At 66.1% G+C, this 91,652-nt stretch carries 79 protein-coding genes; 29 read left to right on the forward strand and 50 right to left on the reverse strand.

Annotated elements, in window-relative coordinates; all coding sequences use genetic code 11:
* Together ssb and A9976_RS25535 are read right to left on the reverse strand one after the other, a co-directional pair.
* On the reverse strand, positions 1-509 hold a 509-nt coding region (ssb, locus tag A9976_RS25530), incomplete at its 3' end, for a single-stranded DNA-binding protein (protein WP_183021315.1).
* Positions 510-669: 160 nt separating this feature from the next.
* The gene (locus A9976_RS25535; protein WP_183021375.1) at positions 670-1,845 is read right to left on the reverse strand and encodes an MFS transporter; all 1,176 of its coding nucleotides are present in this window, start codon (positions 1,843-1,845) and stop codon (positions 670-672) included.
* 273 nt (positions 1,846-2,118) lie between these two features.
* On the opposite strand from A9976_RS25535, the gene uvrA reads away from it, so the two are divergent.
* Positions 2,119-5,244, forward strand: a complete 3,126-nt coding sequence (gene uvrA, locus A9976_RS25540) for an excinuclease ABC subunit UvrA (protein ID WP_183021316.1) — start codon at positions 2,119-2,121, stop codon at positions 5,242-5,244.
* 8 nt (positions 5,245-5,252) lie between these two features.
* Positions 5,253-6,407, forward strand: a complete 1,155-nt coding sequence (locus A9976_RS25545) for an FAD-binding oxidoreductase (protein WP_183021317.1) — start codon at positions 5,253-5,255, stop codon at positions 6,405-6,407.
* 3 nt (positions 6,408-6,410) lie between these two features.
* Here A9976_RS25545 and A9976_RS25550 read toward each other — a convergent pair whose 3' ends face one another.
* From A9976_RS25550 to pyrF, 4 genes are all read right to left on the reverse strand, one after another.
* On the reverse strand, positions 6,411-7,388 hold the full coding sequence (locus tag A9976_RS25550; protein WP_183021318.1) for a succinylglutamate desuccinylase/aspartoacylase family protein: 978 nt from the start codon (positions 7,386-7,388) through the stop codon (positions 6,411-6,413).
* 160 nt (positions 7,389-7,548) lie between these two features.
* Entirely contained in the window at positions 7,549-8,532 is a 984-nt protein-coding gene (locus A9976_RS25555; RefSeq protein ID WP_183021319.1) for a tripartite tricarboxylate transporter substrate binding protein, read from the reverse strand.
* Between the two features lie 155 nt (positions 8,533-8,687).
* Positions 8,688-9,593: a LysR family transcriptional regulator gene (locus tag A9976_RS25560; RefSeq protein ID WP_183021320.1), complete on the reverse strand. Its 906-nt coding sequence runs from the start codon at positions 9,591-9,593 to the stop codon at positions 8,688-8,690.
* A 20-nt stretch (positions 9,594-9,613) separates the two neighbouring features.
* Positions 9,614-10,441, reverse strand: coding sequence for an orotidine-5'-phosphate decarboxylase (pyrF, locus tag A9976_RS25565; protein ID WP_141830884.1), 828 nt, complete (start codon positions 10,439-10,441; stop codon positions 9,614-9,616).
* A gap of 88 nt (positions 10,442-10,529) precedes the next feature.
* On the opposite strand from pyrF, the gene A9976_RS25570 reads away from it, so the two are divergent.
* A complete protein-coding gene (locus A9976_RS25570) occupies positions 10,530-11,411 on the forward strand; it encodes a DMT family transporter (protein WP_034389732.1) in 882 nt (293 codons plus the stop codon).
* Positions 11,412-11,485: 74 nt separating this feature from the next.
* Here A9976_RS25570 and A9976_RS25575 read toward each other — a convergent pair whose 3' ends face one another.
* The 8 genes from A9976_RS25575 to def form a co-directional block, all read right to left on the reverse strand.
* Positions 11,486-12,085: a FlgO family outer membrane protein gene (locus A9976_RS25575; protein WP_183021321.1), complete on the reverse strand. Its 600-nt coding sequence runs from the start codon at positions 12,083-12,085 to the stop codon at positions 11,486-11,488.
* The gene (locus A9976_RS25580; protein WP_012202759.1) at positions 12,082-12,621 is read right to left on the reverse strand and encodes a hypothetical protein; all 540 of its coding nucleotides are present in this window, start codon (positions 12,619-12,621) and stop codon (positions 12,082-12,084) included. Before A9976_RS25580 ends, A9976_RS25575 begins: the two co-directional genes overlap by 4 nt.
* A 120-nt stretch (positions 12,622-12,741) precedes the next feature.
* Positions 12,742-13,935, reverse strand: coding sequence for a phosphoglycerate kinase (locus tag A9976_RS25585; protein WP_183021376.1), 1,194 nt, complete (start codon positions 13,933-13,935; stop codon positions 12,742-12,744).
* A 192-nt stretch (positions 13,936-14,127) separates the two neighbouring features.
* A complete protein-coding gene (locus tag A9976_RS25590) occupies positions 14,128-14,463 on the reverse strand; it encodes an AzlD domain-containing protein (RefSeq protein ID WP_012202761.1) in 336 nt (111 codons plus the stop codon).
* Positions 14,463-15,326, reverse strand: coding sequence for an AzlC family ABC transporter permease (locus A9976_RS25595; protein ID WP_012202762.1), 864 nt, complete (start codon positions 15,324-15,326; stop codon positions 14,463-14,465). The genes A9976_RS25590 and A9976_RS25595 overlap by 1 nt, the downstream gene beginning before the upstream one ends.
* A complete protein-coding gene (gene fmt, locus A9976_RS25600; protein WP_183021322.1) occupies positions 15,323-16,306 on the reverse strand; it encodes a methionyl-tRNA formyltransferase in 984 nt (327 codons plus the stop codon). The genes A9976_RS25595 and fmt overlap by 4 nt, the downstream gene beginning before the upstream one ends.
* A 36-nt stretch (positions 16,307-16,342) precedes the next feature.
* Entirely contained in the window at positions 16,343-16,882 is a 540-nt protein-coding gene (locus A9976_RS25605) for a hypothetical protein (protein ID WP_183021323.1), read from the reverse strand.
* Positions 16,879-17,391, reverse strand: coding sequence for a peptide deformylase (gene def, locus A9976_RS25610; protein ID WP_012202765.1), 513 nt, complete (start codon positions 17,389-17,391; stop codon positions 16,879-16,881). Before def ends, A9976_RS25605 begins: the two co-directional genes overlap by 4 nt.
* Before the next feature lie 199 nt (positions 17,392-17,590).
* On the opposite strand from def, the gene A9976_RS25615 reads away from it, so the two are divergent.
* Together A9976_RS25615 and dprA are read left to right on the forward strand one after the other, a co-directional pair.
* A complete protein-coding gene (locus A9976_RS25615) occupies positions 17,591-18,796 on the forward strand; it encodes a LysM peptidoglycan-binding domain-containing protein (protein WP_183021324.1) in 1,206 nt (401 codons plus the stop codon).
* A 25-nt stretch (positions 18,797-18,821) separates the two neighbouring features.
* Complete coding sequence (dprA, locus tag A9976_RS25620; protein ID WP_183021325.1) at positions 18,822-20,039, forward strand: DNA-processing protein DprA; 1,218 nt, start codon at positions 18,822-18,824, stop codon at positions 20,037-20,039.
* Between the two features lie 129 nt (positions 20,040-20,168).
* Here dprA and A9976_RS25625 read toward each other — a convergent pair whose 3' ends face one another.
* The 5 genes from A9976_RS25625 to A9976_RS25645 form a co-directional block, all read right to left on the reverse strand.
* Positions 20,169-22,586, reverse strand: coding sequence for a DUF1631 family protein (locus A9976_RS25625; protein ID WP_183021326.1), 2,418 nt, complete (start codon positions 22,584-22,586; stop codon positions 20,169-20,171).
* 39 nt (positions 22,587-22,625) lie between these two features.
* Entirely contained in the window at positions 22,626-23,576 is a 951-nt protein-coding gene (gene secF, locus A9976_RS25630; RefSeq protein WP_183021327.1) for a protein translocase subunit SecF, read from the reverse strand.
* Between the two features lie 13 nt (positions 23,577-23,589).
* On the reverse strand, positions 23,590-25,512 hold the full coding sequence (gene secD / locus A9976_RS25635; protein WP_183021328.1) for a protein translocase subunit SecD: 1,923 nt from the start codon (positions 25,510-25,512) through the stop codon (positions 23,590-23,592).
* A gap of 91 nt (positions 25,513-25,603) precedes the next feature.
* Positions 25,604-25,939, reverse strand: coding sequence for a preprotein translocase subunit YajC (yajC, locus tag A9976_RS25640; protein ID WP_071957020.1), 336 nt, complete (start codon positions 25,937-25,939; stop codon positions 25,604-25,606).
* A 331-nt stretch (positions 25,940-26,270) separates the two neighbouring features.
* Positions 26,271-29,852, reverse strand: coding sequence for an indolepyruvate ferredoxin oxidoreductase family protein (locus A9976_RS25645; RefSeq protein WP_183021329.1), 3,582 nt, complete (start codon positions 29,850-29,852; stop codon positions 26,271-26,273).
* A gap of 188 nt (positions 29,853-30,040) precedes the next feature.
* Here A9976_RS25645 and A9976_RS25650 point away from each other — a divergent pair, with 188 nt between their 5' ends.
* Together A9976_RS25650 and A9976_RS25655 are read left to right on the forward strand one after the other, a co-directional pair.
* Positions 30,041-30,544, forward strand: coding sequence for an Lrp/AsnC family transcriptional regulator (locus A9976_RS25650; RefSeq protein WP_016449368.1), 504 nt, complete (start codon positions 30,041-30,043; stop codon positions 30,542-30,544).
* A gap of 161 nt (positions 30,545-30,705) precedes the next feature.
* On the forward strand, positions 30,706-32,466 hold the full coding sequence (locus A9976_RS25655) for an MFS transporter (protein WP_183021330.1): 1,761 nt from the start codon (positions 30,706-30,708) through the stop codon (positions 32,464-32,466).
* A gap of 247 nt (positions 32,467-32,713) precedes the next feature.
* Here A9976_RS25655 and A9976_RS25660 read toward each other — a convergent pair whose 3' ends face one another.
* Positions 32,714-33,898 carry a murein transglycosylase A gene (locus A9976_RS25660; RefSeq protein WP_183021331.1) on the reverse strand — a complete coding sequence of 395 codons (1,185 nt, stop codon included), beginning with the start codon at positions 33,896-33,898 and terminating at the stop codon, positions 32,714-32,716.
* 324 nt (positions 33,899-34,222) lie between these two features.
* On the opposite strand from A9976_RS25660, the gene A9976_RS25665 reads away from it, so the two are divergent.
* Together A9976_RS25665 and A9976_RS25670 are read left to right on the forward strand one after the other, a co-directional pair.
* Entirely contained in the window at positions 34,223-34,924 is a 702-nt protein-coding gene (locus tag A9976_RS25665; RefSeq protein WP_183021332.1) for an OmpA family protein, read from the forward strand.
* Between the two features lie 105 nt (positions 34,925-35,029).
* Positions 35,030-36,304 (forward strand): amino acid deaminase, encoded by a 1,275-nt coding sequence (locus A9976_RS25670; protein WP_183021333.1) that lies wholly within the window; start codon positions 35,030-35,032, stop codon positions 36,302-36,304.
* 5 nt (positions 36,305-36,309) lie between these two features.
* Here the strand turns inward: A9976_RS25670 and A9976_RS25675 are convergent, their stop codons facing one another.
* Genes A9976_RS25675 through A9976_RS25690 form a run of 4 tightly spaced genes read right to left on the reverse strand, consistent with a single transcriptional unit; the run spans position 36,310 to position 44,012 of the window.
* Complete coding sequence (locus tag A9976_RS25675; protein WP_183021334.1) at positions 36,310-36,939, reverse strand: response regulator transcription factor; 630 nt, start codon at positions 36,937-36,939, stop codon at positions 36,310-36,312.
* Positions 36,940-36,964: 25 nt separating this feature from the next.
* Positions 36,965-39,070, reverse strand: coding sequence for a nitrogen regulation protein NR(II) (locus A9976_RS25680; RefSeq protein ID WP_183021335.1), 2,106 nt, complete (start codon positions 39,068-39,070; stop codon positions 36,965-36,967).
* Positions 39,067-39,882, reverse strand: a complete 816-nt coding sequence (locus A9976_RS25685) for a carbon-nitrogen hydrolase family protein (RefSeq protein ID WP_183021336.1) — start codon at positions 39,880-39,882, stop codon at positions 39,067-39,069. Before A9976_RS25685 ends, A9976_RS25680 begins: the two co-directional genes overlap by 4 nt.
* A complete protein-coding gene (locus tag A9976_RS25690; protein WP_183021337.1) occupies positions 39,879-44,012 on the reverse strand; it encodes a YhdP family protein in 4,134 nt (1,377 codons plus the stop codon). Before A9976_RS25690 ends, A9976_RS25685 begins: the two co-directional genes overlap by 4 nt.
* A gap of 133 nt (positions 44,013-44,145) precedes the next feature.
* Here A9976_RS25690 and glnE point away from each other — a divergent pair, with 133 nt between their 5' ends.
* Positions 44,146-46,890 (forward strand): bifunctional [glutamate--ammonia ligase]-adenylyl-L-tyrosine phosphorylase/[glutamate--ammonia-ligase] adenylyltransferase, encoded by a 2,745-nt coding sequence (glnE, locus tag A9976_RS25695; protein WP_183021338.1) that lies wholly within the window; start codon positions 44,146-44,148, stop codon positions 46,888-46,890.
* A 336-nt stretch (positions 46,891-47,226) separates the two neighbouring features.
* Here glnE and A9976_RS25700 read toward each other — a convergent pair whose 3' ends face one another.
* Complete coding sequence (locus tag A9976_RS25700) at positions 47,227-47,847, reverse strand: glutathione S-transferase family protein (protein WP_183021339.1); 621 nt, start codon at positions 47,845-47,847, stop codon at positions 47,227-47,229.
* A gap of 115 nt (positions 47,848-47,962) precedes the next feature.
* Between A9976_RS25700 and purB the strand changes: the two genes are divergently transcribed.
* From purB to A9976_RS25715, 3 genes are read left to right on the forward strand one after another with little or no spacing between them, the layout of a single operon-like run.
* The gene (gene purB, locus A9976_RS25705; protein ID WP_065347260.1) at positions 47,963-49,342 is read left to right on the forward strand and encodes an adenylosuccinate lyase; all 1,380 of its coding nucleotides are present in this window, start codon (positions 47,963-47,965) and stop codon (positions 49,340-49,342) included.
* Between the two features lie 4 nt (positions 49,343-49,346).
* A complete protein-coding gene (locus A9976_RS25710) occupies positions 49,347-50,423 on the forward strand; it encodes an acyltransferase (protein WP_183021340.1) in 1,077 nt (358 codons plus the stop codon).
* 27 nt (positions 50,424-50,450) lie between these two features.
* Complete coding sequence (locus A9976_RS25715) at positions 50,451-51,011, forward strand: YaeQ family protein (protein WP_183021341.1); 561 nt, start codon at positions 50,451-50,453, stop codon at positions 51,009-51,011.
* A gap of 25 nt (positions 51,012-51,036) precedes the next feature.
* Here A9976_RS25715 and A9976_RS25720 read toward each other — a convergent pair whose 3' ends face one another.
* The 3 genes from A9976_RS25720 to A9976_RS25730 form a co-directional block, all read right to left on the reverse strand.
* The gene (locus A9976_RS25720; RefSeq protein ID WP_183021342.1) at positions 51,037-51,750 is read right to left on the reverse strand and encodes an N-acetyltransferase; all 714 of its coding nucleotides are present in this window, start codon (positions 51,748-51,750) and stop codon (positions 51,037-51,039) included.
* Between the two features lie 141 nt (positions 51,751-51,891).
* Entirely contained in the window at positions 51,892-52,077 is a 186-nt protein-coding gene (locus tag A9976_RS25725; protein ID WP_183021343.1) for a hypothetical protein, read from the reverse strand.
* Positions 52,078-52,157: 80 nt separating this feature from the next.
* Positions 52,158-52,589: a DUF3717 domain-containing protein gene (locus A9976_RS25730; RefSeq protein ID WP_183021344.1), complete on the reverse strand. Its 432-nt coding sequence runs from the start codon at positions 52,587-52,589 to the stop codon at positions 52,158-52,160.
* 511 nt (positions 52,590-53,100) lie between these two features.
* Between A9976_RS25730 and A9976_RS25735 the strand changes: the two genes are divergently transcribed.
* The 3 genes from A9976_RS25735 to A9976_RS25745 all read left to right on the forward strand — a co-directional run bounded on the left by A9976_RS25735 (position 53,101) and on the right by A9976_RS25745 (position 55,082).
* Entirely contained in the window at positions 53,101-53,841 is a 741-nt protein-coding gene (locus A9976_RS25735; protein ID WP_012202789.1) for a TerC family protein, read from the forward strand.
* 135 nt (positions 53,842-53,976) lie between these two features.
* Positions 53,977-54,435 carry a hypothetical protein gene (locus tag A9976_RS25740; RefSeq protein ID WP_013804594.1) on the forward strand — a complete coding sequence of 153 codons (459 nt, stop codon included), beginning with the start codon at positions 53,977-53,979 and terminating at the stop codon, positions 54,433-54,435.
* 299 nt (positions 54,436-54,734) lie between these two features.
* Positions 54,735-55,082 (forward strand): phage holin family protein, encoded by a 348-nt coding sequence (locus A9976_RS25745; protein ID WP_012202791.1) that lies wholly within the window; start codon positions 54,735-54,737, stop codon positions 55,080-55,082.
* On the opposite strand, the gene A9976_RS25750 is transcribed toward A9976_RS25745, so the two are convergent.
* Positions 55,056-56,681, reverse strand: coding sequence for a M48 family metalloprotease (locus A9976_RS25750; protein WP_183021345.1), 1,626 nt, complete (start codon positions 56,679-56,681; stop codon positions 55,056-55,058). The two genes, A9976_RS25745 and A9976_RS25750, sit on opposite strands and share 27 nt — an antisense overlap.
* A 154-nt stretch (positions 56,682-56,835) precedes the next feature.
* On the opposite strand from A9976_RS25750, the gene moaC reads away from it, so the two are divergent.
* The gene (moaC, locus tag A9976_RS25755) at positions 56,836-57,321 is read left to right on the forward strand and encodes a cyclic pyranopterin monophosphate synthase MoaC (RefSeq protein ID WP_183021346.1); all 486 of its coding nucleotides are present in this window, start codon (positions 56,836-56,838) and stop codon (positions 57,319-57,321) included.
* Between the two features lie 16 nt (positions 57,322-57,337).
* On the opposite strand, the gene tfpZ is transcribed toward moaC, so the two are convergent.
* The 10 genes from tfpZ to sucC all read right to left on the reverse strand — a co-directional run bounded on the left by tfpZ (position 57,338) and on the right by sucC (position 67,849).
* Entirely contained in the window at positions 57,338-58,129 is a 792-nt protein-coding gene (gene tfpZ / locus A9976_RS25760) for a TfpX/TfpZ family type IV pilin accessory protein (protein WP_183021347.1), read from the reverse strand.
* Positions 58,110-59,627, reverse strand: coding sequence for a hypothetical protein (locus A9976_RS25765; protein ID WP_183021348.1), 1,518 nt, complete (start codon positions 59,625-59,627; stop codon positions 58,110-58,112). Before A9976_RS25765 ends, tfpZ begins: the two co-directional genes overlap by 20 nt.
* Before the next feature lie 3 nt (positions 59,628-59,630).
* Complete coding sequence (locus A9976_RS25770; protein WP_183021349.1) at positions 59,631-60,251, reverse strand: fused MFS/spermidine synthase; 621 nt, start codon at positions 60,249-60,251, stop codon at positions 59,631-59,633.
* A gap of 42 nt (positions 60,252-60,293) precedes the next feature.
* Entirely contained in the window at positions 60,294-62,051 is a 1,758-nt protein-coding gene (locus A9976_RS31785; protein ID WP_183021350.1) for a phosphoethanolamine transferase, read from the reverse strand.
* A gap of 58 nt (positions 62,052-62,109) precedes the next feature.
* Positions 62,110-62,661 carry a prepilin-type N-terminal cleavage/methylation domain-containing protein gene (locus tag A9976_RS25780; RefSeq protein ID WP_183021351.1) on the reverse strand — a complete coding sequence of 184 codons (552 nt, stop codon included), beginning with the start codon at positions 62,659-62,661 and terminating at the stop codon, positions 62,110-62,112.
* A gap of 223 nt (positions 62,662-62,884) precedes the next feature.
* Positions 62,885-63,598, reverse strand: a complete 714-nt coding sequence (locus A9976_RS25785) for an FHA domain-containing protein (RefSeq protein ID WP_183021352.1) — start codon at positions 63,596-63,598, stop codon at positions 62,885-62,887.
* 244 nt (positions 63,599-63,842) lie between these two features.
* A complete protein-coding gene (locus A9976_RS25790) occupies positions 63,843-64,625 on the reverse strand; it encodes a PP2C family serine/threonine-protein phosphatase (protein WP_183021353.1) in 783 nt (260 codons plus the stop codon).
* A 291-nt stretch (positions 64,626-64,916) separates the two neighbouring features.
* On the reverse strand, positions 64,917-65,609 hold the full coding sequence (locus tag A9976_RS25795) for a TerC family protein (protein WP_183021354.1): 693 nt from the start codon (positions 65,607-65,609) through the stop codon (positions 64,917-64,919).
* 165 nt (positions 65,610-65,774) lie between these two features.
* A complete protein-coding gene (sucD, locus tag A9976_RS25800) occupies positions 65,775-66,668 on the reverse strand; it encodes a succinate--CoA ligase subunit alpha (protein WP_012202800.1) in 894 nt (297 codons plus the stop codon).
* A 20-nt stretch (positions 66,669-66,688) separates the two neighbouring features.
* Positions 66,689-67,849, reverse strand: a complete 1,161-nt coding sequence (sucC, locus tag A9976_RS25805; RefSeq protein ID WP_071954120.1) for an ADP-forming succinate--CoA ligase subunit beta — start codon at positions 67,847-67,849, stop codon at positions 66,689-66,691.
* Between the two features lie 436 nt (positions 67,850-68,285).
* On the opposite strand from sucC, the gene argC reads away from it, so the two are divergent.
* From argC to yddG, 3 genes are read left to right on the forward strand one after another with little or no spacing between them, the layout of a single operon-like run.
* Entirely contained in the window at positions 68,286-69,218 is a 933-nt protein-coding gene (argC, locus tag A9976_RS25810; protein ID WP_183021355.1) for an N-acetyl-gamma-glutamyl-phosphate reductase, read from the forward strand.
* Positions 69,215-71,101, forward strand: coding sequence for a hypothetical protein (locus tag A9976_RS25815; RefSeq protein ID WP_183021356.1), 1,887 nt, complete (start codon positions 69,215-69,217; stop codon positions 71,099-71,101). Before argC ends, A9976_RS25815 begins: the two co-directional genes overlap by 4 nt.
* A 22-nt stretch (positions 71,102-71,123) precedes the next feature.
* Entirely contained in the window at positions 71,124-72,044 is a 921-nt protein-coding gene (gene yddG / locus A9976_RS25820; protein ID WP_183021357.1) for an aromatic amino acid DMT transporter YddG, read from the forward strand.
* Here yddG and recX read toward each other — a convergent pair.
* Complete coding sequence (gene recX, locus A9976_RS25825) at positions 72,041-72,517, reverse strand: recombination regulator RecX (protein ID WP_183021358.1); 477 nt, start codon at positions 72,515-72,517, stop codon at positions 72,041-72,043. The two genes, yddG and recX, sit on opposite strands and share 4 nt — an antisense overlap.
* A 116-nt stretch (positions 72,518-72,633) precedes the next feature.
* The gene (gene recA / locus A9976_RS25830) at positions 72,634-73,740 is read right to left on the reverse strand and encodes a recombinase RecA (RefSeq protein ID WP_183021359.1); all 1,107 of its coding nucleotides are present in this window, start codon (positions 73,738-73,740) and stop codon (positions 72,634-72,636) included.
* Between the two features lie 147 nt (positions 73,741-73,887).
* On the opposite strand from recA, the gene A9976_RS25835 reads away from it, so the two are divergent.
* The 3 genes from A9976_RS25835 to A9976_RS25845 all read left to right on the forward strand — a co-directional run bounded on the left by A9976_RS25835 (position 73,888) and on the right by A9976_RS25845 (position 76,756).
* The gene (locus A9976_RS25835; RefSeq protein WP_012202807.1) at positions 73,888-74,388 is read left to right on the forward strand and encodes a MarR family winged helix-turn-helix transcriptional regulator; all 501 of its coding nucleotides are present in this window, start codon (positions 73,888-73,890) and stop codon (positions 74,386-74,388) included.
* Between the two features lie 99 nt (positions 74,389-74,487).
* Positions 74,488-75,162 carry a response regulator transcription factor gene (locus A9976_RS25840; protein ID WP_012202808.1) on the forward strand — a complete coding sequence of 225 codons (675 nt, stop codon included), beginning with the start codon at positions 74,488-74,490 and terminating at the stop codon, positions 75,160-75,162.
* 94 nt (positions 75,163-75,256) lie between these two features.
* Complete coding sequence (locus A9976_RS25845; RefSeq protein WP_183021360.1) at positions 75,257-76,756, forward strand: sensor histidine kinase; 1,500 nt, start codon at positions 75,257-75,259, stop codon at positions 76,754-76,756.
* Here A9976_RS25845 and A9976_RS25850 read toward each other — a convergent pair.
* Positions 76,740-77,723, reverse strand: coding sequence for a LysR substrate-binding domain-containing protein (locus A9976_RS25850; protein WP_183021361.1), 984 nt, complete (start codon positions 77,721-77,723; stop codon positions 76,740-76,742). The genes A9976_RS25845 and A9976_RS25850 overlap by 17 nt on opposite strands.
* Before the next feature lie 109 nt (positions 77,724-77,832).
* Between A9976_RS25850 and A9976_RS25855 the strand changes: the two genes are divergently transcribed.
* Together A9976_RS25855 and A9976_RS25860 are read left to right on the forward strand one after the other, a co-directional pair.
* Positions 77,833-78,801 carry a tripartite tricarboxylate transporter substrate binding protein gene (locus A9976_RS25855; RefSeq protein WP_012202811.1) on the forward strand — a complete coding sequence of 323 codons (969 nt, stop codon included), beginning with the start codon at positions 77,833-77,835 and terminating at the stop codon, positions 78,799-78,801.
* A gap of 167 nt (positions 78,802-78,968) precedes the next feature.
* Positions 78,969-79,901: an N-formylglutamate amidohydrolase gene (locus A9976_RS25860; protein WP_183021362.1), complete on the forward strand. Its 933-nt coding sequence runs from the start codon at positions 78,969-78,971 to the stop codon at positions 79,899-79,901.
* A 67-nt stretch (positions 79,902-79,968) separates the two neighbouring features.
* On the opposite strand, the gene A9976_RS25865 is transcribed toward A9976_RS25860, so the two are convergent.
* From A9976_RS25865 to A9976_RS25885, 5 genes are read right to left on the reverse strand one after another with little or no spacing between them, the layout of a single operon-like run.
* Positions 79,969-80,976, reverse strand: a complete 1,008-nt coding sequence (locus A9976_RS25865) for a tripartite tricarboxylate transporter substrate binding protein (protein WP_183021363.1) — start codon at positions 80,974-80,976, stop codon at positions 79,969-79,971.
* A 2-nt stretch (positions 80,977-80,978) separates the two neighbouring features.
* Entirely contained in the window at positions 80,979-81,635 is a 657-nt protein-coding gene (locus A9976_RS25870) for a 3-oxoacid CoA-transferase subunit B (protein WP_183021364.1), read from the reverse strand.
* Positions 81,632-82,306: a 3-oxoacid CoA-transferase subunit A gene (locus A9976_RS25875; protein ID WP_183021365.1), complete on the reverse strand. Its 675-nt coding sequence runs from the start codon at positions 82,304-82,306 to the stop codon at positions 81,632-81,634. The genes A9976_RS25870 and A9976_RS25875 overlap by 4 nt, the downstream gene beginning before the upstream one ends.
* A 34-nt stretch (positions 82,307-82,340) precedes the next feature.
* The gene (locus tag A9976_RS25880) at positions 82,341-82,766 is read right to left on the reverse strand and encodes a Zn-ribbon domain-containing OB-fold protein (protein ID WP_183021366.1); all 426 of its coding nucleotides are present in this window, start codon (positions 82,764-82,766) and stop codon (positions 82,341-82,343) included.
* Between the two features lie 7 nt (positions 82,767-82,773).
* A complete protein-coding gene (locus A9976_RS25885) occupies positions 82,774-83,943 on the reverse strand; it encodes a thiolase domain-containing protein (protein WP_183021367.1) in 1,170 nt (389 codons plus the stop codon).
* A 103-nt stretch (positions 83,944-84,046) separates the two neighbouring features.
* On the opposite strand from A9976_RS25885, the gene A9976_RS25890 reads away from it, so the two are divergent.
* The gene (locus tag A9976_RS25890; protein WP_183021368.1) at positions 84,047-84,808 is read left to right on the forward strand and encodes an IclR family transcriptional regulator; all 762 of its coding nucleotides are present in this window, start codon (positions 84,047-84,049) and stop codon (positions 84,806-84,808) included.
* Here A9976_RS25890 and A9976_RS25895 read toward each other — a convergent pair.
* The 3 genes from A9976_RS25895 to A9976_RS25905 are packed head-to-tail and all read right to left on the reverse strand — an operon-like array spanning position 84,795 to position 86,952.
* On the reverse strand, positions 84,795-85,526 hold the full coding sequence (locus tag A9976_RS25895; RefSeq protein WP_183021369.1) for an SPOR domain-containing protein: 732 nt from the start codon (positions 85,524-85,526) through the stop codon (positions 84,795-84,797). The genes A9976_RS25890 and A9976_RS25895 overlap by 14 nt on opposite strands.
* A 35-nt stretch (positions 85,527-85,561) precedes the next feature.
* The gene (locus A9976_RS25900; RefSeq protein WP_183021370.1) at positions 85,562-86,392 is read right to left on the reverse strand and encodes a biotin--[acetyl-CoA-carboxylase] ligase; all 831 of its coding nucleotides are present in this window, start codon (positions 86,390-86,392) and stop codon (positions 85,562-85,564) included.
* Positions 86,389-86,952, reverse strand: coding sequence for an SET domain-containing protein (locus tag A9976_RS25905; RefSeq protein WP_183021371.1), 564 nt, complete (start codon positions 86,950-86,952; stop codon positions 86,389-86,391). The genes A9976_RS25900 and A9976_RS25905 overlap by 4 nt, the downstream gene beginning before the upstream one ends.
* Positions 86,953-87,069: 117 nt before the next feature.
* Between A9976_RS25905 and A9976_RS25910 the strand changes: the two genes are divergently transcribed.
* From A9976_RS25910 to A9976_RS25920, 3 genes are all read left to right on the forward strand, one after another.
* The gene (locus A9976_RS25910; RefSeq protein WP_183021372.1) at positions 87,070-89,982 is read left to right on the forward strand and encodes a DNA topoisomerase III; all 2,913 of its coding nucleotides are present in this window, start codon (positions 87,070-87,072) and stop codon (positions 89,980-89,982) included.
* A 114-nt stretch (positions 89,983-90,096) separates the two neighbouring features.
* A complete protein-coding gene (locus A9976_RS25915) occupies positions 90,097-90,876 on the forward strand; it encodes a tyrosine-protein phosphatase (protein WP_183021373.1) in 780 nt (259 codons plus the stop codon).
* Between the two features lie 83 nt (positions 90,877-90,959).
* The gene (locus A9976_RS25920) at positions 90,960-91,139 is read left to right on the forward strand and encodes a hypothetical protein (RefSeq protein ID WP_183021374.1); all 180 of its coding nucleotides are present in this window, start codon (positions 90,960-90,962) and stop codon (positions 91,137-91,139) included.
* Positions 91,140-91,652 lie beyond the last annotated feature (513 nt).

The following is a 91,652-nucleotide window of genomic DNA, read 5'->3' on the forward strand; positions in this document are numbered from 1 at the left end:
GGTGCCATGGGCGAGGGAGCGGGGCGCTGGGCAGGGGCCTGGCGCGGTGCGGGCGCCGCCATGGGGGCAGGGGCCGGACGGCGCTGCTGCTGCTGGGGAGGGGCGTCGTAGCCGCTGTCGCCGTAGCCTTCATCGCCGTAGCCGCCGCCTTGCTGGCCACCGCCGCCGCCCTGGCGGCTGCCCAGCATCTGCATGCTGTCGGCGCGGATTTCGGTGGCGTAGCGTTCCTGGCCGGAGGCCTGGTCGGTCCACTTGCGGGTGCGCAGGCTGCCTTCGACATAGACCTGGCTGCCCTTGCGCAGGTACTGGCCCACGATTTCGGCCAGGCGGCCGTTGAAGACCACGCGGTGCCACTCGGTGGCTTCCTTGTTCTCGCCGGTGTTCTTGTCGCGCCAGCGGTCGGTGGTGGCGATGGTCACGTTGGCCACCTGATCGCCACTCGGGAAGGTGCGCATTTCGGGGTCGCGTCCGAGGTTGCCGACGATGATGACCTTGTTGACGGATGCCATGAGTGAAATACCTTTACATAGGGAAGTGGCCCGGGCATAGAGGGATGGATCCCGGGCCAGACGCGCCATTGTGCCGCAAGCCGTCCGCCGATGGCAGGGGGCGGATATCCGGGCGCGCCTGCCGGCTGCCCCGGCTTGTAACCGTCTGAAAACCCGCCGTTCAGCCGTGGCGGCCGACGGGGCGCAGCGGCCAGGTGACGACCAGCCACAGCACGGCCAGGACGCTCGTCAGGGTGAACAGGCCCGGCATGCCGGCCCATTTGGCGACGGCGCCGCCCAGGGCGCCGCCTGCGAACAGGCCCAGCGATTGCAGCGTGTTATAGGCGCCCAGCGCCGCGCCGCGCAGCGGAGCCGGGGCCATGCGCGATACCAGGCTGGGCTGGGTGGCCTCCAGCGCGTTGAAGCCGCAGAAGAACACGAACATCAGCAAGGCCATGGCCCACAGCGGCGGCTGCGCGCCGCCCGCCGCCAGCAGGCCCAGGCCGATCTGCACGAGGGTGATCAGGGCGATGGCGCCCAGCAGGGCCGCCCGCAGGCGCCCGCGCCGCTCCATGGCGAACAGGCCGCCCATGGCGGCGAAGGACAGCACCACGGCCGGCAGGTAGACATGCCAGTGCGCCTGCTTGTCCAGCCCCGCCTGCACCAGCATGGCGGGCACGGCCACCCACATGGACATCTGCACGGTGTGCAGCACGAAGACGCCCAGGTTCAGCCGCACCAGATCGCCATGGCGCCACAGCTCGGCCATGCGGCCGCGCGGCTGGTCGGCGTGGCGCGCGGGCTCGGGCGGGACGACCCAGAGCACGACGGCAATGCCCGCCAGCGCCAGGGCGCAGGTCAGGCCGAAGATGCCGGGCAGCCCGCCCCAGGCCGCCAGCAGGGGGCTGAGCACCAGGGCCAGCGCGAACATGAGTCCGATGCTGCCGCCCACCATGGCCATGGCCTTGGTGCGCACGCTGTCGCGCGTGAGGTCGGCCAGCAGCGCGGTCACGGCGGCCGAGACAGCGCCCGCGCCCTGCAGGCCCCGGCCCCACATCAGGCCCGGCAGCGAGTCGGCCGTGGCCGCCAGCAGGCTGCCCGCCGCAAAGACCAGCAGCCCGGCGACGATGACGCGCTTGCGCCCGAATCGGTCCGAAGCCAGGCCCAGCGGCAGCTGGAACACGGCCTGGGTGAGCCCGTACAGGCCCATGGCCAGGCCGATCATGGCCGGATCGTCGCCGCCCGGGTACTTGCGGGCCTCCAGCGCGAACACCGGCAGCACCAGGAACAGGCCCAGCATGCGCAGCGCAAAGATCAGCGCCAGGCTGGCGCTGGATCGGCGTTCCTGCGAGGTCATGCGGCCCGATGCGGGCGAGGAGGGGGCTGGCGCCTGGGCGCCGTGGACGGGTGTGGGGGAATCGAGCACGGGGTGCACTGTTGTGGGGGCAAGGAATCCGCCATTCTCGCCCATAGGCCAGCGCTGCGGGGTGGCTGGGTTATGCAGGGCAGTGCAAGACAGTTTTGTGAATGGGCACCGCAGCAGGCCCTGCCGCCCCGCAGACCGAGCCGCCATGCGGTGGCGCGGGTTCTGACCTATCATGGCGGGTTCGCCTTCGCAGGGGTTTTCCCGATGCCTGGTTCCCACACAATTTCCGAAGACGGCGGCCTGGACCGGGCCGCCGACTCCCGCTCCCAGCCCGACGGCCGCTACCTTGGCCAGGCGCTGGCGCAAGGCCTGACGCAAACGCGCATCGCCATCCGAGGTGCGCGCACGCACAACCTCAAGAACATCGACCTGGACATTCCGCGCAACCGGCTGGTGGTGATCACCGGGCTGTCGGGCTCGGGCAAGTCCAGCCTGGCCTTCGACACGCTGTATGCCGAGGGCCAGCGCCGCTATGTGGAGAGCCTGTCGGCCTATGCGCGCCAGTTCCTGGGGCGGCTGGACAAGCCCGATGTGGACCTGATCGAGGGCCTGTCGCCCGCCATCAGCATCGAGCAGAAGGCCACCAGCCACAACCCGCGCTCCACCGTGGGCACGGTGACCGAGATCAACGACTACCTGCGCCTGCTGTTCGCACGCGCCGGCACGCCCTACTGCCCCGACCACAACCTGCCGCTGCAGTCCCAGACCATCAGCCAGATGGTGGATGCGGCCCTGGCCCTGCCCGAGGACACGCGCCTCATGGTGCTGGGGCCGCTGGCGCGCAACAAGAAGGGCGAGTTCGCCGAGCTGTTCGCGCAGATGCAGGCCCAGGGCTATGTGCGCTTTCGCATCGACGGCAAGATCCACGAGTCCCACTCCCTGCCCGCGCTGGAGAAGAACGAGCGCCACGACATCGACGTGGTGATCGACCGCCTCAAGGTGCGTGCCGACGCCCAGCAGCGCCTGGCCGAGAGCTTCGAGGCCGCCCTGCGCGCGGGTGGCGCCGACGCCGGCGGCCGCGTGATCGCGCTGGAGATGGACAGCGGCAAGGAACACCTCTTCAGCGCCAAGTTCGCCTGCCCGCTGTGCAGCTACTCGCTGCCCGAACTGGAGCCGCGCCTGTTCTCGTTCAACTCGCCCATGGGCGCCTGCCCGGGCTGCGACGGCCTGGGCTGCACGGAGTCCTTCGACCCCGAGCGCGTGGTCGCCTTCCCCACGCTGAGCCTGGCCAGCGGCGCCGTCAAGGGCTGGGACCGGCGCAACGGCTACTACTTCTCCATGCTGGAGAGCGTGGCGCGCCACTACGGCACCGATGTGGAGCTGCCCTTCGAGGAGCTGCCCGAGAAGGTGCGCCATGTGGTGCTATGGGGCTCGGGCGAGGAGGAAATGCCCTTCAGCTACGTCTTCGACAGCGGCGCGCGCAAGGGCGAGTCCATGGTCAAGAGCCATCCCTTCGAGGGCATCATTCCCAACATCACGCGGCGCTGGCGCGAGACCGAGTCCAGCGTGGTGCGCGACGACCTGGCGCGGCTGCGCAGCGTCACCGTCTGCCCCGACTGCGGCGGCACGCGGCTGCGCCGCGAGGCGCGCTTCGTGCGCATCGGCGAGGGCGAGCAGGCCCGCGCCATCTACGAGGTGGGCCACGCCACGCTGGCCGAGGCCCATGCCTGGTGCGCGGCGCTGCAGCTGTCGGGCGCCAAGGCCGAGATCGCGGGCAAGGTGGTGCGCGAGATCGCCTCGCGCCTGCTGTTCCTCAACGACGTGGGCCTGAGCTACCTGAGCCTGGAGCGCGGCGCGGACACCCTGTCCGGCGGCGAGGCCCAGCGCATCCGCCTGGCCAGCCAGATCGGCAGCGGCCTGACGGGCGTGATGTATGTGCTGGACGAGCCCAGCATCGGCCTGCACCAGCGCGACAACGACAAGCTCATCGGCACGCTGCAGCACCTGCGCGACATCGGCAACAGCGTCATCGTGGTCGAGCACGACGAGGACATGATGCGCGCGGCCGACCAGATCATCGACCTGGGGCCGGGCGCGGGCGTGCATGGCGGCCGCGTCATGGCCCAGGGCAGCTACGAAGAGGTGCGCGCCAACCCCGATTCACCCACGGGCCGCTACCTGGCGGGCACCCAGCGCATCGAAGTGCCCGCGCGGCGCACGCCCTGGCAACCCGTGCTGGAGGCAACGGCCGAGGGCGAGGCCCGGCCAGCGGCCAAGGGCTTCCCGTCCCGCTCCCAGCAGCCCCCGGCCAATCCCGACAACGCAACCGCCCCCGGCGCGCCGCAACTGCAGGCCCTGCGCGTGGTGGGTGCGCGCGGCCATAACCTCAAGGGCGTGACGGCGGACTTTCCCGTGGGCCTGCTGACCTGCGTGACCGGCGTCTCGGGTTCGGGCAAGAGCACCCTGGTCAACGACACGCTCTACACCGAGGCCGCGCGCCAGATCCACCGTGCCGGCGGCGAGGCCGCGCCGCACGACGACATCATCGGCATGGGCCATTTCGACAAGGTCATCAATGTGGACCAGTCGCCCATAGGCCGCACGCCGCGCAGCAATCCGGCCACCTATACGGGACTGTTCACGCCCATCCGCGACCTGATGGCCGAGACCAACACCGCCAAGGAGCGCGGCTACGGCCCCGGGCGCTTCTCGTTCAACGTGGCCGGCGGCCGCTGCGAGGCCTGCCAGGGCGACGGCGTGGTCAAGGTGGAGATGCACTTCCTGCCCGATGTCTACGTGCCCTGCGACATCTGCAACGGCCAGCGCTACAACCGCGAGACGCTGGAGGTGCAGTGGAAGGGCCGCAACATCTCCCAGATCCTGGAGATGACGGTGGAGGACGCCCATGCCTTCTTCAAGGACGTGCCCACCATCGCCCGCAAGCTGCAGACCCTGCTGGACGTGGGCCTGTCCTATATCCGGCTGGGCCAGAGCGCGACCACGCTGTCGGGCGGCGAGGCGCAGCGCGTCAAGCTGGCCCAGGAACTGTCCAAGCGCGACACCGGGCGCACGCTCTACATCCTGGACGAGCCCACCACGGGCCTGCACTTCGCCGACATCGCCCTGCTGCTCAAGGTGCTGCAGCAGCTGCGCGATGCGGGCAACACCATCGTCGTCATCGAGCACAACCTGGACGTGATCAAGACGGCCGACTGGATCATCGACATGGGCCCCGAAGGCGGCTCGGGCGGCGGCCAGGTGGTGGCCACGGGCACGCCCGAGGACGTGGCGGCCAACCCGGCCAGCCACACGGGGCGCTATCTGCGGCCCTATCTGGAGGCAGCGGCGGCTCCCGCGCAGGCCAAGCCAGGCCGCAAGAACGCAAAGTGAGGCCGGCCATGGACAGCAGCATCCGTGATTTCGTGGTGGTGGGCGCGGGCATGGCCGGCGCCTCGGTGGCCTGGCAGCTGGCGCGCGACGGCGGCGCCTCGGTGCTGGTGCTGGAGCGCGAATCCCAGCCCGGCTACCACAGCACGGGCCGCTCGGCCGCGCTGTATGAGGAGCACTATGGCCCGCTGCAGGTCCAGGCGCTGACGCGCGCCAGCCGCGCCTTCTACGAGCAGCCGCCGCAGGGCTTTGTGCAGGCGCCCATCCTGGCGCCGCGCGGCGTGCTCTATGTGGGCACGGCCGCGCAGAAGGACCAGCTCGATGCCGCCCATGCCGAGGCCCTCCTGCACTCGCCCCAGGCGAGGCGCCTGGGCCCCGATGAACTCAAGGCCCTGGTGCCCTGCCTGAACACCACGCTGCTGGTCGATGGCTTTGCGGACGACGGCGCGCGCGACATCGACGTGCATGGCCTGCACCAGGGCTTCCTGCGCGGCCTGCGCCAGTGCGGCGGCGAGTTGCGCTGCGGCGCCGAGGTCCGTGCGCTGGCGCAGGACGGCGGTGTCTGGACCGTGGACCTGGCCGACGGCAGCCAGGTGCGTGCGCGCTGCGTGGTCAACGCGGCCGGCGCCTGGGCCGATGCGCTGGGCGCGCTGGCGGGCGCAGCGTCCATCGGCCTGGTGCCCAGGCGGCGCAGTGCCTTCACCTTCGCCGTGCCCGAGGGCATGGATGCCGCGCACTGGCCCGCCGTGATCAGCGCCGACGAGGGCTTCTACTTCAAGCCCGATGCGGGCCAGCTGCTGGGCTCGCCCGCCAACGCCGACCCCGTGGCGCCGCAGGACGTGGCGCCCGAGGAACTGGACGTGGCCACGGGCATCTGGCGCATCGAGGAAGTGACCACGCTGCAGATCCGCCGCCCCTCGCACACCTGGGCCGGGCTGCGCAGCTTCGTGGCCGACGGCGAGATGGCCATTGGCTGGGACGCCTCGCCCGTGCCGCTGCCGGGCTTTTTCTGGGTGGCCGCCCAGGGCGGCTACGGCATACAGAGCGCCTTCGGCTACAGCCTGCTGGCGCGCAACCTGCTGCGCGGCGAGCCGCTGGATGCGCGCCTGGCCGCGCAGGGCGTGCAGCCTGAACGGCTGTCGCCCGCGCGCTGCCAGCGCCCCTGAGGCTCAGAGCGGCGAGCGCCGCGCAAAGCGCACCACGGTCACGCCCGCACGCGCCTGGCGCACCGAGGGCATGACCAGCACGCAGTCGCCATAGGGCGTGATCACCGGCTCGCCATCGTTGTCGCCGATCACCGTGCCGGCCTTCTCGAAGCGCTCCAGCCCCGTGAACGGCGCCGTGAAGCGAAAGCCGCTGCTCTTGGCCACCACGGGCGCCGTGACTTCCAGCGCCCACTGGGCCGGTGCGTCGGCCTGCTTCCAGCCGGGCAGGGCGGCGTGCAGCGCGCCGTTGTCGAAGATGGCGGCCACTTCGAGGAAACGCAGGCATTGGTCGTGCGCCACGTCGCGGCTGGCCAGATCGCCATGGAAGCCGCATTCGATCAGCAGCGAGCGCGAGTCGCCGGCCTCGGCGTCGGGCAGGCCGAAGCGCCCGTAGTCGCGCAGCCGCGTGCCGTCCTTGTGGCCGGCATCCACGACGATGTTCGCCGGCGCGCCCATCTGGCGTGCCAGATCGCGGTTGCGCGGCTGCATGCCGGTCAGCAGCAGCGGGGCCGAGGGCTCGTGCATGGAATGCAGGTCCAGCAGCCAGTCGGCCTGCTGCACGAAGGGGCGCAGCGCGGCGGCGCGGCGGCGTTCGCGGGTGCTGCCCTCGTCGATGCGTGCGTCTATCCACTGGCGGTTCATGTCCTCGTCCACGAAGCGCGAGGCATCGTGGCTGGCCGCGTCGAAGCGGTCGAAGGCATCGAGGTTGGCCAGCACCAGGGTCAGGCGGCCGTTGTCCAGCGCCAGGCCGTTGTGCAAGGCCTGAAGCAGCCCGGAAACGGCCCAGGCGCCGCAGATCTCGTTGCCGTGCACCAGCGCGGAAATCATCACGTGGCGGCCCGGGCGTCCCGAGTCGAATTGCCACACGCCCTCGGTACCGGTATTGCCCGCGCGCCAGGCGCTCAGGTCGGGCAGGGGAAGGTCAAATCGCAAAGTTTCCATCACTCACTCCGTTGTCTACACGCGCACGGCTTTTGCAACTGGCGCAGCGCAAGCGAGGGCAGCCAAGCAAGGGCCGCCCCGCAGCGAGGGCTGCGTCCCCCCGCCCGCCGTGCGCAGCACGGCGAGAGTGGGGGGAAGCGGCGCAGCCGCTCAGGGGGGGTCAATTCTCAATATGGGCAAACTGGACGATTTTTGTGTACTTGGCGATCTCGGCGTTGATGTACTTGCCGGCATCCGTCTTGGGATCGGCCACCACCGAGCCTGCCTCTTCCATCTTCTTGCGGAACTCGGGCGAGGCCATGGTCTCGTCCAGCGCCTTCTTGACCCTGGCGGCCACGGGTGCGGGCAGGCCCTTGGGCGCCATCAGCGCGAACCAGACGTTGATGTCCACGTTCTTGTACTGGGGCAGCTCGGACAGGGCCGGGATGTCGGGCGTGATGGCCGAGCGCTTGGCCTCCGTCGTGCCCAGGGCGATGACCTTGCCCGCGCGGATCTGGGGCAGGCCCGAGGACAGCACGAACATGCCGAACTCGATGTTGTTGCCCACCAGGTCCGTGGTCAGGGGCGCCACGCCGCGGTAGGGGATGTGGGTCATGTGCAGCTTGCCCTGCTCCTTGATCATTTCACCGGCCAGGTGCAGTGCCGTGCCCACGCCCGAGCTGCCGTAGCTGAACTTGCCCGGGTTCTTGGCCACCAGGGCGCTGAACTCGGCGGCGGTCTTGACGCCGGCCTTCTGCGAGGCCACCAGCACCATGGGCTGGGAGCCGATCATGCCGATGGGCGTGAAGTCGCCGATGGAGTACTTGATGCTCTTGTTGATCAGACGTGCGATGGCCAGCTCGTTGTTGGCACCCACGAACAGCGTGTAGCCGTCGGGCGTGGCCTTGACGGCCTTTTGCGCGCCGATGGCGCCGCCGGCACCGCCCAGGTTCTCCACCACCACGGGCTGGCCCAGGCGCGAGGCCAGGCCATCGGCCACGAAGCGGCCCACCAGGTCGGTGCTGCCGCCGGCGGGGTAGCCCACGATCATGGTGATGGCACGGTTGGGGTAGCTGGCGGCGTCGTCGGCGAAGGCGCTGCCGGTGGCGGCGATCAGCAGGCCGCAGGCCAGGGCGGAGCGGCGCAGGAGGGAGTTGCTGGGCATGGGGTTATTCCTGAAATGTATGAGATTGATTGTGCGAAGGACTACCCAGGCATTTGGTGCTGATTCGGCACGAGGCGGAGCCATTGCAGCACCAAAAACCTCTTGTTCCACAGCGCGGTGCGGGTTTGCACCAGGAGGGCGCATGCATGCACCCGTCAGGCGCCCGTGATGTCGTTCCAGAACTGCTCGGCTGCAGGACCCAGGTGGCGTTTGGGACGGTACAGGCGCACGTCGAAGTGCACTTCCAGGCCCGGGTCGCCGGCCACGGCCAGGCGGCCGGCCTGGCAGTCGCCGCGCACCATGGACCACGGCATCCAGGCCAGGCCCAGGCCGCGCAGCACGTATTCGTAGTGGGCGTCGGCCGAGTCGCAGTCCACGCAGCGGCGCAGGCGAGGCGCCAGCGGATGCCGGGCCAGGTGGTCTTCCACCAGGCGGCCCAGGGCCATGCTGTGCGAGAAGGCCAGGTAGGGGACGGGAGCGACGGGCTGGTGGCTGGTCGACAGCTCGTACAGCGGACGGCCCTGGGCGTCGGCGCGGGCCACGGGCACCAGCCTGTCCTGCATCACCGTCAGGTAGCTGAACTGGCGGCCGTCCAGGCGCACGCCAATGGCGGCGTGGTGGTAGACCAGCGTGAAGCTGACTTCGCCGCGCTGCAGCATGGCCACGGTCTCGTCCAGCGTGCGTGTGACCACGCGCAGCTCGGCCGTCTGCAGCACGCTGCCGTGGCGCGTCAGCCAGTCGGCCACGATGGTGCGCGCCAGCGTGCGCCCCGTGGCCAGCGTGATCACGCGGGCCTGGCGCCCGGCCACGGCCTGCAGTTCATCGTGCGACTGGGCCAGCGTGCGCACCAGTTGCTCGGCCGTATCGCGGAAGGCTTCACCGGCCGGCGTCAGCCGCACGGGGCCGCCGCCGGGCTCGACCAGGGGCGTGCCGGCCCAGGCCTCCAGCGCGCGGATGCGCCGCCCGAAGGCCGGATGGGTGACATGGCGCAGCTCGGCCGCGCGCGTGAAGCTGCGCTCCTGGGCCAGCAGCAGGAAGTCTTCCAGCCATTTGCCTTGCATGGCCGGGCTTCCCTGCCGTCTCAGGCAGCGGCTGCGTCTTGCAGCGTCTGGCGCGTGGCCTGGGCGGCGGTGCGCGCGGCGGCAGCGAAGTCGTCGCCCTGCGATGCATAGAGCACCGCACGCGAGGAATTGATGATGATGGGACCGCCGCCGATGCGCGCCGCCTTGACCGTGGCCACGGCGTCACCCCCCTGGGCGCCCACGCCGGGGATCAGCAGCGGCAGCGAGGGCGCGAATTCACGCACGCGCTCGATCTCCTGCGGGCGCGTGGCGCCCACCACCAGGCCGAGCTGGCCGTTGGTGTTCCAGGGGCCTTGCGCCAGGCGCGCCACATGCTCGAACAGGTGGGGCTGGCCCGGCAGGTCGGCCAGGCGCTGGGCCTGCAGGTCGTCGCCGCCGGGGTTGGAGGTGCGGCACAGCAGGAAGGCGCCCTTGCCCTCGTACTGCAGGTAGGGCGTGATGGAATCGAAGCCCATGAAGGGCGACAGGGTCACGGCGTCGGCGCCATAGCGCTCGAAGGCTTCCTTGGCGTACTGCTCGGCGGTGGAGCCGATGTCGCCGCGCTTGGCGTCCAGGATGATGGGCACATGGGGCGCGACGGCGCGCATGTGGGCCATGAGCTTTTCCAGCTGGTCTTCGGCGCGGTGGGCCGCGAAGTAGGCGATCTGGGGCTTGAAGGAGTTCACCAGGTCGGCCGTGGCCTCGACGATGGCGGCGCAGAAGTCGTAGATTTTGCTTGCATCGCCGCGCATGGCCGCAGGAAAGCGGCTGGGTTCGGGGTCCAGGCCCACGCACAGCATGGATTGGTTCTGGGCGGTGGCATTGCGCAGCATGTCGAGAAAGGTCATGGGGCGCGATTTTAGCGATCGGCCCTTCCCGGGGCCTGTCGCCGGGCATCCAGCGGGCCTGGCGGCCCGCGGGCACAATCGGCGGCCTATGCCTGCCTTCACCGCCCGACAAATCCTTTTGCTGATCGCGCTGACCCTGATCTGGGGCATCAACTGGCCGGTGATGAAGCTGGGCGTGCAGCATTTCCCGCCGCTGAGTTTCCGCATGGCCTCGATGTGGGTGGGCCTGCCCATCCTGGCGGCCTTCGTGGTCTGGCGCCGCCTGCCGCTGGCCGTGCCGCGTGCCTATTGGCCCCGGCTGGCGCAGCTGACGCTGTTCAACATGGTGCTGTGGAACAGCCTGATCATCATTGCCATCCCCATGCTGTCCAGCGGGCGGGCGGCCATCCTGGGCTACACCATGCCCATCTTCTCGGCCGTGCTGGGCAGCCTGTTCTTCCATGACCGGCTGGCGCCGCGTGCCTGGGCGGGTGTGGCGGCGGCCTTGGCGGGCGTGCTCCTGCTGCTGTGGCACGAGGTCGGCGCCCTGGGCAGCCGCCCCATCGGCGTGGGCCTGATGCTGGCCGCCGCGCTGAGCTGGGCCTTCGGCACGCAGAAGCTGCGCCGCGCCGAGGTGCCCGTGCCCCTGCTGACGATGACGCTGTGGATGGTGGCGCTGACCGCGCTGACGCTCACGGTGCTGGCCTTCGTCTTCGAACGCCACCTGTGGCACTGGCCCGACGCCCAGGCCACGGGCGCCATCGTCTTCAACGGCGTGCTGGTGCTGGGCTTTGGCCAGACGGTCTGGTTCTTCCTGGCGCGCAGCCTGCCGCCCGTGGCGTCCACGCTGAGCGTGATGATGATCCCCGTGCTGGGCGTGTTCAGCGGCGCCTGGTGGCTGGGCGAGGTGCTGCACTGGCAGGACTGGACGGCCGTGGCGCTGATGGTGGTGGCCATCGCCTCGGTGCTGTGGCCGGCGCGCGGCCGCTGAGGGGAATCAGGCGAAGGTAGGGAGAAGAAGACGCAGCCTGACTGCGCACACGGGCGCAGGCAGGCTGCAGTGCCTCAGCGTTGCGCCGTGGCCGGGGCGCCCAGCAGGCGCTGGATGTCGATGTTGTTGGGCAGGGCGTAGTCGTGGCTGCGCACGATGCGGCTGTCGTCGGTGCGAACCAGCTTCAGGCTCACATAGGTGTACTTGGCAGCCGCCGAGTACGTGCCCACCAGGACCAGGGCCGCATTGTGGTTGCGGGCGATGTCCTTGATCTCGCGCGACAGCAGCAGCTCGCCCGTGCCTTCCTTGACGTACACGTCGCCGCGCAGCTTCAGCTCCTTGACGTTGTAGCCCTTGGAGGACAGCTGCGAGGAATACAGCTCGCTGAGCGTGCGGCCCAGCGGGGCCGAGCGCGTCAGGTCGTTGACGTTGACCACGGTGGCCACGAGCACGGGCGCCTCGCCCAGCTCCTCGGTGTTCAGGCCCCTGACCAGCTCGTCCACGGCAGCGCGGCTGCTGGCGATGAAGGGGTTGGCTGCGGCCGACTGGTAGGTGGGCTCGCCGCGGCGCGCTGCCGACGATTCGGGCGTGGTCGCGGGGGCGGGCACGGCACAGGCGGACAGCAGGGCCGCCGCAGCCAGCGCGGCCGGCAGGAGAGGCGTGCGCAGCGTCATTGGCCCACCACCTTCAGGTTCTTGGCGGGGAATTCGGGGCGCTCGTCCTCGGCCGTGAACAGCACGGCGTCGCTCTTTTCGAGGTAGTAGACGTCGGTCTTGCGCGCCAGGTACTGGTTGTTGCGCACCACCGTGGTCGTCAGCACGAGTTCGGGATTGGGCAGGCGCTTGCCGTGGCGCACGACCTGGGCGCCGTAGCTCACCTGCAGCTGGGCCTGGGCCGGCTGCTGCATGACGGTCACGCCGCTTTGCACGAGCTTGGTGATGATCAGCTCACGGAAGCCCTTGTCGAACTGGCTGGGCTCGGCCGGCAGGGCCACGTGGACCGGCGTGGTGCGCTCGATGCCGGTCTTTTGCAGTGTTTCCAGCGTCTTGGCGACGACATCGTTGGCCACGGAGTCCCAGTGGCCGGCAGCGCCGATCTTGGGCTGGGCCGTGGCTTCGAAGTAGCTGGTCATCGGTGCATTGACGCAGCCCGCCAGGGCCAGGCAGAGGCCCGCCAGGGCCAGGCCGCCAGCGGATTTGAACGATCGCATGGATTTCTCCTCGGTGCGGGGCGCGCTGCGGCGGATTGCTGCAGCTGCGCAAAAGTGTCGATTGTGGCTTCGCCGCGAGGCACTGACAAGAAAGTGCCCCGTATCCGGATGTTGCCGTGCTCAGCCGTTGGCGCGCTTTTGCAGGATCTCGAAGGCAGGCAGGGTCTTGCCTTCCAGCACCTCCAGGAAGGCGCCGCCGCCCGTGGAGATGTAGCCCACCTTGTCCTCGATGCCGTACTTGGCGATGGCGGCCAGGGTGTCGCCGCCGCCGGCGATGCTGAAGGCGTCGGAGTCGGCGATCGCCTGGGCCACGACCTGGGTGCCGTTGGCGAACTGGTCGAACTCGAACACGCCCATGGGGCCGTTCCAGACGATGGTGCCGGCCTTGCGCAGTTGCTCGGCCAGGCGGGCGGCGGTCTCGGGGCCGATGTCCAGGATCATGTCGTCGTCAGCCACGTCGGCGGCCTTCTTGACGGTGGCGGGCGCGTCGGCCGCAAAGGTCTTGGAGACCACCACGTCGGTGGGAATCGGCACCTCGGCGCCGCGTGCGGCCATGGCGTCGATCACGGCGCGGGCCTCGCCGACCAGGTCGGCCTCGGCCAGGCTCTTGCCGATGTTCAGGCCCGCGGCCAGCATGAAGGTGTTGGCAATGCCGCCGCCCACGATGAGCTGGTCCACGTTCTTGGCCAGCGACTGCAGGATGGTCAGCTTGGTCGACACCTTGGAGCCGGCCACGATGGCGGCCAGCGGGCGGCGCGGGTTGGCCAGGGCCTTGGTGATGGCGTCGATCTCGGCCGACAGCAGGGGACCCGCGCAGGCAATGGGCGCGAACTGGGCGATGCCGTAGGTGGTTCCTTCGGCGCGGTGGGCAGTGCCGAAGGCGTCGTGCACGAAGATGTCGCACAGCGCGGCCAGCTTGCGGGCCAGTTCTTCCTTGTTCTTCTTCTCGCCCACGTTCACGCGGCAGTTCTCCAGCAGCACGACCTGGCCGGGCGCCACCTGCACGCCGTCCACCCAGTCGGCGACCAGGGGCACTTCGCGGCCCAGCAGCTCGCCCAGGCGGCGGGCCACGGGCGCCAGCGAATCGGCGGGCTTGAACTCGCCTTCGGTGGGGCGGCCCAGGTGGCTGGTCACCATCACGGCGGCGCCGGCCTTCAGTGCCATCTCGATGGCGGGCACGGAGGCGCGCACGCGCGTGTCCTCGGTGATCTCGCCGGCATCGTTCAGGGGCACGTTGAGGTCGGCGCGGATGAAGACGCGCTGGCCCTGGGCCTTGCCCTGGGCGCACAGATCGGAGAAACGGAGAATGTTCATGACGGCGGCGTTGCGATCGGTGGCGATCGCCATGGAATTGAAACGAAAAAGAGGTAAAGCGCGGCCATTGTAGGCGGCGCACCCGCCCTGGCAGCGGGCGTGCGCACCAGCGATCCGGGGCATCGGGAGCGCCTGTAATCCGGTTTCAGCCGGGGAGCCGGGCGCTCTCGGCCGCTCTGGGCCGCGCTACGCCTACCAGCCCAGGCCGATATGCAGTGGCAGATAGACCGCCATGCCGAGCGCGATCGTGCCCATGATGCTGCGCTTGTAAAAAAAATACATGACCGCGCAAGCCAGGGCCGGCAGGCGCGCATCGACCACGGTGGAGATCAGCCTGCCGTTGGTCATCACGATCTCGGGCGCAATCACGGCCGCCAGGGCTGCCAGCGGCGCGTACTTGAGGCCGCGCTTGAGCCATTGCGGCAAGGGCACTTCGCGCTCGGGAATCAGGAAGAAGGCGCGTGTGAACAGCGTGATGGCCGCCAGGCCCACGCAGGCCAGCCAGGGCCACAGCCAGGACAGATCCATCAGAGCGTCTCCTTTTCCTTGGTTTGCACGGGTCGGGCGTCTTCGTCCAGCGGCAGCCGGGCATGGCGCTCGCCGCGGGCTGTATCGGGCGGCAGAATCACCGGGCCTGGCTCCCCTTTTTCAGGCGCCTGCAGTGCGCGCAGGCGCTGCTGCAGCGTTTCTGCCAGCAGGCCTGCGGCCACGGCTGCAGCGATGGCCACGAGGATATTGAGCTTGAGCGGCAGCGCAAAGGCCGCCACGGCCGCGCTGGCCGCAACCACGCCTGCCACCCACGTGGCACGGTCGTTGAGCATGGACAGCAGCACGCCCATGAGAGCCAGCACGCCCGCAAAGCCCAGGCCCCAGGACAGCGGCACCTGGTCGGCCAGCAGGATGCCCAGCGTGGACGGGATCTGCCAGGCCAGCCAGTTGGTCGATGCGGCACCCCAGAAATAGGGCAGTTGCTCGGGCTGGGGCCGTGCATCGGGGTAGCGCTTCATGAAGCCCACGAAGATCACGTCGCCGCTGAAATAGGCGATGGCAAGGCGGTGGCGCAGGCGCAGGTGGGCAAAGTAGCTGCGCCACATGCTGCTGAGGATGACGAAGCGCAGGTTCACGCAGATGGCCGTGAACCAGACCACCCACATGGGCGCGCCCACGGCCATCAGCGGCAGCACGGCCAGCTGGGCGCTGCCGGCATAGACCAGCAGGCCCATGAACAGCGCCAGGGGCAGGGACATGCCGCTCTTGATCATGGCCACGCCCGTGACCAGGCCCCAGGCGCCTATGCCCAGCGCCGTGCCCGACATGTCGCGCACGCCGGTCATGAAGGCGGGATCGCGCGCAATGCCGCGTGCGCGCTCCACCAGGGGCTGCAGGTTCATGGCGTGCCGCCGCTGGCAGCACCGTCCAGAACGGCTCCTTCAGGCAGATCGAAGCCGCGCAGGAAATCGCCGGCCGCCAGCCGCTTGCCGCCTGCGCGCTGCAGCAGCGTCATGCACAGCACGCCATGGCCGCAGGCCACGCGCACGCCGTCGGCGCCCGCGGACAGCACGGTGCCGGGAGCTGCCGTCGCCACGGCGATGGCGGGGTCGGCATGAGCCTCCCAGACCTTGATGGCTTCATCGCCGTACTGCGTGGCGCCGCCCGGGAAGGGGTTGAAGGCGCGCAGGCGCCGGGCAATGGCCTCGGCATCCTGGCGCCAGTCGATCTGGCTTTCGGCCTTTTCGATCTTGTGCGCGTAGTTCACGCCCTCGGCGGGCTGGGGCGTGCGCGGCAGGCCGCCACAGGCGCTCATCTCCAGCGCCTCGACGATGAGGCGCCCGCCCAGGTCGGCCAGCTTGTCGTGCAGGCTGGCCGTGGTGTCTTCAGCGGTGATGGGCAGGCGCTCGACCAGGCACATGTCGCCCGTGTCCAGGCCGGCGTCCATCTGCATGATGGTGACGCCGGTCTCGGCATCGCCGGCCTCGATGGCGCGGTGGATGGGGGCGGCGCCGCGCCAGCGCGGCAGCAGGCTGGCGTGGATGTTCAGGCAGCCGCGCGGGGGCGTATCGAGCACCCACTGCGGCAGGATCAGCCCGTAGGCGGCCACGACCATGACATCGGCCTGGGCCGCTTCGATCGCGGCGCGGGCGGCGGCGGCCTCTTCGGGGTATTTGCCGTCCAGGCGCAGGCTGCGCGGCTGGGCCACGGCAATGCCGTGCTCCAGCGCGCACTGCTTGACGGGCGAGGCCTGCAGCTTCATGCCGCGCCCGGCGGGACGGTCGGGCTGGGTCAGCACCAGGGGGACGGTAAAGCCCGCGGCGAGCAGGCGTTCAAGGGCAACGCGCGCGAACTCGGGCGTGCCGGCAAAAATGACTCTCATGCAATCCAGTAGGGACGGTGGGGACGGTGTGCAGGCTCAGCGACGGTCGTCGTCGTTGAACACTTCGTCGGTGAACATCACGCGGCGCACCACGCCGGCGGGGTCGATATGCACATGGGCCTGGCGGCGAATGCCATTTTCCAGGATACGGTAGGTCCAGATGTCGCCATTGAAACTGTAGACCCTCTCGATCAGCGCAGGCGGGCCGAAGAGCTGGCGCACATTTTCCCGGGTGTCCTCGCCATTGCGCAGGGCGTGGAAGCGTTCGATGGTGAGCGCCTGCTCCACGCGCACCAGGCGCTGGTTGGCGTCGAAATCCATGTGGTAGACCTGCTGGCCCGCAGGCTGCCGGCTGTAGACCAGGCGCGTGCCGCCACCGTCCAGCGGCAGGCTCAGGGTCGGGCGGCCCATGGAGCGCTCGATCTCGGAGCGCGGCGTGCCGGGCTTTTGCCACTCGGGCACGGCGCAGCCGGCAAGCAGCAGGGACAAGGCCAGGGCCAGCAGCGCCCAGGCAACGAGGCCCGCGCCGTCCATCTTCCAGCGCGGCATGAAGCGAAGCGCTGGCAGGTGGGTCATGCGCGCTCGGCCTGTTTCTGCTGCTTGAGCAGCTTGGTCTTGATGCGGTTGCGCTTGAGCGGCGACAGGTACTCGACGAAGACCTTGCCCATCAGGTGGTCCATCTCGTGCTGGATGCAGATGGCCTTGAAGCCTTCGGCCTCGATGATGCGCTCGTTGCCGTTCTCGTCCAGGGCCTTGACCTTGATGGCGGTGGAGCGCTCGACGCCGTCGTAGATGCCGGGCACCGACAGGCAGCCTTCTTCGCCCAGCTGCGTTTCCTCGCTGGCCCAGAGCAGCTCCGGGTTGATCAGCGCAAAGGGCTCGTCTCGGCCTTCGGAGACATCGACCACGACCACGCGCTCGTGCACGTTCACCTGGGTGGCTGCCAGGCCCACGCCCTGGGCGTCGTACATGGTGGCGTACATATCCTGGACCAGCTGGCGAATGCGGTCATCGACCTTGGCAACCGGCTTGGCGACGGTGTGCAGGCGGGGGTCGGGATAGCAAAGAATGGGCAGAATGGACATGGCGTGGTCGGTGAATGTCGTTATTTTCGCCACTTTTCTGCCTGGGCGCAGCGGGACGACGCAATAAGCGTTGCCCTCTCATGGCCTTGCACGCAGAATCTTTGCTGATTTGTAAGACCTGTATGGCCGTTCATGACAAGATCGGCCGTGCCGCAGTGCCTAGGAGGGACGCTGCGTCAGCCACAAGAAGAGGAATTCCATGACTGCATTCGCCACAGCTCGTACCTGGACTGTCGCAACGGCCCTGATCGCTGCGTTCGCAGCGGCCCACGCGCAGCAGCTTCCGGTGACGGCATCGCAGCGCTCGGCCGCCCAGCAGGTGGCCCAGCAGGGCGTTCCCGTGGGCGAGCTGGCGCCCGATGCGCCCGACAGCTACACCGTCAAGCGCGGCGACACGCTGTGGGGCATCTCCGGCATGTACCTGCGCCGCCCCTGGCGCTGGCCCGAGCTGTGGGGCATGAACATGCAGGCCATCGCCAATCCCCACCTCATCTATCCGGGCCAGGTGCTGTACCTGGACAAGCGTGATGGCTATGCCCGCCTGAGCACGGCGCGTCCCATGGGCGACGGCGGCGAGCCCGGTGTGGTGCGCGTGTCTCCGAGCACGCGCAGCGAGTCGCTGGCGCAGGCGGCCCTGCCCACGCTGCAGCCCCATCTGATCGAGCCCTTCCTGGCCGAGCCGCTGGTGGTCGATGCCGAAATGCTGCTGCGGGCACCCCGCCTCATCGCCACCACGGACGAGCGCGTGCTCATGGCCAGCGGTGACCGCGCCTATGCACGCGGCACGGCCGAGGCGCCGCTGCGCAAGGGCGACGGCCTGCCGCGCCAGTACCGTGTCTTCCGCGATGCGGTGGCGCTCAAGGACCCCATCTCCGGCGAGGTGCTGGGCTACGAGGCCAAGTACCTGGGCCTGGCCGATCTCATCGAGGGCGAGACCTCGCTGGAGATCGTGGACGGCAAGGGCGAAAAGCACGAGCAGGCCTCTCCCGCCACGGTGGACCTGTCGCGCGCCAAGACCGAGATGCGTGCTGGCGACCGCCTGCTGCCCGCACCGGAGCGAACCTACATGAACTATGCGCCGCATGCGCCGCAGTCTGCCGTGAAGGCCCACGTGGTGTCCCTGTACGGCGACCAGGCCGTGCGCTGGGCAGCCAACAACCAGGTCATTGCCATCAACAAGGGTACGCAGGACGGCATGGACGTGGGCACGGTGCTGGAGCTGACCCGCCGTGGCGTGCGCATCGTGGACAAGACGGGCGACAAGAAGGAAGAGGTGCAGCTGCCCGACGAACGCAATGGCCACGCCATGGTGTTCCGCACCTTCGACCGCGTCTCCTACGCGCTGATCCTGGAGGCACGGCGCGGCGTCGAGGTGGGCGACAGCCTGACCTCGCCGGCTCCCTGAGCCCCAGCGGCCTGCCGGCAACGCCATGGCGGCCGCCTTGCAGTCCACCGACCGACTCGCTCCCGAGGAGCTGTCCGCCTGGCTTCGGCTGCTGCTGACGCCCGGCGTGGGCCGCACCACGGCGCGGCGCCTGCTGGCGGCCTGCGGTGGCGCGCAGAACATCTGGAGCGGCCCTCCAGCCGCCTGGCACGGCCTGGTGACGGCGGCGCAGGCCCATTCGCTGCAGACCGTGCCCCAGCGCCTGGAGCAGCTTGTGGCGGCCACGGCGCAATGGCTGGACCAGCCCGCTTCCGGGCAGTTGCATGCCGTGCTTGCGCTGGGCCATCCCCAGTATCCGCAGGCGCTGCTGCAGACCGAAGATCCGCCGCTGCTGCTGCATGTGCAGGGCAGCGAGCGCTGCATGGCAGGGCCGGGGCCCTGGTTCCCCTATCCACAGTCCCTGGCCATGGTCGGCAGCCGCGGGCCGACGGTCCAGGGCGCGGCCAATGCGCGCGCCATGGCGCAGGCGCTGGCCGAGGCCGGCCTGTGCATCGTGTCCGGACTGGCGCAGGGCGTGGATGGCGCTGCCCATGAGGGCGCACTGCGCGCGGTGCTTCGCACGGGCGCCCAGGCGGCGCCCGTCACCATTGCCGTCGTGGGCACGGGCCTGGACCAGGTCTATCCACGGCGCCACATCGGCCTGGCCCGCGAAGTGGCCAGCCATGGGCTGATCGTCAGCGAGTATCCGCTGGGCACCGGCCCCATGGCCGCGCACTTTCCGCAGCGCAACCGCATCATTGCGGGCCTGTCGCAGGGCACGCTGGTGGTCGAGGCGGCCCTGCAATCGGGCTCGCTGATCACGGCAAGGCTGGCCAGCGAACAGGGCCGCGAGGTCTTTGCCATCCCGGGCTCCATCCACGCGCCCCAGTCGCGCGGCTGCCATGCGCTGCTGCGCCAGGGCGCCAAGCTCGTGGAAACGGCGCAGGACGTGCTCGATGAGCTGCAGGGCACGGCCGTGCGCCTGCCGCTTGCCAAGCCCGTACCGGCAGCAGCGGCGGCAGCGGCCGCTGTCCAGTCCGCCCAGGACCATGAGAACGACGCCACCCTGCGTGCCCTGGCCCACGACCCGTTGTCGCTGGACGAGCTCATGGACCGCACAGGCATGGATGCCGCAGCCCTGCAGGCCCACCTGCTGGAGCTGGAACTGGAAGGCCGCGTGGAGCGCCTGCCCGGCGGCCTGTTCCAGCGCCTGGCCCAGGCCTGATCTCAAAAACTGGCGCGTCCCCAAGCGGGAGATGCCGAGCAAGAGCCGCCTCGCGGTGGGGGCGCCTAGCCGATGGCATCGTCCCCCTCCCCCGCGAAGCGGGTAGAGAGGGGGAAGGCGCGTAGCGCCTCAGGGGGAGCTTAGCCTTTCAGGGTTCGCCTGAATCTTCTCCAGCGCATCGCGCGTCGCGCGCACGGTGAGCGCCTCTTCGTCATGCACGGACAGCAGGCCGGACTGCAGGTAGGAGGCCATGCGCCGCAGCTGCAGCAGGTGGCAGGTGCCATCGAGCGCGGCGAACAGGTGCAGCTGCTTGCGGCGGCTGCGCCAGGTGTATTGCACCTGGATGCGCGCGCCGTTGTGGTCCAGCGTGAACCAGCGGCCCGGTTCCAGCGAGGCGGCCCATTCCAGCATCACCGGTTCCACGGGCGTGTTCGTGCTCGGTATGACGTTGAGGCCGGCCGTGTCCACGCCCAGGATCATCTCGATGTTCTCGGGCGACAGCGGCATGTCCTCGTCGAGCATGCCGTCTTCATTGATGTACTGCTCCAGATGGGCCAGCCGCTGCGCCATGGCCTCGATGCGGGCCGGGGCGATCGTGGCGGTCTTGGAGACAAAGGCCTCGGCCAGCGTGTCGGTGACCAGCTTGATGCGCGTGGACTGGGCATCGCCCGTGATGCCGATCAGGGCCAGCCCTTCGCGCAGGGTTTGTAAAAGCGTAGGCAGCGTCTGGATCACGCGCGAGCGCTCCTGGCGCGTGGGCTTGGCGCTGGCGGCCCAGACCAGTTCGCTGGCGGCCTGCTTGAAGCGCATGGTGCGCGCGTCCTTGGCGCCGTGGCGCACGGCGGCCAGGGCCAGCACCTCGGTCCAGGTCTTGAACAGGAACTCGCGGATCTCTTCGCGCACCGGCATGTCGGTGAGCAGGTGGCGCAGCTCGATCGTGTATTGGATGGCCAGGGTTTCCTTTTGCTCCACCTGCTGGGCCACGCTGACGATCTTGGCCTTGTCCTGCGACTGGGTCAGGTAGCGCGCCAGGAAGTCCTCGAACTCGCGCCGCACCAGCACAAAGACCTTCTGGCCGGTTTCGGGATACTGCTCGATGACCTGGACGATGCGCCGGATCTCCGACTCCAGCGCGCTGCCGCTGATGCTGGAGGCGTCGAACCCCATCACGCACGAACCCAGGCGGTCGATCAGCAGCCGGGCCGGGTGGCGCAGGTTGCTGAAGAATTCCGGCTCGGCCAGCGCCACGCGCAGCACGGGCACCTGCAGCCGGGCAAACCAGACGCGCACCGACGGCGGAATGCGGTCCTCGGTCAGGATGGCCTGGAACATCAGGGCCACGATCTCGATGGTGGCCTTTTCACCCGAGGTGGTGGCCTTGCGCTTGAGCTCGGCCGAGCGCTCGCGCACCTGGCCCACCAATTGGCCGATGGCGGCTGGGCTGACATCGATGTGCAGCGTGGTCAGTCCCTGGGCCAGCATCTGCTGGTACTGCGTCTGGGCCACGACGCGCTGCTCCAGCAGGGCCTGGGTCAGCGCGGCCGATGCGGGGGCCTGCTGCAGGCCCCCGCCCACGCCGCCCACGCCAGGCACCAGGCCCGGCACGCCCACGCCCGGCTGCATGAGCAGGCGGCGCAATTGGCCCACGACTTCATGGGCGCGGTGGCGTGCGCGCGAAAGTGTTGTCAGGCCCACGGGCATCTGGCCCTGGGGCAGCGCTACGTTGGGCAGATAGGAGGCGGCAGCGCCCGGCACGCCGCCCATCTGCGTGGGCGCATAGGCCGAGGAAGGCTGCGAGGTCGAGGTGGCCTGCAAGATCGAGGCATGCGACGTGGCCGGACCCAGGCCCATGGCGCGCGTGGAGTGGCCCCCCTCGGTGCGCCGCACCCGCATGGCGACGTCCTGCGAACGGGTGACGCCCTGGCCGTCCAGCAACAGGTGGGCCTCCTGGTATCCGGCCACCAGCAGCGGCGCCAGGGCTGTCTGCAGCAGATCCATCACGCGCTGCAGATCGCCGCGCTGCAGGCCGCTGGCGAGCCACTGCTCGACCAGATGGCGGCACACGGACTCGCTGCGCAGAATGTCGTTGGATGGCAGTTCCTGGTTTTCGATGGCCTGCATGCGCAGGCGCAGCGTATCGAAGACGGGGGCCGTGGTTTCCCCCATGGCCAGCGCCATGCGGGAGGCCAGGATCTTGTTCTCCACCACATCGTCGCTGAGCAGCTCGAACTGCAGCGCCCCGCGCTGCGGCACCGGAGCAGCCGCAGCCGCCGCCTTGGCTGGCTGCAGGGAGCCCTGCAGCGCCTGCATGCAGGCATTCAGCCAGGCCGCCTGGTGCTGGCGGTAGCTGGACCAGGCCTCGCGACGCTCCTGCATTTCACGTGCGGTGCCCACGGCCTGGGCCTGTTGTTCCATCTGGGCCAGCAACTGCCGGGCCACGCCGGGCAGGCCCTTGCACAGTCCACGCACCCAATGCAAACGCGCCTGCTGTCCCAGTGAAGACTGGGTGCCAGCAGGCGCGTTGGAAGGGGTGGGCAGGGAGGGCATGCCCGCGAGTGTAAGCCGGTACAGGGCTAAAACATCTGCTTACACGGTGGCGCCGGCGTTGGGGTCGTTGGGGTCCGTGGAGGCCTTGGGCGCCTTGATCAGATCCTCGCGCTTGACGCCCAGCCACATGGCGATGGCGGCGGCCACGAAGACCGAGGAATAGATGCCGAACAGGATGCCGATGGTCAGCGCCAGCGCGAAGTAATGCAGGCTGGGGCCACCGAAGAAGAACATGGACAGCACCATGGCCTCGGTGGAGGCGTGGGTGATGATGGTGCGGCTCATGGTGCTGGTGATGGCGTGGTCGATCACCTCGGTGGTGCTGAGCTTGCGGAACTTGCGGAAGGCTTCGCGGATACGGTCGAAGATCACCACCGACTCGTTGACCGAGTAGCCCAGCACGGCCAGCACGCCGGCCAGCACGGACAGCGAGAACTCCCACTGGAAGAACGCGAAGAAGCCCAGGATGATGACCACGTCGTGAAGGTTGGCGATCACGGCGGCCACGCCGAACTTCCACTCGAAGCGCATGGCCAGGTAGATCACGATGCCCAGCACCACGAAGCCCAGGGCCATCAGGCCGTTGTGCATGAGCTCGTCGCCCACCTGCGGGCCCACGAACTCGGTGCGGCGCAGCGTGACTTCGGCGTCTTCCTTCTTGAGCGCCGTGAGCACCTGCTCGCTTTGCTGTGCAGAGGACACGTCCTTTTGCACGGGCAGGCGGATCATCACGTCGCGCGATGTGCCGAAGTTCTGCACCGTGACGTCGCTGTAGCCCAGCTTGGAGACGGTATCGCGCACCTTGGCGATGTCGGCGGTCTGGGTATAGGCCACCTCCATCACGGTGCCGCCCGTGAACTCCACGGACAGGTGCAGGCCGCGCGTGAGCAGGAAGAACACGGCCAGCGCGAAGGTGATGAAGGAGATCGCGTTGAGGATCAACGCGTACTTCATGAAGGGGATGTCTTTGCGGATGCGGAAGAACTCCATGGTCTTCCCCCTTTCAGTTGTTGGCGCCGGAATCGGCGGGGCTGGCGCCCTTGGTGGCCACCGAGCGCAGCTGGCTGGTGTCTTCAGGCTTCCAGACCTGGCCGATGGAGATGCTCTTGAGCTTCTTGCGGCGGCCGTACCAGAGGTTGACCAGGCCGCGCGAGAAGAACACGGCCGAGAACATGCTGGTCAGGATGCCGATGCAGTGCACCACGGCAAAGCCGCGCACCGGGCCGGAGCCGAAGGCCAGCAGCGCCAGGCCCGCGATCAGCGTGGTCACGTTCGAGTCCAGGATGGTGTGCCAGGCGTTCTCGTAGCCCGCGTGGATGGCGGCCTGCGGCGAGGCGCCGCCGCGCAGTTCCTCGCGGATGCGCTCGTTGATCAGCACGTTGGAGTCGATGGCCACGCCCAGCGCCAGCGCCATGGCGGCGATGCCGGGCAGGGTCAGCGTGGCCTGCAGCATGGACAGGATGGCCAGCAGCAGCAGCACGTTGACCGACAGGGCCACCGTGGAGATCACGCCGAACAGCATGTAGTACACGCACATGAAGGCCGCGATGGCCACCAGGCCCCAGACCACGGAGTGGATGCCGCGGTTGATGTTGTCGGCGCCCAGGCTGGGGCCGATGGTGTATTCCTCGATGATCTCCATGGGCGCGGCCAGGGAGCCGGCGCGCAGCAGCAGGGCCGTGTCGTTGGCTTCCGCCGTGGTCATGCGGCCCGAGATCTGCACGCGTCCGCCACCGATCTCGGTGCGGATCACGGGAGCCGTCACGACCTCGCCCTTGCCCTTTTCGAACAGGATGATGGCCATGCGCTTGCCCACGTTCTCACGCGTGATGTCCTTGAAGATGCGCGCGCCCTTGGCATCGAGCACCAGGTTGACCGTGGGTTCCTGGGTCTGGCTGTCGAAGCCGGGCTGTGCGTCGGTGAGGTTCTCGCCGGTCAGCACGACCTGCTTTTGCACGATCACGGCCTGGGCGTTGCGGTCCAGGTAGCGCTCGGAGCCGAAGGGCACTGGGCCCGAGCCCAGCTCGGCGCCGCGCGCCTCGGAGGATTCGTCCACCAGGCGCACTTCCAGCGTGGCCGTGCGGCCCAGGATGTCCTTGGCCTTGGCCGTGTCCTGCACGCCGGGCAGCTGGACGATGATGCGGTCCAGACCCTGCTGCTGGATCACGGGCTCGGCCACGCCCAGCTCGTTGATACGGTTGTGCAGTGTGACGATGTTCTGCTTGAGCGCCTGCTCCTGCACCTTGCGCAGGGCTTCGGGCTTGATGGAGGCAAGCAGCTTGAAGCCGGCGCCATCAGGCTCGGAGGTGGCTGCCAGATCGGGGAACTGGTCGGTGACCAGATTGCGTGCGGCCGTGAGCATGGCTTCGTCGCGCACGCGGATCTCGACCGTGTTGCCGTTGCGCGAGACGCCGCCGTGGCGGATGTTCTTGTCGCGCAGCGAGGTGCGCAGGTCGCCGGCAAAGGAGTCGGCCTTCTTGGTCAGGGCCGCAGCCATGTCCACCTGCAGCATGAAGTGCACGCCACCGCGCAGGTCCAGGCCCAGGTACATGGGCTTGGCGCCGACGGCCGTGAGCCACTGCGGCGAGCGCGACACCAGGTTCAGCGCCACGATGTAGGCCGGGTCGTTGGCATCGGGGATCAGGGCCTTCTGGATCACGTCCTTGGCCTTGAGCTGCTCGTCGGGCGTGTTGAAGCGCGCCCGCACCGAGGTGCCCTCGATGGTCAGCACATCGGGCTTGACATCGGCAGCCTTCAGGGCCTCCTCGACCCTGTGCAGCACCGCGTTGTCCACCTTGACGGTGGCCTTGGCCGAGGAGACCTGCACGGCAGGCGCCTCACCGAAAAAATTGGGCAGGGTGTAGAGCACCCCCACCAGCAGCGCGATCACGATGATCGCGTACTTCCAGACCGGATATCGGTTCATGATCGCGCTCTTCGCTCTTTGTAGACAGCAACGCACAAAAGGGTGTGCTGCCGCCTGCGCGGTCCGCACACCCGCAAGACAGGGACAGCGCTTACTTCAGCGTGTCCTTGGGCAGCACCTGTACGACGGCGCTGCGCTGGATCTGGACTTCCACGCCCGAGGCGATCTCGATGTGCAGGAATTGCTCGGACATGCGCGTCACGCGGCCGATGATGCCGCCGGCCGTTGCCACTTCGTCGCCCTTGGCCAGTGCCTCGATCATGGAGCGATGCTCCTTCTGGCGCTTCATCTGCGGACGGATCATCACGAAGTACAGCACCACGAACATCAGCGCCAGCGGTGCCATGCCGTACAGCTGCGACATGAAGTCGCCACCGGAGGCTGCTGCTGCGGGTGCGGTCTGGGCAAAAGCGGAAGAAATAAACACGGGCAAGACTCCAGGATTGGAAGGTCGAAAAAGGGTCGCTGCGCACGCCGTATGCACGGGCCCGCGCAGGAGAACGGAGCATTGTATGCGTCAGCCCTGACCCACATGGGCTGCCAGGAACTGGCGGCTGCGGGTTTTTCGGCGACGATGGCTGCAACTGGCTGCCATCTGCCGTTTTTAAAGGGGTGGAGCGCGGTTTTTCGTGATTTTTGCGCCCGGCTTGACGGTCCATGGAACGGACCCTGACGGAGCCGCGCCGCCCACACCTTGCGGTGCGGGCGGCGGCCGCGATCTTACAGGAGGCCCCTGGAGCGGGGCGGTCCGTGTGGTTTCAGGCGACACCGACAGCGGGCTTGTCCGTGCTGCCCGCTCCCCGTGATGGTGCGTTCCAGCGTGCCATCAGCGCCTTCCACTTGATGCGGGCCGCTGCCAGGTTGCGCTCCTTGACATGGCCGTAGCCGCGGATGTCCTCGGGAATGCTGGCGATCTCCACGGCCAGCGCCAGGCGCTCGGGCGTGAGTTCGGCCAGCAGGCCTTCGATGCACTGGCGGTATTCCTGGATCAGGGCACGCTCGGTGCGGCGCTCCTCGGTGCGGCCGAAGGGGTCCAGCGCCGTGCCGCGCAGGCCCTTCATCTTCGCCAGCACTTCCATGGCCTTGCGCATCCAGGGACCATAGGACTTCTTGACCAGATGACCGTGCTCATCCTTGCCGGCCGAGGAGGGAGGGGCCAGGTGGTGGACCACGCGGTAGTCGCCCTCGAACATGCCGGCGATGCGCTGGCTGAAGGCCGCATCGGTGTGCAGGCGCGCGACCTCGTACTCATCCTTGTAGGCCATGAGTTTGAACAGATAGCGGGCCACGGCTTCCGACAGGCGCGTGCCGGAGCCCGACACGCCGCGCTCGGCGGCATGGACCTTGTCGACGAAGGCCTGGTACTCGGCCGCATAGCCGGCGTTCTGGTAGCCCGTGAGGAAGTCCACGCGCTTGGCCGCCATCTCGGTCAGCGAGGGCTTCTTGACGAACTGGATCACCTGGGCCGTCTGGAACAGGGCACGCACGGCGGCCAGGTCATGGGCGCAGCGGCGGCCCCACTCGAAGGCGGCCTTGTTGTTGTCGGCCTGCACGCCGTTGAGTTCGATGGCGCGCATCAGCGCCGCATGCGACAGCGGCACGCGGCCCTTTTGCCAGGCGTAGCCCAGGATCAGCGGGTTGGTGTAGATGCTGTCGCCCAGCAGCTGCACGGCCACCTGCTCGGCGTCGAAGCTGCCCAGCAGCTCGGGGCCCACGGCCTGGGCCAGGGCGCTGGCGCAGCGGTCGTCCGGTGCCTGCCAGTCAGGGTTGGTGACGAAGGCTGCCGTGGGCGAGCCGTGGCTGTTGAGCGCCACGAAGGTGCGGCCCGGCTGCATCACGGACATGGTGGTCGGCGTGGCCGTGACGATGGGGTCGCAGCCGATCACCAGGTCGGCCTTGGCCATGTCCACCTTGGTGGTGTAGATGGCCTCGGGACGGTTGGCGATCTGGATGTGGCTCCAGGTGGAGCCACCCTTTTGCGCCAGTCCGGCCGCGTCCTGGGTGATCACGCCCTTGCCCTCCAGGTGGGCGGCCATGCCCAGCAGCGAGCCGATGGTGATCACGCCCGTGCCGCCGACGCCGGCCACGACGATGCCCCAGGCCTGCTCGGCCACCGGCAGCACGGGCTCCGGGATGGCGGGCAGCACGGACAGGTCGCCCTTCTTCTCCTTCTTGGGCTTCTTGAGCTGTCCGCCTTCGATGGTGACGAAGCTGGGGCAAAAGCCCTTCACGCAGGAGTAGTCCTTGTTGCAGGTGTTCTGGTTGATGCGGCGCTTGCGGCCGAACTCGGTCTCCACCGGTTCGACCGACAGGCAGTTGGACTGCACCGAGCAGTCGCCGCAGCCCTCGCAGACCAATTCGTTGATGACCACGGTCTTGTCGGGCGTGGCCAGCGTGCCGCGTTTGCGGCGACGGCGCTTTTCGGTGGCGCAGGTCTGGTCGTAGATGATGGCCGTGCAGCCCTTGAGGGTGCGGAACTCGCGCTGGATGCGGTCCAGCTCGTCGCGATGGTGCACGGTCACGCCCTCGGCCAGCGCCACGCCGTCGTACTTGGCGGGCTCGTCGGTGACGATGACCAGTTTGGCCACGCCCTCGGACTTGAGGCTGTTCATGATCTGCAGCACCGAGTGGCCCTCGGGCCGCTCGCCCACGCGCTGGCCGCCGGTCATGGCAACCGCATCGTTGTACAGCAGCTTGTAGGTGATGTTCACGCCGGCCGCGATGCTCTGGCGTATCGCCAGCAGGCCGCTGTGGAAGTAGGTGCCGTCGCCCAGGTTGGCGAAGACATGGGCGTCCTTGGTGAAGGGCGCCTGGCCGACCCAGGTCACGCCCTCGCCGCCCATCTGCGTGAAGGTGCTGGTGGAGCGGTCCATCCACACCGTCATGTAGTGGCAGCCGATGCCGGCCACGGCGCGGCTGCCCTCGGGCACGCGGGTGCTGGTGTTGTGCGGGCAGCCGCTGCAAAACCATGGCACGCGGTCGCCCGTGGGCTGGCTCTGGGCAGCCTTGAGCGCGGCCTCGCGGGCGTCCAGCACGGCAATGCGCTCATGCATGCGCTGGGCGATGTGTTCGGGCACGCCGATCTTGGTCAGGCGCTGGACGATGGCGCGTGCGATGAGGGCCGGCGTCAGGTCGGCATTGGGGCGAAGCAGCCAGTCCTGGCTGGGATTGGGCACCGACCATTCGCCGCCGTGCTCATCGCTGAACTTGCCGACCACGTTGGGCCGCACGTCGGAGCGCCAGTTGTACAGCTCTTCCTTGATCTGGTATTCGATGACCTGGCGCTTTTCCTCCACCACCAGGATTTCCTGCAGGCCGCGCGCGAAGTCGCGCGTGATGGTGGCCTCCAGCGGCCAGACCACGTTGACCTTGTGCACGCGTATGCCCAGCTGGCGGCAGGTGTCGTCGTCCAGGCCCAGGTCGGCCAGGGCCTGGCGCATGTCGTTGTAGGCCTTGCCGCTGGCGATCAGGCCGAAGCGGTCGTTGGGGCCGTCGATCACGTTGTGGTTGAGCCGGTTGGCGCGCACATAGGCCAGGGCGGCATACCATTTGTAGTTCATCAGCCGCTGCTCCTGCTCCAGCGGCGCATCGGGCCAGCGGATGTGCAGGCCGCCGGGCGGCATCTGGAAGTCCTCGGGCAGGATGATGTTCACGCGGTCCGGCTCCACCGACACGCTGGCCGAGGACTCCACCACCTCCTGGATGGTCTTCATGCCCGACCACAGGCCCGAGAAGCGGCTCATGGCAAAGGCATGCAGCCCCATGTCCAGGATGTCCTGCACATTGCTGGGAAAGAACACCGGCGTGCCGCAGGCCTTGAAGATGTGGTCGCTCTGGTGGGCGGCCGTGCTGCTCTTGCTGATGTGGTCGTCGCCGGCCAGCGCGATCACGCCGCCGTGCCTGGCCGTGCCCGCCATGTTGGCGTGCTTGAACACGTCGGAGCAGCGGTCCACGCCCGGGCCCTTGCCGTACCACAGGCCGAAGACGCCGTCGAACTTCTTGGTCTCGGGGTAGAGATCCAGTTGCTGCGTGCCCCAGACGGCCGTGGCGCCCAGTTCTTCATTGACGCCGGGCTGGAAGACGATGTTGTTGGATTCGAGGTGCTTTTTCGCGGCCCATAGCGCCTGGTCATAGCCGCCCAGCGGGGAGCCCCGGTAGCCGCTGATGAAGCCTGCGGTATTCAGCCCGGCTGCAGCGTCGCGCTGGCGCTGCAGCATGGGCAGGCGCACCAGGGCCTGTACTCCGCTCATGAACGCACGGCCGTGCTGCAGAGCGTATTTGTCGTCGAGAGTGACCGTCTCCAGGGCGCGGCGCACGTCTTCGGGCAGTGGGGCATTCATGGCTTGTCTCCATCGATGGTCGGCGCCCTGTCATGTCCTGCCCGGAACGGGAAAGAGTCATGCACGGCACTCGTTGTCTGAACCAAATCGCCTTTTTTCAGTGTATTCGTGCTCGTCTGATAGGTCTTTGCTTTCTTTGCGCTGTTTCAAGTATTCTTGGCAAGAATCTTTCTTGAAAACGGTGTTTCGTGCAAACTTTGGACAAATTCGACATTGCCATCCTCGGCCACCTGCAGGCCGATGCGCGCCTGACCAATGCCGAGCTGGCCCAGCGCGTGGGCCTGTCGGCCGCGCCCTGCTGGCGCCGGGTGCGGGCGCTGGAGGAGGCGGGCTTCATCCGCGGATACCACGCCGACATCGACCGCCACAAGATCGGCCTGGGCGTGCTGGCCTTCGTGAGGCTGGACGCCGTGCGCACGGCCGGCACGCTGACGCTGGAGATGGAGGACGCCATCCGCAAGCTGCCCGAGGTGGTCACCTGCCACTACATCAGCGGCACCGGCACCTTCGAGCTGCAGGTGGTGGCGCGCGACCTGGACAGCTTTGCGCAGTTCGCGCGCAACACGCTGCTGAACCTGCCCAATGTGAAGGACATGCAGACCAGTTTCTCGCTGGGCGAGATCAAGTCCAGCCATGCGCTGCCCCTGTCCCAGCTGGGGCCCATGGCGGGCCAGGGACTGCCGGGCCAGTAGCGGCGGGCCTGCGAGCCGGCCGATGAAGGTCGCGCCGAAGCGACAGTGTGCTCCTGCAAAAGGAGCGAAAAACGCCTGCCGTGCAAGGCGGTGAGCGTGGTTCTTAGTGCAACAACCATTTCTGGCGCCACCCCCGCGTTTGGGCCGAGAATCAGGGGCACATGGCCGCAGAACAAACAACACCAGTCCCCGCCCAGCCGCCTGCCTCTGAATCCGAGCCTTCCACCCAGCCTCCGGCCGAGCCCTCGGGCATGGGGGCGCCGGGCACCCTGATCGAAGACCCGTCGGGCATGACGGCCGCCGACAAGGCGGCTGCCGAGGCCGAAGGCCAGAAGACGGCCCAGGCCCAGCAGGGCGTCTGGGCGCCTCTGTCCGGCCCCACCTTCCGCATGCTCTGGCTGATCTGGATGGCGGCCAACACCTGCATGTGGATGAACGATGTGGCGGCGGCCTGGCTCATGACCTCGCTGACCACCTCGCCCGTGCTGGTGGCCCTGGTGCAATCGGCCTCCACGCTGCCCGTCTTCCTGCTGGGCCTGCCCAGCGGCGCGCTGGCCGATATCCTGGACCGGCGCCGCTACTTCATCGTCACCCAGTTCTGGGTGGCGGCCGTGGCCCTGGTGCTGTGCCTGTTCGTGCTGTCCGGCCGGATGACGGCGCACTGGCTGCTGGTGCTGACCTTTGCCAACGGCATCGGCCTGGCCATGCGCTGGCCCGTGTTCTCGGCGCTGATTCCCGAACTCGTGCCCAAGCACCACCTGCCTTCGGCCATGGCGCTCAATGCCGTGGCCATGAACGCATCGCGCATCATCGGCCCCCTGGTGGCGGGCGCCATCATCGCCAGCCTGGGCAGCGCCTGGGTGTTCGTGCTGAACGCCGTGCTGTCCATTCTCTCGGGCATCGTGCTGATCCGCTGGAAGCGCCGCCATGTGGCCAACCCGCTGGGCCGCGAGCGCCTGCCCTCGGCCATGCGCGTGGGCCTGCAGTTCGTGCGCGAGTCGCCCCGCATGCATGCGGTGCTGGCGCGCACGGTGTGCTTCTTCCTGCAGTGCACGGCCGTGATGGCCTTGCTGCCCCTGGTGGCCCAGCGCCTGCACGGCCCCACCGAGGGCGGGGGCGGTGCCGAGACCTTCACGCTGCTGCTGGCCTCCATGGGTGCGGGCGCCATCGTGGGCGCCATGTTCCTGCCGCGCCTGCGCCAGGCCATGTCCAAGGAAAGTCTGATCCGGTCGGGCTCGGCCGTGCATGCGCTGGCCACGCTGGCCGTGGCCCTGTCGCCCAATGTGTACATGGCCGTGCCGGCCATGATGCTGGCCGGCATGGCGCTGATCTCCACCGCCAACGTGCTGGGCGTCTCGGCCCAGATGGCCCTGCCCAACTGGGTGCGGGCGCGCGGCATGTCCATCTACCAGATGTCCATCATGGGTGGCACGGCGGCGGGCGCCGCGCTCTGGGGCCAGGTGGCCAGCATGGTGGGCGTGCGAGGCAGCCTCATGGTGGCAGCCGCCAGCGGCGTGGCCTGCATGCTGCTGGTGCAGCGCCTGGTGCGCGACCGCCAGATCGAGGAGGACCTGAGCCCCTCAAAGGCCTTCCAGCGCCCCGAGGTCAACATCCCCGAAGCCGGCCGCGTGGTCGTCACCATCGAGTACCAGATCGACCCCACCCAGGCCGAGGCCTTCCGCGCCCTCATGCAGGAAAGCCGCCGCAGCCGCATGCGCCAGGGCGCGCTGGGCTGGAGCCTGCTGCACAGCATGAGCCACCCCGAGCGCTATGTGGAGCAGATCGTCGACGAATCCTGGACCGAGCACCTGCGCCGCTTCGACCGCGTCACCGCTGCCGACGTGGCCCTGCGCGACCGCAAGCTGGCCTATCACAAGGGCAAGGAGCCGCCGCGCGTCACGAGGTACTTCGATACCCCCTGAGGCGCTGCGCGCCTTCCCCCTGAGGGGGACGGCGCCCTCGCCGCGAGGCGGCTCTTGCTCGGCGCCCCTGGCGTTGGGCCGCGCCAGAGCGAGGGACAGTGGATAGAGGTGTGTCTGCGCTGGTCTTGTGCCATGCGGGGCGAGCCTTGGCGCAAAGGATAAAACCGGCGCACCCCAAAGCGGGGCTGTCGTCCCCCTCCCTCGCGAAGCGAGTAGAGAGGGGGAAGCGGCGTAGCCGCTCAGGGGGTCACCTCAAGTGCGGTGCCTGGCTGGCAAGGCTCCGCGGCCAGAAGGCCCACAGGCGCAGGTTCTGCTTGATGCGGCCGGCCAGGTCGCCCGCTTCGGGGCCCCAGCCCATGAAGTAGTCGGCGCGCACGGCGCCGACGATGGCGCTGCCAGTGTCCTGGGCGAAGACCAGGCGGTTCAGGGCCACGGTGGGCCCTGACGTGGACAGCCAGACCGGCGTGCCATAGGGAATGCTCTGCTTGTCCACGGCGATGGAGCGGCCTGGCGTCAGGGCCACGCCCTGGGCGCCCTTGGGGCCGAACTGAAGGTCCAGGCCTTCCAGCGGCTCCTCGCGGAAGAAGACGTAGCGCGGATTGCTCCACAGCATTTCATTGACGCGGCCGGGGTTGGCGGCCACCCAGGCGCTGATGCCGGGCCAGGTGGCATCGCGCACCAGTCCCTGGTCCAGCAGCCAGCGGCCCACGCTCTTGTAGGGCTGGTCATTGGTGCCCGCAAAGGCGACGCGGATCGTGCGTTGCGCGCCTGTGGGCTCGGTGATGTTCAGGCGCCCCGATCCCTGGATGTGCAACACCATTGCATCGACGGGGTCGCGCATCCAGGCGATGGCGCGGCCGGCCAGGGCCGCCTGGGCCTCGGGCATCGTCTCGATCTGCTGGCGCGAGAACCAGGGCTTGCGGCTGCCGAAGCCGGCGCCGGCCGGCGTCTTGTACAGCGGCACGTTGAAGCCGTCGCCCGGCAGGCGCCGTGCCTCGAACAGCGGCTCGTAGTAGGCAGTCAGCATGCCGTCCGGGCCACCGCCCAGCGCCTCGATGCGGTAGGGCTGCAGATTGGCCATGAGCCAGGCGCGCTGCTCGTCGCCCGTGGCAATGCTCAACTGGCGCACATCGCGGCACAGGCCCGCGAAGACCGAGCTGGGCCGTTCGCAGTTCTTGAGCCAGGCATTCCAGGCTTCGTGCAGCGCGTCCTCCTGCAGGCCGGGCAACTCGCTCCAGTCTGCTGCGATCCAGCGGCTCTTGGTGGGCGTGCTGGTCACCAGCGGGGGCTTGGGCGTGACGGCGGGCGAGCCTCCCGGCTGCAGGTCGGGCACGGGCGAGGGGTCGTAGACCGGTTTGGTGGTGGTCGTGCAGGCGACCAGCGTCCCTACAATCAGCGCCATCGCGGCATGGCGCAGGAGGTGGAAATTCATGGGGTTGATTTTGCTCGAAGCACTGCTGGCCTTGGTGATTCTGGTCGCTATTGTGTGGTGGACCATGTTCTCCGGACGCCGCAAGGGCGAGTTGCCCGTGGACACGCCACGGGATTCGCACCCGTCTCCAGAGAAGCCTTCCCCCGGACAGGATCGCAGAGATCCGTGATGACGCCGCTGCCCACGCTGCGGAGCGGGCGTCGTCCTACGGGTAAGCCCTGCCGGCACTGATACTCTGCTGCACCCGCCGGCCCCAACAATGGGGCCTCGCCGCAGGGATGGCCCTGCGCCAACGCATTCTCTTCGTCCAACAAGGAGTTCCCTATGCGCAAGCACATCGTTCTGGCCGCCGCGACGGCGGCCGCACTGTTCATCTCCGGCTGCGCGAACATGAGCGACACCCAGCGCCGCACGGCCACGGGCGCTGGCGTGGGCGCTGCAGCCGGCGCCGTGCTGGGTGCCGTCACCGGCGGCAGGGCCGGCACGGGCGCCGTGATCGGCGCCGGCGTGGGCGCACTGGGCACCTACATCTGGTCGCAGAACATGGAAAAGCAAAAGCGCGAGATGGAGCAGGCCACCCAGGGCACGGGCGTGAACGTGAGCCAGACGGCCGACAACCAGCTCAAGCTGGACATTCCCAGCGACATTTCGTTCGATACCAACCGGTCCGACATCAAGGGCAACTTCGCTCCCATCCTGGACCGCTTCGCCGAAGGCCTGCGCAACAACCCCAATGCCGAGGTGCGCATCATCGGCCACACGGACAGCACCGGCTCTGACGCCATCAACAATCCGCTGTCGCTGGACCGCGCCAACAGCACGCGCAACTACCTGACCATGCGCGGCGTCTCGGGCGCCCGCATCGCCACCGAAGGCCGTGGCTCGCACCAGCCCGTGGCTTCCAACGACTCGGCCAGCGGCCGTGCCATGAACCGCCGCGTGGAGATCTTCGTGGGCGAGATCCCGCAGCAGCACCAGCAGCAGCCTCAGTATCAACAGCAGCCGCAGTACCAGCAGCCCCGCTGATCCGGGCTCTTCGCCAGATGCAACGCCCCGCGACGCGGGGCGTTTTTGCGTGGGCGGGCACCGGCATTGCCCTATGCTGGCTCCCATCCATCAATGGGGAGTCGTATGAGTGAAGCAAGCACAGCTGGCGTGGTCGACGTGGTCAGCCCGCTCGACAAGGGCCTGGGCGCGCTGTCCGCAGCCTGCACGCCGCAGGACGCTGCCGCGCGGGGCTGGAACCTGCTGCGGGAAGACTTGAGCCTGCCGGTGGCCGTGCTGTCGCAGTCGCGCCTGTCGCACAACCTGGCCTGGATGCAGCGCTTTGTGGATGCCTATGGCGCCCAGCTTGCGCCCCACGGAAAGACGACCATGGCGCCCCGCCTGTTCCGCCAGCAGATCGACGCGGGCGCCTGGGGCATCACGCTGGCCACCGCCCAGCAGACGTGCGTGGCCCATGCCCATGGCGTGCGCCGCGTACTCATGGCCAACCAGTTGATAGGCCGGCGCAACATGGCGGCCGTGGCCGAGCTGCTGGCCGATCCCGGCTTCGAGTTCTTCTGCCTGGTCGATTGTGCCGAGCAGGTCGAGCAACTGGCTGCCTTTTTTGGCGCAGCGGGCCGGTCCGTGCAGGTGCTGATCGAACTGGGCCCGCCTGGCGGGCGCACGGGTGTGCGCTCCGATGCGCAGATGCAGCCGCTGCTGGACGCGCTGGCCCGGGCCGGTGCCGGCGTGCGGCTGGCCGGGATCGAGGTCTACGAGGGCGTGCTCAAGGAAGAAGAGCCCATCCGTACCCTGCTGCAGCGCGCCGTGGACTGGCTGCAGCGGCTGGCGGGCGAGGGCCGGCTGCAGCGCAGCCCGGCCGTGCTCACCGGCGCCGGATCGGCCTGGTATGACGTGGTTGCCCAGGAGTTCGGCAAGGCCGACATTGGCGGCCCGATGGATCTGGTGCTGCGCCCGGGCTGCTATCTCACGCATGACGCAGGCATCTACCAGGCAGCGCAGCGGCGCATCGACCAGACCAATCCCGTGGCGCAGCAGATGCGTGCCAGCCTGCAGCCTGCGCTGCAGGTCTGGGCCTATGTGCAGTCGCTGCCCGAGCCCGGCCGCGCCATCGTGGCGCTTGGCAAGCGCGATACGGCCTTCGAGGCCGTGCCTCCCCGGGCCGCTCTGCGCTACCGCCCTGGCGATGCCGCGCCCGTGGCGGCCCCCCCGCATTGGGAGGTCACGGCCATGATGGACCAGCATGCCTTTCTGACGGTGGCCGAGGGCGATGGCCTGCGCATAGGCGACATGCTGGCCTTCGACATCTCGCACCCCTGCCTTACCTTCGACAAATGGCGGCAGTTGGCCGTCGTCGATGACCGCTATGACGTGGTGGACGTGATTGCCACGTATTTCTGAAGGGGTCAGTCGTGTGTGCGCAGCAGGTTGGCCAGTTCAACGGCCGACTTGACCTGCATCTTGTCGAAGACGCGCGCGCGGTGAACCTCGACGGTGCGCACGCTGATGTCCAGCTGGTCGGCGATGAGCTTGTTGGGAATGCCCTCGACCACCAGGCGCATCACGTCGCGCTCGCGTTCCGTCAGCTCGTTCAAGCGTGCGCGCACGGCTTCGCGCGCACGGGTTTCGGCCTGGTGCTGGGCCGACAGTTCCAGCGCCTGTTCGATGCGGTCCACGAGGGCATTGTCCGAGAATGGCTTCTCGCAGAAGTCGAAGGCACCGCGCTTGACGGTGTCCACGGCCGTGGGCACGTCGGCATGGCCGGTCAGGAAGATCACGGGCATGCCTGCGATCTGGTTGCGTTCCAGCATGAGGTTGAACAGCGCCAGCCCGCTCATGCCGCCCATGCGCATGTCCAGCAGCAGGCAGCAGGGATTGCGCGGCGGCGGGCGCGACTGCAGCATGGCATCGAAGGCCTCTGCGCTGGCATAGCATTCGCTGAGCAGGCGGCGCGAGCGCAGCAGCCAGGCCAGCGCTTCGCGGACATCGGTGTCGTCGTCGACGATGTAGACGGTGGCGTCGGGTACAGGTTCCATGGGCCTATTGTTCCATTTGTTCCATCTATGCCTGCACCTGCGCGGGGCTGTGCGCCGGCAGCGTGAAGGCGAAGACGGTTCCGCGCGGGCTGTGGGGGCTGTGCTGCAGGTGGCCGCCATGCTGCTCGACCACGGTGCGGCACAGGCTCAGGCCCAGGCCCATGCCCTCGTTGCGCGTGGTGAAAAAGGGCGTGAACAGCTGCTCCGCCACATGCTGGGGAATGCCGCTGCCGCAGTCGATGACCGCGAATTCCACCCAGCTGCGGCGCGTGCTGGCGGCCGCACGGCGCACGCGCAGCTGCAGCTCGCGCTCCATGGTCTCGGGCGAGTCCATGGCCTGCATGCCGTTGCGCGCCAGGTTGAGCAGCACCTGCTCGATCATGGTCGGATCGCAGAGCACGGGCGAGAGGCCGGGCTCGATGTCGGTGGTCACACGCACGCCCAGGTTGCGTGCCTGCAGGCTGATCAGCGGCAGCACGGCGTCTATGAGTTCGGCGGCGCCTATGACTTCGCGGGACTGGTCGCGCCGCCGCACGAAATCGCGCACGCTCTTGATCACGCGGCCTGCGCGGTCGGCCTGGAAGCTGATGCGCTCCATGGCCATGCGCAGGTCCTGCAGTTGCTGGCGCAGCCGGGCTTCATTGCCCGAGATGGCGCCGCCCGCACCCGCACCCGTGTCATCGTCGCTCCCCAGCATGTTCAGCGATCCCGTGGCGTAGCTGGAGATGGCCACCAGCGGCTGGGTGAGTTCATGGCTCAGCAGCGAGGCCATCTCGCCCACCGTGGCCAGGCGGGCCGTGGCCTGCAGGCGCTCCTGCGAGGCGCGTGAGATCTCTTCCATGCGCTTTTGCTCGCTGATGTCGATGAAGGCACTCATCCAGCCGGTGTGCTGGCCCTGGGCGTTGATCAGCGGCGCCTCGAAGATCAACACCGGAAAGCGCGTTCCGTCCTTGCGCATGAAGATGCTTTCGTGGCCCTCGCGCGGTGGCGGTGCGTTGCCGGACAGGCGGCTGTCGCGCCGGCGCGCGTAGATTTCGGCGCGCTCGGGCGGCCAGTAGGGTGCAATGCTCAGTCCCAGCAATTCCTCGGCCGTGAAGCCCACCATGCTGCAGAAGGCCGGGTTCACATAGCTGATGCGGCCCTGCAGATCGCGCGCGCGCAGGCCCGTGACCAGCGAGTCCTCCATGGCCTTGCGAAAGGCCAGCGCATCGCCCAGATCGCGCTCGGCGCGCAGGCGTCGGCGGTTGTCGCGCACCAGCACGGCGACCACGGAGACCAGGGCGATGGACATCAGCGTCACCAGGGCAGTGAGCACGTTGGGGAACACGCTGGGCGCGCGGTGCCAGCTGTCCATGCGCAGCACCAGGGTGCTGCCCGGCAGGTCCAGCAGCTGCTGCGCCGTGAACATGCGGGTGCCGCGCCAGGAGGCGCCCAGCAGGGCCAGGCGCGTGCCGTCCGGCTCGGTGAAGGACACTTCCTGGGTGCGCGGCAGGTTCTTGCTGACCTGGGTGATCAGCAGGCTTTGCAGGCTGTAGGTGCCGATGACAAAGCCGATGATGTGGCCGCTTTGCGTCAGGGGCAGGCAGACCTCCATCATCTCCGTGCCAAGGCCTTCGGCCAGCAGCTGGAAGTAGCTGGGCGAGTAGGCCGGGCCGTTGAGGCGGCGCGCGTGGGTGCAGGTCAGCACGGCCTCGGGGTGGGTGTTGTTCGTGCGCAGCTGGTCTTCCCACTGCACGTTGCGGTAGGGCGTCTCGGCATGGGAGCGGATCTGCAGGCCTGCATCGCGCCATTCGATGCGCATCAGCTCGCGGCGCACCTGCAGCAGCTCGGCGGCGCGGGTTTTCCACTCGGCGGGATCGTTGTCGGGCGCGTTCAGCGCCTGCAGGTCCTGCAGGTTGCGGTTGAGCGCGGCGCGTATGTCGGCCACGGCATTGGCGGTGTCGCGCTCCAGCTTGTCCTGGACCTGGGAGGCCTCGTAGCGTCCGGCCAGCCAGACCATGGTGATGAGCATGCTGGCCACCAGAGCGACCAGCAGGCTCCACAGCGACCAGCGCCGCCAGGCGGTGCGCCAGCGGCGCCAGGGCCAGCGGCCTTCGGCAGGAGCGGGCGTGGACAGGTGCAGCGGATTCACAGGACGCGGTGCTCCAGGGCCGGGAGCTGGCGGCGCACATGCGCCAGGCGCTCGCGCCTGATCTCTCCCAGCACCACGCCGGCGCCCTCGGCCTGCTGCGCCAGCACCATGCCCCAGGGGTCGGCCAGCAGGCTGTGGCCCCAGGTGCGGCGGCCGTTCTCATGGTGGCCGCCCTGGGCGGGCGCCAGCAGGTAGGCCTGGTTTTCGATGGCGCGGGCGCGCAGCAGTACCTCCCAGTGGGCCAGACCCGTGATGTGGGTGAATGCGGCGGGCACCAGCAGCAGGTCGGCGCCCTGCTCGGCCAGTCGGCGGTACAGCTCGGGAAAGCGCAGGTCGTAGCACACGCTCAGGCCCAGGCGCCAGGACTCGCCCTCGTGCGAGGTGATGTCGCAGGTCACGGGCGTATGGCCGGCCTGTACCACGGCGGCTTCCGTGTAGCGCTCGCGGCCATTGTCGTAGTGGAACAGGTGGATCTTGTCGTAGCGCGCCACGCATTCGCCCTGGGGCGAGAACACCAGCGAGCTGTTGAGCACGTGGGCATCGTCATCGGCCACCAGGGGCAGGGTGCCGCCGACGATCCACAGCTGCAGTTCGCGTGCTGCGCGGCGCAGGAAGTCCTGGATGGGGCCTGCGCCGAAGCTCTCGCGGTAGGCCAGCTTGTCGGTGTCGCGCAGGCCCATGGCGCAGAAATACTCGGGCAGGGCCGCGAGTTCGGCCCCCTGCTCGCGCGCCTGGCGCAGCAGTGCCAGCGCCTGGTCGAGGTTGGCGCGCACATCGGGTTCCGACACCATTTGCAGGGCTGCGATTTTCATGGGCTCTCTCCTGAAGGGGCTGACTCGGTGGCGATGGAGGGCGTGCGCGATGGTGTGTCAGAGGGCATCGCTGCCCGGCGGCGCGGCAAGGCCGTGACCTGGGGATCGTCCCAGCTGCCGTCGATGCGAAATTCCTTGGTGGCCGCCGCGATCAACGGGCCCCGCAGCAGCACCTGCGCCAGAAAGCTGCCCAGGCCGACCACGGGATTGATGGCCGTGGCCACCAGCGAGGCGGTCATGGCGTTGATCTCGGGCACCACCACCACATGCAGATTCTGCGTCTCCTGGACCAGGTCGGCCGTGCCCTCCATCAGCACGGCGGCGTTGACGCCCTTCATCTGCATGTTGTTGGTGCGCGCCACGCCATCGGTGATCTGCACATCGCCGCGCATGAAATCGAAGGCGAAGCCGTTGCTGAAGACATCGCGGAAATCCAGCGTCAGCCGGCGTGGCAGCGCCTGTAGGCTGAGCACGCTCAGCAGCTTGGCCAGGCCCGGTTCGGCCTTCAGGAACTGGCCGGTCTGCACATCCAGGTGCATGGAGCCCGAGAGGCTGCGGAAATCGGGCGTGATGGGCGAGCCCGTCCAGCCCGCCGATCCCTGCAGCACGCCCTTGCCGTTGCCCACCACGCCAGGCATATCGAAGCGCGTGAGCAGCTTGCCCACGTCGCGCAGGTCCAGCTGGAACTGCAGCTGGCTGCGCCCCGGATGCTCGGACTGCCCCTGGGGCAGGCGCCACTGGCCGTTGGCCGTCAGCGTGGCCTCGGGCGTGGAAATGTTGAAGCGCGACAGCTGCCATTCGCGCGCCGCCGCGTTGCCGGGCACAGGGCGGTTGCGGGCCTCGACCTCCAGGCGGCCCAGCGCGTGGCCCGACAGGTGCATGTCGTCCACCACGATCTGCAGCGCCGGCAGCTGGCGCGGCCCTTCGCTGAACAGGGCGTCCACGCGTTCGGACTTGGCCTCCGGCACCGTCAGGCGCGACAGCCGGGCGACCAGCTGCCCCTCGGGCTGGGCATCCGTGCCTTCACGAAAGCCCACGTAACCATCCAGCTCCTGGGAGGTGAGATTGCTGTGCCACGAGCCGCCATCGCGCGAGATGCCCGCCACCACGTCGTGCAGCTGCCGCCCCTTGGCCTGCAGCTGCTTGACGCGCAGGGTCAGCCGGTCGGGGAGGTACTCGCGTGCAGGGTCTGCGGCATCGGCGGGCTCCGGCTTGGCGCCGCTGGACTGCGGTGCCAGTGCCAGCCAGTCATCGAGATTGAAGAGCGGCAGCTGCACGTGGGCCTGCACGCCCTGGCCCGAAGTGGATGCCGTGCCCGCTTCCTGGCCTATGAGGATGCTGCCGTGCAGCACACGGCTGTGCTTGCCGCTGATGTCGCGCTCATAGAACACCGAGCCCGTATCGCCCAGTTGCACGCTGATCTGGTCGCGCAACGGAGCATCGGGCGAGGCGAAGGAGTCCGGTGCGAGCTGATGGCTCACGGCCAAGGGCTGGCTGGATTCCGCCGCCTTGCCCAGCGGGGCGGGCAGGTGGATGCGCATGCCTTGCAGGCTGGACTGGACCTGGATTTCGGGTGTTCCGCGCCGCACCTTCAGCAGCAGTGAGTAGGGCGACTGGCCCTCGGCATGGCGGGCCAGGTCGGCCACCCAGCCCAGCTCCCTGGCGTCGCGCAGCCCCTGTGCCGTGGCCGTGCCCTGCACACGCACCTTCACGGAGGATTCGGTGGCCGGCGCATTGCGCGCCAGCGCCTGCATGCCGCCATCGGCGCGCAGCTCCCCGCCCAGCGCGCGCGCCTGCAGGCCGGCCAGCGAGAAGCCGGTTTCTGAGAACTTGACGGCCCCGCGCAGCTGGCTCAGATGGGGCGTCTGATCATCGAGCTGCAGGGAGTTGCCCGCCAGCGTGACCTGTCCGGACACCTTGCTGCGGTCCAGATGGTCGATGGGCAGGTGCAGCTGCAGGGCCAGTTGCGCGGCGCCCGTGGCCTCGCTGCCGTCCAGCACATGTCCTGTGAGAGCCGACAGTGCCGAAGTCCTGACCACCCCCAGCATGTCGGCCAGCGGGCCCTGGCCCTTGGCGGTGACGGCCACCTCGGTGTGGGCCAGGTCGGGAATGCTGGCCTGGATGTCGCGCATCTGCAGCTGCGGATAGCCGGCGAACTGGCCGCGCGCATTGCGCACGGACATGGAGGAGCGGTCAAAGACCAGCTCTCCGGACAGATCGACCAGGGCCGGCCAGGGCGCCTCGCCATGCGTGAGCAGATGGGGCGGCACATATTCATAGTGCACGTCATGCAGCTTGGCCGCGATGTGGAACTCGCCCTGGCTGGGCTTTTCGGCCGGCACGTGGTCCAGGTTGCCGCGCACCTTGAAGTTCACCGTGCTTGCGCGCCCGGCGTGGATGGCCTCTCGCACGTAGTGGCGCGCATCGGCGGGAATCTCCAGCGGCAGGTAGCGGTGCACGCGCGTGCCGTCGGCGTTGCGCAACTGGCCCTGCAGGTCGAGCACGCCGGGAAAGCGCGGCTGCCTGTCGCTGCCGTCGCCAGTGTGCCATTGCGCACGGGCCTCGCCCTCGGTGTCATCGTTGGCAAAGCGCAGGTTGGGCACTTGCACGCTGATGGCCTGGCCGCGCAACTGCCAGCGCAGGCTGGCTTGCAGGCGGTGCAATGGAATCTCGGGCTCCTCGAATACGCCGGGGAAGGTCAGCGCAGCCGGTTGCCGGGCCGTGCCCTCCATCTCCAGCTGGGCCTGTCCGCCGTCCTGGTCCAGCGAGAAGCGCGCGTTCAGGCCCTTGATGCCGGGCATGCCCGGCTTCGTGGGGCCTTCGGACGATGCCACGCCGTCGATCGACAACTGCTGCAGCTCGCCGCTGGCCTTGTACTGCTGCACAGCCTGCAGCGGGCCGCGCCAGCTTGTCTGGAACTGGCGCAGCTGGCCGGCCGGGGCCATGCCGGCCAGATGGCGCTGCAGCTGCTCGGGCAGCGGCAGGCGCTGGCCCAACTGGGCGAGGATGGCCAGGTCGATGCCATCGGCCTGGAACTCGCCCTGCTCGCCCAGCGCTCCCTGCGTGCTGGCGCCCGCAGGGCTGTAGCGCGCACGCAGATTGCCTGCCGGCCAGTGCAGGCCGTCGCCCGTGGAGAATTCCAGGTTCTGCGCCGCGAAGCGCCAGCCATCCTGATGCTGCACGCTCAGCCGGCCCGTCAGCGCCTGCAACTGCAGCGGCTCCAGGTTTTCGCGCCACTGCAGTTGCAGGGCATTCACCGCCACATCGGCCATGGCGCCCACGGGCTGGCCCTGGCGCAGGTCGATCCAGGCGCGCATTGCGCCCCGGCCCTGCTGCAGGCGCAGGTCGGACGTATCCATGTACTGCCCGAGCCGGGACAGGTCGATCTGCGTGAACATCGCGTGGGCCTGTCCGCTCCAGCGCTGCCAGTTGCCCTCGTGCGTGGACAGCAGCGGCTCGCGGAACAGGCCGGCGAGCATGAAGCGCTCGCCCCAGCCTTCGGGCGGCGTGGCATCCAGGCGCATTCCGTGGCTCCAGCCCTTGTTGCGCAGTACCAGGTCCACATCGCGCAAGGCCAGCGGCGGTGCCTGGCGCAGCTCGTCCACCCACAGCAGGCTGCCGCCGCGCAGGGCCAGCTCGGTCTGGGAAAACAGCCAGTCGGCGGCGGCATTGTCCCCGCCGGATGAAGGGCTGATCTCGATGCCGGCCACGAAGACACGGCCATCGGCCGCGCGGCGGACCATGAGTTCGGGGCGGTCGATATAGATCTGCTCCACGCCCAGGCGCATCAGCGAGCGGGCCGAAACGGCCACCACCACGCTGGGCAGGCGCAGGGCGTCTGCCGAATGTTCGGGGTCTTGCACCACCACGTCGCCCAGCTCGAAGCGGGGGACCAATCCCTCGCTGCGGGCCGTGATGCTGCCTATGCGAACCGGTAGGCCCAGCGTGCGTGAGGCCAGGGATTCCAGCTGAGGACGCCATTCGCCGATTCGCGGCACAATCCAGCCATGGAGCACCCCCCACACGGAGGCGAGGACCAGCCAGAAGGCCAGGACCAGCCCCAGTGACCACCGCGCAAGGCCGGCCATCCAACGGGTCAGGCGTGTGGGGTGCGGTTTCGGTTCGATCATCGGCGGCATCAGCTATGACGGGAATTATGACCGGCGCCCCCAGGGCCTGGGCGGTAACCAAGGGTTGCTGCAATCCCTCTGCGCGTGAGTGGCCGCTTCTTTCGCGTTCCGTATGCAATCCTCAGAGCACGCAATGGCAGGTACGGCCTTGAATGTCACCGCACAGGCCGCCTATTCCCGTTTTCACCAACGGCTGCACCGTCGCTATGGCGACGAGCTGAGCCTTTTGCCGCCGGGCCCGCCCGAGCGCGCCTCCATGGAGCAGGCCCTGGCGGCGCTGCTGGAGCGCGGGCTGGACCTGTCGGCCGCCCTGCGCGTGCTGCGCCAGCTGGTCATGGAGCGAACCATGGTGCTCGACTGCGAGCAGCAGGCGCCGCTGGCCGTGGTCACGCGGGCCGTGACCGAGCTGGCCGAGCTGGCGCTGGAGCGCGCCTGCATCCAGGTGCGCGCCGAACTCGATGCGCGCCATGGCGCACCGCAGGGCCCCGAGGGCCGGCCCGTTCAGCTGTGGATCATCGGCATGGGCAAGCTGGGCGCGCGCGAGCTCAATGTCTCCAGCGACATCGACCTTATCTACGTCTACGAGCAGGACGGCGACACGGCCGGCCTGCCCGACGGGCGCGGCGTTCTGTCCAACCATGAGTACTTCGCGCGCGTTGTCAAAGGCATCTATGGACTGATCGGCGACACCACCGAGCACGGATTCGTGTTCCGCGTGGACCTGGCGCTGCGTCCCAACGGCAACTCGGGGCCGTCGGCTGTCTCGCTGGCCTCGCTGGAGGAGTATCTGCAGACCCATGGCCGCGAGTGGGAGCGCTTCGCCTGGCTCAAGAGCCGGGTGGTGGCGCCCATGGACAGCGTGCGCTCCACGCAGGTGCAGGCGCTGCGTGCCGTGGTCCTGCCCTTCGTCTTTCGCCGCTACCTGGATTACGCGGTCTTCGATGCGCTGCGTTCGCTGCACCGCCAGATCCGCGAGCATGCCGCGCGGCGCAGCGCAGGCCATCCCGGCCGCTCCAACGACGTCAAGCTCTCGCGCGGCGGTATCCGCGAGATCGAGTTCACCGTGCAATTGCTGCAGGTGGTGCGCGGCGGCCAGTTCCCCGAGCTGCGCTGCCGCCCCACGCTGGAGGCGCTGGGGCGCCTGGCACGCGCCGGCCTCATGAGCCAGGAGGTTGCCGACGCCCTGGGCGCGGCCTATACCTTTTTGCGCCGTGTCGAGCACCGCATCCAGTACCTGGACGACCAGCAGACCCACGTGCTGCCCACGCGCGACGATGACCTGGAATGGATTGCGCGCACCATGGGCTTTGCCGATACCTGCGCCTTCCTGCACCAGTTCGACGCCCACCGCGAAAAGGTGGCCGAGGAGTTCGACACCCTGCTCGGCGGCTCGGCCCCGCCGCAATGCAGCGCGGGCCGCTGCAACGGCGCCCGCAGCCCTGCACAGGGAGGAACGCCGCGCGAGATCGATGGGCTCATGGAGCAGCTGCCGCCCGCCCTGGCCGCCCACGTGGCCGACTGGCGCGGCAACGCCCGCATCGCCAACCTGCGCGACGAGGCGCGCGGCCGGCTGTTCCGCCTTGTGCAGCGCACTGCGCAATGGGTGGCCGAGCGCAGCGTGCCCGAAGACGCCGCAGTGCGCTTTCTGAACTGGCTGGAGCCGCTGCTGCGCCGCGAAAGCTATCTGGCCCTGCTGCTGGAGCGCCCTGCCGTGCACGAGCGGCTGCTGGACCTGCTGGGCGCGGCGCGCTGGCCCGCGCGCTACCTGCAGCAGCACCCGGGCGTGATCGACGAGCTGGCCAACGACGCCATGCTGGGCGAGCGCTTCTCTCCCATGGATTTCGAGCATGAGCTGGCCCTGCGCCTGGCCGCGCTGCAGACCACGGGCGAGGACGACGACGAAACCCTGCTGAACCTGCTGCGCCGTGCCCACCATGCCGAGGTCTTCCGCACGCTGGCGCGTGATATCGAGGGCCGCATCACGGTCGAGCAGGTGGCGGACGACCTCAGTGCGCTGGCCGACTGCGTGCTGCGCGTGACGGCCAGCTGGTGCTGGAGCCGGCTCAAGAACCGCCACCGCGAGTCGCCGCAGTTCGCCATCATTGGCTACGGCAAGCTCGGCGGCAAGGAGCTGGGCTACGGCAGCGACCTGGACATCGTCTTCGTCTTCGATGACGACGACGAGCACGCCTCCGAGATCTATGCCGCCTTTGTGCGCAAGCTCATCAACTGGCTGGCCGTCAAGACGGGCGAGGGCGATCTGTTCGAGATCGACACCGCGCTGCGCCCCAACGGCAACTCGGGCCTGCTGGTGACCAGCTTCGCCTCCTATGCCAACTACCAGCAGCAGCGCGGCAGCAACACGGCATGGACCTGGGAACACCAGGCCATGACGCGGGCGCGCTTCGTGCTGGGCAGCGACGATCTGCAGGCCCGCTTCGACGCCGTGCGCGAGGCCGTGATCACCGCGCCGCGCGACGCCGCGGCCCTGCGCGACGAGATCGTGGCCATGCGCGAACGCGTGCGCACTGCGCATCCGGTGCGCGGCGGCCTCTTCGACGTCAAGCACAGTCCCGGCGGCATGGTCGATGTGGAGTTCGCGGTCCAGTACCTGGTTCTCTCGCAATCGGCCCTGCATCCGGGGCTGATGGCCAACCTGGGCAACATCGCGCTGCTGCAGCGTGCGGAAGAGGCGGGCCTGCTGCCTGCAGGCGTGGGCCAGCAGGCCGCCCGGGCCTACCGTGAACTGCGCCGCCTGCAGCACGTGGCGCGGCTGGACGAGCGAACGGCCCAACTGGTACCGGGCCAGGCCGAACCGCTCAGTGCGCCGGTCAAGGCCCTGTGGGAAGCGGTTTTCACGGGGGCCATGCTGGGATGAGGATGCCGTCCCGTCAGCATCCGTCGAAGATGGCCTACAGCAGGATGACGCTCCTCGTCAAAATGTTACATTTTTCCCGCCCCGGACCCCTGGAACTTCTGCAAAAGTAGCTCATCTATTGGACAGGTTGACGAGAGAGGGCATACAGACCGAATTTCACGTTGCGAAGCCTCTGGGGCCACAGTCCTGAACTGTTCCGCCCGAAGCGCTTCTCCTCCCTCCCTCTCTTTATTCGTTTCGGGATGCTTCGCAACTTTTTTATGCCAGCAAAAAGGCCACCCATCGGGTGGCCTTTTTTGTCGCCGCTGCAGTTGTCGTTGCGGGGTTGACCCGCTTTCAGGGCTGGGGCGGGCGCGTGGCCGCAAAGCTGGCGCGTTCCGCCAGCTTGGCCTGCAAGGCAGCCAGATTGGGGTGGTCGGCGCGCCAGTCCAGCTCGGGAAAGCGAAAGTCCAGCCAGCCCAGCGCGCAGCCCACGCACACGTCGGCCAGGGTGAAGTGGATGCCGCAGCAATAGGGCTTGTCGCCCAGGCCCTGGGACATCACGTTCAGTGCGGCGCGCACCTTGGCGAGCTGGCGGTCTATCCAGGCCTGGCAACGCTGCTCTTCGCTGCGGCCATCCCAGGTGGCTTCGAGTCGGGCCAGGGCTCCGGCGTCCAGCACGCCATCGGCCAGGGCTTCCCAGGTCTTGATCTCGGCACGCTCGCGGCCTGTGCCCGGGATCAGCTTGCCTACCGGGGAAAGTGTGTCCAGATATTCGACGATCACGCGCGAGTCGAACATGGCATCGCTGCCGTCCATGACCAGGCGCGGCACCTTGCCCAGCGGGTTGCCGGTGCCGGGCGACAGCTCGCGGCTCCAGGGGTTTTCCTCGACGAACTGATAGTCGAGCCTTTTCTCGGCCAGTACGACGCGTACCTTGCGTACGTAGGCGCTGGTGGAGGAACCTATCAGTTTCATGGCTGTTTTCCGTGGCGAAGAGGCGGCCCATGGGCGGGCAGCCGATTCTATGCGCTGCCCGGCGATCTCCCCCTGCAGCCCCCGTTTTTGCCGCGCGCACCTACAATCACGGCCCATGAATCTGCCGCACATCTCCGCCCTGTCCCCGCTCGACGGCCGCTACGCCGCCAAACTGTCTCCTCTGCGCCCGATCATGAGCGAGATGGGATACATGCACCGCCGCGTGCAGGTGGAGGTGACCTGGTTCATCGCCCTGTCGGACGCCGGCTTTGCCGAGTTCAAGCCCCTGACCGAAGGCGCCCGCGTCTATCTGCAGGATCTGGTGAAGAACTTCTCCGAGGCCGATGCCGTGGCCATCAAGGACATCGAAAAGACCACCAACCACGACGTCAAGGCCGTGGAGTACTGGATCAAGGGCAAGTTCGACGGCCGTCCCGAACTGCTCAAGGCCGCCGAGTTCGTGCACTTCGCCTGCACCAGCGAGGACATCAACAACACCAGCCATGCGCTGCAACTGCGCGCCGGCCGTGACAGCGTGCTGCTGCCGGCCTTGACGGGCATCACCGCCAAGCTGCGCGAGATGGCCCACGCCTACGCGGCCGTGCCCATGCTCAGCCGCACGCATGGCCAGACCGCCAGCCCCACCACCGTGGGCAAGGAAATCGCCAACGTGCTGGTGCGCCTGGAAAAGGCCGCTGCCCGCATCGCCGAGGTCAAGCTGCTGGCCAAGATGAATGGCGCCGTCGGCAACTACAACGCCCACCTGTCGGCCTGGCCCGAGTTCGACTGGGAAGCCTTCAGCAAGAAGGTGATCGAGTCGCCCGAGCCCCAGGGCCTGGGCCTGAGCTTCCAGCCCTACTCGATCCAGATCGAGCCGCATGACTACATGGCCGAGCTGTTCGACGCCATCGCGCGCGCCAACACCATCCTCATCGACTTCTCGCGCGATGTCTGGGGCTATGTGTCCCTGGGCTACTTCAAGCAGCGCCTGAAGGCCGGCGAGATCGGCTCGTCCACCATGCCGCACAAGGTCAACCCCATCGACTTCGAGAACGCCGAAGGCAATCTGGGCCTGGCCAACGCCCTGCTCAAGCACCTGGCCGAAAAGCTGCCCATCTCGCGCTGGCAGCGCGACCTGACCGACTCCACCGTGCTGCGCAATATCGGCGTGGCCATGGGCTATGCCACGCTGGCCTACAGTTCGCTGATGACGGGCCTGAACAAGCTCGAGCTCAACGAAGAGCGCCTGCAGGAAGACCTGGACCACGCCTGGGAAGTGCTGGCCGAGCCCATCCAGACCGTCATGCGCCGCTACGGCGTGCAGGGCGCCTACGAAAAGCTCAAGGAAGTCACGCGCGGCAAGACCGTGCAGGCCGAAGACCTGCACCGCCTGATCAACGGCCTGGAAATTCCCCAGGCCGACAAGGACCGCCTGCTGGCCATGACGCCTGCCTCCTACGTGGGCAAGGCGGCCGAGCTGGCTCGCCGCGTTTGAGTTGATGCAGGTGATCCCAGGGTCCGAAACTGCCCTGCGCTCCAACAATTTCGATGCCTTCAGGCTGCTGGCAGCCCTGCTGGTCATTTGGAGCCACCAGTTCGCGGTCCTTGGGATGCCCATCCCGACGCTGCTTTACGACAAGCCCGGGGCCGTGGGCGTTGTCATTTTTTTTGCCATCAGCGGCTATTTGGTGATGCTGTCCTGGCTGGCAGATCCACACCTGGGCCGATTCGCGATGCGCAGGGGGTTGCGCATTTGGCCGGGCTTGACTGCTGCCGTGGTCTTGTGTGCGCTGGCACTGGGGCCGCTGGTGAGTTCGCTGTCCTTGGACGCGTATTTCGCGCATCCGCTGACCTGGAGCTATTTCAGCAATCTCTGGCTGCAGACGCGATATGAGCTGCCTGGCGTATTCGAGACGAATGTGCTGCGCACAGCAGTCAACGGCCCGCTGTGGACCATTCCTCTGGAGGTCGGCTGCTATGTGGCGCTGGGCGTAGCAGGTAGTCTGGGCCTGCTGCGTTGGCGTCATACCGCACCCTTGATCTTTGTGGCATTGATGGTGGCGCTTTGGCGACGTTACAGCATCGCTCCCGGCGAGCCCATGCCTGAATGGTCGTTCGCGCTGCAGTATGCGATGGTGTTCTCGCTCGGCGCCACGCTGGCATGCTGGCGCCATCTCTGGATCTCCCGGCGGATGCCGGCCCTTGCCTTGTTGCTGGCCGGCTGCGTGCTGCTGCATGCCACGGGGCCTCTGATCCTGGTGCTGCAAGCGCCTTTGCTGGCAATGGCCGTGCTGGCGGTGATGCTGGGCTCCGCCAGCACACCCCTGCTACGACAAGCTGGTCGCTTTGGTGATTTGTCTTACGGCCTGTACATTTACGCCTTTCCCGTTCAGCAGGCAGTGGTCTGGTACTTTTCAGGCCGGATCGGCTTTGTGGCGGCGCTGGCCTGCAGTCTTGTGGGGGCTGGCCTATTGGCGATGCTGTCCTGGCACCTTGTCGAAAAGAAGGCGCTGGCCTTCAAGCCACGCAAGCCGACTGTCTCCTCCCTCGATATTCCTGCGCATCTGGCCTCCTGATGGCCATGCGCTGTCCCAGGTTTTCTCATGGCCCTCAAATCCACCATCTTCAAGGCGAACCTGTCCATCGCCGACATCGACCACGGCTACTACGCCGACCATTCGCTGACCCTGGCGCGCCATCCCAGCGAGACGGACGAACGCATGATGGTGCGCCTGGTGGCCCTGGCCCTCAATGCACACCAGCTCAATGACATGTGCAAGGGCGACGGGACGCTGGCGTTTGGCGCAGGCCTGTCCGATCCCGAAGACCCCGATGTCTCGCTGACCGACTTCACGGGCGCCAAGCGCCTGTGGATCGAGGTCGGCCAGCCCGAGGAAAAGCCCATCGCCAAGGCCTGCAACAAGTCCGATGCGGTGGTGCTCTACGCCTTTCACCATGCGGCCGAGGTCTGGTGGAAGGGCCTGGAGGGCAAGCTGGCGCGGCTGGGCAAGCTGCAGGTTTGGCGCATTCCTTCCGAAACATCCCAGTCCCTGGCGGAACTGGCCGAGCGCAGCATGCAGCTGCAGGCCACCATCCAGGAAGGCGCGCTGACGCTCAGCAGCAACCTGGGCACGGTCTTCATCGAGCCGCTGCGCTGGAAGTAAGCGGGCTTTCGCTCAGGCCTGTGCCTCAGCCAGGCAACTGCATCCGGACGGCCTGGGCAAAGGACTCCACGGTCCAGCCCGCGCCCAGCAGCATGCGGCGCGTGGACAGGCGGTCCATGACATCGTCCGGCACATTGCGGCCCAGATGGATGAGCGACTTGCTGTCCGCAATGCCCACATAGCGACCGTCATAGGTTCGCGCCAGATGGTTCCACAGGCCGTGGGCGCCTGGCGACTGGCGTGCACCGCTGACCAGGCAAGTGCCTTTGTCCAGCACGCTGCGATACACGGCGCTGGCAATGCCGCGCCGCTGGTAATCCGGTGCAAAGCGCGAATGCGGCGAGCGCACGCGGCGGTCGGTGCGCTTGTCCACCTCGACCAGGCGATTGAACACCGTGTAGCCGGCCAGGCAGCGCCGCTCCATATCCTCCACGTAGGCAAACCATTCGCCGTCGGCTTCACGCCAGTGCAGCTGGAACTGCGGGTCGTGCAATGGGCGGCGCTCCAGGCCATGGAGCTTGTTGCCGGGCTGGTACAGGCGCTCATGAATGGCTTCGAGCTCGCCCTCCACCAGCGGCTGCATCACGTCGATGCGCAGCTCGGTGACGTGGCGTGGCGCGCAGCGGGGCAGGGCGCGATGCGCCACGGTATCGCTCAGATGGCGCAGATGTCGCAAGAGCGTGGAAAAAGAGGGGCCGGCAAAAGAGGGCCCGGCTGGGGCAGGGGCTAGACAGGTCACGGCAGGGCTCGCTTCGTCGGCTCGCCTTGTGGCCGGGCAGACGCGTGAAAATCCGACCGCCTTCAGGCTTCAGGATGAAGGCGGCGCAAGAAGAGCGGATTCAGTGAGGCGACGCTGCCCGGTTCCGCGCAGGGCAGCGCATCAAGACCGTGCGGCCTGTCGGGGGCCGATGTTCAGCCGTGCCGCGTCACGCTCGCGCAGGCGCGTGGCCGTGGCGGGCCAGGCCTTGCCGGCCGGCACGCGCGTCCCGCCCGCATCACGTGCCGTGAGGCGCACGCAAAGGCGGAGGTAGCTGTGGCTGTGGCAGGAAGCGGCGGTCTGCAGCATGGCGACCGATGTTAGGCCGTCTGCAACATCGCACTGGTCCGGTGCGGTATCCGGCAGATCGGTCGGCAATCAGCCAGCAATCAGCCGGAGTTGCGCGATGTGTCCGTGCGCTCGGCTGCACGCTCTGCATAGCGGGTGAAACGCCAGGAGTCGCCCTCTGCCGTGATCCTGCGCCAGACCATCCGTTTTTGCGCCGGCTCCATCGCGGTCCACAACTGCACTTCGTCAAAGCTGCGGCCGCAACCCTTGCATCTTTCGTCGCCCTGGCTGGTGGAGCAGATGGCGATGCAGGGCGTATCGGGCGTGGTGTCGTACCAGGCCAGCCAGGCCGCCATGGCGTGCGAGGGAAAGCCCTCAACCTGTACTTCGGTCTCATGCCAGAAGATCATCAGCGCGTACACCTCGGCCAGGGCCCGTACTTCGGGCTGCAGCAGCACGCCGTCCGGGGACGGATGGCGCTCGCGCCAGTAGTTGATGGCGGCTTCGATGTCGGTGATGTGCAGTGCGGTCATGGACGGGCAGGGGGAAGGGACAGCGATGATAAGACGCCTGCCCGCCCACGGCCGGGCACGGCTGCAACACTCCGTTGGCTCAAGGGTTGCTATGGATAGTGAAGCATCTGATGTATGCAGGCAGATGGTCTGGGGGGCGCGTGACTTGTGCTTTCCGTGGGGATGAAGGGTTTTTTCACTTGCGTGCCGTGGCGGCTTTGTGTTGCAATCGACAGGTTCGAAGGGGAGTAGCTCTCTGCCGGCGGGGGTGGTTTTTGCAAAGCCACGGTGCCGGCATCGGAATGGTCGTCAATACGAAGCGCAAGCTTCCGGCCTTCCGGGTTGCGGTGCATGCCGCAGCCGAGCAAGACCTTTGATGGACCTGATGACGGTCGATCAATGTGTTCTCCCCTGAGCCAGGCATGTCCTTGCCCGGGTAGGCGCTGCGGCGTTGCATCGGTCTTTCTGTGCCGGTGGGTGTTTCTCCAGGAGGGAGGAGTTCTCGCCGGCCTTACTCAACAGCGAGGACCTTATGGACTTGGACTTTCTGACTCACGCCCCGTTCTGGGTGGCCCTGGGCCAAATCATCATCATCGACATCCTGCTGGGCGGGGACAACGCGGTCGTGATCGCGCTGGCCTGCCGCAAGCTGCCGCCCGAGCAACGCAAGAAGGGCATCATCTGGGGCACGGCGGGTGCCATCATCCTGCGCGTCATCCTGATCGCCTTCGCGATGACATTGCTGGCGCTTCCCTTCCTGAAGTTCGTCGGTGCCCTGCTGCTGGTGTGGATCGGCATCAAGCTGATCGCCCCTGATGAAGACGGCCACGACAACATCCAGGGCAGCGACAAGCTGCTGGCCGCCATCAAGACCATCATCGTTGCCGACCTGGTGATGAGCGTGGACAACGTGATCGCCATTGCCGGCGCCGCCCAGAGCTCGGGCGAGCACCAGATGCTGCTGGTGGTGCTGGGCCTGCTGATTTCGATCCCCATCATCGTCTGGGGCTCGCAGCTCGTGATCAAGCTGATGGAGCGCTTCCCCATCATCATCGTGGCCGGCGGCATGCTGCTGGGCTGGATTGCCGGCGGCATGCTGGTCACCGACCCCGTCTTCGCCAATACGGAGAAGTGGGACTGGATGGTCAAGCTGCCCCAGACCGACATGCTCAAGTACGGTGCCAGCGTGTTCGGTGCCCTGCTGGTGCTGGCACTGGGCAAGTACATCGCTTCGCGCCGTCCTGCTCCCAAGGCCGGTGCCCACGGAGCCTGATCCGCTGAAAAGTTGAGGTGGGCGCCGGGTTGGCCCGATGGGCCGCCCGCGCCGATTCGCGACAATCCATGGCAAGGGCGGCCCCGGCCGCCCGCCTCTCCCACTCCCGCAAACCCAGTTCGACAAGGACTTGCTTTGAACCCCATCATCGTCTACGTGGATGACGCTTCCTACGCCCTGCCTCTGGTACAGGCCCTGGCCGCCTCGCCGCAGGCCCAGGCCTCGCACTGGCTGCTGGTGGCCTGCGCGCCGCGCATTACCCACCGGGTCAGCAAATGGGTGAGCCACAGCGCGCGCGAAAGCTGGCGCGGCAAGTGGGCCGACAAGCTGTTCGCCCAATTGCTGCCGGTGTTCGGTGACAGCGCTGGCAGGATCACTCCGGTGCTGGCCAAGGGCCCGCTGGCCGAACTGGTGGCCCAGCTCCAGCAGGAGCACGGCACGGCCCAGATCGTCGATGCACGCCGCCCCAAGCAGGAAGCCACGGCTCCCGCCGTGGCGCCTGCCGCCCCGCTGGGCCGGCGCTGGAATCTCCCGGGAACGCTGGCGGCCATCGGCGCGCTGATGGGCCTGGTGTTCGAGGAAGCGATGATCTGAGAACAGTTCACCCGCTGAGCGGCTTCGCCGCTTCCCCCAAGGGGGACGGCGCCCTTGCCGCGAGGCGGCTCTTGCTCGGCGCCCCTGGTTTGAAGGCGCGCCGGTTTCAAGGACGGTGGGCGGTGCGGCGCTGTGGCTAACCGACTTGCGCATTTTTGCTGGATGGAGTCTTCCCCAAGACTGACTTTTGGTACGGCATCCCTGGAATCGGGGATGCCGTTTTTCGTTGGGCGCCGCAGTCCGCAGTTTCCAGTGCGCCGCCTCAACCCGGATCTGCCGGCTGCTGCTATGCTGCCCGCATGAAAATCCTGATCAAATGGCTGCTCAGCGCCGGTGCCCTGCTGGTCGTGGCCTATCTCTATGGTGGCGTGCAGGTCAACAGCTTCAGCTCGGCCATGATCGCGGCGCTGGTCATCGGCCTGCTCAATGCGGTGCTGCGCCCCATCCTCGTGGTGCTGACGCTGCCCGTGACCATCGTGACGGTCGGGCTGTTTCTCTTCGTGGTCAACGGACTGATGTTCTGGGCAGCCTCGGGCCTGCTCAGCGGCTTTCACGTCGCGGGCTTCTGGGCGGCCATGCTGGGCGCGCTCATCTACTCGCTGCTGGGCCTGGCCATCGAATCACTTCTCGCGCGCCTGTTCCCTTAGCAGCTCCTCCACGGCACGCAGCCGCGTGTCCACGATGGAGGCTTCGATGAAATCCACCTTGGGCCCGCCCTTGCGGGCCAGCTCCTGCGCCGCCTTGAAGCGGTCCACCGCGGCCGCGTAGTCGTAGTGCGCGACCTGGGCCTCGGCCTCGGCGCGCAACGCGCGCAACTCGTGGCCCTGGGCGCGCTGCACTTGGGCCAGCAGTTGCCAGGCGCTGGCATCGCGCGGGTGATCCGTCACCCAGGTCTGCAGCGGGCCCGCCATGCTGGCGGCGCCCTGCTCGCGCAGCAGGATCTGGGTGCGCATCAGTAATTCCGGCCTGCGCACGGCGCGGTTTTCGACCACATTGACGGTCGCCAGACTGGGGCCGCTTGCCGTCGCCGTGGGGAGGCCAGGTTCCGTGTAGCGGGGCTCGGCAGGTGCGGCAGCAGGCAGGTACAAAGGCGGCAACGCCTCCAATGCGGCACCGGGCTTGCCGGCTGTCAACTCCAGTTCGGCCTGCAGCAGCTTCGCCTGCCGCAAGGCATCGGGGTTGGAGGCGGTGGCCTGCTGCAGACGCAGCGACATTTCCCGCGCCTGCGCCCAGTCGCGCAATTGCACGGCGCTCAGCGTGGCGGCATACAGCTGCGCCGCCTGCTGCGCGGCGGGCTGGGTGCCAAAGCTGGTGGAGCGCGGCTGCTCGGCCCACTGGCGCAGCACATCCACGCCGGGGCGCGACAGCACGCGGGCCCGTGCGGCCATCATCACGTGTTCCAGGGATGGCGCAGGCACAGGCGCAACGCCACGCGGAAGGCGCGAATGCATGTCGGCCATGCGCTCCGTGGTCAGCGGGTGGCTGCGCAGATAGGGCCAGCTGCCGTTGTCATTCAGGCGGTTGGCCTGCTGCAGCTTGTCGAACATGGTCACAAAGCCCTGCGGCGCGAACCCTGCCGGCGCCATCAGCCCGTAGCCCATGCGGTCGGCCTCGCGCTCCATGTCGCGAGAGAAATTGAGCTGATTCTGCACGGCCAGCGCCTGGCCACCCATCATCATCGCCATGGCGGCATCAGGGCTGCGGCTGGCAGCCAGCGCGCCCAGAATCATCGAACCGATCATCAATGGCGTCTGCTTGCCCTGCTGGGCAATGAGCCGTGCAATGTGGCGCTGCGTGACGTGGCTCAACTCATGCGCCAGCACCGACGCCAGCTCGTCACGCGTGCCGACCACGCCGATCAGGCCCAGATGCACCCCCAGATAGCCGCCCGGCAGCGCAAAGGCGTTGACCGAGCGGTCCCGCCCCAGCAGGATCTCCCAGGCAAAGCGCTCCTCCAGCTCGTCCGACAGCTCGCCGCGCGTGCGTGCCGCATCGACCAGGTGCTGCCAGATGCCCTCCACATATTCCTGCAGTACCGCATCGTCGATGTAGTCCGGATCGCGGTAGAGCGAGCGGATGATGCGGTCACCCAGACGCCGCTCGTCACTGGTCGTCGTGGCCGCGCCATCGCCCAGCGTGGGCAGGCGCAACTGGGCCTGTGCGGGCGTATGCGCTGCGATGGTGAGAGAGGCCGCCAGCAACTGCAGGCCGACGGCGAAACGTGTCTTCAGGCGAGATGGATGCATGGGCAGGTAAGAGGCCAGAAGGCCGGGCCCTGCACCTTGATGCCGGGCGGTGGAACACCCCACTATGATGCCTCGGTTCGCCGAACGTTCATGGCGGGTCCGGCCAGCGTGCCAGGACAGCCATGGGCCGGCCAGTGCATTTTCAGGAGTTGCCATGTCTTCCCTCACCCATTTCGACGCCCAGGGCCAGGCCCACATGGTCGATGTCGCCGCCAAGCCCGCAACCCACCGCATCGCGGTCGCCGAAGGCCGCATCACCATGCAGCCCGCCACACTGGCCATCATTCAGGGCGGCACGGCCAAGAAGGGTGACGTACTGGGCATTGCGCGCATCGCCGGCATCATGGCAGCGAAGAAGACCAGTGACCTGATCCCGCTGTGCCACCCGCTGGCGTTGACGCGTGTGGCTGTGGAGTTTGAGCTGTTGCCAGATGCGTCTGCTGTCCTTTGTATTGCAACGGTGGAAACGGTGGGGCCTACCGGTGTCGAAATGGAGGCCCTGACCGCCGTCCAGGTGACCCTGCTCACGATTTATGACATGTGCAAGGCGGTGGACAAGGGCATGGTGATGGGGGGCGTGAGGGTAAAGGAGAAGCGCGGAGGCAAGTCTGCAGATTTTCTCTTGAATTTGGCTAAATAGTAGATTGTCGTTGGTGTCAAAAGGAGTCTAGATCAATAAAACCTACCGGAGTTGCTGTGCTGGAGTCCAATAACGCTGTCCATGCATTTTTTCTGGATATTAGCGGAAGATAGAGTATTTTTTCTTGCGATAGTCCTGTTTGTTGTATCTTCTCATTTATTAATTCTACTTTTCCGGGAAATTTCTCCTTCAGTTGTTCTATGGAGTTTGCCTCTCTTAAGATTTTAGGATTTGCTTGAGAATATTCTTGCCAGAGGCCGGGTTGTACAGATTGGGGAATCCCATTTAATGCAAGCATTGTGGAGTCCAGTGCCTCGACTCCCTGCAAGGGGCGCAATGAAATAAGAGCAGGTCCCGTCAAAGGAAGGCGCCTGAATTTTTCAGGTGCTTGCTTTAGCATTTCTGGATCTATATCTGCCGCATGTACAACAGCCAAGCGGTGATACTCAAAGACCAAATATACGGGGCGCGCACTATATGCCGTCCAAATTCCAAAAGAAAGTGCTGATACTTGTATTGTGGCAATAATGCAAAAATCTGAGAATAGCTCTTTGAATGATTTATTTCTGTTGAAAATTATCAGTGTTATGAGAGGTCCCAATACGACGTCGACTATGGTAATGATGGTCAGTAATTCGCGTCCTCCCGATATTTCGCGGTAGGGGTAGGGATACCACAGTGTTAGAAGTAAGGTTGCCAATATCCCAGCGATGGCGATGCTGGCTAATAGATGGACGAGACTAGCCTTTATTTTATCTCGCCAAAATATTTTTTTAAACTCAGTGTTTTTAATATAGTTTTCTTCCATACTTGAACTCTGTGATCATATTTTTGTCAGTTACTACTTCTAGAGGCCTGTCGGTAGCGAATTTTGCCTGCTCAATAGTAATAAAAGGTCGGTCGAGAAAAAGTTTTGGCGTCGTTGAATCTTTCTTGAAAAATGGCTGCTCATTTAGCAGCATTTTTTTGTAGCCTTCCAGAGCCTGCGGAGAAGATTTCATGGCCCGGAAATCGTAATTTCCTGCATAGACAAAGTTGTCGTAACGGTAAGCGTGGCTAAAAACTTTGCTCGCAGTAAAGAATGTGTCGTTAGATCCTGTAGAGTTGAACGCTAGAATGGACTTTTGTGTCATATGCGGCTTCAGCAGCCTCAGGAATTCTTCGGACAAAAGTAGACTGGAGTTGGCGCGCCAATGCCAAGTGTTATTCATTACGACAAGATCATATTTAATATCTGAGTGCATTCTCAGCCAACGACGGGCATCGTCTATTATGATGTTTACCCTTGGATCTTTGATTGCTTGATTTTGTAACGGGTAACTATGTGCGGCCTGGATATATCCAGGGTTTATTTCTATAACATCAATCAGTTCCACGCCTGCGAATTCATTGATCAACGCAAGCCATGTCCCAATGGACAGGCCAATCATAAGTACCCTTTTAGGTTCTGCGTGCAATGCGCTCAAAAGCAATGGTCGATGCAATCCGTTTGTGTTTTTCTCGGGATCAAGATTGGTTCTTCCATCATATACATTGCCGCCAAAAACCAGGTCGTCATTCTTTTGTCCCTGAAAAAGGGTGATGATTCCATGTCGGTTTTCTATGATGGTTGTCGCGCGATTGCCATTGGATGAGAGTTGTTGAATAAATTCTTGAGGGCTCTTTGTTATTGTCAGGTTTATAGTAATAAATGCCGCGGTACCAGTGATTATAATGGCTTTAGTTTGCGCTTTCTTTATGCATGTCAACGATAGGAAAAAGGCTGCTGCTGATAGCTGGATCAATGCGATTATTTGGAAACACTTTTGCAATGTGAAATGATCGAGCAGTATGTAGCCAGTGACTATTGGGCCTAATGCTCCTCCTAATACATTGGATGTATAGACCAATGCTAGTTTACGGCCCTGTTTTTCACGGTTTTTGTTTGATCCTAGGTGGTGAGCAATTGGAAAGATAAATGCCAATATAGATGACGACAGCGCAATAGTGATTAAGTCTACTGATGGGTTGTGAACACCTTCAGATATTAAGTAGGAAAAGGTTCTGGGGAGTAGAGTAGTGCAAGCTGCAGAAAGCAAAAGAGCGTATACGCTTAGCAGCCAGATACTATTTTCTGTCTTCCCCTGGTGGCATGCTTTGCTGCCAATATGTGCTCCTATTGCTATACCAAAAAGGTAGGCTGCGAGTACAAAGCCAAATGCCGCAGGGGTTGATTGGTTTGCAAAGCTATATAAGCGTACCCATAGAATTTCCAGACTGAGGCTTGCGAATCCACATATGAATGAAAGAAGTGCAGGGTAATTCATTTCTTATGACTTTCGATTCAATTCCGCACCGTATATCGATGCCAGTGCGAGGATTGATACAAGAATATTGCCGCCTACTCCAATCAAGATTACTTGATCCAAAGACCATCGTGGGAGCAATGCAAAAGGCACAAGTGCTGCGCCAGCGGCCGCTCCCAGTGTGTTAGAGAAATATAGATTTCCTATGGATAATCCTATGTTTTGAAGTTTTTCATTGAATACGATCGTTAGCAAGGGAAGAGTTATTCCCATGAGGATCGTTGGGAAGATGAGAAAGAGTACACATGAGAAAGCACTGATTGCGCTGCCGCTTGATGTATGGCTACCTAGTATTGATTCTATCCACGCCAATATTGATATGGAGAAAAATCCGTATGCGGCAATCGATATCTCTGCTGCGATGTAAAGGCCCAGACGGGATTTGGGGTAACTGTCAGCCAGCCTCCCGCCCAGCATTCCTCCTATGCCGATGCCGAGCATGAAGATTGACACGATGATGGTTATGGAATCGATGTCCACACCAATCACTCCATAAAGGCTGCGCTGCCAGCACGTTTGATAAATCAAAGCGCTGGATCCAGAGATGAAAAAGCTGAAAAGCAGAGAGATATCTGTGATTTTCAAGGAAGTTATTCTGTTCATCAGAGCTCAATCTATTCTTTGCGTTCAGTTGGATGCTAAAAGGCAGGGGTTTGTTTTTTTGGCCAAATCGAAATCGATTAATTTCCCGCTGCTGACAGCTATGATTCGACGATTTTCCTTAATAGGTGTTGTTAGAAAACTCTCGTTCGGTAGGCCATCTTTTATTTGAATTCCTGATAAATCTAGAATTGTAGAGAAAACCGCCTTGGTTGAATATGGTTGCTCGGTATTTTTTAGAATTCTAGACCATTGGTCATTATTTTGATCTCGGAATTCTTGACTAGACCACAGAAATGCAGGGACGTGGAAGGATGTTTCACTGACGCGACTGGCTCCTTTCGCTTTACAGCGTCCTTGTGGAAGATCGACTCCATGATCGGAAAAGTAAGCGACGATGCTTTTTTTCTTTGTTTTCTGCGTGAGTTCTATTACTTGATCAAGAATATAATCGGTGTAAAAAATGCTGTTGTCATAGTGATTAATATCATTCGATTGTTTTTCTGATATCTCGTCATCCTTATTTGACAAAATTTCCGATTTAAATTTATTGAATTCTTCTGGATATCTCAGCTCGTACTCAAAATGACTGCCTAATAGATGCAGCACGATGATGTGGCGTCCAGGTAGTGCCAGAATATCTTCCAGGGGTTTAAGTAAAACTTCATCATGATTGCTTCTGCCTGCATAGGTGCCCGGATTTAGAAAGCGCACATCTGAAGCATCCTTGGCGTAGACGCTGATGGACGTGTCATGTTGCCCAAGAGGGGCTTGGTTGGAAATCCAGTGTGTGGAATATTCAACCTCTGAAAATGCCTTCAAAAACGATGGCTCTGCATTCCAGTCAATCGAGTTGCCTGGTGTGAGAAGCGGGCGTCGTGATAGAACTCCGGGTATTGCTGTGCGTGTTGCAGATGAGAGTGATACAACATCAGAAAAAAAGGCAATGCCATCACGTTTCTGGAGTGCTGGAGTGGTTTCTCTGGAGTATCCAAAAATGCCCCAATGAGATGCGCTAGCGGACTCGCCTATTACGACAATCGCAATATCTGGCGAGCTTGGCAAATCATCTTGCCATGCACCGAGGGATTTTCCAATTAAGGTTTTTCTGGCGTCGGTCATCTTTTTATGCTGGGCAATGAATCGTTCGCCGAAATAGAGAAGATTCATCGGAAAGACATCTGACCACTGTGCAAGCCAGCTTCCCTTAAATTCATCATCAAAATAAGATGGTGGGGTGATCTCTTGAGGGTGTAGGGGATCTATGTCTTGTTTTACCCAAGAGAATATAAATAGAAAAGGCAAAAATATTGCAATGAACCAATATCTTGATTTATGATGCCAATATATATTTATCTTTCCCGTGGAGCGGAGAGCTAGTGAAAATAATATGAATATTGCACATAGTGGAGTAATGGTTGAACCATATGTTTTAAGGAGGTTCGTGCTTTCTGCAATGTTGCTTTCCCATGCTAGGGCGATAATGTGCTCGTTGATGGGCGTTCCATAGTATATTCTTGTCCAAAGCTCGACGGGAAGAAGCATTGCCAAGGGAATGCTGATCAATAATAGGCGCTTGCTGCTCCCGCATAGCGCAGCAACCATGATCCAAAAAATGCTGCCGAGCCCGATGGCTTCCAAGTATCTGATATGTCCGGCTTCTGTTGGTTCAAATGGCGTCAGTGTATTCGGAAGCCAAAGCAGAAATAAGGCAGAAAATTGTATGAATAGAGCTAATTGTTTTTTGTACTTTTGATTATTTTGCTGTTTTTCAGTATTTTCCACGGCTCGGCTCTCAAAAGAAAACGGCCCCTAAGGGGCCGTTTAAATACTGCTCAATTAATTAGGAGGAAGCAGAACCTTGTGTGTCCTTGCAAGAACCGGGCAGATACTTGACTGGCATGGGATTGACCGCGGCAGGACCACACTTCCAAGAAGTGATGACCTTGCCACCGTCGGCTGAGGCCGAAAGTACCGTACCTGCGGCAGAGCCTGTGCCATCGACGTAGGGCACCATGGCAACAGAGTTCTTGGCTGCAGATGTATCGCCCTTGAGAGACGTCTCGTCACCAACAACAGTAATGACGCCATTGGCATCCGTATCGACAGACTTCACAAATTTCGTCCGAGTCTTGATGGAGGCGGACGAATCAGCCGCCGAGCCCGAAGAGCAGGAGTGTTGCAGCGAAGTCTTCATGTCTGCGTCAGGGGCAGAGCTCACGGCCTCACTGATGGTGGTCCGGCAGGACGAGGCAGCCAAAATGACTTCAGATGCACGTGCGCGGATCGTGTAATCCTGATAAGCCGGCAGCGCAACCGCTGCCAAAATGCCGATGATCGCCACAACGATCATCAATTCGATCAAGGTAAAACCTTGCTGGATGGAACGCTTCATGAACTTCTCCTCATAGGGGGTTGATTGCATGCTCTGTCGAGCAAGAGCCGTGCCAGATGCCTCGGGGCGCCAAGGTCCACGCTTGTGTATGGTTTGGTTGCAACTTACACGGTTGGTCGCCATTCTCTGACAAATTGATCCATTTGTTGTGACGTTTTTGTCAGAGATCGTTCGTTTGCCACTGATGCTGCGCGCAGCTTGTCGGAGGGATCGGAATGGTCCTTCACGCCACCAGGAACTGCATCTGCGTACCTGCCAGCTCCACCGTGTCCCCATGCTGCAGCGGCATGGCGCGGCGGCCTATTTCCTGGCCGTTGAGCTTGAGGCTGGGGGAATCGCCTTCCAGCTGGGCAAGCACGAAGCCGTGGTGCTTCTGGGTGATGGATGCGACGGCCACGCCGGGCTTGCCCAGCGTGGTGACGACTTTGACCAGTGGCACTTCTCGGCCGGCAGCGTTGCCGTTGAGCATGCGGATGGCGGCCTGGCGTGTGGCCAGTCCGGCCATCGACGGAGGCAGGGTGTGGTCGAAACCCGAGGACGTTTCTTGGCTGAACTGCGAGGGCAGAGCCGCTTCTGCCAAAGGGGCCGGGCGGGTGGCCTCGACTGCCGCGGCGATGGCGGCCAGGGCCGAGCGTGAGGACGCGCTGACCTGCTGTTGCACGAAGCGGATCTTGTACTTGCCGATGTCCAGCAGGTCGCCGTGGTTCAGGGTCTGGCGCAGTATGGGCTGACCGTTGACATAGGTGCCGTTGGTGCTGCGCAGGTCTTCGATGATGACGGTGCCGTCGACGACGCTGAGAACGGCGTGCTCGCCGCTGACCGCCAGGTTGTCGATCACGATGTCGTTGTAGGGACGCCGTCCCAGCGTGGTGCGCTCCTTGGCCAGCTGCACTTCCTTGATGACGGCGCCGTCGATGGAGATGACCAGGGTCGGCATGCTCAAAGTTCCTTTGTTATGCCCGGGTTGCACCATCCACTGGGCGATCCGGAGCTGGGGTGTATCCAAATATTATGTCTGCGGCCTGCGCGCGCCGAGGTCTGTCATCGTATTTGATACAGACTATGGATTATCTTTTCCCGATTGTTGAATTTGCAATCATTTTTAACAATTGGAACCTGGGAGGGTGGTGCAGGCAAGCGCGTCCATCGGTTGGGGTCTGCCGTCGATCGCTGTGCCGGCCTCAATCGATGGAAGTGACGGCCGGGGAGGGCGGGCTGGCCAGTATCTCGATCAGCGCCGCGCTGATGTTGTCGTTTCCGCCGGCTTCGTTGGCGGCGGCGAGCAGCGAGGTCAGCAAGACGGGCAGCGGGCTGGATTGGGTGAACAGGGCGGCGATGGCCTGGTCATCGAGCATGTCGGTGAGGCCGTCGGAGCACAGCAGGATGCGGTCGCCGGGCTGCAGCGGCCATTCGTTGAAGTCGGGTGTGACGTCCTGCGTGACGCCCAGGGCCTGGGTGAGCAGGTGGCCCAGGCCGGACTGCCGGGCTTCATGGTCCTGGATGCGGCCTGCATCGATTTCTTCCTGAAGCCAGGTGTGGTCGCGGGTCAGGCGCAACAGCCGTCCGTCGCGCCAGCCGTAGGCTCGCGAGTCGCCCAGGTGGGCGAGCATGAGCAGGCCGGGCAGCAGGGCGGCGGCAATGATGGTGGTGCCCATGCCGCGGCAGCCAGGTGTTTTCTGGGCGGCGGTGAGGATGGCGGCATTGGCCAAGTTCAAGGCATTGGCCAGTGACTGCTGCAGCTCCTGGCGGGCCTGCACCGTGTTGGCTGTGGACGCTTCGGTGGCGACGCTTTGCAGTGCCACGGATACCAGGCTGATGGCCATGGCGCTGGCGACTTCGCCGGCGTTGTAGCCACCCATGCCATCGGCCAGCACGGCAATGGGCCAGGGCTGGGCGCCAGGGTGGATGGTGACGGCATCCTCGTTGTTGTCACGGCGCCGGCCCACATCGGTGCGCGCAACCATGGCGCAGTGTTGCGCAGGGACTGCCTGTCGGCAGGGCTGGTCCGGGGTCTTGGGTGCGCTGGGCATGGTGGCGAAGGGCGGGCGCGGCGGTGTTGCCATCAGTCCCTGTGTGCAGATGCAATGGTGAAGGCCGATGCACAGCGTAAATGAAAACAGTGCCCCCAAGTGCCAAGAATGGGTCGACGCGGCGGCTCGTCGGCTTGACGCCACATCAAGAACGGACCTTCACAAAGCAAAAACGCACTGCCGAGGCAGTGCGTCGTATAGGGCGAGGGCGCGCCTGCGGCGATGTCAGGCCTGTGCCGCGTGCTTGGCGCCGGAGCGCGACTGCAGGAGCTTGCCAATGCCGACGACCAGCACGGCACCGGCGGCAGCCGCCACGTAGTGCAGCCAGGGATGGCTGATGGCGTAGTCGTGCAGCAGGCGGTCGTTGACGATGGTCTCGCCTCCGACCCAGCCGATCAGGGCAGCGCCCAGTGTGATGATGACGGGGAAGCGCTCCATGAGCTTGATCATCAGCGTGGAGCCGAAGACCACCAGCGGGATGCTGATGGCCAGGCCCAGGATCAGCAGGACCATGTCGCCCTGCGCCGTGGCGGCCACGGCGATCACGTTGTCCAGGCTCATCACCAGGTCGGCGATCAGGATGGTGCGGATGGCGACCATCATGCTGCCATGACCCTTGGATTCGCCTTCATCCTCTTCTTCGCCGGTCAGCAGTTGCAGGCCGATCCACAGCAGCAGGCAGCCGCCCACGATCTGCAGGAAGGACAGCTCCAGCAGTTTGGCCGCGACCACGGTCAGGATGATCCGCAGCACCACGGCGGCGCCGGAGCCGAACATGACGGCTTTCTTTTGCTGTGCGGGGGGCAGCGAGCGTGCTGCGAGGGCGATGACGACGGCGTTGTCGCCAGACAGGATGATGTTGATCCAGACGATCTTCAACAGGCCGATCCAGAAATCGGCGCTTTGCAGGTATTCCATGGTTTCTCCGCTGTTATGAGTTGAAAAGCGCCAGGGCAGTAGCCTCTGGCGCTTTTTCTTTTTTGGAGTCGTCAGTGTAGGGCGGACTTGCCGCCTTACCGATTCGTAATTCTGCGTAATTTCTTCCTGGGGCGAACCCCAGGATGTCACGCAGAACCGTGCCGCTTAGATCAGGCCCTTGAGCAGGCGACCCATTTCGGAAGGATTGCGGGTGATGACGAAACCGCACTCTTCCATGATGGCCAGCTTGGCGTCGGCCGTGTCGGCACCGCCGGAGATCAGCGCGCCGGCGTGGCCCATGCGCTTGCCGGGAGGGGCGGTGACACCAGCGATGAAGCCGACGATCGGCTTCTTCATGTTGTCCTTGCACCAGCGGGCAGCTTCGGCTTCGTCGGGACCGCCGATTTCGCCGATCATGATGACGGCATCGGTGTCGGGGTCGTCGTTGAAGGCCTTCATCACGTCGATGTGCTTGAGGCCGTTGATCGGGTCACCGCCGATGCCCACGGCCGACGACTGGCCAATGCCCAGTTCGGTCAGCTGCGCCACGGCTTCGTAGGTCAGCGTGCCGGAGCGGCTGACCACGCCGATGCGGCCCTTCTTGTGGATGTGGCCGGGCATGATGCCGATCTTGATCTCGTCGGGCGTGATCAGGCCGGGGCAGTTGGGGCCCAGCAGCAGGGTGCGCTTGCCGCCTGCGGCTTCCTTGGCGCGCATCTTGTTGCGCACTTCCAGCATGTCACGGACGGGGATGCCTTCGGTGATGCAGATGGCCAGGTCCAGGTCGGCTTCCACGGCTTCCCAGATCGCGGCGGCAGCGCCTGCTGGGGGGACGTAGATCACGGAGACCGTGGCGCCCGTGCCTTGCGCGGCTTCCTTGACGGAGGCGTAGATTGGCACGTCGAAGATCTTTTCGCCGGCCTTCTTGGGGTTCACACCGGCCACGAAGCAGTTCTTGCCGTTCGCGTATTCAATGCACTTTTCAGTGTGGAACTGGCCCGTCTTGCCCGTGATGCCTTGGGTGATGACCTTGGTGTCTTTGTTGATGTAGATCGACATGGTGTTTTCTCCGGGCCTGCTTACTTGACGGCTTCGACGATCTTGGTGGCCGCTTCGGCCATCGTGTCGGCGCTGATGATGGGCAGGCCGGACTCGGCCAGCATCTTCTTGCCCAGTTCTTCGTTCGTGCCCTTCATGCGCACGACCAGGGGCACTTGCAGGTTCACGGCCTTGCAGGCAGTGATCACGCCGGTGGCGATGGTGTCGCACTTCATGATGCCGCCGAAGATGTTGACCAGAATGCCTTCGACCTTGGGGTTCTTGAGCATGATCTTGAAGGCTTCGGTGACCTTCTCGGGGGTGGCGCCGCCGCCCACGTCCAGGAAGTTGGCCGGCTCGCCGCCGAACAGCTTGATGGTGTCCATGGTGGCCATGGCCAGACCTGCACCGTTGACCAGGCAGCCGATGTTGCCGTCCAGCGAGATGTAGGCCAGATCGAACTTGGAGGCTTCGACTTCGGCGGGATCTTCTTCGTCCAGGTCGCGCAGGGCCACGATTTCGGGCAGGCGGAACAGGGCGTTGGCGTCGAAGTTGAACTTCGCGTCCAGGGCAACCACATTGCCCTTGCTGTCACGGTTCAGCGGGTTGATCTCGACCAGCGAGGCATCCGTGTCCATGTAGCACTTGTAGAGCTTCTGGCAGATGTCGATGAACTGGGCGGTGGAGTCGGCAGGCATGCCGATGCCCTTGGCCAGTTCTTCGCCCTGGGCCTGTGTCAGGCCGACCAGGGGGTCAACGAAGATGGTGATGATCTTCTCGGGAGTGGAGTGGGCCACTTCCTCGATGTCCATGCCGCCTTCGCTGGAAGCGATGAAGGCCACCTTCTGCGTGCCGCGATCGGTCACGCACGACAGGTAGTATTCCTTCTGGATGTCGGCGCCGTCTTCGATGTACAGGCGGCGGACCTTCTGGCCTTCGGGGCCGGTCTGGTGCGTGACCAGCTGCATGCCCAGGATCTGGCCAGCCAGTGCCTTGACGTCGTCAATGGTCTTGGCGACCTTCACGCCGCCGCCCTTGCCGCGGCCACCAGCGTGGATCTGGGCCTTCACGACCCACACGGGGCCGCCGAGCTTCTGGGCGGCCTCGACGGCCTCTTGCACTGTGAACGCAGGGATACCGCGAGGTACAGGCACACCAAACTGACGCAAGATGTCCTTGCCTTGGTATTCATGAATCTTCATGATGTCTCTCTCAAACAAATAGGGGGGGATTGACCCGGTAGCCCTGGGGTGCTGCCTCAAGGCGGAGTGACCTGGCAATCGCCGAATGTACCATGCTGCACTGCGCCATCCGACACGCCCCCATGCGCAGAATCCACAATTTCCTGCGGGCCAAGCAGCATGCCAGGAACTGTGCAATGCCTTGATATGTCAGGGAAAAGACGGTTTCCCGACATTTCTTTCAGGCGCCACAGCTCTTTTGTCTTATAGAGGATCTGCAGACGGCTCTGCCCGCCGTTTGTAACAGGCGCATGTCAGCGCGCCTTTGATCGCCGCTGCCAACCGTTTTGCGACAACGGGCGCAGGGGGACCCGGTTTCGGTGAGAATCCGCAGCTGGAACGCGGCAATGGTGCCGCAGCGGCTCCAGGAGGGCCGCGCAGCAGGAGAAATACAGCGATGGCAAAAGTCTTTATCGATGGCGAAGCAGGCACGACAGGGCTGCAGATCCGTGAGCGTCTGGTTGATCTGTCCGGCGTGGAGCTGGTCAGCATTGCCCCCGAGCTGCGAAAGGATCCTGCCGCCAAGCGTGCGCTGATCGCCGGCGTGGACTTGGTCATCCTGTGCCTGCATGACGATGCCGCGCGCGAGACCGTGGCCATGGTCGATTCCATCGAGGCCGAGACTGGCCGCGCCATCAAGATCATCGATGCATCCACGGCCCACCGCGTGGCGCCCGACTGGGTGTATGGCTTCCCGGAGCTGCGTGCCGGCCAGCTTGAGGCGGTCAAGACTGCCAGGCGCGTGTCCAACCCCGGCTGCTATGCGACGGGAGCCATCGCGCTGCTGCACCCGCTGGTCGCAGCGGGCCTCATCCCCGCCGACCACGGCCTGAGCCTGCCCTCGGTGTCCGGCTATTCGGGTGGCGGCCGCAGCATGATCGAAGCCTATGAGGCCGGCACGGCCGCGCCTTACGAGGCCTATGCGCTGGGCCTGACGCACAAGCATATTCCAGAGATCCTGCAATACACCGGCCTGACGCGCCGCCCGGTGTTCATTCCCGCCGTGGGCAATTTCCGCCAGGGCATGCTGGTGCAGCTGCCGCTGCATCTGGACCTGCTGCCGGGCGCGCCCAAGGCGTCCGACCTGCACGATGCGCTGGCCTCCCACTACGCGGCCACCAACACGCCGGAGCAATGGGTGTCGGTGCTGCCACCGACCGAGGACATGAAGCTGGCCGCCGACACGCTGACGGACACCAACAAGCTGGAGCTGCGCGTGTTCGCCAATGAGCAGTACCGCCAGGCCGTGCTGATCGCCCGTCTGGACAACCTGGGCAAGGGTGCCAGCGGCGCCGCCGTACAGAACCTGCAGATCATGCTGGGCCTGTGAGCCCGGCCACGCCACCGTCCGCGTCCCTGCCGGGCCGGCGCGGTCCGGCCTGGGGCCATGTCCTGGCCCTGGCCGTGCTGTGCCTGCTGGTCGTTCTGTTTGCCTGGAAGCTGCGGCCGGCACTGCCGTCTTCATCGCGCCTGCTGCTGAGTCCGCTGCTGGGCAATATGGAAGCCTGCCTGGTGCAGGACGGGCTGCGCGAGGACTTCCCCAAGGAATTTCAGCAGATACCCGCCAGTTGCCTGGGTCCGCAGGGCTCGGCCGCAGAAATGGTGAAAGCCACGCTGCAGCGCCTGGGCCGGCCCCAGGGCGAACTGGACCTGGGCTATACGCTCAGCGTGCCGCTGTTGCGCTACGTGCAGTGGAATGGCCAGGCCTGGGAAGTCCAGGGCGAGGCGCTGGACCGCGTGGTGCGCACGGTGGCGCAGGCGCATCGGCCCGTGGTGCTGTATCTGTTCGCCACGCATTTCGAGGTGCACTCCAAGGCCGAGGAGCGCCTGGCCGCCGATCCCGCCAATCTTGCTTGGACGCCCAAGGGGCCGCTTCCGCTGGACAGCTATTTGGGCGCACGCATCTTCCCGTGGTCGGTCGCGCGGCAGGACAACGAAGTCACGCGCGTGCGCAAACTGGTGGTCGATGCCCTGGCCGAGCGCATGTGCGCCGCAGGCGATGCCGCCATGCACCAGCTGCGCGCCCTCACCGTGCTGGGCGAGACGCACCAGCTGTTTCCGGGATTCGAGGCCGGCATGGGATTCGCGGCCGAAGGCTATGCGGTCACCGACTACAGCCCGGCCTCCGTGGCGGGCTTCCATGCATTCCTGCGCCAGCGCTATGGCGACATCGCGCGGCTCAATGCCCACCTGAAGTCCGGCTTTGCCAGCTTCGATGCGGTCGAGCCGCCGTCGCGCAACATCCGCAGCGAGCCGCTGCAGAACTTCTTCCAGCACATCGACAGCTATGCGGCCGGCACGGTCCCGGTGTCCGGCTGGGTCCACTCGCCCGATGCGAAGCTGCAAAAGCAGCTGGCCGTGGCCGTCTTCGTGGACGGGCGCCCCTACTCGCACGCCCCCGTGCACATGCACCGCCAGGACGTGGCTCAGGCCAGGCCCGGGTTCCTCACGCCCGATGTGGGCTGGCGTGCCGATATCCGCTATCCGGCGCTGGGCGAGGGCCTGCACCGCATCGACGTGGTGCTGCAGGCCGGCGGACGCAGCCTGGGCCTGCTGGCCACGCGCCAGATCGCCGTGATGGACCGCAACCAGGGCGAGCCCAGGCCCCATGCCGCCGAGGCCTTGCCCGACTTCGGCAAGCTGCCGGATGGCGTGGAATTCTGGGTGGACAGCCCGCAGGACCGGCTGGCGCTGTTCTACAACCCGCTGGTCACGGACTGGAACGATTTCCGCGAGCAGCAGGTTGCCGACTACATCCAGGGTTTTTCCGAGCACATCGGCCACGGCTGCCTGGGCCGGGTTCCTCGCTTTGCCCACCAGCTCAACCCCCATGCGAATCCGAGCTGGGATGCCAACCGCTACGCCGTGGAGCGCAGCCTGCAGCGCATGCCGGGGCTGTCCCTGGGTGTCAGCCTGTACGGCGAAGATACCTACGGCCCGCTGGTCGGCCAGATGCTGCGCCGCTATGGCCACACGGCCTATGGCGTGACGGAGTTCCATCCGCTGGTGGCCCTGTCGCCGCAGCGGCTGGAGAAAGTGCTGACCATGCACCGCCGCCAGGGCGCGCGCTTCCTGTCCTTCTTCATGGAAGCCCGGCCCGAGGATGCGACGGGCACGCAGTCCAGCAACGAGTTCTCGTTCGATGCGGACAACACCGCGCATGGCTCGGATGCGCTGTACCACTCGCTGCGCCAGCTGCTGCAACCGCACTGATCTGCCGCGCGCAGCCATCGACGTGTCTTCCTTGCAGAACAACTCACCCGTGGCCGCCGGCCGGGCCACCGCCATCGGACTGCTGGCCGTGGTGTGCTGGAGCTGCACCGTGGGCCTGATGCGCTCGGTGGCCGAGCCGCTGGGCGCCGTGGGCGGCGCCGCCATGCTCTACACGGTCAGCGCCCTGTGCGTGGCCGCCGTGCGCGGCCTGCCCAGGCCCTCGCAGTGGCGGGCCATGCATCCGGCCTACTTCTGGGGCTGCGGCCTGCTCTTTGCGGTCTACGAGATCTGCCTGTCGCTGGCGATTGGCCTGGCACAGGACCGCGCCCAGGCGCTGGAGCTGGGGCTGATCAATTACCTGTGGCCCAGCCTGACCATCGTTTTGGCCGTACTGCTGCGCCAGCAGCATGCGCGCTGGTGGCTGTGGCCCGGCGTGCTGCTGTGCCTGTGGGGCCTGACGCGCGTGCTGGGCGGCGACTCCCTGCAACTGCGGGGCATGGCGGACCACATGCTGTCCAACCCGCTGGCGTATGGACTCGCTTTTGGCGCGGCCTTGCTGTGGCCCTGCTATTCGCTGGCTGCGCGGCGCTGGGGCGGTGGCCACAATGCCGTGGGCCTTTTCCTGATATGGACCGCGCTGGCGTTGTGGATCAAGTGGCTGTGGCTGGGCGGTGAAGGCAGCATGCAATGGTCGGGCACCGTGGTGCTGCAATTGCTGGCCGTGGGTGGGCTCACCGCCCTGGGCTACAGCTGCTGGGAGCACGGCATACAGCACGGGCACCTGGCCGTGATGGCTGCAGCGTCGTACTTCACGCCTGTGTTCTCGGCGCTGCTGGCCAGTGCCTGGCTGCAGGTGCAGCCGGGCTGGGGATTCTGGCAGGGCGTGGTGCTGGTGACCGTGGGGTCGCTGGTGTGCTGGGGTGCTACCCGGCGCGCAGACTAGCCTTCGTCCTCTGCTCCCGCGTCCCAGTCTTCGCTGCGCCCCCGCAGCACCTTGCTCGCAATTTCTCCACCAAAACCGCGCGCAGCCAGAAAGCGCATCTGCTTGAGTCGTTCCTGCGGTGTGGCCGGTGGTGCACCGAAGCGCTGGCGCCACACGGCATGGGCACGCTGCAGTTCGGTGGCACGCAGTTGCTCGGCGGCGGCGCGCACCAGGCCGTCGTCCAGTCCCTTGCTGCGCAACTCCTGCACCACGCGTGCCGTGCCAAAGCGCGCGGCCTTGCGGTGCAGCACGGACTCGGCCACGCGCTGGGCACTGATGAAGCCGCGCTGCTCCAGCGCGTCGAGCATGGCGCCCAGGTCTTCGCCTTCCTCCACATGGGGGGCGAGCTTGCGTTCCAGCTCCAGTCGTGAATGTTCGCGCTGGCCCAGCAGCTTGAGCGCCCGGCCCTTGAGCGACAGCTTGGCGAATCCCATGCGGCAGCGTCTCCTGAATCGTCCTGAATAAAAAAGGCGCAGACGTGAGCCTGCGCCAAGATGGCAAACACAGTGTGCGCAGGCGCTGCGGCGCCTGCTGTGAGGGGGCTGGGCGCTCAGGCTTCGATCACGCCGTCCTTGTCGGCCTTGGCCTTGGCGGCCGCCTTGGGGGCCTTGGCTTCGGGGGCATCGCCACCGGTCGTGGGCAGCAGGGCGATGCCCAGGCCGTCGCGAACCTTGTTCTCGATCTCCACGGCCAGGCCACGGTTCTCGCGCAGGAATTCGCGGGCGTTGTCACGGCCCTGGCCGATCTTCTCGCCGTTGTAGGCATACCAGGCGCCCGACTTGTCGAGGATCTTGGCGTTGACGCCCATGTCCAGGATTTCACCTTCGCGCGAGATGCCCTCGCCGAAGAGGATGTCGAACTCGGCGGTCTTGAACGGAGGCGAGACCTTGTTCTTGACGACCTTGACCTTGGTCTCGTTGCCGATGGCCTCGTCGCCCTTCTTGATGGTGCCGGTGCGGCGGATGTCCAGGCGGACCGAGGCGTAGAACTTCAGCGCATTGCCGCCCGTGGTGGTTTCGGGGCTGCCGAACATCACGCCGATCTTCATGCGGATCTGATTGATGAAGATGACCATGCAGTTGGTCTTCTTGATGGTGGCCGTCAGCTTGCGCAGCGCCTGGCTCATCAGGCGGGCCTGCAGGCCGGGCAACTGGTCGCCCATCTCGCCTTCGATTTCGGCCCGGGGTGTCAGCGCGGCCACCGAGTCCACGACGATCATGTCCACGGCGCCCGAGCGCACCAGGCTGTCCACGATCTCCAGGGCCTGCTCGCCGGTATCGGGCTGGCTGATCAGCACTTCATTGAGGTTCACGCCCAGCTTCTGGGCGTAGCCGGTGTCCAGCGCGTGTTCTGCGTCGATGAAGGCACAGGTGCCGCCCTGCTTTTGCATTTCGGCGATGACCTGCAGCGTCAGCGTGGTCTTGCCCGAGGATTCAGGGCCGTAGATCTCGATCACGCGGCCACGGGGCAGGCCGCCAACGCCCAGGGCGATGTCCAGGCCCAGGGAGCCGGTGGAGACGACCTGGATGTCCTGGATGGCTTCGCCTTCACCCAGGCGCATGATCGTGCCCTTGCCGAACTGCTTTTCGATCTGGGCGAGTGCGGCCTGCAGGGCCTTGGCTTTTTCACTGTTGGCGGTGGTGACGGCGGTGTTCATGCGGACTCCTGGGTTGGCTAGGGTTTCAGCTCTGTATTTGCATTCAGGCTGGATGCTTGAACAGTAGTTTATGGGCTTGTTGGTTTGTTTTGTTGGTGTTTTTAGTCAGTTTTCCTGACTTGTTGGATTTGCCTCCACAATGCATCCATGAGTGAGTTTTCCCCCGTCACGCCGCCCGCCGATGCCTGGCGCCAGACCCACCTGGGCCGCCTGCTCGGCCATGCCATGCGGCGGTTCGACGCGCGTGTGCTGCAGCTCATGGCGCGCGATGTGGAGGTGCCGCTGGCGCTGTCCAATCTTGCGGCGCGCGACAAGGTGGGCGCGGCCCACATCCACATCACGCGGCATCTGTCGCTGGCCGGCGACAGGCTCACCGACCTGGCCGAGCGCGCTGGCATGACCAAGCAGTCCATGGGCGACCTGGTGGCCCAGTGCGAGGCCTGGGGCCTGGTCACGCGCGAAAGCGACGAGCGCGATGCGCGCGCGCGCCGCATCCGCTTCACGCCTGCGGGCCTGGCCTGGCTGCAGGCCTTCCATGACGCCGTGTCCCAGGCCGAGGCCGAGTTCCGCGAGGAAGTCGGCGACGACATCGCCACCGTGGTGGCGCTGGGGCTGGAGGCCTATGCGGGCGGCGGCTCACTCGGGTAAGGTCCCTGCCCTTGGGGCGGGGCGCATCCTAGAATCCTGGGAATCAAAGGCGCGCATTTCCAACATCCAGAGCGCGTCTGTATTTCAGGAGACAACCCCATGCGCATTCTGATTGCCGAAGATGACCAGGTCCTGGCCGATGGTCTGCTGCGCAGCCTGCGCGGCTCGGGCGCCGTGGTCAGCCATGTGGCCAACGGCAGCGAGGCCGATACCGCGCTGATGACCAGCAGCGAGTTCGACCTGCTCATCCTGGACCTGGGCCTGCCCAAGATGCACGGACTCGAAGTGCTCAAGAAGCTGCGCGGCCGGGGCGATGCGCTGCCGGTGCTCATCCTCACGGCAGCTGACAGCGTGGAAGAGCGCGTGCAGGGGCTGGACTACGGCGCCGACGACTACATGGCCAAGCCGTTTGCGCTGTCCGAGCTGGAGGCGCGTGTGCGTGCGCTCACGCGGCGCGGCATGGGTGGCGCCAGCAGCACCATCAAGCATGGCCCCCTGGTCTACGACCAGGCTGGCCGCGTGGCCACCATCGACGGCAAGATGGTCGAGCTGTCGGCGCGCGAACTGGGCCTGCTGGAAGTGCTGCTGCAGCGTGCGGGCCGGCTGGTCAGCAAGGACCAGCTGGTCGAGCGCCTGTGCGAATGGGGCGACGAGGTCAGCAACAACGCCATCGAGGTCTATATCCACCGCCTGCGCAAGAAGATAGAGCGCGGCCCCATCCGCATCGCCACCGTGCGCGGCCTGGGCTACTGCCTTGAGAAGATCGCTTCCTGAGGCCGCTGCCCTGGCTGTCAGGCCCGGGTTGGCTTGCCTGCGCATAGTGGCGGATGCCACGGGGCCGTGAACCCGTCGTGAGGGCTGCCCGCCGATGAAAATCTTCCAGCGTGAACAGCGCTCACTGTTCGGCGAGATCCTTGACTGGATGCTCACGCCGCTGCTGCTGCTGTGGCCCGTGAGCCTGGCGCTGACCTGGCTGGTGGCCCAGGGCCTGGCCAACAAGCCGTTCGATCGCGCGCTGGAGTACAACGCCCAGGCGCTGGCGCAGCTGGTGATGGTGCAGCACGGCAAGGTGCTGTTCAACCTGCCGCAATCGGCCAGCGAGATCCTGCGCGCCGACGAGTCGGACACCGTGTATTTCCAGGTGCTGGGTGTCAAGGGCGAGTACCTGGCCGGGGAGCGCGATCTGCCGCCGCCGCCCGAACCTGACGAGGCGGCGCTTGCGGGCGCGCTGCCCGGCCTCCCCTCCGGCGGCACCGTGCAACTGCGCGATGCCGAGTTCCGCGGCATTGACCTGCGCGTGGCCCATGTCTGGGTGCGCATGCCCCTGCCCGACGAGCCCCAGGCCCTGGTCCAGGTGGCCGAGACGCGCGAAAAGCGCAGTGTGCTGGCCACGGAAATCATCAAGGGCGTGATGCTGCCGCAGTTCGTCATCCTGCCGCTGGCCGCCTTGCTGGTGTGGCTGGCGCTGGCGCGCGGCATCAAGCCGCTGCACCGGCTGGAGGAGCGCATCCGCGCACGCCGGCCCGAGGACCTCTCGCCCATCAACCACAAGGACGTGCCGCTGGAGGTCGTGCCGCTGGTGGACTCGGTCAACGACTTGCTGGGCCGGCTCGGTGATTCGCTGGCCACGCAAAAGCGCTTCCTGGCCGACGCGGCCCACCAGCTCAAGACACCGCTGGCCGGGCTGCGCATGCAGGCCGAACTGGCCCAGCGCGAGGGCGTGAGCACGGAGGAGTTGCGGCAGTCCCTGGCCCAGATTGCGCGCTCCAGCATCCGCGCCACGCACACGGTGAACCAGTTGCTGGCGCTGGCGCGCGCCGAGAGCGCCGGCGTGGGACGGGGCCTGGCCATGCAGCCCTGCAACCTGGTGCGCATCGTCACCGACGTGGTGCGCGACTGCCTGCCACGCGCCATGGACAAGCATGTGGACCTGGGCTACGACGGCGCCGAGTCATTTGCCACCGGCGTGTGGCTGCAGGGCAATGCCACGCTGCTGACGGAGCTGGTGCGCAACCTCGTGGACAACGCCATCAACTACACGCCTTCCAGCAGCAGCCGGCCCGGCATGGTCACGGTGCGCGTGCTGGCCGACCCCTTCGGCCAGGTCCTGTTGCTGCAGGTGGAGGATTCGGGACCCGGCGTGCCCGAGGCCGAGCGCGAGCTGGTGTTCCAGCCGTTCTACCGTGTGCTGGGCTCGGAGGCCGACGGCTCGGGCCTGGGCCTGCCCATCGTGCTGGAGATCGCGCGCCAGCATGGCGCCCAGGTGGTGCTGGAGGATGCGCATCCGGGCCAGCAGCCCCCGGGTGCGCGCTTCAGCGTGCGCTTCACGGCGCTGCGTTCGCCGCCGCCGCCTAAGCCTGCGGCGTAGGTGGCGCGGCTTCCGCGGCTGCCGCAGATCCCCCGGGGGCCACGGGGGCCACCGCGATCCGTCCCGGCGTCTGCGCGGCATGGTCCACCAGCCAGTTGCGGAAGATGCCCAGGGTGCCGTGGTTGGCGCGGTCGGCCGGATAGCACAGCCAGTAGCCCAGGGCGCTTTGGTAGCCGTGCTGGGGCAGGGGCTCGTTCACCAGGCCGGCCGCGATCTCGTCCTGCACCAGGCAGCGCGGCACCAGGGCGATGCCCATGCCGGCCATGACGGCGCGGATGATGGTCTGGAACTGGTCGAACTGCGGGCCCGCAAGAGGGCTGATGCCGTTGACGCCATGGGCCTCGCTCCAGCGCGCCCAGGCATCGGGAATGGTCACATGGCGCAGCCGGGTGCAGCGAGCCACGTCCTGTGGGGTGGTGATGCGTGCTTCGGGACCCGCGCCGCGCGGCGGCGCGATCAGCACCACCTGGCGGCCCACCAGATAGTGGGCGTGCGCACCGTTCCAGTGCCCGTCGCCAAACAAAATTGCGCAGTCCAGCCCCGGACTGTCAAATTGGTAGCTGTGTACGTAGGGTACAAAGTGCAGCGTGATCTGTGGATAGCGCTGCTGAAACTGGGGCAGCCTGGGGATCAGCCACTTGGCCGCGAAAGTCGGCAGCGATGACAGGTGCAGCGCGCCTCGGCTGTCATCGCTGGTGATGAGTTCGAGGGTGGCGGCCTCCAGCTGGCCCAGCAGGGCGCGCACTGCGCGCTCATAGCGCTCGCCCGCAGGCGTCAGGCTCAGCCGCTTGCGCTCGCGTTCGAACAGCGGCACGCCCACCCACTTCTCCAGCTCCTGGATCTGCTTGCTGACTGCGCTTTGCGTCAGGTGCAAGGCCTCGGCCGCGCGCGAGACGCCCCCGAAGCGCACCACGGTGGAGAAAGCGCGCAGCAGATGCATGGGCGGGTTGAGGCGGCGCAAACTCATGACAGGGATATGATGAAAGTATTCCTGTTTGGAATATTAACAGGCACAGTATTTGCTTTTTTTGTGAGCAGATTTCTTTTAATCTGAACTTGTTTGTAAGAAAGATCCTATGCAACGACGCCATTTCCTTGCTTCCATCGCCGCTTCTTCTGTCGTTCCTGGAATGTCCTTCGCCCAGGACACCTCCCGTCCCTTGCGCATCGTCGTTCCGTTCCCTGCTGGTGGTTCCACCGACATGGTCCCGCGCAACATGCAGGACGTGCTGCCCAAGCTGCTGGGCGGCCAGGCCGTGGTGATCGAGAACAAGGCCGGCGCTGGCGGCTCCATCGGCATGGCCGAAGTGGCGCGTGCCACCGACGGCGTGACCTTCGGCATCGCCACGCTGTCCACGCACGGCGTGAACCCCGCCGTGTTCAAGAAGCTGCCCTACGACGCCATCAACGACTTCGTCGGCGTGACCGAGATCGTCAAGGCGCCCGGCGTGATCGTGATCAACCCCAAGCTGGTGCCCGCCAACAACTTCGCCGAGTTCGTGAAGTACCTGAAGGCCAACCCCGGCAAGGTCAGCTTCGCAACACCCGGCAACGGCACCATCGGCCACATGTGGGGCGCCCAGTTCATGAAGAGCACGGGCACCGAGATGCAGCACATTCCCTACCGCGGTGCCGGCCCGGCCATCAACGACGTGCTCGGTGGCCAGGTGCCCGTGTACTTCGACCAGGTGGCTTCCTCGCTGCCCCACATCAAGGGCGGCAAGGTCAAGGCCCTGGCCGTGTCCTGGCATGAGCGCCTGGACGTGCTGCCCGACGTGCAGACCTATGCCGAAGCCGGCCATGCGGACCTGAACGATCCTTCGTGGTTCGGCCTCGTGGCCCCCAAGAGCACGCCGCCCGAGCAGATCGCCCGCGTGCAGAAGGCCATCGCGGCCGCGCTCAAGGACCCGGCGGTGCAAAAGCGCATGGCGGCCCAGGGCCTGTACATCTCCGGCACCAGCAGCGACGCTTTCACCAAGCAGATCGCCAGCGAAGTCGCCAAGATGAAGAAGATTGCCGCCACGGCCCAGATCCAGCTGGATTAAGGCTCCCACGGAGGCGCTTCGCGCCTTCCCCCTCTCCCGCTTCGCGGGAGGGGGACCACGCCCTCGCTGCGGGACGGCCCTTGCTGGGCGTGCCTGATATGAGGCTGCGCCCCGTTCATGGAGTGCGCCCGGCGAGTGGCGTCTGCACAACCGAGTAGACACATTTCATGCATCCCGTCCTGCGACTGATCAGTCAGAACTTCCTGCAATCCCTGCCCGGCGCGGCAGGCTCCGGCGCGGCCGATGCCGCGCCGCCCATGGTCACCAGCGTTGCCGGCGCCAGTGCCGTGGTGCTGGACTCGCCGCACAGCGGCACGGTCTACCCGGCGGACTTCGGCTCCTGCCTGCCGCTGGCCACGCTGCGCCAGGCCGAGGACACGCATGTGGAGAAGATCTACGCCTTTGCGCCGGGTCTGGGCGTGAGCTGGGTGGAGGCGCATTTCCCGCGCATCTACCTGGACGCCAATCGCGACACCACCGAGATCGACACCACCATGATCGGGGGCGAGTGGCCGCTGCCCGTCACCACCGACCAGGTCGTGCTGCAGAAGGTGCGCCTGGGCAAGGGCCTGATCTGGAAGTTCACCGATGAGGGCGTGCCCATCTATGACCGCCAACTGCCCGCCGCTGAACTGATGCAGCGCATCGAGCGTTGCTGGAAGCCCTACCATGCGGCCGTGGAGCGCGCCATCGACGGCGCCCATGCGCGCCATGGCTACAGCATCCATATCAACTGCCATTCCATGCCGTCCGTGGCGGCCAGCCATGCCACGCTGCACCCGGGCCTGGTCCATGCCGACTTCGTCATCGGCGACCGTGACGGCAGCACGGCCAGCCCGGCACTGTCCGAACGCATCTGCGCCTTCCTGCGCGAGCGCGGCTACAGCGTGGACTACAACCATCCCTACAAGGGCGTGGAGCTGGTGCGCCGGTACGGCAAGCCCGCCGAGCATCGCCACAGCATCCAGATCGAGATCAACCGCAAGCTCTACATGAACGAGCAGACCCTGGATCTCGACCAGGCCGGCTACCTGCGCCTGACCACCGACCTGAAGGTGCTGGTGGAGCAACTGATGGCCACCGATCCGCGCACGCTCTGAATCCCCCGCGAGTGAAACGCAAAAGGCCCGCGATCACAGGATCGCTGGCCTTTTTCATCTTGCGTGCTCAGTTGGCTGTGAGGTTGAGGCTTTTGAGCAGGCCTGACCAGCGCAGTGATTCTTCGGCAATGAACTTTGCAAATTCCTCGGGCGTGCTGGGCCGGGGGTCCATGCCCTGAGCCACAAGTTTGCTGCGTACCTCAGGATTGTTCAGCGTTGTGATCAGTGCTTCGCTGAGCTTTTTCTGTATGTCTGCAGGCAGCAGGGCCGGTGCGACAAGGCCATACCAGGTGGACATGTCGTAGTCAGGCACTCCCGACTCGGCGATGGTCGCTATATCGGGTGCGGCAGCCGAGCGCGTGCGCGTTGTCACGCCCAGGGCGCGCAACTGCCCACGCCGCACAAGAGGCATGGCGGTCGGCAGGTTGGGAAAGGCCAGCGACACCGTGCCAGACAGAAGGTCGGGCATGAGGGGCCCCGAGCCCTTGTAGGGCACATGCACCATGTCAACCTTTGCGTAGTACTTGAACATCTCACCGGAAAGATGCACCGAGGCGCCCATGCCGGACGATGCGAAGTCCAGCCTGCCCGGATGCGCATGGGCGTAGGCGACCAGTTCCTGCACGGACTTGAACGGCGAGCTGGCGGGAACGACCAGCACATTGGGCGCGCTCAATACCTGGCCGATCGGCGTGAAGTCCTTGACCGGGTCGTAGCGTGTTTCCTTGTACAGCAGGGGGTTGGTGGCGTGGCCTATCGATGTGTAGAACAGTGTGTAGCCGTCGGGTTCGGCGCGGCGCACCACATCGGTCGCCAGGTTGCCGTTGGCACCAGGCTTGTTCTCGACAACGAAGGACTGTCCGAGGATCTTGCTGAACGACTGTGCCAGGATGCGCGCCACGGCATCGCCACTGCCGCCAGGCGTGAAGCCCACGACGATCTTGACGGGGCGGTGGGGGTAGTCGCTGGCGTGGGCAGACCACGTGGATGCCAGAGCGATGGCCACCAGCGCTGTAGCTGCAAGGGCCTTCGGCAGGCGCTGCAACAAAGGTTGAAGTGACAGACGAGGGAACATGCTCAGGCCTCCATCAGTTGCAGTTGGGAAAGCTCTTCCAGTTCGGCATGCGACAGGCCGGCCACGCGGTCCACCACGCGCAGGCCCAATGGCGTGACGGCCAGCGTGGCCAAGTCGGTGTAGATGCGGTTCACCACGCCTGCTCCGGTCAGCGGGTAGGTGCAGCGTTCGACCAGCTTGGACTGGCCCTGCCGCGTGCGGTGCTCCATCATCACGAACACCTGTTTTGCGCCCTGGGCCAGGTCCATTGCGCCGCCCACGGCGGGAATGGCGTCGGCGTCGGGTGTGCGCCAGTTGGCCAGGTCGCCGCGCGTGGAGACCTGGAAGGCTCCCAGCACACAGATGTCCAGATGCCCGCCGCGGATCATGGCGAATGAATCGCCGTGGTGGAAGATGGCGCCGCCCGGCAACAGGGTTACATGCTGTTTGCCTGCGTTCACCAGTTCGCTGTCCACGTCGTCACCTGCGGCCAGCGGGCCCATGCCCAGAATGCCGTTCTCGCTCTGTACGATGATCTCGCGGTCCACCGGCAGGTGGTTGGCGATGGCCATGGGTTGGCCTATGCCCAGGTTCACATAGGCGCCGTCCGGTATGTCCTGCACGATGCGTCGGGCGATCTCGTCCACGCTGCGCGGCGTGTAGCGGGGTGAAGTGCTCATGGTGTTCCTCCGGGGGCGCGGACCACGCGCCGCACGTATATGCCGGGCGTGACCACGGCCTCGGGATCGATGCCGCCCAGCGCCACGATGCGCGAGACCTGGGCGATGGTGCAGCGCGCCGCAGTCGCCATCAGTGGGCCGAAGTTGCGGCCGGAGCGGCGGTAGGCCAGGTTGCCCCAGCGGTCCGCCACCTCGGCCTTGATCAGGGCGAAGTCGGCATGCAGCGGGTACTCGAGCAGGTAGTCCCGGTCGCCGATGCGACGGCTTTCCTTGCCCTGGGCCAGCTCCGTGCCCACGCCCGTGGGTGTGTAGAAGCCTGCAATGCCCGCGCCCGCCGCGCGGATGCGCTCGGCCAGCGTGCCCTGGGGGACCAGTTCCAGTGCCAGGCGTCCCTGGCGGTAGAGATCGTCGAAGGCGCTGGAGCCTGGCTGGCGCGGAAACGAGCAAATCACCTTGCGGACTTGGCCCGCCAGTACCAGCCGGCTGATGCCCTTGCCCTGGCTGCCCGCGTTGTTGCTCACGATGGTCAGATCGTGCGTGCCGCGCTCGACCAGGGCATCGACCAGCTCGAAGGGAAGACCGGCTCCGCCGAAGCCCGAGATCATGATGGTGGCGCCATCCTGGATGCCGTCCAGCGCATCGGCAAGGCTGTATGCGATTTTGTTGATCACGTCGGATTCCTCAATAAGGGCGCAAAGAATCGGTTCAAGTCCGCAGGGGCTCGAAGACTGGCACGGGATAGTCGCCGTCGCTGGGCTCCAGGCGCACCTGCACGGCATCGCCTATGGACCAGTCTTCGGGCGCGCGCGCCACGAGGTGGGTCAGCATGACCGGGCCCTCGTCCAGCGTGACGAAGGCCAGCACCACTGGAGGGGCTGCCGCGCCTGCGCCGTGGCGCAGGACGGTGAACGAGTACACCGTGCCCCGGCCCGGCGAGGGGTTCCAGTCGATATGCACGCTCCAGCAGAACGGGCAGGCGGCCCGGGGATACCAGTGGGCTCGACCGCAATCGCGGCAGCGCGGCACCAGGAACAGGCCCTGGCGTGCCATGTTCCAGAAGTGCTGGGTCTCGGGCGTTGGGACGGGACAGGGGCGCAGGGCCGAGCTGGGATTCGGTGGACTGTCGCTCATGGTGGTTTCACTCCCGCTCCAGGATGAGGGTGGCACTGCCGTGGCGCGTTGCCAGCATGCCGCCCGTGCCTTGCGCCAGGGCCAGCCGGCAATCGGGGACCTGCACGGCGGGATGGGCCTCCCCGCGCAACTGGCGCACGGCCTCGATCACCTTGGTCATGCCGCCCCGGTTGCCCGGATGGTTGTTGCACAGGCCGCCACCATCAGTGTTCACGGGAAGGCGCCCCACGCCCGCGATCAGGTTGCCGTCAGAGACGAAGGCCCCGCCCCGGCCCGGTGCGCAAAAGCCCAGGTCCTCGAGCTGCATGAGGACCGTGATCGTGAAGCTGTCGTAGATGGACGCGTACTGGATGTCGGCAGGCGTGACGCGGGCCTCGGCAAAGGCCTGGGCGCCCGACCAGCGCGCGCCCGAATGGGTCAGGTCCACCTGCCCGCCCGCCGCATGCTTGACGGCCTCGCCCGCGCCACGGACCTTGATGCGCGGGCGGTGCAGGCGCCGGGCGATCTCGGGCCGTGCCACCACCAGCGCGCCGCCTCCATCGCTGACCACGCAGCAGTCCAGGCGGTGCAGCGGGTCCGCCACCATGGGCGATTCCAGCACCTCGGCCACCGTCACCGGCTTGCGCAGCATGGCGAGAGGGTTGTGCTGGGCATGGTGCGAGGCCGCCACCTTCACCCATGCCAGCTGCTCGCTGGTGGTGCCGTACTCGTACATATGGCGCCGGGCGCACAGCGCATAGCCGCTGGCGTTTGCGATGCCATACGGGTACTCCCACTGAAAGTCCGGCTGGGACGGGTTGCGCACGCGCGGCACCGTGCCCGTGGCAATGCCCTCGCTGCGCGGGCGGCCCGCCAACGTGATCAGCGCCACATCGCACTTGCCCAGCGCAATGGCCTGGGCTGCATGGCTGACGAGGGCGATATAGGAGGCACCGCCGATATCGGTCGAATCCACATGGCGTGGTTGCAGGTTCAGGTACTCGACCATCGACGTCGGCCCCATGCCCGGTGCATCGGCGGAGCAGAAATAGCCGTCGATATCGGCCGCCGTGAGACCTGCATCGGCAATCGCCCCGCGTGCCACATCGGCATGCAGCTGGGCGACCGACAACTGCGGTGCCTTGCGCAGCGGATGCTCGAATGCGCCAACGATGTAGGCCTTGCCATGGATGTCCATGCGGTCTGCTCCAAAGGTGTGCTTCAAAATAGAAATTACTTCTATTTTTTTGAAGATTAGAATTTCCTCCTGTTTTGATGTCATCCATGGAAACCCTTTGACCATGACCCGCAGCACCCCAGACAAGACCGAGAAAGCCGAAGGTGTGGCCGCAGTGAACCGCGCGCTGTCCGTGCTCCAAGCCTTCGAGAACGCTCCTGAAGGACAGACCTTGTCCATGCTGGCGGCCGCGACCGGCCTGTACGAGAGCACCATCCTGCGGCTGCTCGATTCATTGATGGGCGCGGGATTCGTCAAGCGCCTGCCGGATGGGCGCTATGTGGTCGGCCCCAGGCTGCTGCCCTTGGCCGAGATGTACCGCCAGTCATTCCGTCTGGCCGACTACGCCCTGCCGCGCCTGCGCCAGCTGTCGCGGCAGTCCGAAGAATGCGCGGGCCTGTACGTGCGTGAGGGCGACCGGCGCATCTGCCTGCACCATGTGCAGCCGCAGCGCAGCGTACGCACTCACGTGCTGGAAGGGGAGATGCTGGCGCTGGACCGGGGCGCTGCAGGTCGCCTGATCCTGGCGCTCGATGATGCTCTGCCGGGCGAGCCTTACGAACGCATCCGGAAGCTGGGCTATGCAATCACGCAAGGCGAGCGGGACCCGGAAAGCGCGGCCATTGCCTGCCCCGTTTTCGCGCGCGGTACGCGGCTGATGGGGGCCATGTCGCTGGCGATCCCGCTGTATCGCTGCTCCGAGGAAGTGCTGCAGCGCCTGCTGCCCCTGGTGCGGGCGCAGGCCGAGGCCTTGACGCAGGACCTGGGCGGCATCTCGCCCTATGCAGGCGCAGCGGACGATACGGGCCTGGTCAGCAAGGCCTGAACGGCTTGCCCTCGAAGGCCTTGCCGCCCATGGACTCGACCTGGCTGCGCAGAGCGGGCGTGGCCTGGGGCAGGCGCAGCGTGTAGAGGGTGATGTCGGGGCGCTCCTGCACTACGCGGGCCGTGCGCACGCCCTGGCGCGCAACGTTGGTCAGCTCGCGCGTGGCCGCTTCCTCGGAGGAGAAGCGGCCCAGCGACAGGCCGGGCTCCAGCGCGCCGCCTGCGCGGTCGAAGTCGATCTTGCGTGCACGCAGTTCCGCGCGCTTGCGCTCCAGGAACTCGGCATCGGGGAATTTGCCCATGTAGACCATCCAGCGGCCCGGCTGGTGCGTGCTGCTCAGGTCCCACTGGTCGCTGGCGACCTGCGCCACCAGGCCGCGGCGCAGCGCCTCGGCGTGGCGGTCCTCGATGCCCGTGGCCACCAGGCAGCTGGTGGGCTGGCCCGCGGCTTTCTCGGGCCGGGCCAGCGCGGCGGGTTCCTCGCCACTGGAGGGTGCCGCGGGTGAGGCAGGGGATGCAGGAGCCGGGGCCGCCGAGGAGGGGGCCGGCGCGTTGTCCGCACTCAGCATGCTCAGCGCCTCCGGGCGCACCTGCTGGCCCAGGCGCTCGGGCTCGGTCTGGGACGGCGGCGCCAGGCCCAGGGCCTGGAGCTGGCCGTGGTTCCAGAGGTAGTAGCCGGCATTGGCCAGCACCAGCAGCAGGAAGGCGATTCGCAGCATGTCGTTTCTTGGGCCCTAGTGATGAGTCACCCGCCCTAGCCTACAACAGCCGGGCGCACGCTGATTTCCGAGCTGGTGATGGCCTGCAGGCCGCGCGCCGTGCGCACCAGCAGCGCGCCATCGGGGCCCACGCCCTCGGCCGTGCCGCTTTCGCCATCGCTGAGATTGACGGCGCGGCCACGCAGCAGGTCGCGCTGGGCAAAGCGCTCCACCAGCGGCGCAAAGCCCTGGGCGGCGAAGGTCTGTATGTCGGAGACCAGGCCCGGCAGCACACAGGCCAGGGAGGTGGGCGCGTCCAGGCGCTCGTCCAGCTCCAGCAGGCTGGCCGGGGGCGTGCGCATGCCGTCGCCGGGGCGCGGGCGCACGTTCAGGCCGATGCCCACGACCACGTAGCGCGGTGTGCCCGGCTCATGCGCGGCGCTGCCGACGAAGCTGGCCGTCTCGATCAGGATGCCGCCGAGCTTGCGGTCGCCGTCGATCCACAGGTCGTTGGGCCATTTGAGGCCGATGCGCGGGCGCTGCGAGCCCGGGGCGGGCAATTGTGGCTGCAGGCTTTGCGCCACGCTCAGGCCCACGGCCAGCGACAGGCCGGACCAGTCGGCGGGCGCCAGCGGCATGCCCAGCGAGAAGGTCAGCGAATCGCCCACGCCGCTGGTCCACTGGCGGCCCAGCCGGCCCCGGCCGGCGGTCTGCACTTCGGTCACCAGCAGCACGGGCTCGTTGCGGCCATCGCGGGCACGCGCCATCAGCTCGGTATTGGTCGAGCCGATGCTGGGCACGATCTCCACGGAAAAGCCCGGCAGTTGCGGCTCGATGGCCTGCCACAGCGATTCCGCAGGCCAGTGAATGGGGGACGATGCCATCATGCGCCGGCCTTCGTGGAGGATTTGCGGGATTTCTTCTTCGGCTTTGTGCTGGCCGGCAGCGCATCGCCGGGCATGGGCGGGCGCCAGCCGCGCTTGGGCGCCAGCAGCGTGCCGCGGCAGGTGGCCGCGCCGCACCAGCATGGATACTCGGCCTTCAGCTTCCTGGTGTAGGGCTCGTCGATGATCAGGCCGTAGTCGTAGCTCAGTTCCTCGCCGGCGGCGATGTTGCGCAGCGCGACGATGAAAATGCGGCCATCTCGCTCATCGGTGTAGCAATTGGGAGCGCAACTGTGGTTGATCCAGCGCGAGGAGTTGCCGCCATAGTTGGCGTCGATCACGCGGTCTTCGTCCACGTGGAAGTAGAAGGTATGGTTGGGCTGGCTGGGGTCGTGCGGATGCCGGTCCTGGGCTTCCTGCCAGCTGATGATTTCCCCTACGTACTCGACAAGGACCTCGCCTTCGGCAAGATCCTGCGCGGCGAAGACGCCCTTGCCATGGACACCCGAGCGGCGGGTCTGGATGCGGCGGCCGCTCGATGGGGCCAAAGCTGTGCGGGGCATGTTTTCTCTGATAACTTGAATAGGCACACATGCGCGTGCGTGTGCACGCGTGAGCCATGGATTGTAGAAGCGCAGGCTGCGACATGCAGGTCCTGCGGGGAATGACGAGTACACACAATGACAAAGACCCTGGTGATTGCTGAGAAGCCTTCGGTCGCGCAGGACATCGTCCGCGCGTTGACTCCGGTGGCGGGCAAATTCGACAAACACGATGAATACTTCGAGAGCGAGCACTACGTCGTGACCAGCGCCGTGGGCCACCTGGTGGAAATCCAGGCGCCCGAGGAATTCGACGTCAAGCGCGGCAAATGGAGTTTTGCCAACCTGCCGGTGATTCCGCCGTATTTCGACCTCAAGCCCGTGGACAAGACCAAGAGCCGGCTCAACGCCGTGGTCAAGCTGGCCAAGCGCAAGGATGTCACCGAACTCATCAACGCCTGCGACGCGGGCCGCGAGGGCGAGCTGATCTTCCGCCTGATCGAGCAGTACGCCGCAGGCGCCAAGCCAGACGGCAAGGGCCTGGGCAAGCCGGTCAAGCGCCTGTGGCTGCAGTCCATGACGCCGCAGGCCATCCGCGACGGCTTCCAGAACCTGCGCAGCGACGCGCAGATGCTGGGTCTGGCCAGCGCCGCGCGCAGCCGTTCCGAGGCCGACTGGCTGGTGGGCATCAACGGCACGCGCGCCATGACGGCCTTCAACTCGCGCGACGGCGGCTTCTTCCTGACCACCGTGGGCCGCGTGCAGACGCCCACGCTGTCCCTGGTGGTGGAGCGCGAGGAAAAGATCCGCAAGTTCGTCAGCCGCGACTATTGGGAAGTGCATGCCGCCTTCGACGCACAGGCCGGCCAGTACCTGGGCAAGTGGTTCGACACGCAATGGAAGAAGAGCGACGATGCCGAAGCGCGCGCCGACCGCATCTGGAACCAGCGCGACGCCCAGGCCATCGCCGACGCCGTGCGCGGCAAGCCGGCCCAGGTCACCGAGGAGTCCAAGCCCACGTCCCAGGCCAGCCCGCTGCTGTTCGACCTGACCAGCCTGCAGCGCGAGGCCAACGGCAAGTTCGGCTTCTCGGCCAAGACCACGCTGTCGCTGGCGCAAAGCCTGTACGAGCGCCACAAGGCCCTGACCTACCCGCGTACCGACTCGCGCGCCCTGCCCGAGGACTACGTGCCCGTGGCGCACCAGACCTTCGCCATGCTGGCCGGCAGCGGCATGCGCCACCTGGCGCCCTTTGCCCAGCAGGCGCTGGACGAGAACTACGTGCGCCCGACCAAGCGCATCTTCGACAACAGCAAGGTGTCGGATCACTTTGCCATCATCCCGACCACACAGGCGCCCAGCGGCCTGTCCGAGGCCGAGCAAAAGCTCTATGACCTCGTCGTGCGCCGCTTCATGGCCGTGTTCTTCCCCAGCGCCGAGCACCAGGTGACCACGCGCATCAGCAAGGTCGAGCAGCACAGCTTCAAGACCGAGGGCAAGATCCTGGTCAAGCCCGGCTGGCTGGCCATCTACGGCAAGGAAGCCGCCAACGAGGTCGAAGGCGGCAAGGACGGCGACAAGGGCCAGCCCCTGGTCGCGGTGCAGCCCGGCGAGCAGCCGCGCGCCGGCCAGGTCGATCCCAAGGGCCTCAAGACCAAGCCGCCCGCGCGCTACTCCGAAGCCACGCTGCTGGGTGCCATGGAAAGCGCGGGCAAGCAGGTCGAGGACGACGAACTGCGCGAGGCCATGCAGGAAAAGGGCCTGGGCACGCCTGCCACGCGCGCGGCCATCATCGAAGGCCTGCTGACCGAAAAGTACATGCTGCGCGAAGGCCGCGAGCTGATTCCCACGGCCAAGGCCTTCCAGCTCATGACCCTGCTGCGCGGCCTGGGCGTGGAAGAACTCTCGCGCGCCGACCTCACCGGCGAATGGGAGTACAAGCTGGCGCAGATGGAAAAGGGCCAGCTCTCGCGCGAGGCCTTCATGCAGCAGATCCAGTCCATGACGGAAAAGCTGGTCAAGAAGGCCAAGGAATACGACCGCGACACCGTGCCTGGCGACTACGCCACCCTGTCCACGCCCTGCCCCAACTGCGGTGGCGTGGTCAAGGAGAACTACCGCCGCTACGGCTGCACGGGCAGCGACGGACAGGGCGCGGGCTGCGGCTTCTCGTTCACCAAGTCGCCTGCGGGCCGCACCTTCGAGACGGCCGAGGCCGAGCAACTGCTGCGCGACCGCCGCCTGGGCCCGCTGGACGGCTTTCGCTCCAAGGCCGGCTGGCCCTTCGTGGCCGAGGTCACCATCGTGCACGATGAGGAGGGCGGCAACTACAAGCTCGAGTTCGACTTTGGCGACGACGCCGCCTCCGAAGACACGGGCGAGCTGGTGGACTTTGCCAGCCAGCAATCGCTGGGCCCCTGTCCCAAGTGCGGTGCGCCGGTCTTCGAACACGGCAGCAACTACGTCTGCGCCAAGGCCGTGCCCACGCTGGCCCAGGCCACGCCCAGCTGCGATTTCAAGAGCGGCCAGATCATCCTGCAGCAGCCCATAGAGCGAGAGCAGATGCAAAAGCTGCTGCAGACCGGCAAGACCGACCTGCTGGACAAGTTCGTCTCCAACCGCACGCGCCGCAGCTTCAAGGCCTTCCTGGTCTGGGACGGCGCGGCCGGCAAGGTCAACTTCGAGTTCGAGCAGCGCGACAGCAAGTACCCGCCGCGCAAGACGGCGGCCGCCAAGAGCGCGCCGGCCAAGAAGGCGCCTGCCAAGAAAGCCGCGGCCAAGACCACGGCAAAGACGGCCACCAAGACCGCGCGCAAACCGGCTGCCGGCACGCTGCAGCCCAGCGCGGCCCTGGCCGCCGTCATCGGCGAAGGCACGGTGGCGCGTACCGAGGTGGTCAAGAAGCTGTGGGAATACGTCAAGGCCCAGAACCTGCAGGACCCCAAGGACAAGCGCGTCATCCGCGCCGACGACAAGCTGCGGCCCGTCTTCGGCAAGGACAGCGTGAACATGTTCGAGCTGGCCGGCATCGTGGGCAAGCATCTGGCGTAAGGCGCCTGCCTGACCTGATCCTGCGACCCGCTTCTGCACCTTGCCGGAGCGGGTCGCCGGCCTGACACGGGGGCAACACATGCTTGGGCTAATCTAGCGGGCATGGATACCGAAATGCTCACCCCGGCAGCGGCTGCCGCCGCTGCTTCCTCCCCGGCGCCGTCGCGCTCCATCCGCCTGGACGGCGCCTCCAACTTCCGAGACCTCGGTGGCTACGCGGGCCTGGATGGCCGGCGCGTGCGCTGGCGCACGCTGTTCCGTGCCGACCACCTGGCCGGCCTCAGCGCGGCTGACCTGGATGTGCTGCAGGGCCTGAAGCTCGCGCGCAGCGCGGACTTCCGGGGCAAGATGGAGAGCGCCCACCTGGCCTACGAATGGCCGGGCATTGCCCGCCATGCGCTCATCGTCGAGCCCACCGTGGTGCAGCGCGCCAGTGCCCTGATTGCAGCGGGCAACGACCTCACGGCCGCCCATGCCGAGGAGCTGATGCAGGATACCTACCGCAGCTTCGTGCACGACTACGCGCCACGCTTTGCACAGCTGTTCCAACTTCTGCTGGACAGCCAGGACCCGCTGGTCTTCCACTGCACGGCCGGCAAGGACCGCACGGGCTGGGCCGCCGCCCTGCTGCTCACCGCGCTGGGCGTGGACGAGGACACCGTGATGCAGGACTACCTGCTGACCAACCAGCTCTACCAGCGTCCCGCCACCACCTTCGCCCCCATGCCGGCCGAGGTGATGGATGTGCTGTGGCGCGTGCAGGCCTCCTACCTGGCGGCCGCCACCGATATGGTGCGGGCCGACTTCGGGGGGATGGAAGGGTATCTGCGGGATGCGCTGGGCATCGACGGCGCGGCACGCGAGCGGCTGGCTGCGCTTTACCTCGAAGGGTGATTACCTTCGCTCACGGGGCGGCGGGTTGGCGCGGCTAACATGGGCTGTGCCGGTCGGTTGCGCCGGAGTTCAAGGAGATTGCGATGAAGTACGGCATGCGTGAGCTGGCCGCGATGGCGCTGGTGGCCTTGAGTGTGGGGCTGGCTGGCTGTGCGGGCGGGGTGCCTGGGGATGTGGCGGGGAGCCAGGCGTCCAGTGCCAGTGGGGTGACGGTGTTCGGGACTGTGGATGCCAATGTGAGTCATACGCGGACTTCGCGGTGACTTGTTTTCTTGCCTGATCTGGGCTGATCTTCTGGACTGATTTTTGCTGCTTGCCTTTGCGGCGGGCAGGAGCCGGGTTTCGGCCCGGCAGCCGACCTCCTTTCTTGCCGCGCAGCAAGAAAGGAGGCAAAGAAGTGCGCCCCGCTGCCCACGACCCTTCGCTGCGGGCGACCTGCGTTGGGCGGGATGCGGGGTGCGCCGTGAAACTCGTTGCGCGCTGCGCGCTTCACTCAAACATCACGGCGAGCTAGACAACGAAGCAAGCCTGTCCTTCGGCAGGCTTGCCACCCCGCATCCCGCCCAACGCAGGCGTGGGCAGAAGGGGGGGAGGCTGGGGACAGCCAACAGCCAACAGCCAACAGCCAACAGCCAACAGCCAGCAGGGTCAGGGCTGGATCGGCGTGATCACCACGCCGGTGCCTGCGGGGGCGTCTTCGCCGCCGGGCAGAGCGGGTGTGGCGGGGGTGGCTTCCTGCACTGAGCGCTGGTCCGTGGGGCCCAGCGTGCCCTGGG

Origin of the sequence: Delftia sp. UME58 (assembly GCF_014170385.1) — a bacterium.
GTDB classification, from domain to species: domain Bacteria; phylum Pseudomonadota; class Gammaproteobacteria; order Burkholderiales; family Burkholderiaceae_C; genus Comamonas; species Comamonas acidovorans.

Excerpts from the sequence above, each read along its gene's own strand:
- A9976_RS25870 (WP_183021364.1), bottom strand. The coding sequence starts at position 81,635 with ATGAGCACTTCACCCCGCTACACGCCGCGCAGCGTGGACGAGATCGCC.
- uvrA (WP_183021316.1), top strand. The coding sequence starts at position 2,119 with ATGCCTGGTTCCCACACAATTTCCGAAGACGGCGGCCTGGACCGGGCC.
- A9976_RS25780 (WP_183021351.1), bottom strand. The coding sequence starts at position 62,661 with ATGAAGCGTTCCATCCAGCAAGGTTTTACCTTGATCGAATTGATGATC.
- pyrF (WP_141830884.1), bottom strand. The coding sequence starts at position 10,441 with ATGACCTTTCTCGACATGCTGCGCAATGCCACCGCCCAGAACCAATCC.
- A9976_RS25785 (WP_183021352.1), bottom strand. The coding sequence starts at position 63,598 with ATGCCGACCCTGGTCATCTCCATCGACGGCGCCGTCATCAAGGAAGTG.
- A9976_RS25910 (WP_183021372.1), top strand. The coding sequence starts at position 87,070 with ATGACAAAGACCCTGGTGATTGCTGAGAAGCCTTCGGTCGCGCAGGAC.
- A9976_RS25660 (WP_183021331.1), bottom strand. The coding sequence starts at position 33,898 with ATGAATTTCCACCTCCTGCGCCATGCCGCGATGGCGCTGATTGTAGGG.
- A9976_RS25855 (WP_012202811.1), top strand. The coding sequence starts at position 77,833 with ATGCAACGACGCCATTTCCTTGCTTCCATCGCCGCTTCTTCTGTCGTT.
- dprA (WP_183021325.1), top strand. The coding sequence starts at position 18,822 with ATGGCGGCCGCCTTGCAGTCCACCGACCGACTCGCTCCCGAGGAGCTG.
- A9976_RS25595 (WP_012202762.1), bottom strand. The coding sequence starts at position 15,326 with ATGAACCTGCAGCCCCTGGTGGAGCGCGCACGCGGCATTGCGCGCGAT.
- A9976_RS25835 (WP_012202807.1), top strand. The coding sequence starts at position 73,888 with ATGAGTGAGTTTTCCCCCGTCACGCCGCCCGCCGATGCCTGGCGCCAG.
- A9976_RS25905 (WP_183021371.1), bottom strand. The coding sequence starts at position 86,952 with ATGCCCCGCACAGCTTTGGCCCCATCGAGCGGCCGCCGCATCCAGACC.
- A9976_RS25580 (WP_012202759.1), bottom strand. The coding sequence starts at position 12,621 with ATGCGATCGTTCAAATCCGCTGGCGGCCTGGCCCTGGCGGGCCTCTGC.
- A9976_RS25715 (WP_183021341.1), top strand. The coding sequence starts at position 50,451 with ATGGCCCTCAAATCCACCATCTTCAAGGCGAACCTGTCCATCGCCGAC.
- A9976_RS25730 (WP_183021344.1), bottom strand. The coding sequence starts at position 52,589 with ATGACCGCACTGCACATCACCGACATCGAAGCCGCCATCAACTACTGG.
- A9976_RS25725 (WP_183021343.1), bottom strand. The coding sequence starts at position 52,077 with ATGCTGCAGACCGCCGCTTCCTGCCACAGCCACAGCTACCTCCGCCTT.
- A9976_RS25895 (WP_183021369.1), bottom strand. The coding sequence starts at position 85,526 with ATGCTGCGAATCGCCTTCCTGCTGCTGGTGCTGGCCAATGCCGGCTAC.
- A9976_RS25550 (WP_183021318.1), bottom strand. The coding sequence starts at position 7,388 with ATGGAAACTTTGCGATTTGACCTTCCCCTGCCCGACCTGAGCGCCTGG.
- A9976_RS25765 (WP_183021348.1), bottom strand. The coding sequence starts at position 59,627 with ATGAATTACCCTGCACTTCTTTCATTCATATGTGGATTCGCAAGCCTC.
- argC (WP_183021355.1), top strand. The coding sequence starts at position 68,286 with ATGGCAAAAGTCTTTATCGATGGCGAAGCAGGCACGACAGGGCTGCAG.
- A9976_RS25590 (WP_012202761.1), bottom strand. The coding sequence starts at position 14,463 with ATGGATCTGTCCTGGCTGTGGCCCTGGCTGGCCTGCGTGGGCCTGGCG.
- def (WP_012202765.1), bottom strand. The coding sequence starts at position 17,391 with ATGTCCATTCTGCCCATTCTTTGCTATCCCGACCCCCGCCTGCACACC.
- A9976_RS25845 (WP_183021360.1), top strand. The coding sequence starts at position 75,257 with ATGAAAATCTTCCAGCGTGAACAGCGCTCACTGTTCGGCGAGATCCTT.
- A9976_RS25750 (WP_183021345.1), bottom strand. The coding sequence starts at position 56,681 with ATGCATCCATCTCGCCTGAAGACACGTTTCGCCGTCGGCCTGCAGTTG.
- A9976_RS25560 (WP_183021320.1), bottom strand. The coding sequence starts at position 9,593 with ATGCAAGGCAAATGGCTGGAAGACTTCCTGCTGCTGGCCCAGGAGCGC.
- A9976_RS25570 (WP_034389732.1), top strand. The coding sequence starts at position 10,530 with ATGCCTGCCTTCACCGCCCGACAAATCCTTTTGCTGATCGCGCTGACC.
- A9976_RS25865 (WP_183021363.1), bottom strand. The coding sequence starts at position 80,976 with ATGTTCCCTCGTCTGTCACTTCAACCTTTGTTGCAGCGCCTGCCGAAG.
- A9976_RS25685 (WP_183021336.1), bottom strand. The coding sequence starts at position 39,882 with ATGAAAATCGCAGCCCTGCAAATGGTGTCGGAACCCGATGTGCGCGCC.
- fmt (WP_183021322.1), bottom strand. The coding sequence starts at position 16,306 with ATGAGAGTCATTTTTGCCGGCACGCCCGAGTTCGCGCGCGTTGCCCTT.
- A9976_RS25840 (WP_012202808.1), top strand. The coding sequence starts at position 74,488 with ATGCGCATTCTGATTGCCGAAGATGACCAGGTCCTGGCCGATGGTCTG.
- moaC (WP_183021346.1), top strand. The coding sequence starts at position 56,836 with ATGTCTTCCCTCACCCATTTCGACGCCCAGGGCCAGGCCCACATGGTC.
- A9976_RS25885 (WP_183021367.1), bottom strand. The coding sequence starts at position 83,943 with ATGGACATCCATGGCAAGGCCTACATCGTTGGCGCATTCGAGCATCCG.
- A9976_RS25735 (WP_012202789.1), top strand. The coding sequence starts at position 53,101 with ATGGACTTGGACTTTCTGACTCACGCCCCGTTCTGGGTGGCCCTGGGC.
- A9976_RS25915 (WP_183021373.1), top strand. The coding sequence starts at position 90,097 with ATGCTCACCCCGGCAGCGGCTGCCGCCGCTGCTTCCTCCCCGGCGCCG.
- A9976_RS25545 (WP_183021317.1), top strand. The coding sequence starts at position 5,253 with ATGGACAGCAGCATCCGTGATTTCGTGGTGGTGGGCGCGGGCATGGCC.
- A9976_RS25655 (WP_183021330.1), top strand. The coding sequence starts at position 30,706 with ATGGCCGCAGAACAAACAACACCAGTCCCCGCCCAGCCGCCTGCCTCT.
- sucC (WP_071954120.1), bottom strand. The coding sequence starts at position 67,849 with ATGAAGATTCATGAATACCAAGGCAAGGACATCTTGCGTCAGTTTGGT.
- A9976_RS25700 (WP_183021339.1), bottom strand. The coding sequence starts at position 47,847 with ATGAAACTGATAGGTTCCTCCACCAGCGCCTACGTACGCAAGGTACGC.
- A9976_RS25920 (WP_183021374.1), top strand. The coding sequence starts at position 90,960 with ATGAAGTACGGCATGCGTGAGCTGGCCGCGATGGCGCTGGTGGCCTTG.
- A9976_RS25665 (WP_183021332.1), top strand. The coding sequence starts at position 34,223 with ATGCGCAAGCACATCGTTCTGGCCGCCGCGACGGCGGCCGCACTGTTC.
- A9976_RS25860 (WP_183021362.1), top strand. The coding sequence starts at position 78,969 with ATGCATCCCGTCCTGCGACTGATCAGTCAGAACTTCCTGCAATCCCTG.
- A9976_RS25890 (WP_183021368.1), top strand. The coding sequence starts at position 84,047 with ATGACCCGCAGCACCCCAGACAAGACCGAGAAAGCCGAAGGTGTGGCC.
- A9976_RS25535 (WP_183021375.1), bottom strand. The coding sequence starts at position 1,845 with ATGACCTCGCAGGAACGCCGATCCAGCGCCAGCCTGGCGCTGATCTTT.
- A9976_RS25575 (WP_183021321.1), bottom strand. The coding sequence starts at position 12,085 with ATGACGCTGCGCACGCCTCTCCTGCCGGCCGCGCTGGCTGCGGCGGCC.
- A9976_RS25675 (WP_183021334.1), bottom strand. The coding sequence starts at position 36,939 with ATGGAACCTGTACCCGACGCCACCGTCTACATCGTCGACGACGACACC.
- A9976_RS25745 (WP_012202791.1), top strand. The coding sequence starts at position 54,735 with ATGAAAATCCTGATCAAATGGCTGCTCAGCGCCGGTGCCCTGCTGGTC.
- recX (WP_183021358.1), bottom strand. The coding sequence starts at position 72,517 with ATGGGATTCGCCAAGCTGTCGCTCAAGGGCCGGGCGCTCAAGCTGCTG.
- secF (WP_183021327.1), bottom strand. The coding sequence starts at position 23,576 with ATGGAGTTCTTCCGCATCCGCAAAGACATCCCCTTCATGAAGTACGCG.
- A9976_RS25690 (WP_183021337.1), bottom strand. The coding sequence starts at position 44,012 with ATGATCGAACCGAAACCGCACCCCACACGCCTGACCCGTTGGATGGCC.
- A9976_RS25900 (WP_183021370.1), bottom strand. The coding sequence starts at position 86,392 with ATGATGGCATCGTCCCCCATTCACTGGCCTGCGGAATCGCTGTGGCAG.
- A9976_RS25670 (WP_183021333.1), top strand. The coding sequence starts at position 35,030 with ATGAGTGAAGCAAGCACAGCTGGCGTGGTCGACGTGGTCAGCCCGCTC.
- A9976_RS25795 (WP_183021354.1), bottom strand. The coding sequence starts at position 65,609 with ATGGAATACCTGCAAAGCGCCGATTTCTGGATCGGCCTGTTGAAGATC.
- A9976_RS25645 (WP_183021329.1), bottom strand. The coding sequence starts at position 29,852 with ATGAATGCCCCACTGCCCGAAGACGTGCGCCGCGCCCTGGAGACGGTC.
- A9976_RS25790 (WP_183021353.1), bottom strand. The coding sequence starts at position 64,625 with ATGGTTGCGCGCACCGATGTGGGCCGGCGCCGTGACAACAACGAGGAT.
- secD (WP_183021328.1), bottom strand. The coding sequence starts at position 25,512 with ATGAACCGATATCCGGTCTGGAAGTACGCGATCATCGTGATCGCGCTG.
- A9976_RS25555 (WP_183021319.1), bottom strand. The coding sequence starts at position 8,532 with ATGCCCAGCAACTCCCTCCTGCGCCGCTCCGCCCTGGCCTGCGGCCTG.
- sucD (WP_012202800.1), bottom strand. The coding sequence starts at position 66,668 with ATGTCGATCTACATCAACAAAGACACCAAGGTCATCACCCAAGGCATC.
- recA (WP_183021359.1), bottom strand. The coding sequence starts at position 73,740 with ATGAACACCGCCGTCACCACCGCCAACAGTGAAAAAGCCAAGGCCCTG.
- A9976_RS25585 (WP_183021376.1), bottom strand. The coding sequence starts at position 13,935 with ATGAACATTCTCCGTTTCTCCGATCTGTGCGCCCAGGGCAAGGCCCAG.
- A9976_RS25625 (WP_183021326.1), bottom strand. The coding sequence starts at position 22,586 with ATGCCCTCCCTGCCCACCCCTTCCAACGCGCCTGCTGGCACCCAGTCT.
- A9976_RS25850 (WP_183021361.1), bottom strand. The coding sequence starts at position 77,723 with ATGAGTTTGCGCCGCCTCAACCCGCCCATGCATCTGCTGCGCGCTTTC.
- A9976_RS25880 (WP_183021366.1), bottom strand. The coding sequence starts at position 82,766 with ATGAGCGACAGTCCACCGAATCCCAGCTCGGCCCTGCGCCCCTGTCCC.
- A9976_RS25710 (WP_183021340.1), top strand. The coding sequence starts at position 49,347 with ATGCAGGTGATCCCAGGGTCCGAAACTGCCCTGCGCTCCAACAATTTC.
- glnE (WP_183021338.1), top strand. The coding sequence starts at position 44,146 with ATGGCAGGTACGGCCTTGAATGTCACCGCACAGGCCGCCTATTCCCGT.
- tfpZ (WP_183021347.1), bottom strand. The coding sequence starts at position 58,129 with ATGGAAGAAAACTATATTAAAAACACTGAGTTTAAAAAAATATTTTGG.
- purB (WP_065347260.1), top strand. The coding sequence starts at position 47,963 with ATGAATCTGCCGCACATCTCCGCCCTGTCCCCGCTCGACGGCCGCTAC.
- A9976_RS25615 (WP_183021324.1), top strand. The coding sequence starts at position 17,591 with ATGACTGCATTCGCCACAGCTCGTACCTGGACTGTCGCAACGGCCCTG.
- A9976_RS25605 (WP_183021323.1), bottom strand. The coding sequence starts at position 16,882 with ATGACCCACCTGCCAGCGCTTCGCTTCATGCCGCGCTGGAAGATGGAC.